Source organism: Pseudomonas sp. MT3, from assembly GCF_054720805.1.
Window position 1 is genome coordinate 227125 of record NZ_JBTVPY010000003.1, and the last position, 109743, is coordinate 336867.

The 109743-nt window shown below is 66.2% G+C and carries 111 protein-coding genes, 1 pseudogene and 1 riboswitch (2 of these 113 cut by a window edge); of the genes and pseudogenes, 49 read left to right on the forward strand and 63 right to left on the reverse strand.

Annotation, left to right across the window (positions count from 1 at the left end; translation table 11 throughout):
- The 4 genes from ACYCAX_RS04545 to ACYCAX_RS04560 all read right to left on the reverse strand — a co-directional run.
- On the reverse strand, positions 1-410 hold the start of the coding sequence (locus tag ACYCAX_RS04545) for an SDR family oxidoreductase (RefSeq protein ID WP_015478700.1). The gene continues 502 nt to the left of window position 1, outside the view; 410 of the gene's 912 nt are visible here — the first part of the coding sequence; it begins with the start codon at positions 408-410; its stop codon lies off the left edge, out of view.
- Positions 411-516: 106 nt separating this feature from the next.
- The gene (locus ACYCAX_RS04550) at positions 517-810 is read right to left on the reverse strand and encodes a hypothetical protein (RefSeq protein ID WP_015478701.1); all 294 of its coding nucleotides are present in this window, start codon (positions 808-810) and stop codon (positions 517-519) included.
- Between the two features lie 97 nt (positions 811-907).
- Positions 908-1786, reverse strand: coding sequence for an alpha/beta fold hydrolase (locus tag ACYCAX_RS04555; protein ID WP_015478702.1), 879 nt, complete (start codon positions 1784-1786; stop codon positions 908-910).
- 4 nt (positions 1787-1790) lie between these two features.
- On the reverse strand, positions 1791-2573 hold the full coding sequence (locus tag ACYCAX_RS04560; RefSeq protein WP_015478703.1) for a class II aldolase/adducin family protein: 783 nt from the start codon (positions 2571-2573) through the stop codon (positions 1791-1793).
- Between the two features lie 431 nt (positions 2574-3004).
- On the opposite strand from ACYCAX_RS04560, the gene ACYCAX_RS04565 reads away from it, so the two are divergent.
- Positions 3005-3718 carry a WbqC family protein gene (locus tag ACYCAX_RS04565; protein ID WP_015478704.1) on the forward strand — a complete coding sequence of 238 codons (714 nt, stop codon included), beginning with the start codon at positions 3005-3007 and terminating at the stop codon, positions 3716-3718.
- Here the strand turns inward: ACYCAX_RS04565 and ACYCAX_RS04570 are convergent, their stop codons facing one another.
- A complete protein-coding gene (locus ACYCAX_RS04570) occupies positions 3719-4405 on the reverse strand; it encodes an LrgB family protein (RefSeq protein ID WP_015478705.1) in 687 nt (228 codons plus the stop codon).
- Positions 4392-4769, reverse strand: coding sequence for a CidA/LrgA family protein (locus tag ACYCAX_RS04575; protein ID WP_294972585.1), 378 nt, complete (start codon positions 4767-4769; stop codon positions 4392-4394). Before ACYCAX_RS04575 ends, ACYCAX_RS04570 begins: the two co-directional genes overlap by 14 nt.
- 112 nt (positions 4770-4881) lie before the next feature.
- Here ACYCAX_RS04575 and ACYCAX_RS04580 point away from each other — a divergent pair, with 112 nt between their 5' ends.
- Complete coding sequence (locus ACYCAX_RS04580) at positions 4882-5778, forward strand: LysR family transcriptional regulator (RefSeq protein ID WP_015478707.1); 897 nt, start codon at positions 4882-4884, stop codon at positions 5776-5778.
- A gap of 86 nt (positions 5779-5864) precedes the next feature.
- On the opposite strand, the gene ACYCAX_RS04585 is transcribed toward ACYCAX_RS04580, so the two are convergent.
- A complete protein-coding gene (locus ACYCAX_RS04585; protein WP_015478708.1) occupies positions 5865-6335 on the reverse strand; it encodes a cupin domain-containing protein in 471 nt (156 codons plus the stop codon).
- Positions 6335-6787, reverse strand: a complete 453-nt coding sequence (locus ACYCAX_RS04590) for a flavodoxin (RefSeq protein ID WP_015478709.1) — start codon at positions 6785-6787, stop codon at positions 6335-6337. Before ACYCAX_RS04590 ends, ACYCAX_RS04585 begins: the two co-directional genes overlap by 1 nt.
- A gap of 140 nt (positions 6788-6927) precedes the next feature.
- On the opposite strand from ACYCAX_RS04590, the gene folM reads away from it, so the two are divergent.
- The 5 genes from folM (at position 6928) to ACYCAX_RS04615 (ending at position 9408) form a co-directional block, all read left to right on the forward strand.
- Positions 6928-7653 carry a dihydromonapterin reductase gene (gene folM, locus ACYCAX_RS04595; protein ID WP_015478710.1) on the forward strand — a complete coding sequence of 242 codons (726 nt, stop codon included), beginning with the start codon at positions 6928-6930 and terminating at the stop codon, positions 7651-7653.
- Between the two features lie 31 nt (positions 7654-7684).
- Complete coding sequence (gene folE, locus ACYCAX_RS04600; RefSeq protein ID WP_041712168.1) at positions 7685-8245, forward strand: GTP cyclohydrolase I FolE; 561 nt, start codon at positions 7685-7687, stop codon at positions 8243-8245.
- Between the two features lies 1 nt (position 8246).
- Positions 8247-8618: a dihydroneopterin triphosphate 2'-epimerase gene (folX, locus tag ACYCAX_RS04605; RefSeq protein ID WP_015478712.1), complete on the forward strand. Its 372-nt coding sequence runs from the start codon at positions 8247-8249 to the stop codon at positions 8616-8618.
- Positions 8619-8744: 126 nt separating this feature from the next.
- The gene (locus tag ACYCAX_RS04610) at positions 8745-9056 is read left to right on the forward strand and encodes a DUF1244 domain-containing protein (RefSeq protein WP_015478713.1); all 312 of its coding nucleotides are present in this window, start codon (positions 8745-8747) and stop codon (positions 9054-9056) included.
- A 13-nt stretch (positions 9057-9069) separates the two neighbouring features.
- Complete coding sequence (locus tag ACYCAX_RS04615) at positions 9070-9408, forward strand: HopJ type III effector protein (protein ID WP_015478714.1); 339 nt, start codon at positions 9070-9072, stop codon at positions 9406-9408.
- Positions 9409-9687: 279 nt separating this feature from the next.
- On the opposite strand, the gene trxB is transcribed toward ACYCAX_RS04615, so the two are convergent.
- A complete protein-coding gene (gene trxB, locus ACYCAX_RS04620; protein WP_015478715.1) occupies positions 9688-10635 on the reverse strand; it encodes a thioredoxin-disulfide reductase in 948 nt (315 codons plus the stop codon).
- Between the two features lie 402 nt (positions 10636-11037).
- On the opposite strand from trxB, the gene ACYCAX_RS04625 reads away from it, so the two are divergent.
- From ACYCAX_RS04625 to ACYCAX_RS04635, 3 genes are all read left to right on the forward strand, one after another.
- Positions 11038-12969, forward strand: coding sequence for a sensor domain-containing diguanylate cyclase (locus tag ACYCAX_RS04625; protein ID WP_460247487.1), 1932 nt, complete (start codon positions 11038-11040; stop codon positions 12967-12969).
- A gap of 99 nt (positions 12970-13068) precedes the next feature.
- Positions 13069-13809, forward strand: coding sequence for a sulfate transporter CysZ (cysZ, locus tag ACYCAX_RS04630; RefSeq protein ID WP_015478717.1), 741 nt, complete (start codon positions 13069-13071; stop codon positions 13807-13809).
- 83 nt (positions 13810-13892) lie between these two features.
- Complete coding sequence (locus tag ACYCAX_RS04635) at positions 13893-15098, forward strand: glycosyltransferase family 4 protein (RefSeq protein ID WP_294977128.1); 1206 nt, start codon at positions 13893-13895, stop codon at positions 15096-15098.
- 3 nt (positions 15099-15101) lie between these two features.
- Here the strand turns inward: ACYCAX_RS04635 and ACYCAX_RS04640 are convergent, their stop codons facing one another.
- The 6 genes from ACYCAX_RS04640 to ACYCAX_RS04665 form a co-directional block, all read right to left on the reverse strand.
- Positions 15102-16061, reverse strand: coding sequence for a DegV family protein (locus tag ACYCAX_RS04640; protein ID WP_294977126.1), 960 nt, complete (start codon positions 16059-16061; stop codon positions 15102-15104).
- A gap of 304 nt (positions 16062-16365) precedes the next feature.
- On the reverse strand, positions 16366-17478 hold the full coding sequence (locus ACYCAX_RS04645; RefSeq protein WP_460247488.1) for an NADH:flavin oxidoreductase: 1113 nt from the start codon (positions 17476-17478) through the stop codon (positions 16366-16368).
- A 71-nt stretch (positions 17479-17549) separates the two neighbouring features.
- On the reverse strand, positions 17550-18140 hold the full coding sequence (locus ACYCAX_RS04650; RefSeq protein WP_015478721.1) for a TetR/AcrR family transcriptional regulator: 591 nt from the start codon (positions 18138-18140) through the stop codon (positions 17550-17552).
- 107 nt (positions 18141-18247) lie between these two features.
- The gene (locus ACYCAX_RS04655; RefSeq protein WP_294977119.1) at positions 18248-18988 is read right to left on the reverse strand and encodes a nitroreductase family protein; all 741 of its coding nucleotides are present in this window, start codon (positions 18986-18988) and stop codon (positions 18248-18250) included.
- A gap of 114 nt (positions 18989-19102) precedes the next feature.
- Positions 19103-19588, reverse strand: coding sequence for a glutathione peroxidase (locus ACYCAX_RS04660; RefSeq protein WP_015478723.1), 486 nt, complete (start codon positions 19586-19588; stop codon positions 19103-19105).
- 215 nt (positions 19589-19803) lie between these two features.
- Entirely contained in the window at positions 19804-20289 is a 486-nt protein-coding gene (locus tag ACYCAX_RS04665; RefSeq protein ID WP_015478724.1) for an FKBP-type peptidyl-prolyl cis-trans isomerase, read from the reverse strand.
- Here ACYCAX_RS04665 and ACYCAX_RS04670 point away from each other — a divergent pair.
- From ACYCAX_RS04670 to ACYCAX_RS04685, 4 genes are all read left to right on the forward strand, one after another.
- Positions 20258-20590, forward strand: coding sequence for a DUF3565 domain-containing protein (locus tag ACYCAX_RS04670; RefSeq protein ID WP_294977116.1), 333 nt, complete (start codon positions 20258-20260; stop codon positions 20588-20590). The genes ACYCAX_RS04665 and ACYCAX_RS04670 overlap by 32 nt on opposite strands.
- 2 nt (positions 20591-20592) lie before the next feature.
- Entirely contained in the window at positions 20593-21783 is a 1191-nt protein-coding gene (locus tag ACYCAX_RS04675; protein WP_015478726.1) for an acetate kinase, read from the forward strand.
- Between the two features lie 61 nt (positions 21784-21844).
- Positions 21845-23971: a phosphate acetyltransferase gene (gene pta / locus ACYCAX_RS04680; protein WP_015478727.1), complete on the forward strand. Its 2127-nt coding sequence runs from the start codon at positions 21845-21847 to the stop codon at positions 23969-23971.
- 81 nt (positions 23972-24052) lie between these two features.
- Positions 24053-24964 (forward strand): acyltransferase, encoded by a 912-nt coding sequence (locus ACYCAX_RS04685; RefSeq protein WP_015478728.1) that lies wholly within the window; start codon positions 24053-24055, stop codon positions 24962-24964.
- A gap of 150 nt (positions 24965-25114) precedes the next feature.
- Here the strand turns inward: ACYCAX_RS04685 and ACYCAX_RS04690 are convergent, their stop codons facing one another.
- The 3 genes from ACYCAX_RS04690 to ACYCAX_RS04700 form a co-directional block, all read right to left on the reverse strand.
- Entirely contained in the window at positions 25115-25828 is a 714-nt protein-coding gene (locus ACYCAX_RS04690) for an OmpA family protein (protein WP_015478729.1), read from the reverse strand.
- An 85-nt stretch (positions 25829-25913) separates the two neighbouring features.
- Positions 25914-26555, reverse strand: coding sequence for an MBL fold metallo-hydrolase (locus ACYCAX_RS04695; protein ID WP_015478730.1), 642 nt, complete (start codon positions 26553-26555; stop codon positions 25914-25916).
- A 70-nt stretch (positions 26556-26625) separates the two neighbouring features.
- Positions 26626-27645: an AraC family transcriptional regulator gene (locus tag ACYCAX_RS04700; RefSeq protein WP_460247489.1), complete on the reverse strand. Its 1020-nt coding sequence runs from the start codon at positions 27643-27645 to the stop codon at positions 26626-26628.
- A gap of 122 nt (positions 27646-27767) precedes the next feature.
- Here ACYCAX_RS04700 and ACYCAX_RS04705 point away from each other — a divergent pair, with 122 nt between their 5' ends.
- Positions 27768-28607 carry a metal-dependent hydrolase gene (locus ACYCAX_RS04705; protein ID WP_015478732.1) on the forward strand — a complete coding sequence of 280 codons (840 nt, stop codon included), beginning with the start codon at positions 27768-27770 and terminating at the stop codon, positions 28605-28607.
- Positions 28608-29048: 441 nt separating this feature from the next.
- On the opposite strand, the gene ACYCAX_RS04710 is transcribed toward ACYCAX_RS04705, so the two are convergent.
- Complete coding sequence (locus ACYCAX_RS04710) at positions 29049-29987, reverse strand: alpha/beta fold hydrolase (RefSeq protein WP_294977106.1); 939 nt, start codon at positions 29985-29987, stop codon at positions 29049-29051.
- 72 nt (positions 29988-30059) lie between these two features.
- Entirely contained in the window at positions 30060-30704 is a 645-nt protein-coding gene (locus ACYCAX_RS04715) for a TetR/AcrR family transcriptional regulator (protein ID WP_015478734.1), read from the reverse strand.
- Between the two features lie 97 nt (positions 30705-30801).
- Between ACYCAX_RS04715 and ACYCAX_RS04720 the strand changes: the two genes are divergently transcribed.
- Positions 30802-31674, forward strand: coding sequence for a hypothetical protein (locus tag ACYCAX_RS04720; RefSeq protein WP_460247490.1), 873 nt, complete (start codon positions 30802-30804; stop codon positions 31672-31674).
- Between the two features lie 224 nt (positions 31675-31898).
- On the opposite strand, the gene ACYCAX_RS04725 is transcribed toward ACYCAX_RS04720, so the two are convergent.
- From ACYCAX_RS04725 to ACYCAX_RS04740, 4 genes are all read right to left on the reverse strand, one after another.
- The gene (locus ACYCAX_RS04725; RefSeq protein ID WP_460247491.1) at positions 31899-34625 is read right to left on the reverse strand and encodes a LuxR C-terminal-related transcriptional regulator; all 2727 of its coding nucleotides are present in this window, start codon (positions 34623-34625) and stop codon (positions 31899-31901) included.
- 216 nt (positions 34626-34841) lie between these two features.
- Entirely contained in the window at positions 34842-36209 is a 1368-nt protein-coding gene (locus ACYCAX_RS04730) for a DUF1329 domain-containing protein (protein ID WP_460247492.1), read from the reverse strand.
- Positions 36210-36361: 152 nt separating this feature from the next.
- Entirely contained in the window at positions 36362-38284 is a 1923-nt protein-coding gene (locus ACYCAX_RS04735) for a DUF1302 domain-containing protein (RefSeq protein WP_015478738.1), read from the reverse strand.
- Between the two features lie 206 nt (positions 38285-38490).
- The gene (locus ACYCAX_RS04740) at positions 38491-40173 is read right to left on the reverse strand and encodes a fatty acid--CoA ligase (protein ID WP_460247524.1); all 1683 of its coding nucleotides are present in this window, start codon (positions 40171-40173) and stop codon (positions 38491-38493) included.
- 210 nt (positions 40174-40383) lie between these two features.
- On the opposite strand from ACYCAX_RS04740, the gene ACYCAX_RS04745 reads away from it, so the two are divergent.
- Positions 40384-41559, forward strand: coding sequence for a thiolase family protein (locus ACYCAX_RS04745; protein ID WP_460247493.1), 1176 nt, complete (start codon positions 40384-40386; stop codon positions 41557-41559).
- A 102-nt stretch (positions 41560-41661) separates the two neighbouring features.
- Here the strand turns inward: ACYCAX_RS04745 and ACYCAX_RS04750 are convergent.
- Positions 41662-42842: pseudogene (locus ACYCAX_RS04750) on the reverse strand (MFS transporter).
- 89 nt (positions 42843-42931) lie between these two features.
- Between ACYCAX_RS04750 and ACYCAX_RS04755 the strand changes: the two are divergent.
- Positions 42932-43708 carry an AraC family transcriptional regulator gene (locus ACYCAX_RS04755; protein WP_460247494.1) on the forward strand — a complete coding sequence of 259 codons (777 nt, stop codon included), beginning with the start codon at positions 42932-42934 and terminating at the stop codon, positions 43706-43708.
- A 303-nt stretch (positions 43709-44011) separates the two neighbouring features.
- Here the strand turns inward: ACYCAX_RS04755 and ACYCAX_RS04760 are convergent, their stop codons facing one another.
- Entirely contained in the window at positions 44012-44641 is a 630-nt protein-coding gene (locus ACYCAX_RS04760) for a LysE family translocator (RefSeq protein ID WP_460247495.1), read from the reverse strand.
- Positions 44642-44739: 98 nt separating this feature from the next.
- On the opposite strand from ACYCAX_RS04760, the gene ACYCAX_RS04765 reads away from it, so the two are divergent.
- The 6 genes from ACYCAX_RS04765 (at position 44740) to ACYCAX_RS04790 (ending at position 50474) form a co-directional block, all read left to right on the forward strand.
- Positions 44740-45705 carry a 2-hydroxyacid dehydrogenase gene (locus tag ACYCAX_RS04765; RefSeq protein ID WP_460247496.1) on the forward strand — a complete coding sequence of 322 codons (966 nt, stop codon included), beginning with the start codon at positions 44740-44742 and terminating at the stop codon, positions 45703-45705.
- A complete protein-coding gene (locus tag ACYCAX_RS04770; RefSeq protein ID WP_015478745.1) occupies positions 45702-46466 on the forward strand; it encodes a DUF1835 domain-containing protein in 765 nt (254 codons plus the stop codon). The genes ACYCAX_RS04765 and ACYCAX_RS04770 overlap by 4 nt, the downstream gene beginning before the upstream one ends.
- 52 nt (positions 46467-46518) lie before the next feature.
- Positions 46519-47523, forward strand: a complete 1005-nt coding sequence (locus tag ACYCAX_RS04775; RefSeq protein WP_460247497.1) for a methyltransferase — start codon at positions 46519-46521, stop codon at positions 47521-47523.
- Positions 47524-47640: 117 nt separating this feature from the next.
- Positions 47641-49098, forward strand: coding sequence for an amino acid permease (locus ACYCAX_RS04780; RefSeq protein ID WP_015478747.1), 1458 nt, complete (start codon positions 47641-47643; stop codon positions 49096-49098).
- Between the two features lie 44 nt (positions 49099-49142).
- A riboswitch (yybP-ykoY riboswitch) is annotated at positions 49143-49274 on the forward strand.
- Between the two features lie 78 nt (positions 49275-49352).
- A complete protein-coding gene (locus tag ACYCAX_RS04785; protein WP_015478748.1) occupies positions 49353-49934 on the forward strand; it encodes a TMEM165/GDT1 family protein in 582 nt (193 codons plus the stop codon).
- A gap of 96 nt (positions 49935-50030) precedes the next feature.
- Positions 50031-50474, forward strand: a complete 444-nt coding sequence (locus ACYCAX_RS04790; RefSeq protein ID WP_015478749.1) for a ketosteroid isomerase-related protein — start codon at positions 50031-50033, stop codon at positions 50472-50474.
- Between the two features lie 122 nt (positions 50475-50596).
- Here the strand turns inward: ACYCAX_RS04790 and ACYCAX_RS04795 are convergent, their stop codons facing one another.
- Together ACYCAX_RS04795 and ACYCAX_RS04800 are read right to left on the reverse strand one after the other, a co-directional pair.
- Positions 50597-51604, reverse strand: a complete 1008-nt coding sequence (locus tag ACYCAX_RS04795; protein ID WP_086009573.1) for an NAD-dependent epimerase/dehydratase family protein — start codon at positions 51602-51604, stop codon at positions 50597-50599.
- Between the two features lie 35 nt (positions 51605-51639).
- Entirely contained in the window at positions 51640-52461 is an 822-nt protein-coding gene (locus tag ACYCAX_RS04800; protein ID WP_294980395.1) for a M48 family metallopeptidase, read from the reverse strand.
- Between the two features lie 191 nt (positions 52462-52652).
- Between ACYCAX_RS04800 and ACYCAX_RS04805 the strand changes: the two genes are divergently transcribed.
- Positions 52653-54788, forward strand: a complete 2136-nt coding sequence (locus ACYCAX_RS04805) for a methyl-accepting chemotaxis protein (RefSeq protein WP_460247498.1) — start codon at positions 52653-52655, stop codon at positions 54786-54788.
- 172 nt (positions 54789-54960) lie between these two features.
- On the opposite strand, the gene ACYCAX_RS04810 is transcribed toward ACYCAX_RS04805, so the two are convergent.
- From ACYCAX_RS04810 to ACYCAX_RS04820, 3 genes are read right to left on the reverse strand one after another with little or no spacing between them, the layout of a single operon-like run.
- Positions 54961-55572 carry an SOS response-associated peptidase gene (locus tag ACYCAX_RS04810; RefSeq protein ID WP_460247499.1) on the reverse strand — a complete coding sequence of 204 codons (612 nt, stop codon included), beginning with the start codon at positions 55570-55572 and terminating at the stop codon, positions 54961-54963.
- A gap of 36 nt (positions 55573-55608) precedes the next feature.
- A complete protein-coding gene (locus ACYCAX_RS04815; RefSeq protein ID WP_294981363.1) occupies positions 55609-55875 on the reverse strand; it encodes a putative signal transducing protein in 267 nt (88 codons plus the stop codon).
- On the reverse strand, positions 55875-56057 hold the full coding sequence (locus tag ACYCAX_RS04820) for a CPXCG motif-containing cysteine-rich protein (protein ID WP_015478755.1): 183 nt from the start codon (positions 56055-56057) through the stop codon (positions 55875-55877). The genes ACYCAX_RS04815 and ACYCAX_RS04820 overlap by 1 nt, the downstream gene beginning before the upstream one ends.
- 140 nt (positions 56058-56197) lie before the next feature.
- Between ACYCAX_RS04820 and ACYCAX_RS04825 the strand changes: the two genes are divergently transcribed.
- The gene (locus ACYCAX_RS04825; RefSeq protein ID WP_294981358.1) at positions 56198-57355 is read left to right on the forward strand and encodes a 1-acyl-sn-glycerol-3-phosphate acyltransferase; all 1158 of its coding nucleotides are present in this window, start codon (positions 56198-56200) and stop codon (positions 57353-57355) included.
- Between the two features lie 43 nt (positions 57356-57398).
- Here ACYCAX_RS04825 and ACYCAX_RS04830 read toward each other — a convergent pair whose 3' ends face one another.
- Positions 57399-57677, reverse strand: a complete 279-nt coding sequence (locus ACYCAX_RS04830; RefSeq protein ID WP_015478757.1) for a hypothetical protein — start codon at positions 57675-57677, stop codon at positions 57399-57401.
- Positions 57678-57941: 264 nt separating this feature from the next.
- Between ACYCAX_RS04830 and ACYCAX_RS04835 the strand changes: the two genes are divergently transcribed.
- Positions 57942-58148, forward strand: coding sequence for a hypothetical protein (locus ACYCAX_RS04835; protein WP_294981355.1), 207 nt, complete (start codon positions 57942-57944; stop codon positions 58146-58148).
- A gap of 66 nt (positions 58149-58214) precedes the next feature.
- Here ACYCAX_RS04835 and ACYCAX_RS04840 read toward each other — a convergent pair whose 3' ends face one another.
- Positions 58215-58802, reverse strand: coding sequence for a YajG family lipoprotein (locus ACYCAX_RS04840; protein ID WP_015478759.1), 588 nt, complete (start codon positions 58800-58802; stop codon positions 58215-58217).
- Positions 58803-59604: 802 nt separating this feature from the next.
- On the opposite strand from ACYCAX_RS04840, the gene mqo reads away from it, so the two are divergent.
- Positions 59605-61098: a malate dehydrogenase (quinone) gene (mqo, locus tag ACYCAX_RS04845; RefSeq protein ID WP_015478760.1), complete on the forward strand. Its 1494-nt coding sequence runs from the start codon at positions 59605-59607 to the stop codon at positions 61096-61098.
- A gap of 72 nt (positions 61099-61170) precedes the next feature.
- Here the strand turns inward: mqo and ACYCAX_RS04850 are convergent, their stop codons facing one another.
- The 3 genes from ACYCAX_RS04850 to ACYCAX_RS04860 form a co-directional block, all read right to left on the reverse strand.
- Positions 61171-61572: a VOC family protein gene (locus ACYCAX_RS04850; RefSeq protein ID WP_294975290.1), complete on the reverse strand. Its 402-nt coding sequence runs from the start codon at positions 61570-61572 to the stop codon at positions 61171-61173.
- Positions 61573-61974: 402 nt separating this feature from the next.
- Entirely contained in the window at positions 61975-62262 is a 288-nt protein-coding gene (locus ACYCAX_RS04855) for a PA4642 family protein (RefSeq protein WP_294975287.1), read from the reverse strand.
- Between the two features lie 100 nt (positions 62263-62362).
- Positions 62363-62845 carry a hypothetical protein gene (locus ACYCAX_RS04860; RefSeq protein ID WP_460247525.1) on the reverse strand — a complete coding sequence of 161 codons (483 nt, stop codon included), beginning with the start codon at positions 62843-62845 and terminating at the stop codon, positions 62363-62365.
- A gap of 140 nt (positions 62846-62985) precedes the next feature.
- On the opposite strand from ACYCAX_RS04860, the gene ACYCAX_RS04865 reads away from it, so the two are divergent.
- Positions 62986-63903, forward strand: a complete 918-nt coding sequence (locus tag ACYCAX_RS04865) for a LysR family transcriptional regulator (protein WP_294975281.1) — start codon at positions 62986-62988, stop codon at positions 63901-63903.
- Here ACYCAX_RS04865 and ACYCAX_RS04870 read toward each other — a convergent pair.
- The 3 genes from ACYCAX_RS04870 to ACYCAX_RS04880 all read right to left on the reverse strand — a co-directional run bounded on the left by ACYCAX_RS04870 (position 63887) and on the right by ACYCAX_RS04880 (position 66568).
- Positions 63887-65311 (reverse strand): aldehyde dehydrogenase family protein, encoded by a 1425-nt coding sequence (locus tag ACYCAX_RS04870; protein WP_460247500.1) that lies wholly within the window; start codon positions 65309-65311, stop codon positions 63887-63889. The two genes, ACYCAX_RS04865 and ACYCAX_RS04870, sit on opposite strands and share 17 nt — an antisense overlap.
- 224 nt (positions 65312-65535) lie before the next feature.
- Positions 65536-66009: a WbuC family cupin fold metalloprotein gene (locus ACYCAX_RS04875; protein WP_015478766.1), complete on the reverse strand. Its 474-nt coding sequence runs from the start codon at positions 66007-66009 to the stop codon at positions 65536-65538.
- Between the two features lies 1 nt (position 66010).
- Positions 66011-66568 (reverse strand): hypoxanthine-guanine phosphoribosyltransferase, encoded by a 558-nt coding sequence (locus tag ACYCAX_RS04880; protein WP_015478767.1) that lies wholly within the window; start codon positions 66566-66568, stop codon positions 66011-66013.
- Between the two features lie 155 nt (positions 66569-66723).
- Here ACYCAX_RS04880 and upp point away from each other — a divergent pair, with 155 nt between their 5' ends.
- From upp to ACYCAX_RS04895, 3 genes are all read left to right on the forward strand, one after another.
- The gene (gene upp, locus ACYCAX_RS04885; protein ID WP_015478768.1) at positions 66724-67362 is read left to right on the forward strand and encodes a uracil phosphoribosyltransferase; all 639 of its coding nucleotides are present in this window, start codon (positions 66724-66726) and stop codon (positions 67360-67362) included.
- A gap of 3 nt (positions 67363-67365) precedes the next feature.
- Positions 67366-68667, forward strand: a complete 1302-nt coding sequence (locus ACYCAX_RS04890; protein WP_460247501.1) for a uracil-xanthine permease family protein — start codon at positions 67366-67368, stop codon at positions 68665-68667.
- A gap of 162 nt (positions 68668-68829) precedes the next feature.
- Complete coding sequence (locus ACYCAX_RS04895) at positions 68830-69828, forward strand: lysylphosphatidylglycerol synthase transmembrane domain-containing protein (protein WP_294975268.1); 999 nt, start codon at positions 68830-68832, stop codon at positions 69826-69828.
- A 3-nt stretch (positions 69829-69831) separates the two neighbouring features.
- Here the strand turns inward: ACYCAX_RS04895 and ACYCAX_RS04900 are convergent, their stop codons facing one another.
- Both ACYCAX_RS04900 and purU read right to left on the reverse strand, forming a co-directional pair.
- Entirely contained in the window at positions 69832-70017 is a 186-nt protein-coding gene (locus ACYCAX_RS04900; protein ID WP_460247502.1) for a hypothetical protein, read from the reverse strand.
- Positions 70018-70104: 87 nt separating this feature from the next.
- Entirely contained in the window at positions 70105-70956 is an 852-nt protein-coding gene (gene purU, locus ACYCAX_RS04905) for a formyltetrahydrofolate deformylase (protein ID WP_015478772.1), read from the reverse strand.
- 259 nt (positions 70957-71215) lie between these two features.
- Between purU and mvaT the strand changes: the two genes are divergently transcribed.
- Positions 71216-71590: a histone-like nucleoid-structuring protein MvaT gene (gene mvaT / locus ACYCAX_RS04910; RefSeq protein ID WP_015478773.1), complete on the forward strand. Its 375-nt coding sequence runs from the start codon at positions 71216-71218 to the stop codon at positions 71588-71590.
- A 60-nt stretch (positions 71591-71650) separates the two neighbouring features.
- On the opposite strand, the gene sbcB is transcribed toward mvaT, so the two are convergent.
- Entirely contained in the window at positions 71651-73081 is a 1431-nt protein-coding gene (gene sbcB / locus ACYCAX_RS04915; protein ID WP_460247504.1) for an exodeoxyribonuclease I, read from the reverse strand.
- Positions 73082-73385: 304 nt separating this feature from the next.
- Here sbcB and ACYCAX_RS04920 point away from each other — a divergent pair, with 304 nt between their 5' ends.
- From ACYCAX_RS04920 to ACYCAX_RS04945, 6 genes are read left to right on the forward strand one after another with little or no spacing between them, the layout of a single operon-like run.
- The gene (locus tag ACYCAX_RS04920) at positions 73386-74126 is read left to right on the forward strand and encodes an RDD family protein (RefSeq protein WP_051070449.1); all 741 of its coding nucleotides are present in this window, start codon (positions 73386-73388) and stop codon (positions 74124-74126) included.
- The gene (locus ACYCAX_RS04925) at positions 74123-75109 is read left to right on the forward strand and encodes a stage II sporulation protein M (RefSeq protein ID WP_015478777.1); all 987 of its coding nucleotides are present in this window, start codon (positions 74123-74125) and stop codon (positions 75107-75109) included. The genes ACYCAX_RS04920 and ACYCAX_RS04925 overlap by 4 nt, the downstream gene beginning before the upstream one ends.
- A complete protein-coding gene (locus ACYCAX_RS04930) occupies positions 75096-76676 on the forward strand; it encodes a DUF4129 domain-containing protein (RefSeq protein ID WP_294975260.1) in 1581 nt (526 codons plus the stop codon). The genes ACYCAX_RS04925 and ACYCAX_RS04930 overlap by 14 nt, the downstream gene beginning before the upstream one ends.
- A complete protein-coding gene (locus ACYCAX_RS04935; protein WP_015478779.1) occupies positions 76673-77920 on the forward strand; it encodes a DUF4350 domain-containing protein in 1248 nt (415 codons plus the stop codon). Before ACYCAX_RS04930 ends, ACYCAX_RS04935 begins: the two co-directional genes overlap by 4 nt.
- Positions 77917-78924 (forward strand): AAA family ATPase, encoded by a 1008-nt coding sequence (locus ACYCAX_RS04940; protein ID WP_294975255.1) that lies wholly within the window; start codon positions 77917-77919, stop codon positions 78922-78924. The genes ACYCAX_RS04935 and ACYCAX_RS04940 overlap by 4 nt, the downstream gene beginning before the upstream one ends.
- The gene (locus ACYCAX_RS04945) at positions 78921-80252 is read left to right on the forward strand and encodes a DUF58 domain-containing protein (protein WP_015478781.1); all 1332 of its coding nucleotides are present in this window, start codon (positions 78921-78923) and stop codon (positions 80250-80252) included. The genes ACYCAX_RS04940 and ACYCAX_RS04945 overlap by 4 nt, the downstream gene beginning before the upstream one ends.
- Positions 80253-80606: 354 nt before the next feature.
- Here the strand turns inward: ACYCAX_RS04945 and ACYCAX_RS04950 are convergent, their stop codons facing one another.
- The 3 genes from ACYCAX_RS04950 to ACYCAX_RS04960 all read right to left on the reverse strand — a co-directional run bounded on the left by ACYCAX_RS04950 (position 80607) and on the right by ACYCAX_RS04960 (position 81897).
- Complete coding sequence (locus ACYCAX_RS04950; RefSeq protein ID WP_015478782.1) at positions 80607-80966, reverse strand: PilZ domain-containing protein; 360 nt, start codon at positions 80964-80966, stop codon at positions 80607-80609.
- Positions 80967-81026: 60 nt separating this feature from the next.
- Positions 81027-81449, reverse strand: coding sequence for a DUF4124 domain-containing protein (locus ACYCAX_RS04955; RefSeq protein ID WP_015478783.1), 423 nt, complete (start codon positions 81447-81449; stop codon positions 81027-81029).
- A gap of 76 nt (positions 81450-81525) precedes the next feature.
- Positions 81526-81897: a tetratricopeptide repeat protein gene (locus ACYCAX_RS04960; RefSeq protein ID WP_015478784.1), complete on the reverse strand. Its 372-nt coding sequence runs from the start codon at positions 81895-81897 to the stop codon at positions 81526-81528.
- A 99-nt stretch (positions 81898-81996) separates the two neighbouring features.
- On the opposite strand from ACYCAX_RS04960, the gene ACYCAX_RS04965 reads away from it, so the two are divergent.
- The 3 genes from ACYCAX_RS04965 (at position 81997) to pyk (ending at position 85363) form a co-directional block, all read left to right on the forward strand.
- Positions 81997-82821, forward strand: a complete 825-nt coding sequence (locus ACYCAX_RS04965; protein ID WP_460247505.1) for an outer membrane protein assembly factor BamD — start codon at positions 81997-81999, stop codon at positions 82819-82821.
- A gap of 90 nt (positions 82822-82911) precedes the next feature.
- Positions 82912-83820, forward strand: coding sequence for a universal stress protein (locus tag ACYCAX_RS04970; protein WP_294975246.1), 909 nt, complete (start codon positions 82912-82914; stop codon positions 83818-83820).
- A 91-nt stretch (positions 83821-83911) separates the two neighbouring features.
- A complete protein-coding gene (gene pyk / locus ACYCAX_RS04975; protein WP_015478787.1) occupies positions 83912-85363 on the forward strand; it encodes a pyruvate kinase in 1452 nt (483 codons plus the stop codon).
- A gap of 551 nt (positions 85364-85914) precedes the next feature.
- Here pyk and ACYCAX_RS04980 read toward each other — a convergent pair.
- From ACYCAX_RS04980 to ACYCAX_RS04990, 3 genes are read right to left on the reverse strand one after another with little or no spacing between them, the layout of a single operon-like run.
- Positions 85915-86688: an enoyl-CoA hydratase-related protein gene (locus ACYCAX_RS04980; protein ID WP_460247506.1), complete on the reverse strand. Its 774-nt coding sequence runs from the start codon at positions 86686-86688 to the stop codon at positions 85915-85917.
- Between the two features lie 48 nt (positions 86689-86736).
- Positions 86737-87675, reverse strand: a complete 939-nt coding sequence (locus ACYCAX_RS04985) for an iron-sulfur-binding ferredoxin reductase (RefSeq protein ID WP_015478789.1) — start codon at positions 87673-87675, stop codon at positions 86737-86739.
- A complete protein-coding gene (locus tag ACYCAX_RS04990; protein ID WP_294975235.1) occupies positions 87668-88729 on the reverse strand; it encodes a GGDEF domain-containing protein in 1062 nt (353 codons plus the stop codon). Before ACYCAX_RS04990 ends, ACYCAX_RS04985 begins: the two co-directional genes overlap by 8 nt.
- 297 nt (positions 88730-89026) lie before the next feature.
- Here ACYCAX_RS04990 and ACYCAX_RS04995 point away from each other — a divergent pair, with 297 nt between their 5' ends.
- A complete protein-coding gene (locus tag ACYCAX_RS04995) occupies positions 89027-90550 on the forward strand; it encodes a fumarate hydratase (RefSeq protein ID WP_054908611.1) in 1524 nt (507 codons plus the stop codon).
- Positions 90551-90799: 249 nt separating this feature from the next.
- Here the strand turns inward: ACYCAX_RS04995 and ACYCAX_RS05000 are convergent, their stop codons facing one another.
- The 8 genes from ACYCAX_RS05000 to ACYCAX_RS05035 form a co-directional block, all read right to left on the reverse strand.
- The gene (locus ACYCAX_RS05000) at positions 90800-91102 is read right to left on the reverse strand and encodes a ribbon-helix-helix domain-containing protein (RefSeq protein WP_015478792.1); all 303 of its coding nucleotides are present in this window, start codon (positions 91100-91102) and stop codon (positions 90800-90802) included.
- 32 nt (positions 91103-91134) lie between these two features.
- Positions 91135-91716, reverse strand: coding sequence for a DJ-1/PfpI family protein (locus tag ACYCAX_RS05005; protein ID WP_294975227.1), 582 nt, complete (start codon positions 91714-91716; stop codon positions 91135-91137).
- Positions 91717-91923: 207 nt separating this feature from the next.
- Entirely contained in the window at positions 91924-92502 is a 579-nt protein-coding gene (locus tag ACYCAX_RS05010) for a DUF2846 domain-containing protein (RefSeq protein WP_015478794.1), read from the reverse strand.
- A gap of 128 nt (positions 92503-92630) precedes the next feature.
- Positions 92631-93218, reverse strand: a complete 588-nt coding sequence (locus ACYCAX_RS05015; protein WP_294975296.1) for a GNAT family acetyltransferase — start codon at positions 93216-93218, stop codon at positions 92631-92633.
- A 203-nt stretch (positions 93219-93421) separates the two neighbouring features.
- Positions 93422-94705, reverse strand: coding sequence for an acyltransferase family protein (locus tag ACYCAX_RS05020; protein ID WP_460247507.1), 1284 nt, complete (start codon positions 94703-94705; stop codon positions 93422-93424).
- Positions 94706-94749: 44 nt separating this feature from the next.
- Positions 94750-95907, reverse strand: a complete 1158-nt coding sequence (locus ACYCAX_RS05025) for a phospholipase D-like domain-containing protein (protein ID WP_015478797.1) — start codon at positions 95905-95907, stop codon at positions 94750-94752.
- Positions 95904-96479, reverse strand: coding sequence for a YceI family protein (locus tag ACYCAX_RS05030; RefSeq protein WP_460247508.1), 576 nt, complete (start codon positions 96477-96479; stop codon positions 95904-95906). The genes ACYCAX_RS05025 and ACYCAX_RS05030 overlap by 4 nt, the downstream gene beginning before the upstream one ends.
- 111 nt (positions 96480-96590) lie before the next feature.
- Positions 96591-97496, reverse strand: coding sequence for a LysR family transcriptional regulator (locus ACYCAX_RS05035; protein ID WP_294975215.1), 906 nt, complete (start codon positions 97494-97496; stop codon positions 96591-96593).
- Between the two features lie 109 nt (positions 97497-97605).
- Here ACYCAX_RS05035 and ACYCAX_RS05040 point away from each other — a divergent pair, with 109 nt between their 5' ends.
- On the forward strand, positions 97606-99105 hold the full coding sequence (locus ACYCAX_RS05040) for an MFS transporter (RefSeq protein WP_460247509.1): 1500 nt from the start codon (positions 97606-97608) through the stop codon (positions 99103-99105).
- 248 nt (positions 99106-99353) lie between these two features.
- On the opposite strand, the gene ACYCAX_RS05045 is transcribed toward ACYCAX_RS05040, so the two are convergent.
- From ACYCAX_RS05045 to ACYCAX_RS05065, 5 genes are all read right to left on the reverse strand, one after another.
- Positions 99354-99953: a YceI family protein gene (locus ACYCAX_RS05045; RefSeq protein ID WP_041712177.1), complete on the reverse strand. Its 600-nt coding sequence runs from the start codon at positions 99951-99953 to the stop codon at positions 99354-99356.
- Between the two features lie 315 nt (positions 99954-100268).
- A complete protein-coding gene (locus ACYCAX_RS05050) occupies positions 100269-100601 on the reverse strand; it encodes a hypothetical protein (RefSeq protein ID WP_015478802.1) in 333 nt (110 codons plus the stop codon).
- Complete coding sequence (locus tag ACYCAX_RS05055) at positions 100598-101728, reverse strand: serine hydrolase domain-containing protein (protein WP_015478803.1); 1131 nt, start codon at positions 101726-101728, stop codon at positions 100598-100600. The genes ACYCAX_RS05050 and ACYCAX_RS05055 overlap by 4 nt, the downstream gene beginning before the upstream one ends.
- A gap of 342 nt (positions 101729-102070) precedes the next feature.
- The gene (locus ACYCAX_RS05060; RefSeq protein ID WP_015478804.1) at positions 102071-102856 is read right to left on the reverse strand and encodes an oxygen-binding di-iron domain-containing protein; all 786 of its coding nucleotides are present in this window, start codon (positions 102854-102856) and stop codon (positions 102071-102073) included.
- A 103-nt stretch (positions 102857-102959) separates the two neighbouring features.
- Positions 102960-103856, reverse strand: a complete 897-nt coding sequence (locus tag ACYCAX_RS05065; protein ID WP_294980218.1) for an acyl-CoA dehydrogenase — start codon at positions 103854-103856, stop codon at positions 102960-102962.
- Positions 103857-104002: 146 nt separating this feature from the next.
- On the opposite strand from ACYCAX_RS05065, the gene olsB reads away from it, so the two are divergent.
- Both olsB and ACYCAX_RS05075 read left to right on the forward strand, forming a co-directional pair.
- On the forward strand, positions 104003-104758 hold the full coding sequence (gene olsB, locus ACYCAX_RS05070; protein WP_015478806.1) for an L-ornithine N(alpha)-acyltransferase: 756 nt from the start codon (positions 104003-104005) through the stop codon (positions 104756-104758).
- Positions 104758-105525, forward strand: a complete 768-nt coding sequence (locus tag ACYCAX_RS05075) for a lysophospholipid acyltransferase family protein (protein ID WP_460247510.1) — start codon at positions 104758-104760, stop codon at positions 105523-105525. Before olsB ends, ACYCAX_RS05075 begins: the two co-directional genes overlap by 1 nt.
- A 137-nt stretch (positions 105526-105662) precedes the next feature.
- On the opposite strand, the gene ACYCAX_RS05080 is transcribed toward ACYCAX_RS05075, so the two are convergent.
- Positions 105663-106526: a universal stress protein gene (locus tag ACYCAX_RS05080; protein WP_460247511.1), complete on the reverse strand. Its 864-nt coding sequence runs from the start codon at positions 106524-106526 to the stop codon at positions 105663-105665.
- A gap of 78 nt (positions 106527-106604) precedes the next feature.
- Entirely contained in the window at positions 106605-107198 is a 594-nt protein-coding gene (locus ACYCAX_RS05085; RefSeq protein ID WP_294980211.1) for an acyl carrier protein phosphodiesterase, read from the reverse strand.
- Between the two features lie 286 nt (positions 107199-107484).
- On the opposite strand from ACYCAX_RS05085, the gene ACYCAX_RS05090 reads away from it, so the two are divergent.
- The 3 genes in view from ACYCAX_RS05090 to ACYCAX_RS05100 are tightly spaced (at most 48 nt apart) and all read left to right on the forward strand, a layout consistent with a single transcriptional unit that may run on beyond the window.
- Complete coding sequence (locus tag ACYCAX_RS05090) at positions 107485-107802, forward strand: ArsR/SmtB family transcription factor (RefSeq protein WP_015478810.1); 318 nt, start codon at positions 107485-107487, stop codon at positions 107800-107802.
- Between the two features lie 48 nt (positions 107803-107850).
- Positions 107851-109014 carry an MFS transporter gene (locus ACYCAX_RS05095; RefSeq protein WP_460247512.1) on the forward strand — a complete coding sequence of 388 codons (1164 nt, stop codon included), beginning with the start codon at positions 107851-107853 and terminating at the stop codon, positions 109012-109014.
- Between the two features lie 30 nt (positions 109015-109044).
- On the forward strand, positions 109045-109743 hold the 5' portion of the coding sequence (locus ACYCAX_RS05100) for an alkene reductase (RefSeq protein WP_460247513.1). 351 nt of this gene lie beyond the right edge of the window; 699 of the gene's 1050 nt are visible here — the first part of the coding sequence; its start codon is at positions 109045-109047; its stop codon lies beyond the right edge, outside the window.

Here is a 109743-nt window from a genome sequence, read left to right on the forward strand (position 1 = left end):
AACGGCCAGGCGGCGCGGGTCACCTTGTAGGCGCCTTCGACGTGGACCTTGTAGACCAGGTCCCAGTCGGCGTCTTCCATCTTGTGGAAGGTCTTGTCGCGCAGGATGCCGGCATTGTTCACCACCACGTCGATGCGGCCGAACTCCTCGACAGCCTGGCGGACGATCTTCTCGCCGTCGGTCACCGAGTCGTGGTTGGCGATGGCGGTGCCGCCGGCTTCGCGGATTTCCGCCACCACGCGGTCGGCAGCCGAGGCGCTGGCGCCTTCGCCGTGAGTGCTGCCACCCAGGTCGTTCACCACCACCTTGGCGCCATGCCTGGCGAACAGCAGGGCGTGGGCACGGCCGATACCACCACCGGCTCCGGTAACGATCACGACTTTTCCGTCGAAACGCAGGGCATCACTCATGGCTGGAACTCCAGGCAGGTCTGTTTTTTCGAAGTGTCCAGCAGTCACGATTCGGTCACAAGCAAGACGACCAGGGCGAATGGTGTCCAATAAGGCGGGGGGATGATCAGCGCAGCGGCAGGTTCACGTCCTCGCGCGGGCCGAGCTTGAACAGCCACCAGTCGTATTCGCCCCAGAACAGCAACAGACCCACCGCCAGCAACAGTGCCGCAACGGCACCGGCGGCGGGCAGCCAGTGCCGGATCAGCCAGGCGAAATAGCAACCGGCCGCACCGCCGGCCAGAAGCAGGAGCAGCAGGGGTACGGCGACCCAGGCGAAGTCCCGGCGCAGGTGCAGCAGTACCCGGTACAGCAACGAACCCTGCGGCTGGCGAACGGGAATGATGACTCTGAGCGGCATGGCGGCGATCTCTGGCTGGAAAGACCCGCAACGCTACGTGCGCAGGACAACGCCGAGCCATCAGCCCATTCCGATATGGGCGAGGATCAATCCGAATCTACGGCGTCCGCTCCTGACGAAACGCCAGATAATGTTCCAGCACCCGCTCCGGTGCCTCGACCTGCGGGTAGTGGCCGATGCCGTCGAGCAGCACGGTATCCGGCTGCGGGATCAGTTCCCGGTAGCGCGCCACCATGTGCGCACCGGAAATCGGGTCGAGCGGCCCATCGATCACCCGCAGCGGCACCCGCGTGCGCTGCATGGCGCCGACCCAGCGCTCACGGTGTTCGCGGCGGTCGAGGATGTAGTGGATCAGCCGGTGCATCACGCGCTGCCCGTCGTTATGCCGGATCAGGCTCCAGAAGCTGTCCAGTTCCTCCGCCGAGGGCTGCGTTCGCGGGCCGAAGACCTTGGCGAAGTTCTGCGCCAGTCGCCGGCGGTCGAACAGTCGGCCGAATACGCCGCCCAGCGGGCTGAGCAGCAGCTTCTGCGACAGCACCGCACGGTGGGTTTCCGGGAACAGTCCACCATTGAGGAACACGCACGACGCCACACGCAAACGCCCATCCTCGTGCCTGGCCAACAGTTCCTGACCGACGCTGTTGCCATAGTCGTGCACCAGCAGGTGAATCGGCTCGCGCACCTTCAGGTGCTCCAGCAACGCCTGCTGCAACTCGGCCTGTTCGTGGATGCGGTAGTCGTGCCCGCGCGGTTTGGCGGAGTCGCCGAAGCCGAGCATGTCGCAGGCGATCACCCGGTAGCGCTCGGCCAGCGGGCGCCACAGGTAATGCCAGTCCCAGGAGGCAGTGGGGAAGCCGTGGATCAGCAGCAGCGGCTCGCCGCTGCCGGCGCTCCAGTAGCGGATGTCGTGGCCCCGAAAGGTGAAGGAGCGGCCCTGTGCGCGCCAGTCGCACAGGGCGATGCCGGGCAGGCCCATCACATCAGTCACGGTAGCCGGGGTTCTGCTGGTCCAGCTTGCGCAGCAACGCCGGCCACGCCAGCGCGCCGCCCAGGCCCTGCTTGCTGCGGGTGACGCCGGCCGCCATCGCCATTGCGCCGTCGAGAATCTGCTGCGGGATCATGATCAACTCGGCGCCGCCGCCCTGGGCCAGCACCTGGATTTCGCAGGCGCGCTGCAGGACGAACATCATCAGGAAGGTGTCGGCGATGGTCGGCCCGCAGCTCAGCAGGCCGTGGTTGGGCAGGATCATGAAGCCGGCCTCGCCCAGGTCCGCCTGCAGGCGCGCCTTCTCATCGTGGTTCAGCGCCACACCCTCGTAGCCGTGGTAGGCAAGGCTTGCGAGCACGAACAGCGACTGCTGGGAAATCGGCAGCAGGCCCTGCTTCTGCGCGGAGACGGCGATGCCGGCGGCGGTGTGGGTGTGCAGCACGCAGGAGACGTCGTGGCGGACTTCGTGGACGGCGCTGTGGATGGTGTAGCCGGCCGGGTTGATCTCGTAGGGGCTGTCCATCAGCTTCTTGCCGGAGACATCGACCTTCACCAGACTGGACGCGGTGATCTCGTGGAACATCATGCCGAAGGGGTTGATCAGGAAGTCTTCGGTGCCGGGTACCTTGGCGGAGATATGGGTGAAGATCAGGTCATCCCAGCCGTGCATCGCGATCAGTCGGTAGCAGGCGGCCAGATCGACACGGGTCTGCCATTCGGCGGCGGAGACCTGCTCCTTGACGTTCACGGTGGGCAGCGGGTGTGCGGCGTGCATGGTCGGTAGCCTCTTCGTTGTTGTTGTTCGATGGCGCAGTCTAGTCAGCGTGACGCAGAATGGACTGTCACGGAACTGACAGTTGCACGTGCCGACGTCTGGCGAATGCCTGCCCATAAGCGCAGGCGAAGACACCGCCTTGCGCGATCTTGCGCGACGGATGTCCCCGCCTATAGTGGATAGAGTCACCCCTACCGCACCGGCGGAGTTCGGCGCAACGGCGACTCCCTCCAGAAGCGGCGTCCAGACGGTGCCGCAGGCAACTCGCCCCTCAGGGCCGGCGGAAGCGTGCCCCTCTCCACTCCCTGCCCGAGTGCCGTCCACGGCCCCCAATCCGCCTGGAAACATTTCGCAATACCATTTGCAGTGCCCTTCGAGAGTAGTACCCGGGAGTCGGGAGGAGACTCCATGCCGGTCAACGAGGATGTCCCGTGAAGAAGACCGCCATCATGCAGCCCTATTTCTTTCCGTACCTGGGCTATTTCAGCCTGATCAAGCACACCGACCTGTTCGTCCTGTTCGACACGGTGCAGTACATCCACCACGGCTGGATCGAGCGCAACCGCATCCTCAAGCCGCAGGACGGCTGGCTGTACATTCGCGTGCCGCGCGTCAAGCATCACCGCGAGACGCTGATCAAGGACGTGCGCCTGGACAACCGCCAGGACTGGCGGCGCAGTTTCTTTTCGCAATTGGAGGTGTACCGCAAGGTCGCACCGCACTACCACGACGTGCGGGAAATGATCGCAACGGCGCTGGACCACCCGTTCGACGACATCGTCTCGCTGAACAAGACCACCCTGGAGGCAACCTGCGCCTACCTGGGCTTCCCCCGGCAGATGCCGGTGCTCTCGCGTATGGACCTGTCCCTGCAGCGCCCGCAGGCGCCGGACGAGTGGGCGCTGAATATCTGCAAGGCGCTGGAGGGCGTGGAGGAATACTGGAACCCGCCGGGCGGGCAGAGCTTCTTCGACCGCGGCAAGTACCAGGCGGCCGGGCTGACACTGCGCTTCCAGGAACCCAGGCTCGTCCCCTACGACCAGAAGCGCCCGACCTTCGAGGCGGGCTTGTCGATCATCGACGTGATGATGTTCAACTCCCCCGCCGATACCTCCCGCATGCTCGATGCCTACGAGCTCAGTTGATCACAGGCACCACACCAGGACCGGCGCCAGCAGCAGGTTGAACAGCCCGGTCAGGACCATCAGCAGCCCCGCCGCCGAACCTTCTTCTCCCCCGAACTCGTAAGCCCGGCTGGTACCCGCGCCGTGGGCGCCGACCCCCAGCAGCGCGCCGCGCGCCAGGGTCGAGCGCAGTCGCAGCAGGCGCATCAGCACGCCGCCCACCAGGGCGCCGAACACCCCGGTGATCATCACGAAGGCAGCCGTCAGATCCGGCACGCCCCCCAGGTCATGGGACATTTCCATCGCGAACGGCGTGGTGATCGAGCGCGGCAGCAGGGACAGGGTCACCTGACCATCCAGCGCCAGGGCATGGGCCAGCGCCCAGGAGCTGCCGATGGCCACGGTCGAGCCGGCGAGCATGCCGGTCAGCAGCGCCGGCCAATGGCGGGCGAGCAAGGCGCGCTGCTGCCAGATCGGAATGGCGAAGGCCACCGTGGCCGGGCCGAGCAGTGCGACCAGCCAGCGGGTGTCGCGGGCATAGTCGGCATAATGCGCGTGCAGCGGGATCGCCAGGGCGAACAGCAGCGCCGGCACGAAGACGATGGGTGACAGCCAGTACTGCTGGAAACGGCGGTAGAGGGTACGGCTGAGCAGGTAACCGCCGAGGGTGACGGCCAACCAGAACAGGGCTTGCTTATCGAGGCTCATGGCGCGATCTCCAGCGGCACATCCACTCCACCGCCAGGGCGGTGGACAGCATCACCATCACGGTGCTGGCGGTGATCACCAGCAGAATCTTCCAACCCTCGCTGCGCAGCAGCGGGCCGTAGTCCAGCAGGCTCATCAGCGCGGGGATGAAAAACAGCAGCATCTCCGCCAGCAGCAGGCCGGCACCGCCCTGCAGCAGGGCCGGGCGGATCGCCCCACAGGCGAACAGCGTCAGCAGCAGCGCCAGGCCGATCACCCCGCCCGGCAACGGCAGGCCGGTGAGGGTGGCGATCCAGCCGCCGAGCCACCAGAAGGCGACCAGAACGGCAAGTTCGAGAAACAGGCGGGCGGCGCGGCGGAACATGGCAGCGGTCTCGATACGTTGAGTGGGTGGAAAATCGGTTGGGAATGGCGCAAAGCCTACTCCCGCGCCTACCATCCCTAAAGCGAATAGATCGAATCGGAGCCATTCCAGAATGGAATTCAAGCAACTGCGCGCCTTCGCCGAAGTGGTGCGCCAGGGCAGCTTCACCCAGGCGGCGGTACACCTGAATGCCAGCCAGTCGGCGGTCAGCAAGCAGATCGCCCAGCTGGAGCAGAGCCTGCGCGTGCAACTGCTGGAACGCAGCGGCCCGCACGTGAGCCTCACCGCCGCCGGCGAGCTGGTGCTGCGCCGCGCCGAGGACATGCTGCGCCTGCGCCGCGAACTGCTCACCGAACTGGATGACCTCAGCCGCCTGCACCGTGGCGAACTGCGCCTGGGATTACCGCTGCTGGGCGCCGACGCCCTGTTCGCCGGACGCTTCGCCGAGTACCGGCGGCGCTATCCGAATATCGCCGTGCACCTGATCGAGGGCGGCAGCAAGACGATGGAGGAACTGGTCCACCGCGGCGAACTGGAACTGGGCGGCGGTCTCACCCCGGAAGACCCGGCCTTCGACCACCAGCCGTTCTGCAACGAACCGCTGGACGCCCTGCTCCCCGCCGATCACCCGCTGGCGACGCGGGAAAGCCTGAGCCTGGTGGAGCTGGCCGATACGCCGTTCCTGCTCTACCAGCAGAGTTTCACCCTCAACGACCGCCTGCTGCGCGCCTGCCGCGAAGCCGGTTTCGAGCCGCGCGAGGGTGGCCGCAGCGGGCAGGCGGACTTCCTCGGCGCGCTGGTCGCCGCCGGGCAAGGCGTGGTGCTGCTGCCACGGGTGGTGGCCGAGGAACTGGAGCGTCCGGGGGTGGTGCGCGTGCTGCTCCGCGAGCCGGAGCTGCGCTGGGACATCAGCTTCATCTGGCGGCGCGATGCGTACCTGTCGAATGCGGCCAAGGCCTGGCTGGATCTGATGCGGGAGATGCCGTTGCATCCGCTGGGGTCGGCGTGATGCGGGTTCGCGAGCAAGCTCGCTCCTACAGGTTAGCCTCTGTGCCGAGCCCGCCCTTGTAGGAGCGAGCCTGCTCGCGAACCGCTTTACAGCAGCTCCGCGAACTCCCCGACCAATCGCGGCCACGCTCGCTGCGCCTCGCTGTCATCGGCCAGCAGCCTGAACCCGCCGAACTCGAACGCCGGCGATACCGTACAGCCCACCAACACATAATCCCCCCGGCACCGCGCCGCCTGCCAGGCATGGGCGGGCACCGCGCGTTGCGGCAGGCTGCCCTCGCCCACCGGGCCGAGGCGTTCGATGCGTACAGGAGTGTCCGGCCGCTCGGCCACCAGCAGGTCCAGCGGCCCGCCTTCGTGGTAATGCCACAACTCATCGGCGTCGATACGGTGCCAGCGGCTGACTGTGCCGCCGGGCAGCAGGAAGAAGATGGCCGAGGATTGCTGGCGGCCATCGGCGCCCGTCAGGGTCGAATCGAACACGCGGCGGTAGAAACCGCCCTCGGGGTGCGGGGCGAGCCCCAGCGTGTCGATCAGATAACGGGCGCGGGGATGCATCAGGCTTTCAGCGCGGCGATGAACTCGGCAATCCACGGCTCGGAGTCGGTCTCCTGGTCGACCGTCTCGCTGCCGTCCAGGCGCAGCATCGGCACCACTTCGCGCATGCCCAGCTCCACCAGCAGTTCGCGTACCTGCTCGCCGCCGCCGCAATAGGTGTCGCCGTAGCTGGAATCGCCCAGGGCGATCACGCCGCCCGGACGGTCGCGCCAGTCCGGCAGGCGATCGCGCAGCGCGTAGTACAGCGGCTGGAAGGTGTCCGGCAGGTCGCCCATGCCGGTGGTCGAGGTCACCACCAGAAGCGCCTCGGGGGCGAAGGCCAGCAGGCCGTCGAGGGTCACGCGCGGATCGTGCCAGGCTTCGAAACCGGCCGCGTCAAGCAGGCGCTTGGCGTGGCGCGCGACCTCTTCGGCGGTGCCGTAGACCGAGCCGGACAGAATGGCGACTTTCATGATCACTCCCACAAGGCAAGACAAGGCCTCCCATTATGCCCCATCCGTGCCCGGCCGCGCCGGGGCTGGTATAGTTTTGCCCTACCCGGCCGCTCGGATATTCCCCTGCGCGCCGTTTTCCCCGACTTCACGAGGCGCGCATGGGCAACACCCCGGCTCCCATCCTGATCACCGGCGCCAGCCAGCGCATCGGCCTGCACTGCGCGAAGCGCCTGCTACAGGACGGCCAGCCGGTGATCGTGACCTATCGCCAGGACAAGCCCGGCGTCGATGAGCTGCGCCAGTTGGGCGCCACCTGCCTGCACGCGGAGCTGGCCGACGAAGCCGGCATCCTCGCCTTCATCGACACGCTGAAATCCCGCACCGACCACCTGCGCGCGATCGTCCACAACGCCTCGGCCTGGATCAGCGAAGAGCCCGGCCTTGAGGCGGACGCCTTCGGCGAACTGTTCCGCCTGCACATGCTCGCGCCCTACCTGATCAACCTGCGTTGCGCCGAACTGCTCGAACGCGACGCCGTCGAACGTGGCGCCCCGGCGGACATCATCCACCTCTCCGACGACGTCGCCCGCAAGGGCAGCGCCAATCGCATCGCCTACTGCGCCAGCAAGGCCGGCCTGGACAACCTCACCCTGTCCTTCGCCGCGCGCTTCGCGCCGCGCATCAAGGTCAACGGCATCGCGCCGGCCCTGATCCTGTTCAACGAAGGCGACGACGCGGACTACCGAGTGCGCACCCTGGCGAAATCCGCCCTGGGCATCGAACCGGGCGCGGAGGTGATCTACCAGAGCGTGCGCTACCTGCTCGACAGCCCCTACGTGACCGGCACCACCCTGACCGTCAACGGCGGCCGGCACCTCAAATGACCCGCCCGGCGCGGGCGCGAGGAATCCCACCATGATCGAAGACATGTCTCGCCACTACCGTGAGATTCTCAAAGGGCTCGGCGAAGACCCCGGCCGCGAGGGCCTGCTCGACACGCCCAAGCGCGCCGCCAAGGCCATGCAGTACCTTTGCCACGGTTACGAGCAGACGCTGGGAGAGATCGTCAACGGCGCGCTGTTCGCCTCGGACAACGACGAGGTGGTGATCGTCAAGGACATCGAGCTCTACTCGCTGTGCGAACACCACCTGCTGCCCTTCATCGGCAAGGCCCATGTGGCGTACATTCCCACCGGCAAGGTGCTGGGCCTGTCGAAAGTGGCGCGCATCGTCGACATGTTCGCGCGCCGCCTGCAGATCCAGGAAAGCCTGACCCGGCAGATCGCCGAGGCCATTGAGCAGGTCACCAGCGCCGCCGGCGTGGCGGTGGTGATCGAAGCGCAGCACATGTGCATGATGATGCGCGGCGTGGAGAAACAGAACTCGGTGATGAACACTTCGGTGATGCTCGGCGCCTTCCGCGAGTCCAACACCACCCGCCAGGAATTTCTGCAACTGATCGGACGGAGCAAGTGAAATGACGCGACTGGAGCCAGGCATGGCGCGAATCCGGGTCAAGGATCTGCGCGTGCGCACCTACATCGGCATCAAGGAGGACGAAATCCTCAACAAGCAGGATGTGCTGATCAACCTCACCATCCTCTACCCGGCCGGCGATGCGGTGCAGGTCAACGACATCGACCACGCCCTGAACTACCGCACCATCACCAAGGCGATCATCGCCCACGTGGAGGAAAACCGCTTCGCCCTGCTCGAGCGCCTGACCCAGGAACTGCTCGACCTGGTGATGAGCAACCCGGCCGTGCGCTACGCCGAAGTGGAGGTCGACAAGCCCCACGCCCTGCGTTTCGCCGAGTCGGTGTCCATCGCGCTGGCCGCCCAGCGCTGACCGGGCAGTCGAGCATTCTGCACGCCCGTGCCAGCCGGCCAACGGGCGTTGCTGGCAGATCGCTGGCCTCCTAGAATCTCGACAGCCCCGCCATGCGCCTCTGTTGCGCCCACTGAGAGACACGCCATGACCGAGCCCACCCATCTGACCGAAGAACAACGCACGGAACTCGAGGCCGCCGCCTTCCGCACCCTGGTGCAGCACCTGCGTACCCGCAAGGACGTGCAGAACATCGATCTGATGAATCTTGCCGGCTTCTGCCGCAACTGCCTGTCCAAGTGGTACAAGGCTGCGGCGGACGACATGGGACTGGACGTCAGCCCTGACCAGGCCCGCGAAGAGATCTACGGCATGCCTTACGCCGAATGGAAGGCCAAGTACCAGAAGGAAGCGACGCCCGAACAGCAGGCGGCCTTCGATAACGCGAAAAAGCACTGACGAGTTTGCCTTGATGACCCTCAACGATTTTCGCGCGCGCCTGCGCAGCGAGCAGCACCTGTTCACCGACACCCTCGCGTACATCGCCGAGCACTACAGCTACACCCCCAGCGCCTTCAGCAACGGCAGCGTGGAAAACCCCGCCGGGCAGAACGAAGGTTCCTGCAAGACCCTGGGTTTTGCGATTCTCGAAGGCCTGAGCCAGGAAGAGTCGCTGCTGGCGTTCGGCGAGCACTACCGCGCCGTACGTGAGAACCCCGAAGGCACCGACCACGCCAACATCCGCGCCCTGCAGAGCACCGGCCTGGCCGGCGTCAACTTCGAGCGCCAGCCGCTGTCGCGTCGCGGCTGAGTTGTCTGGCTCGATGAATAAGCCCCGCTGATGCGGGGCTTTTTCATTTCGCGCGCCACGGTCTGCACCTGTAGGAGCGAGCTTGCTCGCGAACCTGCAAGGCACGGTGCCAGATCGTTCGCGAGCAAGCTCGCTCCTACAGGTTGCCCGTACGCCGATCACAGCGGTGGATAACGCTGATGCGTTATACGGCCTGCCAAGAACATCCCGCCTCGCCGAGCAGAAAAGAAAAAGGCCCCGCAAGCGGGGCCTCTTCCTGCACGCCGGCTCTTCGGGCCGTTACAGGGAATCCAGGTAACGCTCGACGTCCAGAGCGGCCATGCAGCCGGCGCCGGCGGAGGTGATCGCCTGGCGGTAGACGTGGTCGGCCACGTCGCCGGCAGCGAACACACCGGGAATGTTGGTGGCGGTGGCGTTACCTTCGCGGCCGCCGTTGACCACCAGGTAGCCGTCCTTCAATGCCAACTGGCCTTCGAACAGCGAGGTGTTGGGCGTATGGCCGATGGCGACGAACAGGCCATCCACCGGTAGCTCCGACGTCCCGCCATCGTTGTGGCGCAGGCGCACGCCGGTAACCCCCATGTCGTCGCCCAGCACCTCGTCGACCTGCGCATTCACGCGCAGCTCGATCTTGCCCTCGGCCACTCGGGCACGCAGCTTGTCCTGCAGGATCTTCTCGGCGCGGAAACTGTCGCGGCGGTGCACCAGGGTCACCTTGCTGGCGATGTTGGCCAGGTACAGCGCCTCTTCCACGGCGGTATTGCCGCCCCCGACCACCGCCACCTCGCGGTTGCGGTAGAAGAAGCCGTCGCAGGTCGCGCAGGCGGACACGCCCTTGCCCATGAACGACTCTTCCGAGGGCAGCCCCAGGTATCGCGCGCTGGCGCCGGTGGCGATGATCAGCGCATCCGCCGTGTAGGTGCCGCTGTCGCCCTTGAGCACGAAGGGCTTGCCCGCCAGGTCGACGCCGTGAATGTGATCGAAGACGATCTCCGTCTCGAAGCGCTCGGCGTGTTCCTGCATGCGCTGCATCAGCGCGGGTCCGGTGAGCCCGTGGGGATCGCCGGGCCAGTTGTCGACTTCGGTGGTGGTGGTCAACTGGCCGCCGGCCTGCAGGCCGGTGATCAGCAGCGGCTTGAGGTTGGCGCGGGCGGCGTAGACCGCGGCGCTGTATCCGGCCGGACCGGAACCCAGGATGATGACCCGCGCGTGGCGATTCTCGGACATCGCAGCCTCCTTTTTCAGCTAAAGAGAGTCAGACAAGGAAAGTCAGGCAAAAGAAAAGGGAGCTGCCAAAGTACCAGGGGGAAGGTTGGGAGGAACGGCAGCTCCTCTGAAAGGTTTCTTGCGCAGGACCGCATGGCCTGGAGACCGTGGACGATGCGGCGTGGTCTGAACCACGGAATCCATTGTCCCGCAGAGTTTCCCAGTGCCGTTGAGATAAGTCAGGCGTATCCTGATTTTCCATTGATCCTGCGCAATTCGACTTGGGGCGGAGCTTACAGCTCAGACTCATGCCTACAGAAATGCCCTTTCCCAATTCACCCAATAGCCCTTGTCTATGCACCACGCATCTCCCTTCGGGCTGACTAGACTCAAGCCAACGCTCAAGGTCCCTTCAGTCCCCGCATGAATCTTCGCGCCCGCCTGCTCCTGCTGTTCCTGCCCCTGTTCGCCGCCAGTCTGGCCGGGGTCTGGATGCTGTCCGACATGATCCTGCTCGACCGTTTCGACCGCGGCGACCGCCAGCGCCTGGCCGACGAGGTGCGCATCGTCCACAAGCGCATCGGCTTCGAGAAGAAACGCTTCCTCGACATCGTGCGCAGCTACGCCCAGTGGGACAGCAGCTATGCCTTCATGCAGAAACCCGATCCGAAGTTCGTCGAGGAGAACCTCGAAGTCGACATGCTCGGCTTCCTCAGCTTCGACTACGTGCTGTACGTCGACCGCCAGGGCCGGGTCGTCGGCCAGCAATGGAAGCTCGACGACCTGCCCGGCCGCTTCCCCGGCGCCTCCATGCCCAGCCCGGAAACCCTGCGGCGCGACATCCTGAAAACCGCCCTCGCGCTCGGCGCCCTCGACATCCAGGGCAATACGCGGCACAGCATCGACCAACTGGTGCAGATCGACGGCGTGCCGCAACTGCTGCTGAGCTACCCGATCAGCGATACCGCCGGCCACGCCGAACCCGCCGGCGCTCTGATCGCCGGCGTGCTGTTCGACAAGGAACGGATGGCCGCCCTGGAGAACCAGATGGGCGCGCGCCTGCACCTGGCCAACGACTCCAGCCCCGACAGCAGTTGGCGACCGCTGAACATTCCCAGCAATCGCGGTACCACCCTGCTCAGCCCCCGCCAGTTGCTCGGCAAGAACGCCCAGCAGATGTCGCTGCTGTACCTGAGCTCCCAGGGCCAGCCGCAGATGCGGCTCGACGTGGTCAGCCCGCGCCCGCTCTACCAGCAGGGCCGACAGTCCATCCGCCTGTTCCTCTACCAGGCCCTGGCCCTGCTGGCCACCGCCATGCTGCTGGCCTACCTGGCGCTGGAGTTCTGGATCATCCGTCGCGTGCGCACGCTCAATCGCGAGGTCTCGAACATCGGCCCGGAGGACCATCAGCAACGTCTCGGCAACCTAGGCAACGACGAACTCGGCCAGCTCGCCGGCGAGATGAACCACATGCTCGACCGCCTGGAGCAGAGCGAGGCGCGGGACCGGGCGATCCTCGACGCGATCCGCGACGGCTACTTCGAGATGGACGACAACGGCATCCTGCTCACCGTCAACGCCGCGCTGTGCCGGATGCTGGGCTATTCGGCGCAGGAGGTCGCCGGCCGCCACTACAGCGTACTGCTGCTTGACGAGGACGCCCGCCGCGCCCAGGAACTCTACGTCCAGGTACGCGACGAACAGCGCGAAACCACCTTCTCCGCCCCCTTCCGCTGCCGCGACGGCCGGCTGCTCAACTGCGAGACGCGCTGCTCGGCGATCCTCGACCACCAAGGCCTGTTCCGCGGCTTCCGCGGCATCCTGCGCGACATCAGCCAGCACGTTGCCTACCAGAACCAACTGATCGACCTGGCCTTCCGCGACGCCGTGACCGGCCTGGGCAACCGCAAGGCCTTCGACGAGCAGTTGCCCGCCTCGATCACCCGCTGCGAGCGCGTTGCGCTGCTGTACATCGACCTGGATCGGTTCAAACAGGTCAACGACAACTTCGGCCACGCCGCCGGCGATGCCCTGCTGGCCGCCGTCGGGGAGCGCCTGCACAATAGCCTGCGGCAACCGGACCAGGCTTTCCGCCTGGGTGGCGATGAGTTCGCCGTGCTGCTGGAAAACGCCGAACCGCCGCAGGCCGAAAGCCTGGGCATGCGCCTGCTGCGGGTGCTGGGCAGTCCCTACGAGCTAGGCGGCCAGACCATCGACTTCGTCACGCCGAGCATCGGTATCGCGTTTTATCCACAGGACGCGAGCGATCCCGAAAGCCTCACCCGCGCCGCCGACAGCGCCATGTACCAGGCCAAGCAGGAGCGCAACCGCTGCCAACGCTACAGCCGCGCCTGAACTGCCACACACCCGGCAAAACAGACGGCTCGCCGGCCATTCGCCGGGTCTGCTAAGGTCGCAAGCGCTTTACCCTTGGAGAGTTTCCTGGAGAGTCCCATGTCTACCCTGAGCGGCCCGCAATACCTCGGCGAAGGCCTGAAACTGATGATGCGCCCCGGTCTGCGGCTGTTCGTCCTGCTGCCGCTGAGCATCAACCTCATCCTGTTCATCGGCCTGATCGGTTTTGCCATCAACCAGTTCAGCCACTGGGTCGACTGGCTGATGCCGAGCCTGCCGGAGTGGCTGAGCTTCCTGCAGTTCATCCTCTGGCCGCTGTTCGTCACGCTGGTGCTGCTGATCGTATTCTTCACCTTCACCCTGATCGCCAACCTGATCGCCGCGCCCTTCAACGGCTTCCTCGCGGAAAAGGTCGAAGTGGTGGTGCGCGGCACCGACGATTTCCCGGCCTTCAGCTGGGCCGAACTGATGGCGATGGTGCCGCGCACCATCGGCCGCGAACTGCGCAAGCTCGGCTACTTCCTGCCGCGCGCCATCGCGCTGTTCATCCTCAGCCTGATCCCCGGCCTGAACCTGATCGCCGCGCCGCTCTGGCTGCTGTTCGGCGTGTGGATGATGGCCGTGCAGTACATCGACTACCCGGCGGACAACCACAAGCTGGGCTGGAACGAAATGCTCGCCTGGCTGCGCAGCAAGCGCTGGGCCTGTATGGGCTTCGGCGGCATCACTTACCTGGTGCTGCTGATCCCGCTGGTCAACCTGGTCGCCATGCCCGCCGCCGTGGCCGGCGCGGTGCTGTTCTGGGTACGTGAAGGCGGCGACCAGGCGCTGGTGAAGTAATCACCGACGCCGCCCGAGCCGCTGTCACCTATCGATCATCGCTCTGTCATCGGCGCGCCACCGCGCGCCGGGACACTGCGAGCATGACCACGACTCCCCTGCGCATCGCGCTGATCAGCGAAACCTTTCCGCCGGAAATCAACGGCGTCGCCAACACCCTGGGCCGGCTGGCTTCGGGGCTGTTGCGCCTCGGACATCAGATCCAGGTGGTACGGCCGCGGCAGCAGGGCGACGGCGGCCGCCACAGCGACGCCGAGCTGGTGCTCACACGTGGCTGGCCGCTGCCCGGTTACCCCGGCCTGCAATGGGGCCAGTCCTGCCTGCACAAGCTGCTGCGCCACTGGAAGGGCGTGCGTCCCGACGTGCTCTACATCGCCACCGAAGGCCCGCTGGGCCTCGCCGCGCTGCGCGCCGCGCGGCGCCTGCGGATCCCGGTGATCAGCGGCTTCCACACCAATTTCCAGCAGTACAGCGCGCACTATGGTTTCGGCCCGCTGATGCGCCTGGTGACGCTGTACCTGCGCTGGTTCCACAACCGTACCCAGCAGACCCTGGTGCCCAGCGTCAGCCAGTCCCTGGAGTTGCAGCGACGCGGTTTCGAACGCCTGGCGCAGCTTTCGCGCGGCGTCGACAGCCAACTGTTCAACCCCGCCCGGCGCGACGAGACGCTGCGCCGTGAATGGGGCCTGGGCGAACGCGACATCGCCGTGCTGCACGTTGGTCGGCTGGCGGCGGAGAAGAACCTGTCGCTGCTGGGCAGCAGCTTCCGCGCCCTGTGCGCGGCGCACCCGCAGCTCAAGCTGCGCCTGGTGATAGTCGGCGACGGCCCGCAGCGCGCGCACCTGCAGAAGGAACTGCCCGAAGCCGTGTTCTGCGGCCTGCAGCGCGGCGAGGAACTGGCTCGGCACTACGCCAGCGGCGACCTGTTCCTGTTCCCCAGCCTGTCGGAAACCTTCGGCAACGTGGTGCTGGAAGCGCTGGCCTCAGGGTTGGCCGTGGTGGCGTTCGACCAGGCGGCGGCGGGCCAGCACATCCGTCACGGGCACAACGGCACCCTGGCGACGCCGGGCGACACCGAAGGCTTCTTCGAGGCGGCCAGTTGGCTGCTGGAAGACCCGGAGCGTCTGCGCCGAGTGCGGCTGAACGCCCGTCATCACGCCAGCCATCAGGCCTGGGATACGGTGGTGGAGCGCTTCGAAAGCTACCTGCAGGAAGCCTGCCGCCTGGCGCTGCACGGGAAGACCGCCACCGGCCTGGGGCCGGTGGGAGGCTCCTCCGTGCACAAGTGAGGCTCAGGCGAAGGGCTTGGGCTCCGCCGCGAACGACAGGCTCATGGCGCCGGCGCCCAGGTTGATGCCACCGGTGGGGCTGAGCATCGCCAGGTGCACCTGCACGCCCTTGGCCTGGCAGGCCGCTTCCAGCGCGGCGAAACCGGGCAGGTCGCGCAGCGCGGAAGGGTCGCCGGCATAGCTCAGGCACATCTGCGGCGCCAGCAGCTCGCCCGCCTCGACCCGCGCACGGGCGAAGTTGAGCAGGCGCTCGGCAGATTTCTCGTAGTTGGGCGACACCGACACCGGCTTGTCCTCGCCCTGTACCAAGCTCAGCACCGGTTTCATGTCGAGCATCGAGCCCAGGCCGAGGAAGGCACCGCGCAGGCGGTCGCCGATGCTGCTGCGGTCACCCTTCTGGAAGCCGCGGCGGCGGATATGTCCTAGGTCGCTGGCAACCAGGAAGGTGTTCATCTGCTGGCTGAGCTGCTCCAGGCGCGTGCGCACGGCATTGGGGTGCTGGTCCTCGCCGAGCAGGCGCGCGCCCTCGGCGGCCAGCACGGCAAGGCCGGCGAACACCGTATGGCTGTCGATCACCCGCAGCGCAAAGGGCCCGGCGATGCCGGCGGCAGCGCGGCGCTCCTTGTAGCTCTGCAGCAGGCTGAAGGAGGCCTGGGTGGCATGCTCGAAGATCGGGCTGCGCTGGCGGGTGACGGTCAGGCAGATGACATAATCGAAATCGGTGACCAGTTGCTCCAGGAACCAGTCGTGGGTCTGCGCCGGCGTCAGCGGTTCGCTGCCGTCCTCCGGGCCGACCTTGGGCAGGTCCTGCGAATAGAACCGCAAGGTGGTGTCGGGATCGCGATCATCGACGATGCGCCGCTCCCCCAGGCGAATACCGATGGGCAGGACACGAATGTTGTGGGCGGCGAGAAACTCGGGGGGCAGGTCGCAGGTTGCATCGACCACCAAGCCGATCCTCATGGCTTACTCCTATGGCCGTATCCCGGCCTATTGTTGTGTGAACGCGGTCATACAATGCCCGTTTCGGACTATGAAGTCAGCATGCGGAAAGGTGGGTCTCGGAAAAGTTTTGTAAACGCCTAGGACGGGGTTTTCAGATCATTCAGATCATCAATACCGCGCCATAAACGAGACACCATTTGTAGGAGCGAGCTTGCTCGCGAACATGCCCCGCAGCGGAGGTTGGTTCGCGAGCAAGCTCGCTCCTACGAAAAGCCAAAAACCCCTGGCACCATCGGCGCCAGGGGCTTTTCACATTCGCGAATCAGGCCAGCGACATCAGCGCATCGCGGCTGAAGGGCTTGATGTCCTCCAGGCGGCCGTCACGCACTTTCACTGCCCAGTCCGGGTCGACCAGCAGGGCGCGACCGACGGCCACCAGGTCGAACTCTTCCTTGTTCAGGCGCTCCAGCAGCCCGTCGATACCCGACGGCTGCGCGACTTCCTCGGTGTTGCCGAAGAAGGCGAGGAACTCGCTGCCATCCAGGCCGACGTTACCGACGGTGATGGTCGGCTTGCCGGTGAGCTGGCGGGTCCAGCCGGCCAGGTTGAGGTCGGAGCCTTCGAACTCGGGAATCCAGAAGCGGCGGGTGGAGCAGTGGAAGATGTCCACCCCGGCATCCGACAGCGGCTTGAGGAAGGCTTCCAGTTCCTCGGCAGTCTGCACCAGGCGGGCGCTGTAGTCCTGCTGCTTCCACTGGGAGAAGCGGAAGATGATCGGGTAGTCGGGGCCGACAGCCGCGCGCACGGCCTGGATCAGCTCGATGGCGAAGCGCGAACGGTTGGCCAGGCTGCCACCGTATTCGTCGGTACGCTTGTTGCTGCCGTCCCAGAAGAACTGGTCGATCAGGTAGCCGTGGGCGCCGTGGATTTCCACGCCGTCCATGCCGATGGCCTTGGCGTCGCGGGCGGCCTGGGCGAAGGCGGCGATGACTTCCTGGGTATCTTCCCTGGTCATTTCATGGACCAGCACGGTGCCGTCCTTGACCTTGCCGCTGGGGCCATAGCCGGGGACGCTGGCGTCCGGCTCGGTGCCCAGGCGGCGCACGGCGCCGACGTGCCAGAGTTGCGGGACGATCTTGCCGCCTTCGGCGTGCACCGCATCGACCACCTGCTTCCAGCCGGCCAGGGCGTCTTCACCGTAGAACCGCGGCACGTTCGGGTAACCGTTGGCGGCCTTGTGGTTGACCGTGGTGCCCTCGGTGACGATCAGGCCGACGCCGGCGGCGGCACGGCGTCGGTAGTACTCGACCACCTGCGCGTGAGGCACGCCGCCCGGGCTGAAGTTGCGGGTCATCGGCGCCATCACGATGCGCGTGGGCAGTTCCAGGCCGCCCAGGCGGAAGGGCGAGAACAGGGTGTCTACGGATGCGGTCATTGAGGTCTCCATGACGACCAGGCGACCGGTCGTCTCGCTTTTTTGGAAAAGAAAATGATGACTCAGGCAGATCAGGCCTGAAGCAGGTGCTCCAGGCGTTCGATAAAGCGCTCCACCGGTTTGAGCGAGGCACTGACTTTCATCCGCGCCAGCACGCCCTGCCAGGCGTTGCCGATGAACTCGGCCAGGTGCTCGACGTTCTCCGCTGCCGGCAGCTCCCCGGCGTGCCGGGCCTCGTCGAGGCAACCGCGCAGGGTGTCGATGGACTGCTGGAGGATGCCGTCGACCCGTTCGGCGATGGCCGGCGACAGCTCGGCCATCTCGAAGCTCAGGCTGCCGATGAAGCAGTGGTATTCGAGCTTCTCCTGGCGGGCGAAATGCGCCAGCAGTTCGCGGTAATAGGTAAGGATGCGCGCACGCGGGCCCAGTGCCGGGTTGCCCAGCGCCTCGGCGTAGCGGGCCAGGCGCGGTGCGTACAGATGCTCCAGGGCCTGCAGGGCGAAGTCTTCCTTGCTCTCGAAGTAGTGGTAGAAGGAGCCCTTGGGGATGCCGGCGGCCTGGACGATGTCCTGCACGCCGGTGCCGTGGTAGCCGCAACGGGTCATCGCCAGGGAGCCCTTGGCGAGGATCAGGTCACGCTTGTCGAGTCGGATGCTGTTCATGGGGCACGAGAATATGACCGGTCGTCTCGTTTTTCCCAGCATCATTGATCGTGGTGATCATCCTCCCAAACCACCGCTGCGTTAGCGGAGGTTCCGCCTCGTCGCGATCAGTGCCAGCTGACGCGCTGTTCCAGCGGGAAGCGCAGGCGCGAGTTGTAGACACCGTTGTCGGCGGCGCGGCCCACCGCCAGCAGCATGATCGGCACCGCGCGGCGGGGCATCGGCAGCACCTTGCGCAGCCGCACGTCGTCGAAGCCCTCCATCGGGCAGGTCGCATAGCCGTGGCTCTGCAGGGCGAGCATCAGGTTCTGCGCCGCCAGCGCGGTGGATTTCACCGCCCACAGGCGCATCTCGGCGTGGCTGTTGGGCTGGCGCATCAGCGCACGGCGCAGGCCGAGCACCGAGAACAGCACGCGCTTGAACAGCCCGCGCCAGCCAAGCACACCCTGGTTGTACTGGAAGGGTGCGGTACGTCGATAGAACTCCCGCACTTTCTCCGGCACCTGCGGCTCCGGCCATTGCTCGAGGATCGCGGCGCAGGACTCACGCCAGGTATCCGGCCGCGCCAGCACGGCGATCAGCACCGGCGCCGTGCGCGCCGCATTCTGCCCCAGGCAGACCGGCACCAGTTTCCGGCGCAGCGCCGGATCGCGGATCACCTGGAAGCTCCACGGCTGCAGGTTGCAGGCATTGGGCGCGAGCACCGCCTGTTCCAGGCAGTCGCGCAGCACGGCATCCGGCACGGGTTCGTCAAGGAAGCGTCGCACCGCGCGGCGCTGTTCGATCAACACGCGCAGCGCATCGGGCGTGGCAGGCAGGCAGGACGACTCGGCGGCAAAACGGCTCATGACTGGCTCCTCGGGCAGGTCGCCCCAATTAAGCCGTCACGCACTGCACGGAACAAGTCGAGAGGGAGAAATGCCGGCGGGATTGGCGCAAGCGCCCTCTCCCGCCGCAGCGAGTCAGGCGCCCAGCGCCTTCTCGATGGCCTGAACCAGTGCAGGATCATCCGGCGCGGTGCGCGGACTGAAGCGCACCAGCACGCGGCCGTCCGGGCCGAGCAGGAATTTTTCGAAATTCCAGGTGATGTCGCCGGGGAACTCGGCGCCCTCGCCGGCCAGCAGCCGGTACAGCGGATGGCGTTCCGAACCGTTGACGTCCAGCTTGGAAGACATCGGGAAACTGACCCCGTAGTTCAGCGAACAGAACGACTGGATCTCGGCTTCGCTACCCGGCTCCTGCCCGGCGAACTGGTTGCACGGCAGGCCGAGGACCACGAAACCCTGGTCCTTGTATTGCTGGTAGAGCTTCTCCAGACCGGCGTACTGCGGGGTCAGGCCGCACTTCGAGGCGACGTTGACCACTAGCACGACCTTGCCCTTGAGCGGGGACAGCGGCAGATCCTGGCCGTCGAGACCTTCCAGCGTCAGATCGTGAAAAGCGCTCATTGCTTGCTCCTTGAAGAAGTAGGCACAACGTGCCCGCGCAGGGGCGGACAGCGCGTCCGTCGCTCTGCACAATCCCAGTCGATACGGGAAAAATGCCCTGGCATTCTTTGCTGTTGAAGCGGACTGCATGAGAAAGGCGCCCTAAGGCGCCTTTCACGATTGAGCGTAGCAGCTCAATGATGGCTCCACCGGTCGTACCCGACCGGCGAATGCGATCAGTGGTGGTGACCACCTTCGCCGTGGATGTGGCCGTGGGCGACTTCTTCGGCGGAAGCGTCGCGCACGTTGACCACCTTCACCTTGAAGTTCAGGCGCTGGCCGGCCAGCGGGTGGTTGCCGTCGACGATCACGTCATCGCCCTCGATGTCGCGGATGGTAACGATCTGCATGCCGCCGTCCGGAGCGGAAGCGTGGAACTGCATGCCGACTTCCAGCTCGTCCACGCCTTCGAACATTTCACGGGTCAGGGTGGCGACCAGCTCGGCGCTGTACTCGCCGTAGGCGTCGGCCGGCTCGACGGTCACGTCCAGCTCGTCACCGACCTGCTTGCCTTCCAGGGCCTTTTCCAGGCCGCCGATGATGTTGTGGGCACCGTGCAGGTAGACCAGCGGAGCGCCGCCAGCGGAGCTGTCGATGACCTCACCTGCGTCGTTGGTCAGGGTATAGTCGATGGAAACCGCCTTGTTGGCCGCGATCTGCATGGTTCGAAACCTATCTGATATAGAAGTTGAGCGCGTAAGTTTACGCGGCGACGTCCCCGAATGCGACCCGAAGACGGACGGACGGGATGACGCGGCCCCGCCGCGCCTGCTTGACTTTCATCAGGACGAAGACGGCCACTGGGTGGCAGTCTTGTCCTGCGGCCACACCCAGCACCTGCGCCACCAGCCACCGTGGCAATCCAGGCCCTGGGTGCTGGACGCGCAACAGCGCAAGGCGCAGATCGGCCGCTGGTTCCCCTGTGGCTGGTGCGCCAAGGAATCCGACAGCAACAAGGAGTAGGCATGCCGGCACGCAATATCCTGGTGATCAACTGCGGCAGTTCGTCGATCAAGTTCGCTCTGGTTCGAGAGGGGCGCGATGATTTCATTCTCCACGGCCTGGCCGAGCGCCTCGGCGCCAACGGCGCCAGCCTGCGCTGGCAGGGCGAGACGGACGAGCAGCCGCAGACCCTGGAGCTGCCCGGCGCCGACCACAAGGCCGCCCTCGCCCGCCTGCTGCCGCTGGTGAACGAAGCCGCCCAGGGCGAGCTGCACGCCATCGGCCACCGCGTGGTGCACGGCGGCGAACGCTTCACCCAGGCCTCGCGCCTGACCGACGAAGTGCTCAGCGCGATCCGCGAAACCTCGCCCCTGGCCCCGCTGCATAATCCGGCGAACCTGGTGGGCATCGACGCCGCCCTGGCGCTCTACCCGGACCTGCCGCACATCGCCGTGTTCGACACCGCCTTCCACCAGAGCCTGCCCGAGCGCGCCTACCGCTACGCCATCCCCGAGCCGCTGTACCGCGAGCAGCATGTGCGCCGCTACGGTTTCCACGGCACCAGCCATCGCTATGTCAGCCACAAGGCGGCCGAGATGAGCGGGCTGGCAGTGGGCGACAGCTACTGGCTGTCCGCGCACCTGGGCAACGGCAGCTCCACCTGCGCCATCGCCAACGGCCAGAGCCGCGACACCAGCATGGGCCTGACCCCGCTGGAAGGGCTGATGATGGGCACCCGCTCCGGCGACGTCGACCCGAACCTGCACAGCCACCTGGCGCGCACCCTGGGCTGGAGCCTGGAGAAGATCGACCACATGCTCAACCATGACAGCGGCCTGCTCGGCCTGTCGGGACTGTCCAACGACATGCGCACCCTGGAGCATGCCCGCGAGCAGGGCCACGCCAATGCGGCGCTGGCCATCGAAGTATTCTGTTACCGATTGGCCAAGTCCCTGGCCTCGCTGACCTGTGCGCTGCCGCGGCTGGACGGCATCATCTTCACCGGCGGCATCGGCGAGAACTCGGCGCTGGTGCGCAACCTGACGGTCAAGCACCTGCATGTGCTCAACCTGGAGCTCGACGGCGAAGCCAACGCCCGCTGCGTGCGCGGCGTCGGCGGGCCGATCCACCTGCCGGGCCATCCCCGCGTGCTGGTGATCCCCACCAACGAGGAAAAGCAGATCGCACTCGACACCCTGGCCGTACTCGACTGAAGATTCACCGGTTGTGCCCCACAAGGGCAACTCCCACTCCCGCACGGCTTAAGGAGCCCGGATGCACACCTTCTTCCTCGCGCCGACCGGTTTCGGCGTCGGCCTGACTTCCACCAGCCTGGGCCTGATCCGCGCCCTGCAACGCGCCGGCCTGAAAGTCGGCTTCTTCAAGCCCATTGCCCAGCCCCATGCCGGCGACGACGGCCCGGAGCGCTCCAGCGAACTGGTCGCGCGCACCCACGGCCTCAATGCCCCTACCCCGCTGTCCCTGGCCAAGGTCGAGCGCATGCTCGGCGACGGCCTGCTCGACGAACTGCTGGAAGAGATCGTCGGGATGTACAACAAAGCGGCGCTAGACAAGGACGTGATGATCGTCGAGGGCATGGTGCCGACCAAGCACGCCAGCTATGCCGCGCGTATCAACAGCCATATGGCGCGCAGCGTGGATGCCGAGGTGATCCTGGTCTCTGCGCCGGACAACGAGACGGTGAGCGAGCTGTCCGACCGCATCGAGATCCTCGCCCAACTGTTCGGCGGCCCGCGCGACCCGCACCTGGCCGGCCTGATCGTGAACAAGGTGCGCGGCGGCGAGAGCGACGACATGCCGCGTGCCGCCGAGGAAGCCGCGCGGCTGTTCGGCGAGCGCCTGAAGGAACACTCCCCGCTGCTGCGCGATGGCGACGTGCGCCTGCTCGGCTGCATCCCGTGGCAGGACGAAATGAACGCCCCGCGCACCCGCGACGTGGCCGACCTGCTGGACGCCAGCGTGCTCAACGCCGGCGACTACGAACAGCGTCGCGTACAGAAGATCATCCTCTGCGCGCCCTCGGCGCCGAACACCGTGCACCTGCTCAAGCCCGGCGTGCTGGTGGTGGTGCCGGGCGACCGCGACGACATCATCCTCGCCGCCTGCCTCGCCGCCATGAACGGCGTGCCGCTGGCCGGCCTGCTGCTCTGTTCCGGCCTGACACCGGATGCGCGGATCATGGAGCTGTGCCGCAGCGCCCTGCACAGCGGCCTGCCGGTGCTGACGGTGAGGACCGGCTCCTTCGACACCGCCGGCGACCTCACCCGGATGAACAAGGAAATCCCGGTGGACGACCGCGAGCGCGCCGAGCGCGTCACCGAGTTCGTCGCCGAGCACATCGACTTCGAATGGCTCAAGGACCGCTGCGGTGCGCCCCACGAGCTGCGCCTGTCGCCGCCGGTGTTCCGCTACCAGTTGACCCAGCGCGCCAACCGCGCGGGCAAGCGCATCGTCCTGCCCGAGGGCAGCGAGCCGCGCACCGTGCAGGCGGCCTCGATCTGCCATGCGCGCGGAATCGCCCGCTGCGTGCTGCTGGCCAAGCCCGACGACGTGCAGGCCGTGGCGCAGATGCTCGGCATCGTGCTGCCCGAGGACCTGGAGATCGTCGACCCGGACCTGGTGCGCAGCCGCTACGTCGAGCCGATGGTCGAACTGCGCAAGGGCAAGAGCCTGAACGCGCCGATGGCCGAGCAGCAGTTGGAAGACAACGTGGTGCTGGGCACCGTCATGCTCGCCCTGAACGAAGTGGACGGCCTGGTTTCCGGCGCCATCCACACCACCGCCAACACCATCCGCCCGGCCCTGCAACTGATCAAGACCGCGCCCGGCTACAATCTGGTGTCCTCGATCTTCTTCATGCTGCTGCCCGACCAGGTGGTGGTCTATGGCGACTGCGCGGTGAATCCCGACCCTTCGGCCAGTGACCTGGCGGAGATCGCCCTGCAAAGTGCCGATTCCGCGCAAGCCTTCGGCATCACCCCGCGGGTGGCGATGATCAGCTACTCCACCGGCGACTCCGGAACCGGCGCAGATGTCGAGAAAGTCCGCGAAGCAACACGCATCGCGCGGGAAAAACGCCCCGATCTGTTGATTGATGGCCCCTTGCAGTATGATGCCGCCGCCATCGCCAGCGTCGGTCGCCAGAAGGCGCCCGACAGCCCGGTGGCCGGGCGCGCCAACGTGTTCGTGTTCCCCGACCTGAACACCGGGAACACCACCTACAAGGCCGTCCAGCGCAGTGCTGACTGCGTCAGCATCGGACCGATGCTGCAGGGTTTGCGCAAACCGGTGAACGACCTGTCGCGCGGCGCACTGGTGGACGACATCGTCTACACCATCGCCCTGACGGCGATCCAGGCGGACAACGGCAAGGACGGCTGATAAACCCGGCACGAGGGATGTGCCCACGAACGCATCACGCGCCCGGCCGACCGGGCGCCTACGTACAAGGACCATTCCTCGATGTTGAGTTTCCTCCCGCACACCCTGCGCGGCATCCTCGCCACCCTGATCCTGGTGGTGAGCACGCTGTGCTGGTGCATTCCGCTGCTCTCCATGTCGATCATCAAGCTGCTGCTGCCCTTCAACGCGGCCCAGATGCTGCTCGGCAAAGTCATGAGCCTGATCGCCGAAGGCTGGATCGCCTGCAACAAGGGCTGGATGAATCTGGTCCGCGACACCGGCTGGAACGTGCAGGGCCTGCAGGGCCTGGAGTACGACCACTCGTACCTGGTGACCAGCAACCACCAGAGTTGGGTGGACATCCTCGTCCTGCAGTACCAACTCAACCGTCGCGTGCCGCTGCTGCGCTTCTTCCTCAAGCAGGAACTGATCTGGGTCCCGGTGATCGGTCTGTGCTGGTGGGCGCTCGACTTCCCCTTCATGAAGCGCTACACCAAGGCCTACCTCGCCAAACACCCGGAAAAGAAAGGCAAGGACCTGGAAACCACCCGCAAGGCGTGCGCCAAGTTCAGCCGCATCCCGGTGGCGATCTTCAACTTCCTCGAAGGCACCCGCTTCACCCAGGCCAAGCATGACGAGCAGAATTCCCAGTTCCGGCACCTGCTCAAGCCCAAGGCCGGCGGCATCGCCTTCGTCCTCGACGCCATGGGCGAGCAGCTGCGCACCCTGGTTAACGTCACCATCCACTACCCCGACGGCCGCCCGACCTTCTGGTGCCTGCTGTCGGGCAAGCTGCGCTCGGTGGTGGTGCGTTTCGAAGAGATGGAAATCCCCCGTCAGTTCGTCGGCAAGAGCTACGACCAGGACGAGGGCTACCGCGCCGAGTTCCAGCTGTGGGTGAACCAGCTGTGGGAGCGCAAGGACCAGTTGCTGGCCCAGCTGCACCACGAGTTCCCCGCCGCCAAGGCCTGACCTTCCCTTGTAGGAGCGAGCTTGCTCGCGAACCTGAGCCGCTTTGCCATGCGGTTCGCGAGCAAGCTCGCTACAGATTCGGTCCCACGCCCAGCGAGGTCCCGGAAACAAAAAAACCCGCCAATCGGCGGGTTTTTTCATGGGCGGCGCTTACTGCTGGTACTGCTGGGTCTGCGCGCCCGGCAGGGCCTTCAGGTTCACTTCCACACGGCGGTTCTGCGCACGGCCATTGGCGTCGGCGTTGGACGCGATCGGCTGGTCCGGGCCCATGCCACGGGTGCTCACGCGGGAAGCGTCGACGCCCTGGGAGGTCAGGTAGCTCGCGACCGACTGCGCACGGCGCTGGGACAGGTCCATGTTGTGCTGGCGGCTGCCGGTGCTGTCGGTGTAGCCGACGATCTCGATGCTGTTCTGGTTGAACTCCTTGAAGGAGTTGGCCAGGTTGTTCAGCGGGCTGTAGAAGGACGGCGCGATGTTCGCCGAGTCGGTGGCGAAGGTGATGTTGCCCGGCATGATCAGCTTGATGTCATCGCCTTGGCGCTCGACCTGCACGCCGGTGCCCTGCATCTGCTGGCGCAGCTTGGCTTCCTGCTTGTCGGCGTAGTAGCCGTAGCCGGCGGCGGCGGCACCGATGGCGGCGGCGCCGATCATCGCGCCCTTGCCACGGTTGTCGTGGTTGATCGCGGCACCGGCGACGGCGCCGGCCAGTGCGCCCAGCGCACCGTACTTGGCGGTCTTGCTCATGCCACCCTCGGCCGGCGGGGCCTGGGTGTTGGGGTCATAGGGGTTCTGAGAGGCGCAACCGGCCATGAGGGCGAAGGCGGTGGCAGCCGCAACCATGGACAGACTACGAGCGGTGAACATGTCGGATGACTCCTTGAAATAGCGAAACACCCATTAGCGGGCGGCTGGTTAGAGCGTAGATCGTGCAAATAATTCCGCAGCAACCTTAAGCGCGGATGAAGGGGTTTTCCCGCATCTCGTCGCCCAGGTTGGTGTCCGGACCGTGGCCGGTGACTACGGTCGCCTCTTCGTCCAGCGAGTACAGGCGATCGCGGATCGAGCGCTCGATCGTGGCGTAGTCGCCGCCCCACAGGTCGGTGCGGCCGATGCTGCGGCGGAACAGGGTATCGCCGGCGATCAGCAGCTTGTCCTGCGGGAACCAGAAGCTCATGGAGCCCGGCGTATGCCCCGGCGTGTGCAATGCCACGCCGCAGCCGCAGGCCAGCGCCTCGTCGTCGGCCAGCCACTGGTCCGGCGAAGGCACCGGCGTGTAGGGGACGCCGAACATGCGGCACTGCATCTCCAGGTTATCCCAGAGGAACTGGTCGTCCTTGTGCAGGTGCAGGGTCGCGCCGGTCTTCTCCTTCATCTGCCCGGAGGCGAGGAAGTGATCCAGGTGCGCATGGGTGTGGATGATGCTGACCACCTTCAGCCCCAGCGCGTCGAGGCGCTGCAGGATCAGTTCGTGGTCGCCGCCCGGATCGACGACGATGGCCTTCTTCGTCAGCGGGTCGCCGATGATGGTGCAGTTGCACTGCAAAGGCCCAACGGGGAAGGTTTCGCGGATCAGCGCGGGTTGCTCACTCATCACGGGGTCACTCGATGGCTTGGGCGGACCGGCATTTTCGCCGATTCCACCCGACCTGGCGAGCCGGGCATCACCCGTCGCGGCGGTAGTCGGTGGGCAGCTTGCCGGTCCACTTGCGGAAGGCGCGGCGGAAGTTCGACGGGTCGTTGAAACCCAGCAACAGCGCGATTTCGTAGAGCGGCAGGTGGGTGGTGGTGAGGTACTGCAAGGCCAGGCGCTTGCGTACGTCATCGAGCACTTCCTGATAGGTCGTCCCCAGGTTCGAAAGATGTCGACGCAGGCTACGCCCGCTGGTGTGCAACTCGCCGGCCACGGTTTCCAGGTCGGGAAACTCGCCGGGGCGCGCCAGCAACAAGCGGCGGATGCGGGTCAACAGACCTTCCTGCACGTCCAGCGTGGCCAGCAGCGCCTCGCATTGCTGTTCGCACATCTGCACGGTGGCCGGGTTGGCCAGCGCCATCGGGCGCGCCAGGTATTCGCTGGGCAGGCCGATGAAGTGGAACGGCTGGTCGAACGACACCTCGCAGCCGAACACCTCGGCGTAGCGCCCGGCATAGGCCGGCGCGGCATGGCCGAAGCCGACACTGACGCCCTGCAGCGGTTCGCCGACGAGGAAGCGGGCGATGGTGTACAGGCTGGTCATCAGGCCTTCGGCGGCGAAGCGGCCCATCGGCCCGAGCGGGATCGACTCGCTGGCCCGCAGGACGGAGACACCCTCGTCTTCCACCATTTCCAGGTCGTACGCCAGGCCGAGCACGCGGTAGTACTTCAGGGCGAAGCCGATGGCGCGTTCGAGGTTGGCGCTGGAGAGCACCGCGTAGCCGAGGATGCCGTGGGTGGAGACGTTCAGCCGCTGCCCCAGGAGCAGGCCGAAGGCCGGTTCGCCGCAGTGCGTCAGCGCGGTGCCGGCGAGCAGGTTGAAGTCGATGAAGGACAGGCGGCCGTTGGGGCTTTGCAACACCTCGGAGCGCACTCGAGCCAGTTCGAACAGGCGCGCGCGGGGCACGCCCAGTTCCTCGGCAAGGTCGAGCAGCGCCTGCGCATAGGCGACGGGCACCAGTTCGGCGGTGAAATTGAGCGGTTGTTTCATCGTTTTTCTTGTGTTGACCGCTGGCCGGATATGACCGGAAAGTTGGCAGACAATAACCTTGTGAGGCTTTTCCCACAAGGCCACAGTACTGACTCATGGACAACCACAACAACGGAGTCGTCATGGCCAGCACCACCCCCGCGGGATTGGAAATCAAGCCCCGACACATGGACTTTGATCTGCCCGATCCGCTGCCGCGCCATTGGCATGGCGGCGACGCCTTCAAGTCCCATCTGTTCGACGCGATGTCGGTGCTGTTCCCCGACGGCGAACGCTTCTTCATCGACTCGGTGAGGCACTTCCGCGAGAACATCACCGACCCGGTGCTCAAGGAGCAGATCCGTGGCTTCATCGGCCAGGAAGGTCACCACAGCCGCGAGCACCTGGTGTACAGCCAGCGCCTGCGCGACCTCGGCTACGACATCACGCGCATCGAGAAGCGCGCCCAGGCGCGCATCCGCTACACCCAGAAGAAATTCCCCGCCAAGCGCCAGTTGGCCGCCACGGCCGCGCTGGAGCACATCACCGCGATCATGGCCAACGGGCTGCTCACCGACCCGCGCACCATGCAGGGCGCCGACCCGGTGATGCAGCGCCTGTGGCGTTGGCACGCGCTGGAAGAGACCGAGCACAAGGCGGTGGCCTTCGACGTCTACAACCAGGTCTGCGGCAGCCGCAAGCTGCTGCGCCGGGCGATGCTGATGGCGAGCTTCTTCTTCGTTCTCGACACCTTCCGAGGCCTCACCCACATGCTGCGCCAGGATGGCCTGCTGTGGAACTGGCGGGTCTGGCGCGACGGACTGAAGTGGAGCTGGGGCAAGCACGGCGTATTCCGCCCGCTGGTGCGCGAGTACCTGGACTTTTTCAAGAGCGACTTCCACCCCTGGCAGCACAACAACCTCGACCTGCTGCACGAGGTACGCCGGGAGTACGACCCACAGCCGCTGGCGCATGCCGGCTGATCCTTTGGCTGCTGTACGCGCCGCCCCGCCTTGTCGGGGCGGCATCGTTCCGGGTGCTCACAGCGGGCGCGGGCCATGCCCGCGATTCGCAGACAAGGTCCGCTCCCACGAGAGCGGCACGGTGCTGGGCGTGGGGCGGAGAACGTTCGACGATATCCGCCATTTGGCCTTGATCCAAGGGCGCTCCAGGCCCAGCTCTGGCGGCAATGACGACGTAGGGTGTATCGACACGCGGCTGTGGCGCGCCAACGTTTCTACGTCTTGCGACGGAGTTACCCTGTAGGAGCGAGCTTGCTCGCGAAGCTCTTTTGCCTCACCGATACCCAGCCGGCACTGTCAGGGGCGGAGCGGTTCGCGAGCAAGCCCGCTCCTGCGAAAGGCAGTTGGGCGGCACGAAAAAGCCCGGCGCGTGGCCGAGCTTTTTCATCGGTCGCTCAGCATTCAGGCATGCAAAAAGCGCAATGCATCCGCCGCCGACTCCTGGGGAATCTCCTCCATCGGGATATGCCCCACGCCCGGATAGACCTTCACTTCGATCCCCGGTACGTCGCGCTGCCACATCGGTACGTGGCGCGGCGAAATCCAGCGGTCGCGCTCGCCCCACATCAGCATCGTCGGCACCTTGATTGCCGCCACCCGGTTCGCGGTTCCGGTCAGTTCCTCGCGGTTGGCCTTCACCAGCACGCGGAAGATATCGATCATCGCCCGGCGGTTGCCCGGACGGCGGCTGATGTCGTAGTAGCGATCGATCACGCCGGGCTTGATCTTGCGCGGATCGCCATAGACTTCCTTGATACCCTGGGCCACCAGCGCGCGCGGCATCCACATCGGCATCAGAAGGCCGGCACCGGGCAGCACGGCGCTGGCGATCATCAGCGGCACCTTCTGCATGTAGTAGCCGGCGGGGTCGATCAGGATCAGCCGCTCCACCCGGTGCGACTGCGCCAGCGCGTAGTTCCAGGCGATGTAGCCGCCCAGGGAATTACCGGCGATGGAGACGTGCTTGAGGTCCAGGCGGTCGAGGAACATGCCGAATACCTTCACCAGGCGCTCGCCGCTGTATTCGCGATCGCGGCCGCCGCCTGTAAGGCCGAAACCCGGCACGTCGAGGCGGATGATGCGGAAGTGCTCGGAGAGCTCGGCGACCCAGCCGTCCCAGGTGTGCAGCGACGCCATCACGCCGTGGATCATCACCAGCACCGGCTTGTCGCGGCAGCCTTCATCACGGTAATGGATGTCGAAGCCGTCGACGTTGATGAAGCGCGAACCGCTTTCCGGCGCGGCGTAGCGTTCCTTCAGCGCCTCCAGCGGCAGGGCGCCGAAACCGTAGCGGGCCAGGCCCTCGGCCAGTGGCGGTTGCAGAGACAGGGTGGCGGACATGGACGAGTGACTCCCGTGCTTGTTGTTCTCGAGCCCCGATCACACCACAGCCCGGCCGTCGCCGCGCCCAACCTAGGTAGTGCGCGAACAGAGTGTCGTCACCAGCAGGTCGCCGATGACTTGCTTGACCTCGCCCAGCGGCATGTCGCCGCCCTTGCCCAGCAGCTCCAGCGACGTCGCCTCCAGCGCCCAGATCAGCGCCTGGTAGGTCAGCGCCGCGTGCCGCACGCCTTCGCCCTGGAAACGCTCCTCCAGCAACGCCCGCAGTTCCCGGTGCGCTTCGGCGCGATGGGCCGCAAGCGGCGAGTCGGTGCGTAACGCTTCCTCGTGCATCAGGCGGATGATCGGCCCCACCGCCAGGTGATAGTCGAAGAAACGCTCGACCATCGCGCGCAGCCAGGCGTCGGTGCTGCCGGCGTCGGTGCGCATCTCGCGAAAGCGCATCAGCAGCAGTTGCACCGCCGTGCGATAGATGCCTTCGAGCACGTCGAGCTTGCTCTGGAAGTACTTGTAGAAGGTGCGCCGCGACACCTTGGCGGCATCCAGCAGGTCGTTCACCGTAGTGTCGGCCAGCCCCTTGGCGACGAACACCGGAATGCTCGCCAACTGGATATTGGCCCGTTGCAGATGCCCCACCAGCGGCCCCTCGCTCTGCCGCGCCACCGCGCCGAAGCCGCCCAGGTCCTCGAAGACCGCACTGACCGCTGCCGATTCCATCGCCCCTCCCCACTGCACCCAACCAAGGCGCGGGATGACGCCGCCCCCCGGCCTCGCTAACCTAGGCCGACCGCTCCCGCGCAAGGAAAGCCCGTTCGTGCCGAACCTACCACGCCGTCTGCTCTGGCCGCTGGCCATCCTTTTGTTGGTTCTCTGCCGCCCCGCCTCCAGCGCCGATCTGTACTACCTCGGGCAAAAGATCCCGGACATCCAGCGCCCCTGGACCAGCGCCGACTACCAGGTGCTGATCGAGGCGCTGAAAAAGATCGACGAAACCCAGGCCAACGGCCTGCCTCGGCGCAGCGGCGAGTTCACCGCTCCGATCTACCAGCGCATGGTCAGCGAGGAGAATTTCCGCCCGCAACTGAACATCTACGCGCCGCTGGAGCTGCGGCAGAACGAGGCGCGCGAGGTGCTGTTCAAGCTCAAGGAACTGATGCGCCTGTACTTCAACTTCCGCGCCGCCAAGCAACCGTATGGCGCCGAGGCGCTGGGCCTGATGAGCTACTCGCTGCGTGAACAGGCGATCCTGTTCAACCTGACGGTGGAGTTCTGGATGACCCTGGCACAGAACGAACAGCGCAACCCGGTGCGCCTGCAAGGCATGCAAGAGGCCAAGGCCGCCGCGTCGATGCTCACCAGCAGCGCGCTGGACTACCTGGGCCTCACCGCCCAGTTCGACCGTCAGGACCTGGTGCTCTACAGCGCCGAACTGGCCAAGCAGATGCCGGAGCTGTTCGTCCACCTGCCGGCAGAAGTACGCGCGCAGTTGCTGATGCGCGTGGACGAACTGGCGCAGAAGCACGCCTATGCGGAAGTACGCGAGAACATGCGCGACCTGCTGCCGGTGCTGCAGGCGATCCAGGATGACGTACAGCGTCAGCTGGCCGCCCCGGCCAAAGGGCAGCCTGTGCCCAAGGGGCTGGACCTGAGCGCGCCACCGGAGGCGGAGAAGAAGAAGGGGATGTAAGCGGGGATGAGCTCCACTCCGCACCCTGGCATCGGCGGCCCTCCCCCTAGCCCTCTCCCAGAGGGAGAGGGGACTGATCGGCACAGGAGAAACCATAGTTTCAGCCGGCACATACGGCACCCTCTCCTCCCGGGAGACGACCGCATGGATGCAGGAGGTAGAGCGACGCAGGATGCCAAAGCCGAGGGCTGGAGTGAGGGGAAGCCCAGGCAGAGGAGTCGCCCCTAGCGCAACAACCCCATCTCCTTCGCCCGCGCCACCGCCTGGGTGCGGCGCTCCACGCCGAGCTTGTCGTTGATGTGGCGGGCGTGGCTCTTGACCGTGTGCAGGGAGATGAACAGTCGCTCGCTGATCTCCTGGTTGGAGCACCCCTGGGCAATCAGTTCCAGCACCGCCAGTTCGCGTCCGCTCAGGCAATCGGCCACCTGCCCACCGCGCTCCGGCGGTACCGGCAGCCGCTCGCGCAGTGCCTCCCCCTCGGCCGTCGAGGGACGGGCGGCCAGTTGCTCGCGCAACCAGTCCGGATGCTGCTGCAGCGTCTCGTGCAGCGGAATCACCAGCCCGGTCACCAAGCCGTCCAGGCACTCCTGCAGCAGCGTCTCCGCCTCGCGCTCGCGCCCTTCCTGCAGCAGCAGCACGATCAGTTGTCCTTGCGCCAGCCGCGCCTGCAACTGGGCGCCGACCGCCAGCGCTCCGCCAGCCACTGCGCGCAGCCGCGACTCGGCGGCCTCGCTCCGGCCTTCGCGGCACTCCAGTTGGGCCTGGAGCATCTCCACGTTGCGTGGCAACTGCGGCGCGCACTCCGGCGGCATGGCCGACTCCGAACCGGTATAGGTGTCGCGCAGGCGCTCCAGCCAGGCGGCCGCCAATTCAGTCTGTCCCTGGCCGAGCCAGAGCTCGCACTTGACCAGGGTGATGGCCGACAGGTAGTAGACCGGCGGCACGTCCCACACGTGCATCATCCGCTCGACTTCGCTCAGGTGGCCGAACGCGCGGGTGTAGTTGCCCAGCCGCCCTTCCAGGCTGGCCAGCACGCAGAAGCCGATGACCAGGCTGATGTCCCGGCAGGCGCGGGCCTCTTCGATCCCGGCCTTGAGGCACTTGCGCGCCTCGTCCGGGCGCAAGGCCAGGCTGCACAGATAGCCCTGGTAGAGCATCAGCCGCCCGCGCGCCGCGTAGCGACGCTGCGCCGACAAGCCGGACAACCGCGCCAGTCCCTGGCGCACTTCCTCTTCGGCGCGCAGCACTTCGCCGCGCGCCTGCAAGACCCGGGCGCGGTCGTAATGCACCATCGCCTCGAACAGCGGATTGCCGAAACGCTGCGCCAGCTCCAGCGCCTCGCGGTTCAGGCCACGGGCGCGCCACAGGTCGTCGCGGACGACGGCCAGGTTGCTCAGCGTGGACAGGCACAGCAGGCGCGGGCCGAAGCGCTCCGAACCGAGCCCCTGCAAGGCTTCCACGCAGTGTCGCTCGGCGGTTTCGATGTCGCCACGGCCACGGGCGACCACCCCGGTCAGCGCCTGCCACTGGGCCACCAGATCATGCTGGGTCGCCGCATCGGCCGCCGGCAGGAAGCGCGACAACTGCAGCGCCAGTTCCTCGGCCGCATCCAGCTGGCAGGCCAGCGCCAGCGCCCAGCTGTACAGTACGATCAGGCGCGGCGTGCTGGCCAGCAGGCTGTCGGGCAGGTCCATCTTCCAGCGCAGCAGCGTGGCGACGTTCTGCTCGGCCAGCAGTTGTTCCTCGGACAGGCTCTGCACCAGGTTCGCCGCCACTTCCGGGTGGCCGGCGCGCAGGGCCTGCTCCACGGCGTCGTCGAACAGCCCCTGGCTGCTGAACCAACGGCACGCGCGCAGGTGCAGCGCCGCCGCCGAAGGGCCGGAGCCGGGCAGCGACCGCGCCAAGAGCAGGTCGGAGAACAGGTGGTGGTAGCGGAACCACCGGCCCTGCTCGTCCAGCGGCACCAGGAACACCTGGTGCTGCTGCAAGTGCCGCAGGATCGCCGCGCTGTCGTAGGCCTCGCGCACGGCATCGCAGAGTTCGGCGCAGAAGCGCTCGAAGCGCGCGGTCTGGTACAGGAAGACCTGTACCTCCGGCGACTGCTTGTCGATCACTTCTTCCAGCAGGTAATCGCGGATCAATTCCTCGGCGCCATGCACCGACAGGTCCGGCACTTTCGCCGCCAGTTCGTCGCCGTGGGCCAGCAGCCACAGGCGCAGCCCGGCGATCCAGCCTTCGCTGCGCTCGACCAGGTTGTCCAGGGCGTTGTCGTCCAGTTGCGCGCCGTTGGCGGAGACCAGCCGCGCGGTTTCCTCGGCGGTCAGGCGCAGGTCCTGTTCGGTGAGCTCCAGCAGATGCCGCGACAGGCGCAAGCGCGCCAGGTGCCAGTCGGGACGCTGGCGGCTGGTAACCAGCAGTACCAGGCCGGGCGGCTGGTGATTGAGGAGGAATTGCAGGCAACGGTCGAGTACCGCGCCCTGGGCCAGGTGGTAGTCGTCGAGCACCAGCAGCAGCGGCCGCTCGGCGGACAGGCTGTCCAGCAGTTCATCGAGCAGGTCATCGAGCCAGGCTTCGAAGGCGAACGGCTGGTGCCGCTGACGCATCTTCAGGATGCCCAGGGCCTCTTCGCCCAGCATGGGAAAGTGCAGGCGCAAGCCTTCGAGCAGGCGCTCGAGGAAACGCCCCGGATCACTGTCCCTGGCACTGAGCCCCAGCCACAGACTGCGCCATTGGCTTTCCAGCGTCTGGCAGAACTCGATGGCCAGTGAGCTCTTGCCGAACCCCGCCGGCGCGGACACCAGGATCAGCCGTCCCTCGAGCCCCGCCGCCATGCGTTCGCACAATCGCGAGCGCGAGACGTAGCCATGCGGCAGCGGCGGCCGGAAGAAGCGGCTGCCCCCCGTGCTGGTGGGAACCTCGGTCAGTCGTGGCAGAGTCGAGAAGTCGGTCATCACCTGGCTCTTGCTCTAGCTCTTGTCTCTATGTGGACGGAGCCTAGCCGCTCATGAGCGGTATTTGAAGCCGATTTTGTTACCGTTGCCCACAAGATGACCAGACATCTTCCTACCTTCGGCCCTCCCATTCACCTGGCAGATGATCGTCCATAAAAAAACCGGCCCGAAGGCCGGTCTTTTTTCACCGTGGAACCACCCGTGGGGATCGGGGGATCAGCGTACGCCCTCCTGGCGCAGCGCTGCCGGGGTGAAGTCGCTTTCCGAAGCGCTGTAGTTGAAGTCGTAGGCGGATTTCTCCTCGTTCTTCAGACCCAGCACCAGGTAGCGGCCGGAGAGCAGGTCATACAGAGTTTCGGCGGTGTACCACGGTACCTGGTAGTTGTAGTAGTACTGGCTGAAGGCCTCGGCCACGCGCCACAGGGTGCCGCGACCGTCGTAGTGGTCGATTTCCACGGCCTGCCAGGTGTCCTCGTCGATGTAGAAATCACGCTTGGCGTAGATGTGGCGCTCGCCCGGCTTCAGAGTAGCGGTCACGTGCCACACGCGGTGCAGCTCATAGCGGGACAGGTCCTGGTTCAGGTGGCCGGGCTTGATGATGTCCGAATACTTCAGCTTCGGATCGTCCATCTTGTAGTTGTTGTACGGGATGTACAGCTCCTGCTTGCCCACCAGTTTCCAGTCGTAGCGGTCCGGCGCGCCGTTGTACATGTCCAGGTTGTCGGAGGTACGCAGGCCGTCGGCGGCAGTACCCGGGCCGTCGTAGGACACCTGTGGGGCGCGGCGCACGCGGCGCTGGCCGGCGTTGTAGAGCCAGGCCAGGCGCGGTTCCTTCACCTGGTCGAGGGTCTCGTGCACCAGCAGCACGTTACCGGCCAGGCGCGCCGGGGCGGTGACGCGCTGCTTGAAGTAGAACAGCACGTTGCTCGGCTTGCTGGCGTTGTAGTCCTTCAGGTCGGAGCGGAAGACGAACTCGTCCTGGAAGTACACCAGCGAGTAGGAACCGTTGACCTGCGGCGTGGCCTGGGTCACCAGACGGCGCACGTGGCCGCCACGGTAGCGGGTGATGTGGTTCCAGATGACTTCCAGGCCATCCTTCGGAATCGGGAAGGGGTTGGCCACCTGGAAGTTCTCCAGGCCGTTGCCGCCCTGCAGCAGCTTGGTGGTGGTGGCGTTCTTCTTGGTCGCCTCCAGCACGCTCTCCGGCACGGTGGCGGTACGGTGCGACGGGTACACCGGCATCTTGTAGGTGTCGGGGTAGCGCTTGAACATGGCCTGCTGGCCGGGGGTCAGCTTGTCCTTGTACTGGTCCATGTTCTGCGCGGTGATGGTGAACAGCGGCTTCTCGCTGGCGAACGGATCGCTGAGGAAGCCCTTGCTGTCGGCGGTGCCGGCGTTCTTCGGCAGGCCGCCGGTCCAGGCAGGAATGCTGCCGTCGGCGTTGCCGGCCTTTTCCGCGCCCATCGGCGTCAGGGTGGTGCCCAGCTTGGCGGCTTCATCGGCGGAGACGGCCGCCATCACCTGGGTAGCGAGCAGGCTGAGCGCCAGGGCGCCAGTGTGCAGCAGGATCTTTGTTGTTCTCATTCGTATGTCGTCCTCGTTGAGTCTGTGCCCTCCGCGGGGCCGCCCCTGGCGGGGGCGGGTCGCGGCCTGTATCTGCTGCGCCGCCGGTCGCTTCGACCGACCGGCGGATGGCCCGCAGCGGGTGCGGGCCGGGTACCGGTTGAACAGCCGGCTTAGAAGTTCACCCCGAAGCTGAGGCTGACGAAGTCGCGGTCATCGACGGTGGAGTACTTGCCGTCGAAGAAGTTGGTGTAGGCCAGGCTGGCGGTGTAGGTGTTCAGGTAGTCGGCATCCACACCCAGGCTGACCGCCTTGCGGCCTTCCTCGAAGTTGCCGCCCGGGCCGGGCGAGTAACCGTTCACGTCGTGCTGCCAGGCCACGTTCGGCTTGAGGTTCACCCCGGCGAAGACGTCGTTGTAGTCCCAGATCGCGCGCATGCGATAACCCCAGGAGTCGGCGGTGGTGAAACCTTCGCTCTCGCAGTTGCGGCTGACGTTGTTGGCGTTGGTGGTGCCCAGGGTGGAAGCGTTCAGCGCCTCGCAGGTGGCCAGGCCGTTGAGGGTGCCGTCCAGCGGGCCGGGGCCGAAGACCGGATCACGGCCGTAGCGCGCCTTGTTCTGGCTTTCCAGGCCGCCGACGTGGGTCCAGCCGACCTCGCCCACCAGGGTCACGCGCTCGGCGCCCATGACCTGGTCGAAGAAGTGGGTGAAGGTGGTCTGCAGCTGGGTGATTTCCTTGCGGCGATAGCCGTGCAGGTCCTCGCCGGCCGCGCCGTTGAGCACCGAGGCATTGTCGTACACATGGTTGCCGCCGATGGCCACCGGGTCCAGGCCGGAATAGAGGATGTCGGTGGTGTTCAGTTGCACCGGAGCGTTCGGGCGGTAGCTGATCTCGCCCTGCCAGGCGGTGCCGGTGGGCAGCGTGGTGGAGAAGCTCAGGCCGTACAGGCGAATGTCTTCCGGGTACTCGATGAAGTAGCTGGAGTTGCCGGCCATCGCCGCGGCGCCGGCCTGGGCCGCCAGGGACGGGCTGATGGCGGCGATGTTGGTGATCAGCTGGTTGATCTGCGTCACCTTGGAAGCATCGGCGCCCTTGCCGCTGAAGATCGGCAGACGGCTGTGGTAGTTCATGTAGTAGCCGCCGAACTCGGTATTCAGGCTGTCGGCGAAGTACTTCAGGGAGAAGCCGTACTGGCCGCTGTCGCGAGCGTCGCGGTCCGGTCCGCGCTTGACCACGACCCCTTCGTTCCACGGCGACGGGGTCAGCGCCAGGTCCGGACCCAGCAGGCCATTGAGCAGGTTGATCGACGCCTGGTTATTGGTCAGCACCGCCAGGTTCTGGGTACAGCCGTCGGCGACAACGTCCGGCTGGGAGAAGAAGGTGCCGCAGTTGTCGACCACCGTCTGGTCCCACTCCAGCTGGTAGAAGCCTTCGGCGGAGAGGTTGTCGGTGAGGTTCTGCGACAGGTAGAACATGTTCACCGGCACCAGGGCTTCCTTGATCTCGGAGCCCGGACGGCGGAAGGCGGTCACGTCGAACGGGTTGATCACGCTGATGCCGTTCTGGATGAAGGTGCTCTCGCCCCAGTTCACCACCTGCTTGCCCAGGCGCACGGTGCCCGGCATCTCGGCGATGTTGTAGTTGTGGTAGATGAAGGCGTCGAGCAGTTCGGCGCCGGAGGCCTGGGCGGCTTCCTTGCGGTTGTGGTCGGAGAGCGGCTTGAACTCGGTGTTCTCGTCCTTCTGCTCGAAGTCGTACCAGTACTTGCCACGCAGGAACACGCCGGTGTCCTGATACTTCAGCTCGAGGTCGTGGATGCCCTTGAAGATCTTCGAGAAGGTCTTGCCGGCCTTGTAGTTCAGGTGGCCGTCGTCGGAGGTCTGGGACAGGCCCTTGCCACCGTTGTTGACGCCGATGAGGTTCTTGTTCGGATTCTGCGTCGACCAGCTGGCCCCCACGGACAGCGACGAGTCGAACGAACCTTCGATTTCCCCGATGTTGAAGGTGACGGCCGAAGCGGGGGTCGCCAGCGAGGACGCCAGGCTGACGGCCAGCGGCAGCCGCGCCAGTCGCCAGATATGTTGCATGGTTTTCATCGACGCTACTCCATGTGTTTTTTGTTATGAGTAGTGGCGACTATATCCAGCGTCCCCCGCAGCTTGATCGCTCTAAAGTGTGATTTGTCTTACAAAGCCCCTTCCTAGACACCTGCGCAGGCCCGGAGCGGCACCACGACTGGGCTGCGCGCGGCCAAGCGCTTGCTTGGCACGCACGCCTCACGGACTGACCGGCCGGTCGTCGCTCAAACCGTGGAAAGGAAGGCGCTGCCGGCCTCCTGCCATTGGGCGATGTCTACCCGGATGCGCTTCTTGTCGAGCTTGCCGACGCTGGTCTTGGGAACTTCAGTAACAACGGCGATCTGGGAAGGAATCGCCCACTTGTTGATGTTCCCCTGCTCGACGAAAGGCTTGAGGTGCTCCTTCAGTCCCTTGGCGTCCAGCGACTGCCCCTCGCGCAGCACCAGCAGCGCGAACGGACGCTCGCCCCACTGCGGGTCGGGCACGCCCACCACGGCGACTTCGCGCACCGCCGAATGGCGGCTGATCAGGTCTTCCAGCTCCAGCGACGACAACCATTCGCCGCCGGTCTTGATCACATCCTTGATGCGGTCGCGGATGTCGATGAAACCCATGCCGTCGAGGGTCGCCACATCGCCGGTGTGCATCCAGCCGCCGGCCCAGAGCTCCTCGCCCTTCTCCGGTTCCCGGAAATAGCCCTGGGTCAGCCAGGGCGCGCGCAGCACCAGCTCGCCCTGGGACTCGCCGTCCGCCGGGAGGAACTGGCCGTGCTCGTCCATGATCGCCGCTTCCACCAGCGGTACCGGCACACCGGCCTTGATGCGATAGGTGGTGCGCTCATCCTCGCTGCCGGCGCACAGCTCCTGGTTGAGGTAGCCACAGGAAATCAGCGGGCAGGTCTCGGACATGCCGTAGGCGGCGGTGAGCTGAATGCCCCTGGCCTTGGCCGCGTCGTACAGCGCGTGGTTCAGGGCGCTGCCGCCGATGATGATCTTCAGCCCGCCGAAGTCGTGGTCCTGGGCGCCGGCGGCGTTGAGCATCATCTGCAGGATGGTCGGCACGCAGTGGGAGAAGGTCACCTTCTCCTCGCGGATCAGCCTGCACAGCAGCTCCGGCTCGTAGCGGCCGGGGTATACCTGCTTCACCCCCAGCATGGTCGCCACGTACGGCACGCCCCAGGCGTGGACGTGGAACATCGGGGTGATCGGCATGTACACATCATTGGTGCCCATCAGGCGGATGCTGTCCAGGCTGCCGATGGTCGAAGCCATCGCCAGGGTGTGCAGCACCAGTTGCCGGTGGGTGAAGTACACGCCCTTGGGGTTGCCGGTGGTGCCGGTGGTATAGAAGGTGGTGGCCACCGAGTTTTCGTCGAAATCGGGGAAGGCGTAGCGCGGGCTGGCCTGGGCCAGCAGGGTCTCGTACTCGCCGATGCAGTTGGGCAGCGTACAGGTCTTGTCGGCGCCGTCGGTGATCAGCAGGGTCTTCTCCACCGTGGTCAACTGCCCGGCAATGCCCTGGTAGAGCGGCACGAACTCGCTGTTGACCAGCACGAAGCGGTCCTCGGCGTGGTTCATGGTGTAGAGGATCTGGTCCGGCGAGAGGCGGATGTTGATGGTGTGCAGCACCGCGCCGATCATCGGGATGGCGAACATGCATTCCAGGTAGCGGTGGCTGTCCCAATCCATCACCGCCACGGTGTCGCCGGCCTTCACGCCGGCCTCGGTCAGCAGGTTGGCCAGGCGCGCCACGCGCTCGTTGAAGGTGGCGTAGCTGTAGCGCACGGTGTCGCGATAGACGATCTCCCTGCCCTTTTCATAACGGCTGCCCGACAGCAGCAGGCTCTTGATCAGCAACGGGTACTGGTGGGCATTCTGTGCAGCAGGGATGACGCGGGTTTTCAGCATGGCGTGCGCACTCTCAAGGCTGGATTGCAAGATGAGACTCATCAGAATGGGTCCGACTCTAGAGGCCCACCTGTGTCCGTTCATCAGTCAAAAGAGTGATTTGCCAATGACTCTTTGGCGACTTCCGGTCACGCGGTAGAATCCCCCCGCCCGGTCGTTCACGATCGGTACCCGATAGCGCACCACAACAAGAGCGAAGAGGTTAGTTTCATGTCCGAGATCGTCATCGTCAGCGGCGCCCGTACTCCGATGGGCGGCTTCCAGGGCAGCCTGTCCAGTGTTCCCGCCGTGGAACTGGGCGCCGCCGCCATCCGCGAAGCCATTTCCCGTGCTGGCATCCAGCCCGAGGACGTGCAGGAAGTGATCATGGGCAACGTGTTGCCCGCCGGCCTGAAGCAGGGCCCGGCCCGCCAGGCGGCCCTGAACGCCGGCCTGCCCGCCGCCACCGGCTGCACCACCATCAACAAGCTCTGCGGCTCCGGCATGAAAGCCGTGATGCTGGCCCACGACCTGCTCAAGGCAGGCACCAACACCGTCATGGTCGCCGGCGGCATGGAAAGCATGTCCAACGCCCCCTACGTGCTGGAGAAGGCCCGTACCGGCCTGCGCATGGGCCACGGCGAGATCAAGGACCACATGTTCCTCGACGGCCTGGAAGACGCCCGCAGCGGCCGCCTGATGGGCTCCTTCGCCCAGGAAACCGCCGACCAGTACGGCGTGACCCGCGAGGAGATGGACGCCTACGCCATCGAATCCCTCAAGCGCGCCCAGGCCGCCATCAAGGACGGCTCGCTGGCTTCGGAAATCGTTCCGGTCACCGTGACCACTCGCAAGGGCGAGACCGTGGTGAAGGACGACGAGCAGCCGCTGACCGCCAACCTGGACAAGATTCCGGGCCTGAAGCCTGCGTTCAAGAAGGACGGCACCATCACCGCCGCCAACGCCAGCTCCATCTCCGACGGCGCCTCCGCACTGGTCCTGATGACCGCCGAAGAAGCCGCGCGCCGTGGCCTGAAGCCGCTGGCGAAGATCGTCGGCCACGCCACCCAGAGCCAGGACCCGGCCGAGTTCACCCTGGCCCCGATCGGCGCCATGACCAACCTGTTCAAGAAGACCGGCTGGAACAAGGACGACGTGGATCTGTTCGAGATCAACGAAGCCTTCGCCATGGTCACCATGCTCGCCATGCGCGAACACGGCCTGGACCACGCCAAGGTCAACGTCTACGGCGGCGCCTGCGCCCAGGGCCACCCGGTCGGCTCCACCGGCTCGCGGATCATTGTCACCCTGATCAACGCCCTGCAGAGGACGGGTGGCAAGCGCGGCATCGCCTCGCTGTGCATCGGCGGCGGCGAAGCCACCGCGGTGGCGGTCGAGCTGGTCTGATCTTCGGTCCGACCTGAAAAAGGGGCGCCTCGGCGCCCCTTTTTCATGACTCCTTGCAGCAGCGAGCTTGCTCGCGAACCGTCCACGACGGACGCCTCTGCCCTAAGCCGCCGCCACCTTCGGCGCATGCGGCGCCGTGCGCGGGAACACCACCGCAGCCAGGAAGGTGAGCGCCCCCAGCACCGCGAGGATCAGGTACAGCCCGGTCAGCCCCTGGCGCGGCTCGATGTAGCTGATCAGCGGAATCGCCGCCGCGCTGGCGCCGAAGGACACGAAATAGCGCAAGGCGAACACCCGCGCCTGCCATTGCGGCGCGACGAAATTGGCGACCATCGCGTCGTTCACCGTCACCTGGCCGAACACCGCGAACATGAACAGCGCGCCGACCACCGCCAGCGGCCAGCCGGAGACATAGGCCAGCGCCACCAGCAACGGGCCCTGGCAGAGCGTCATGAGCAGGAACGGCCCCTTGAGGCTGAAGCGGTCCAGCAGGCGGCCCATGATCAGTTGCGCCACGGCGCCGAAGGCATAGGCCAGGCTGACCACCACGCCAAGGCTTTCCGGCGAGGCCAGCAGTTCCTCAAGACGCACCTGGAACAGCCGCGGATAGGTCACGGTGCTGGCGTTGAACACCACCCCGCCGGTGGCCGTCACCAGCGCCAGCACGCCGAACACCCGCGGCATCGACAGCTTCTGCCCGCCCACGCCGCGCGGCGCCGGATGCGGCACCACCACCGGCGCCTCGGCGCGCACCTGCCAGGCGAAGCCGATGCCGATCAGCACCGCCACCGCCCCCGGCAGGATGAACGCCGCGCGCCAGCCGAAGTGCGCGGTGAGGAAACCGGTCAGCAAGGCGGCGAACGTCACGCCCAGGTTGCCCCACATGCCGTTGATGCCGATCTCGTGGCCACGGTTCTGCGCATGGGCCACCAGCATCGCGGTACCCACCGGGTGGTAGATCGCGGCGAACACGCCGATCAGGGTCAGGCCGGCAACCAGCAGCGGCACCGAGCCGGCCAGGCCGGTGAGGATGGAGGACGCGCCGATGCCGAAGAAGAACAGCTGCATCATGTGCCGGCGGTCCCACTTGTCGCCTAGCCAGCCGGGATAGAACAGGCGCCGAAGGCGATGAAGCCGCCCAGGGACAGGCCGATCATTTCGGCGTAGGTCAGGCCGAAGTGTTGCGTCATGCCCAGCACGGCGGCCGGGAAGATCAGCATGAACATGTGATCGATGATGTGGGCGGCGTTGATGTAACGGATGATCGTTCGAGGTCGGGACATGGCGTCGGGCTCTCGGGTTGGTGGGAAGGAGCCTCCATGCTAGGTTGTCTGGAAAACGCAGACCTGACAGAAAAGTCATCAGACCCGACATGCACCTGCAGATCCCCCAGGACTCACGTCTCGCCGCCATTGGCTTCGACTATGCCGACGGACACCACGTGCTGCCCCACGATCATCCGCAGGCACAACTGCTCTACGCCGCCAGCGGCATGATGCGGCTGGTGACACACCAGGGCGCCTGGGTCATTCCGCCGACCCGCGCGGTGTGGATTCCGCCGGGTATCCGGCATGAGATCCAGATGTCCGGCGAGGTGCACATGCGCACCCTGTTCATCCGCGCCGAGGCCTGCCCGCAGCACCTGGCCGATTGCTGCGTGCTGGCGGTCACGCCACTGCTGCGGGAGATGATCCTGCGCTGTATCCGCTGGCAGGCACAGCCCGGCGAGCCGGCGTTGCCGCTGCTGGAGCAGTTGATCCTGCTGGAGATCGCCACCCTGGAGCGTCTGCCCCTGGCCCTGCCGCTGCCCGTCGACCGACGCCTGCAGGCGATCTGCAAGGCGTTGCTGAAACATCCCGAACACCCGCACACCCTGGAGGATTGGGGCCAGCAGGTAGGCGCCAGCTCGCGCACCCTGGCGAGATTGTTCCGCCAGGAACTGGACATGAGCTACCAGGAATGGCGCCAGCAACTGCGCCTGACCGAAGCACTGCCGCGCCTGCTGGCCGGCGAGAGCGTACAGAGCGTCGCCGCCGCGCTCGGCTACACCAGCGGGCGGGCGTTCAGTGCGATGTTCCGAAGGTTGTTGGGGGAGAACCCTCGGGAATACCTGCAGGCATTGGCGCAACTGGCCGAGATCAAGGTCTGACCCCGCAGGAGCGAGCTTGCTCGCGAACGGCCCCGCAGCGGAGAAGGTTCGCGAGCAAGCTCGCTCCTACAAGGGCATGTCCTTGCTCCTATGGGGAATGCTGCACGGCTCCCTCCGTCCGCGATGCCCTTGCTCGTCGTAGGGCGAATAATGCGCAACGTCATCCGCCATGACGGGTAGCGCTTCGCTCCATGCCATCCCGGTCGTCCCGTAGGAGCGAGCTTGCTCGCGAACCCGCTTGGCACCCAACCTACCGGCGAATCGCGGAAAGAGCCCGCTCCTGCGAAAGCGTCATCCCACGCCTCAGCGCAGCTCGGTAAACGCCAGCTTGATCCCCAGCCCCACCAGCACCACACCCATCATCCGGTCGAACCAGTGGCCCATCCGGGCGAAGCCGGCGCGCACCCGCTGCTGGCTGAACAGCAGCGCCACCAGGCAGAACCAGGCCGCCGTCGCGCAGGCCAGGTAGACGCCGTAGCCCGCCTGCACCAGCAGCGGCGTGTGTGGGTTGATCACCACGGTGAACAGCGAGAGGAAGAACAGCGTGGCCTTGGGGTTCAGACCATTGGTGACGAAGCCGGCGACATAGGCACCGCGCGCAGTACGGGCGACCGGTGCGGCAAGGGTTTCAGCCGCCGCCGGACCGGCCGGACGCGCCCGCAGCGCCTTGATGCCGATGTACAGCAGGTAGGCCGCCGCCAGCCATTTCAGCGCGTTGAACAACACGATGGACTGCGACACGATCAGGCCGATGCCCAGCAGCGAATAGGTGACGTGCAGGAAGATCGCGCTGCCCACCCCCAGCGCCGTCCAGGTACCGGCGCGCCGGCCGTGGGTCACGCTCTCGCGCACCACCACGGCGAAATCCGGGCCGGGGCTGGCCACCGCCAGCAGGTGGATCAATGCCACGGTGAGAAATTCCGTCCAGTACATCGCGCCTCCGCAGCCTTTTCGAAAAACAGTTAGGCTGATCACCTTACGCCAGACCGATTTCCCGCAACAGCCCGACATTCCGCAAAGGTACAACCCCCATGAACAGCGCTCGCGCCGTCTTCCTCGATCACGCCTCCCTCGACCTCGGCGACCTCGACCTCGCGCCGCTGCGCGCCCGGTTCGGCGAACTGGTCCTGCACGGGCGCAGCGACACACGGCAGGTGGCCGAGCGCCTGCAGGGCGCGCAGGTGGCGATCAGCAACAAGGTACGCATCGGCACCGAGGTATTCGAGCAGTGCCCGGACCTCGAGCTGATCCTGGTGGCCGCCACCGGCACCAACAACGTCGACCTCGAAGCCGCGCGGCGCCACGGCGTGACGGTGAGCAACTGCCAGGGTTACGGCACCCCGTCGGTGGCCCAGCACACCCTGATGCTGCTGCTCGCCCTGGCCACCCGCCTGCCGGACTACCAGGCGGCGATCCGCGAGGGTCGCTGGCAGAAGGCGCCACAGTTCTGCCTGCTGGACTTCCCCATCGTCGAGCTGGAAGGCAAGACCCTAGGCCTGCTCGGCCACGGCGAACTGGGCGGCGCGGTGGCGAAGCTGGCCGAAGCCTTCGGCATGCGCGTGCTGCTCGGCGCGCTGCCCGGCCGACCGCCGCGAGCCGACCGCCTGGCGCTGGACGAGCTGCTGCCGCAGGTCGACGCCCTGACCTTGCACTGCCCGCTGACCGAGGCCACGCGCCACCTGATCGGCCAGCGCGAGCTGGACCTGATGAAACCCACGGCCTTCCTGATCAACACCGCCCGTGGCGGGCTGGTGAACGAGCAGGCGCTGGCCGACACCCTGCGCCGCGGCCACCTGGGCGGCGCCGCCTTCGATGTGCTCAGCGTCGAGCCACCGAAGGACGGCAACCCGCTGCTGGCCGGCGACCTCCCGCGTTTCATCCTCACCCCGCACAGCGCCTGGGGCAGCCGCGAGGCGCGGCAGCGCATCGTCGGCCAGTTGAGCGAGAACGCCGCCGGCTTCTTCGCCGGCCAGCCGTGCCGAGTGGTGGCGCCATGAGCCTGCATCTGGTCTGCGGCGACGGCGCCGCCGAAGCACTGCGCCGCGCGGTGGAAGCCGGCGTGCTGGTGGAGAAGAAAATCCGCGTGATGCCGGACGACCTGGCCGTCGGCCCGCTGGGCGACGTGGACACGCCACCCTGCCAGCAGCGCGCGGCGTTCTGGCACGAGCTGGGTGGCGAGGTCCTGCGCGAACGGGAAATCGCCATCGAGCTGGCCAGCGACGTCAACTGGCTGCGCAGCCCCGACGCCAGCTCCGTCACCCTCTGGCACGGCGACAGCGCCAGCGAACAACTGCTGCTGCGCCGCGTCTGCGCGCTACTGCCGGAACGCGTCTCCCTGCGCAGCGTTGGCGCCGGCAGCGGCCAGTGCCGCTGCGAGGACCGCCACGCCATCGCCATGCTCAAACCCGAGGAACTGGCCAACGCCCTGGCCGCCAGCCACGAACTGGACGCCGCCGAGCGCCAGCGCCTGGGCGAAGACTGGCGGCGCGCCCTGGCCGAGAACGCCGAACTGCGCCTGTGGCTGGACGGCCAGTTGAGCGGCGCCGGCTACACGCACATCGACCATGTCCTGCTGGACAGCGCCAGCGAATCCTGGCGCCCGGCGCAATCGCTGATCGGCCCGACGATGGCCTATGTCGACGGCCTGTTCGTCACCGACCTGCTGGCCGCCTGGCGCCTGCGCGAACAGGTCGCGGCGGGCGCCCTGGAACTGCGTGGCGACGACCTCTGGAACAACGCCGAGGTGCGGCTCGCCTAGGCTCGGCCGCTGGAGCCCTGCTAAACTCGCGCCCTTTTTTCGAGGAGGCCGCATGTCCAACGCCCCCACCAGCGAAGTGCTGCTGCGCCAGATCGAGCGCTTCCAGGGCCGCGTCCTGCTCGCCGGCCTGCCCGCCGACGCCCTGCTCGGCGACCTGCCACAGGCCCAGGGCTGGAGCTGGCACGCAGGCGACGCCCGGCAGCTCGAAGCCCGCTATCCGAGCCGCTGCCATTTCGGCGTGACGCCGCCGGAAGGCGCGTTCGAGGCCGCCGTGCTGTTCCTGCCCAAATCCCGCGAACTCACCGATTACCTGTTCGCCGCCCTGGCCCACTGCGTGCCGGACGGCGAGCTGTACCTGGTCGGCGAGAAACGCGCCGGCGTCGAGCGCGCCAGCAAGCAGCTCGCCGTCTTCGGCCGCGCCAGCAAGCTCGACAGCGCCCGCCACAGCCAGCTGTGGCATGCCCACATCGACGGCGCCCCCGGCGCGCCCGACCTGCACACCCTGGCGCAACGCTACGAACTGCCGCTGGCCGACGGCCCGCTGCAGGTGGTCACCCTGCCCGGCGTGTTCAGCCACGGCCGCCTGGATCGCGGCAGCGCCCTGCTGCTGGAACAACTGGACGGCCTGCCCACCGGCCAGGTGCTGGACTTCGGCTGCGGCGCCGGCGTCATCGGCGCCACCCTCAAGCGGCGCTACCCGGCCAGCCAACTGGCCCTGCTGGACGTCGACGCCTTCGCCCTCGAAAGCAGCCGCCTGACCCTGGCCGCCAATGGCCTGGACAGCGAGGTGATCGCCGGCGACGGCATCGACGCGGCCCCTGCCGGGCTTGCCGCGATCGTCAGCAACCCGCCCTTCCACCAGGGCGTGCACACCAGCTACGCCGCCACCGAACACCTGCTGCGCCAGTCCGAACGCCATCTGGCACCCGGCGGCGAATTGCGCCTGGTGGCCAACAGCTTCCTGAAATACCCACCGCTGATCGAGCAGCACCTCGGTCCCTGCCAGATCCTGGCCGAGGCCGACGGCTTCCGTATCTACAGCGCCCGGCGGCGCTGATCGAAGGCTCGCACTACACTGCACCGAGCCAATGGAGCGGTGCGCCGCCGCACGCCCAGACTATCGAGGACACCTGTGAATCGAAGAATCAAAGACGATGTCGAGCTGACGTTCGCCATGGGGCCGAAAGAGAAGCCGCATCACCTCAAGCGCTCCCTCAAGCCCCGACACCTGAACATGATCGCCATCGGCGGCTCCATCGGCACCGGCCTGTTCGTTGCTTCCGGCAGCACCATCGCCACCGCGGGCCCCGGCGGCGCCCTGATGGCCTACGCGCTGATCGGCCTGATGGTGTTCTTCCTCATGACCAGCCTGGGCGAGCTGGCGGCGTACATTCCCGATTCCGGCTCGTTCTGCACCTATGGCAGCCGCTTCATCGACGATGGCTTCGGCTTCGCGATGGGCTGGAACTACTGGTACAACTGGGCGGTGACCATCGCCGCGGAACTGGTGGCCGCGCAGCTGGTGATGAAATTCTGGTTCCCCGACGTGCCCGGCATCTACTGGAGCGTGGTGTTCCTGGGCGTCATGTTCATGCTGAATTTCTTCTCGGTGAAAGGCTTCGGCGAGAGCGAGTTCTGGTTCGCGCTGATCAAGGTGGTGGCCGTGGTGATCTTCATCGGCATTGGCCTGGCAAGCATCATCGGCATCATGCACGGCATCGACAGTCCCGGATTCAGCAACTTCACCACCGGTGACGCGCCCTTCGCCGGCGGCCTGCAGGCAATGATCGGGGTGGCGATGATCGCCGGCTTCTCCTTCCAGGGCACCGAACTGATCGGCGTCGCCGCGGGCGAGTCGGAGAACCCGCAGAAGTCCATTCCCATCGCCATCCGCCAGGTGTTCTGGCGAATCCTGATGTTCTACATCCTGTCGATCTTCGTGATCGGCATGCTGATTCCCTACACCGATCCGAACCTGCTCAAGACCGACAGCAGCGACATCAGCACCTCGCCCTTCACCCTGCTGTTCGAGCGCGCGGGCCTGGCCGCCGCGGCGGGCGTGATGAACGCGGTAATCCTCTCGGCGATCCTCTCGGCCGGCAACTCGGGCATGTACGCCTCGACCCGGATGCTCTACACCATGGCCCTGCACGGCAAGGCGCCACGGGTATTCAACCAGGTGTCCGTCAGCGGAGTGCCGCGCTACGCGTTGCTGGCCACCACCTTCGTCGGCGCGCTGTGCTTCCTCACCAGCTTCATCGGCGACAAGACCGTCTACACCTGGCTGCTCAACGCCTCGGGCATGTGCGGCTTCATCGTCTGGCTGGGCATCGCCGTGTCGCACTACCGCTTCCGCAAGGCCTTCGTCCTGCAGGGCGGCGACTTGAACAGCCTGCCCTACCGCGCCAAATGGTTCCCCTTCGGTCCGCTGTTCGCCTTCACCCTCTGCCTGATCATCACCCTGGGGCAGAACTACCAGGCGTTCGTCGGCGAGCACGTGGACTGGGCCGGGCTGGTCGCCACCTACATCACCATCCCGCTGTTCCTCACGATCTGGCTGGGCTACCGCTTCAAGAACGGCACGCGTTTCATCCGCTACGAAGACATGGATATCCGCTCCAGCCGCGAATGATCCGACATGCCGGCTTGCCCAAGTCCCAGGACTTGGGCAGAATGCGCCCCGTCCTAGGGGAGTAGTCTCCCGCGAGCGCCCAGCTCGCCCGGTACGCGTCAACACACTTGGTCCGCAGATCATGGCGCGTGCGACCCAAGCCTGCATCGTTCAGGCCCGGGTTTGACAAGACCTATGACACGAGCAACCTGACCCGGGGCGGGCAGGTGGCGCGTGTCATGGTGCTGAGTCGACCCGCCCCCTTAGGAAGCCTGATGGAATCCCTCTTCGTCCCAACCCTGATCGTTGCCCTCGCGGAAATCGGCGACAAGACGCAACTGCTCGCGCTCGTCCTCGCCGCGCGTTTCCGCAAGCCCTGGCCGATCATCGCCGGGATCATCGCCGCCACCCTGGCCAACCACTTCGCCGCCGGCGCCATCGGCAGCTGGGTCGCCAGCTTCTTCTCGGAAACCACGCTGAGCTGGGTGCTGGCCGTGTCCTTCCTGGCGGTCGCCGCCTGGACCCTGATCCCGGACAAACTGGATGACGACGAAGAAGGCGCGCTGAAGAAATTCGGTCCGTTCCTCACCACCCTGATCGCCTTCTTCCTCGCCGAGATGGGCGACAAGACCCAGGTCGCCACCGTGATGCTGGCCGCGCAGTACCCGCACTTCTGGCTGGTGGTCATCGGCACCACGCTGGGCATGCTGATCGCCAACGTGCCGGTGGTACTGGCCGGCAACTTCGCCGCCGAACGCCTGCCGCTGAACCTGATCCGCCGCCTGGCCGCCGCCGCCTTCGCCGTCCTCGGCCTGGCCGCCGTGTGGCATGCGCTAAAGCTGGGCGGAGTGTTCTAACCCGAGCCCCCGCTGGGATCTGGCGCGCCGGCCAATGCCCGTGCACGGCATCCGGGACACAGTGGTACGCCATCGTCCCAGCACCCAGGAAGCGCCATGTCGGAGAAGGATCTCAAGAAGCTCGCCCGCCAGCACATCGACCTCACGTGGAACAAGGGTCACCTGGCGCTGGCCGAGCAGTTGCACAGTCCGGACTTCATCTACAAGAGCGCCTTCACCGCGCAGCCGCTGAACAACGCAGGCTACCGCCGGCTGGTGGAGGAGATCCGCTCGGCCATGCCGGACCTGGAAGTGGTGGTGGAGGAATGCATCCGCGAAGGCAGCAAGGTATTCACCTGGAGCACTTTGCTGGGCAGCATCTCCCGCCCCGCCTTCGGTTATCCGGCCAGCGAGAAGATCCTCAGCCTGTCGGCGATGGGCTTCTGGGTATTCAGCAGTACCGGGGAAATCCTCGAGCTGTGCACCATGTTCGACATGGAGAGCTTCCGCGCGCAGATGGGGCTGCAGAACCGTCCCTTTGCCGAGAAGGCACTGCCCTGACATGAAAACGCCCGGCATTTGCCGGGCTTTTGCATTTGCGCTGTCGTAGGGAGCGAGCTTGCTCGCGAACAGAGGCCGCTCGGTGCCGTGCGGTTCGCGAGCAAGCTCGCTCCTACGGGGCGTTACAGATAGTCGTTGGCATGGAACCAGGCGATCGCCCGTTCCAGCGTGTCCTCCAGCGGTACCTGGGCCTCGAAGCGCAGTTCTTCGCGCGCCTTGCGCCCATCGAGGAACTGCCCGCCGGCCATTACCTCGATCGCCGTATCATCCAGCAGCGGCATCTTGCCGGTCAGCCGGTAACGCCAGCGCCCGAGGGTCGCCAGGGCCCGTGCCCGGTGCAACGGCATCGGCGTGGGTGCCGGCTTGCCGAGCAGGCGGGCGACGGTGGCAGTCAGCTCGCCCATCTCAATGTTGTGCCCGGTGAGCAGGTAACGCTCGCCAACCCGGCCGTGCTCCAGCGCCAGCAGCAGGCCACGACCGGCCTCGGCGGCGTCGATGACGTTGCGCCGGCCCGGCACGTAGTGAAGCATCTCGTCATGTCCGATGGCGGTGATCAGGCGCCCGGTGGTGGGGCCGATGTCGAGTTCGCCCAACACCATGCCGGGAATCCCGATCACCACGGGCAAGCCGCCACGCGCCTGCTCGCGGGCCTGCTCGTCGAGCGCCCACTTGCACATCACGTAGGCGCTCTTGCCGGTGGGCAGTCCTTCGTAGAACAGCCCCTCGTGCCCCGGCAGCCCCTGCGGGTGAGGCGGCATGGCGAAGGCCGAACCGACGTAGAGGATGCGCGGCACCTTCGCCTGCAGGCAGGCCGCGTAGAAATGATTGGTCTGGTCCAGGGCGCTGGCCACTTCCTCCTGCCAGCGACGCGGCCGCACCGGGTAGTAGCCGGCGCTGAAGATCACTGCGTCCAGGCCACTCAGCGCGCGGGCCATGCCCTGGTGATCGAAGAGTTCGGCCACCCGGTACTCCGGCTCGAGATAAGCCAGGCGCTGGATCTGTGACGACGGCCGGTGGATCAGCACCAGCTGGTGTCCCGCGGCCTTGATGGCCCGGGCGGCATGATGGCCCAGGAGCCCTGTGGCTCCGAGTACAGCAATTTTCACGGGCGCTCCCTGTTCACGTTGCACAGCGGCGCTACCACGCGCCGCGCCTGGCGGGCCACTCAGCGGCCTTTGGCTTGCTCGTACAGTGGCATCACCTTCGGAATGGCCGCCTGCAGGTTGGCCATCCGGGTGCTGTCGGCCGGGTGGGTACTGAGGATTTCCGGCGGCGCGTCGCCACCGGCCGCCTGCCCCATCTTCTGCCACAGCGTCATTGCGGCGTTGGGGTTATAGCCGGCGCGAGCGGCCAGTTCCAGGCCGATCAGGTCGGCTTCGTTCTCGTTCTGCCGGCTATTGGGCAGGGTCAGGCTGTATTCGACGACCTGGTGGGCCAGGTCGACGCTGCCCTGGCCCAGGCCCAGCAAGGCACCGCCGATACCCAGGCCCATCTGCTCGGCATAGGCGCGGGACATGGCCTCGCGGCCATGCTCGCGCAGGGCGTGGGCGATCTCGTGGCCCATCACCGCGGCGAGCTCGTCATCGGTCAGCTTCAGCTTATCGATCAGCCCGGTGTAGACAATGATCTTGCCACCGGGGCCGCAGTTGGCGTTGAGCTCGTCACTCTTGATCACATTGACTTCCCACTGCCAGGACGGCGCATCCGGCCGGAAGGCCCCGGTCTGCGGAATCAGTCGGCTGGCGATGGCCTTCACGCGCTTGGCATCGCTGCTGCTGGCGTCCAGCTTGCCGGCCTTCGACGCTTCGCCGAGGGTCTGCTGGTAGGACTGGGCGTACATCTGGTCAACCTGCGCGCTGGACAGCATGCTGAACATATTCTGCTTGCGATCGACGCCGACGACGCCGCCGCTGGTGGTGTTCACCTGCTGGCAAGCGGTCAGCAGCAGGGCCGCGGCCAGGCCGGCGACACGGAAAAGACTGGGCATGCTGTTCTCCTGAAACCATGCAATCTCCCAAGGACAGCGCGCATGGTAGGCCGGCCCCCGGTGGCCGGCAACCACCCTGCAACAGGCGGTGCGTACCCGCGTTACAACCCATTACAACGCCCGGCTAAGGAATCCGCCCGGTCCTGCCGATAAGAAGGGACACGCAGGCTCTGGAGCACTCGGGTACCCGTATGAAATTCAAGTCGATCCAGTTTTCCGTGGTGGCGCTGGCCGGAGCCAGTGTCCTGGCGGTGGTCACGGCCCTGGTGCTGTACGCGCTGTTCGCCGGAGCCCGGACCCAGACCCTGGTGCAGGAGCGCACCCAGGCGCTGCTCGAACAGGTGATCAACGAACGCCTGGAGGCCCTGGCGCGCAGCCAGGTCAGCCAGATCCAGCGCGAACTGGAGTACCCGCTGACCGTCGCCAAGGGCCTGGCCAACACCAACGCCCTGATGGGCAAGGTCGACGCCAGCGGCGCCCCGGCGCTGGGCATCGGCCGCGCGGAGATGTCCAGCCTGCTGCGCCAGACCGTGGAGCAGAACCCCAAGCTGCTCGACGCCTTCGCCGGCTGGGAGCCCGATGCCTTCGCCGGCAACGACAGCGAGCATGCCGGCCAGCCGGGCTACGACGCCAGCGGCCGCTTCATGCCCTGGTGGTACCGCAAGAGCGACGGCAGCCTGACCGTCGAGGCGATGGGCGACACCCTGGAAAGCCAGAAGATGCAGCCCACCGGCGTCCGCGAGGGCGAGTACTACCTGTGCCCGAAGGAGAAGCGCCAGCCCTGCATCATCGATCCGGCCCCCTACGAAATGGGCGGCAGGATGGTGCTGATGTCATCCTTCAACGCACCGATCCTGGTCGATGGCCAGTTCAAGGGGGCGGTGGGCGTCGACCTGTCGCTGGACTTCATCCAGACCCTGCTCAAGAACGCCGACAGCCACCTCTACGACGGCGCGGGGGAGATGGCACTGATTTCCAGCAACGGACGCCTGGTCGCCTACACCCGGGACGCCGGCAAGCTCGGCGAACCGGCCAGCAGCGTGCTGGACGCCGATGCCCTCGCCCAGTTGTCCAGGCTCCCCCTGGACCAACCGCTGTCGCGGCTCGATGCGCAACACGGCCAGATTGAACTCTTCCTGCCGTTCACCATCGCCGATACCGGCGCGCGCTGGACGCTGGTCATGCAACTGCCGCAGGAGGCCGTGCTGGGCGATCTGAACACGCTGCAGGCGGACCTGAAGTCCCAGCGCGACGGCGACACCCTCGGCATGACCCTGGTGGGTCTGCTGATCGCCGCCATCGGCCTGGCGGTGATCTGGCTGGTCGGCCACGGCATTGCCCGCCCGCTGCGCCAACTGGTCGGCATGCTCGACGACATCGCCCAGGGCGAAGGCGACCTGACCTGCCGCCTGTCCAGCGACCGCGCCGACGAGCTGGGCTCCATCGCCCAGGGCTTCAACACTTTCCTCGGCAAGCTGCAGGGCATGATCGGCCAGGTGGTGTCCTCGGTGCAACGCGTCAGCGATTCCTCCGAGCACACCGCCGACATCGCCATCCGCACCAACCAGGGTGTGCAGCAACAACTGGCGGAAATCGAACTGGTGGCCACCGCCGTCCACGAAATGACCGCCACCGCCCAGGACGTGGCGCGCAACGCCACCCATGCGGCGGAAGCGGCCCACCACGCCGACCAGGCCGCGCACCACGGCAAACGCATCGTCGAGAGCAGCTCGACGGCGATCCAGGCGCTGGCCAGCGAGATCGGACGCGCGGTGGGCGTGGTCCAGACCCTGGCCCGCGACAGCGAGAACATCAATGCGATCCTGGTAGCCATCCGCGGCATCGCCGAGCAGACCAACCTGCTGGCGCTCAACGCCGCCATCGAAGCGGCCCGCGCCGGCGAACAGGGACGCGGCTTCGCGGTGGTCGCCGACGAGGTGCGCAACCTGGCGCAGAAGACCCAACAGGCCACCGAGGAAATCCAGTCGATGATCCAACAGTTGCAGCATGGCACCCGTGAAGTGGTGCAGGTGATGCAGCAGAGCCAGGAGAAGACCGACGACAGCGTGCGCCACGCCAGCGAGGCGGCCCAGGCGCTGGAGTCGATCACCCAGGCGGTGTCGGTGATCAACGACATGAACACCCAGATCGCCAGCGCCGCCGAGGAACAGAGCGCGGTGGCCGAGGACATCAACCGCAACGTCAGCAACATCGGCATGGTCGCCAACCAGGTGGCCGGCGGCGCCGACGAGGCCTCCCAGGCCAGCGCCGAACTGACCAAGCTGGCCGAGCAGCAGCGCCGGTTGGTGAATCAGTTCAAGGTATAAAACGAACGGCACAGGAGCCCTGTAGCGAGCTTGCTCGCGAACCGCCCCCGCTGCGGAACCTCCCCTCACCCCACCCCTCTCACTCAGGGAGAGGGGCCGTCCGTGCCGGCGGACGCCAAGGTCTCATCCTGCACCTGCCCCTCTGGGTACGGACAACCCCAGGCACCGCGCATCACGCGGGCGTCAGGCACTCCGGCCCGTTGCAGGCCGGGTCGTTGACGAAGTGCGCCAGCGCCTGCTCGCGCAGCCGCGCCTGGGGTAATTGCAGCAACTCCCGCAGCCGCGCAGCGTCGGTCTCGTTCGACAGCCACTGAGCCTGCTCCGTCGCATCGAGGATCAGCGGCCGGCGCATGTCCCCGGCCGCCTGGGTCAGCATCGCCACGCTGTAATAGGTGTGGCCCTCCACCGGGTACGCCTCCCACACTCCCGCGAAGCAGATCAACCCGCCACCGGAGATCCAGTGCGGCCGCTTGCGCACGCCGCGCCACTCGTAGAAGCCGTTGGCCGGCAGCAGGCAGCGGCGCTGGGCGAAGGCATCGCGGAACATCGGCTGCTCGGCGATGGTTTCGGCGCGGGCATGGGCCGGAGTCCGCGACAGGTCCTTCAGCCAGGCCGGCGTCAGGCCCCAGCGCGCCAGGTCGGCGCAACGCGCACCGCCTTCCTCGCGCAGCATCAGCACGCGGGCGCCGGGGGCAAGATTCCACTGTGGCTGCAGGTCGGCCGGGAAGCCGGCGCTCTCGGCCAGCTCGCGGTTCCAGCGAAACAGGGCGTAGCGGCTGGTCATGGGCGAAAAGCGTTCATGGGGAGAAAGACCGGACCCTCAGCAAAGCAGGACGCCGGGGCCAGCTTCGTTGTCGTCGGCGGGCCCCGGCAGGGGTTGCGCGGCATTGTACGCGGCGATCAGTTCCCGCGCCCGTTCGGCCACGTCGTCCTCCACCCACAGGTGCAACAGCCCCATGCCCGGCAGTTCGCCGATGCCACCGACCAGGTGGCGTCCGCCCAGGTGCGACGAAATGCCCTCGTTGGCCAGCATGCCGGTCAACAACTCGGCTTCGATCAGGTCGGCAGGTTCGTAGATTCGCTGCATCAGTCGTCCTCGCGCTGGACTTCCAGGGACCACTCCACACCGTCGGTGCGCAGTTGGAACAGGATCGGCCGGCAACACACCGGACAATCTTCATAGTAGCGCTGGTCGCCCCCGGACAGGTCGAGTACGGCCTCCGCCGGTTCGCCGCAATAGGGACAGGAATAGTCCTGACGTTCGAGCATCGCTGGTTCCCCTGTGACTTCCGTTTATAATCGCGCGGTCTTTCAGGGAGCCCAGTCCGACCCATCGGTCCCCTGGGAACCCTCCGGGCCGTCTACTTCGCGGCCCGGCCCGTGATACCCCTAAAAAATTCATAGAGAGCATGATGGGCGAGTTCGAAGCCATCCGACCGTACAATGACGCCGAAGTCCCGGCCGTCCTGCAACGCCTGCTGAGCGATGACGCCTTTCTCGGCGCGCTGGCGCGTTACCGCTTCCCCCGTCTGTCCGGTCCGTTCGGCTGGCTGCTCAGACCTCTTATAGCCCATCGCCTGGCCCGCGAAGTCACGGGTATTCGCAGCGTCGGTGAGCTGCAGGACAAGGTCGAGCCCTATGTCGACCGGACCATCGAGCACGCCACCGACGGCGTCACCTACTCCGGCGTCGAGCGCCTGAAGCCCGGCTGCGCCTACCTGTTCATCGCCAACCACCGCGACATCGTGATGGACCCGGCCTTCTGCAACTACGCCATCTACCACGCCAAGCTGCCGACCCCGCGCATCGCCATCGGCGACAACCTGCTGCAGAAGCCCTTCGTCAGCGACCTGATGCGCCTGAACAAGAGCTTCATCGTGCACCGCTCGATCAGCGGCCGGCGCGAGAAGCTGGCGACCTACCAGAAGCTCTCGGCCTACATCAATCACTCGATCCGCGACGACGGCCAGTCGATCTGGATCGCCCAGGCCGAAGGCCGTGCCAAGGACGGGGACGACCGCACCGATTCGGCGATCCTCAAGATGTTCCACATGAGCCGCAAGGACGAGCCGTTCGCCGAAGTGATCCGTCAGTTGCACCTGATCCCGGTGTCCATCAGCTACGAATACGACCCCTGCGACGCCGCCAAGGCCCACGAACTGTTCACCCGCGCCACCACCGGCGAGTACAGGAAGGCGCCGGGCGAGGACGACCGCAGCATCGTGCAGGGCATCACCGGCTACAAGGGCCGGGTGCACATCAACTTCGGCGAGCAAATCACCGGAGAGTTCAGCGACACCAAGCAACTGGCGGCCGAACTGGACCGGCAGATCCTCGGCAACTACCGGCTGTTCCCGGTGCACTACCTGGCCTACGAGGCCTCCGCGCTGCGCGACCCGGCGCTGCGGGTGCCCACCGCCGCCAGCCTGTTCAAGGACGAGGAACTGCGCCGCGCCCGCACCGAATGGGAGCGGCGCCTGGGCGAATGCCCCGCCGAGCAGCGCGCGCACCTGATCCTGCAATACGCCAACCCGGTGCTGAACCAGTACCGCCTCAAGCAGGCATGAAAAAGGCGCCCTCGGGCGCCGCGCCTTTTTCGATTCCAGCTCGTCAGATCCGCGTGCTGTACCAGCTCACCGCCAGTGCCAGCGCCATGCAGGCGAAGCCGAAGCGGTAGAAGAAGCGGTTCATCCGGGCCGTTGGTTCGAAGCTGTCCAGCGGTTGCGGCTGCACCTCGCTCTCGGCGACCAGACGCGCCACAGCCAGGCGCTCGCGACGGCGGGTGGCCAGCAGCAGCCAGGCGCCTGCCAGGGCAAAGAACATCGCCAGATCGTTGAGGATCCGGTCGGGATGGGCCTGGAACAGATTCCAGAGCGCCTGCAGCGACATCACAACCTCCGCTTCAGGACTGCACGCCAGTTATCGCGAAGGAAAGCCGGGGGTGAGTCTGCTGGATGAACGGGCATCGCCCGTCATGGATGAGAAACAATCGTCGCGCATTTTATCCGCAGGCCGGTCGCCGCAGCCAGCGCGCAACGCTTAATTACGACGAGCGTAAGAGTTATCGAGAATCGGTCTAAGACCTCTCCCACGCCTGGCACGCCACTGGCTTCAACGGTTTTGCCGACCCGGTCCTTCGCTAGGAGATTCGTCATGCTCGAGATCGTCCCCCACGAAAGCACCTATCTGCTCGAACACCTGGAAGAAATCGAAGCAGTCGTCACCGAACTGTCCTTCAACGTCCAGGACCACCATTGGCTGGTCTATACCCAGGCCTGCGGCCACGAGCACCTGGACCTGCCGGAAACCGACGAGCGCATGCGCTCGTTCGAGGTCGACCCGTACCACCAGGCCGCCTGACCGCAGTATTCAGCCGCCCATGAAAAAGCCCGGCATCGGCCGGGCTTTTTCATGTCCGTGCGGCGATCAGCGCTGGTTCAGCGTCTGACCAATGGTCGGGTCCTTGAACACACGGTTCAGCGCATCGCTGAGCACGTCGCTCACCAGCTTGGTGTTGGTCGCCTGGTTGGGCGCCATGCCGAAGCGCTGGTTCATCGACGCGCCGTAGCGGCCGCTGTAACGACGCGCGCTGCTCTGCACGTCGACGCGGAAGGTGGCGCCGATGTCGGCCTCGGTGACATACACGCCTTCCTTGGGCGACTGGTACTTCAGCTCGGCCAGGGTCAGGGTCAGCTGCGGCGCGTTGTAGGCGTTGGCCGACGGGGTGAAGCCCAGCAGGCGCACGGCGGTCTCAGCCTGCAGCTGCAGCTTGGGGATCACGTCCTCGCTGCGCACGGTCAACTGGCTGGTTTCCGAATACAGGCCACCGCGGGTACCCAGCGACGTGCTGGGACGACCGTCGACGACCTTGACCACCACCGGCTGGCCCTGGCCAACGGCGGCGATGGGACCCTTGAACACCGGGTCCGGGTTGAGTTGTTGCGGGCTGAGCGCACAGCCGGTCAGGGTCAGGCTGGCAGCAGCGATAACGCTGAGCAACAAGCGTTGCAGCATGCTCATTTCTCCAATGGGGTGGGCGATGGCCGGCAGTATACCGGCCGTCGGCGCGGGCAGATAGCGCCTGGCCATTGGACGCAGAACCCGTTCCCTGGGTTCCCTGAACGGCGCGGCTACATGTCGTATTGACCCGCCTTGGGGCAAGGCGCTCCAAGGCGGTGCGAAAAATGTAAATCAAGAGGTATGCCCTAGGAAAAAAGTCTAAGGCGCAGGGCTTTTTTTTTGTTTCACCGTTATAATCGCCCCCCGATTATAAGGACGCCTCCTGGTCGGGCCCCGCACGATGCCGACACACCGTGTCTCGCCTCTGCCTCCCCTCAAAGAGAGTCGCCACTCGCCTCGGTCACTGGCCGTCGCGTTTTACGTTCGTTGCGCAGAACTTGGCAAGGATGCAGCCGCCCCCTCCGTACGGAGACCGGATCGGCCCGCGACGACGATCCCCTTTGAGCTTCACGCCTCCAAAAGAGCGTGATCGAAGGTTTTTCACTACTTCACGAGAGTGTGGCGAGCAATGAAGAGTTTTGCGTTGGTAGCACCATTGACGTCTGACCCCGCAGCACTGAATCGCTTTTTCGGCACCGGAAGCCGCGCATAAGCGCCCACCCGGATGCACTTGCGGATGCCTGATTTCCGCCGTGGACTGCCGAGAAGGTGCGCATTTCCCCTCCTCCGATCCCGGCCCGTGGCATTCGCGGATGGTCGCATGCGACCTGAGAAGAATTCGGACAGGCGGCTTTACCGCGATGAGCGCGAAGCCCCTGTTACAACTGGCTGCTGATAGTTTTCTGGAGACGCGTTAATGGCGCAGAACGAAATCGAATCGATGGACGTGCTGCTGGTCGGCGCCGGCATCATGAGCGCAACCCTGGCTGTCCTGCTCAAGGAAGTCGATCCGAGCGTGAAGCTCGAGATCGTCGAACTGCAGGAATCCGGAGCCATCGAGAGTTCCAACCCGTGGAACAACGCCGGTACCGGTCACGCCGGCCTCTGCGAGCTGAACTACACCCCGCAGGCGGCCGACGGCTCGATCGACATCAAGAAGGCGGTGAACATCAACGCCCAGTTCGAGGTGTCCAAGCAGTTCTGGGCCTACCTGACCGGGATGGATGCCTTCGGTTCGCCGCGTAACTTCATCAACCCCGTTCCGCACATGAGCTTCGTGCGTGGCAAGGACATTCCTTTCCTGAAGAAGCGCCATGAGATGCTCAGCCAGCACCACGCCTTCTCCTCGATGGAATACACCGAGGACCGCGCGAAGATCGCCGACTGGGCCCCGCTGACCATGCCCGGCCGTCCGGCCGACGAGCAGGTCGCCATGACCCGAGTGGAAAGCGGCACCGACGTCAACTTCGGCGCACTGACCAACCAGTTGCTGAGCTACCTGGCCAGCCGCGAAGGCAGCGAAGTCCGTTATTTCCAGAAAGTCGTGGGCCTTGAGCGCATCGCTGACGGCTGGCTGGTGGACATCAAGAACACCCAGACCGGCGAAGCGCGCAAGGTCAAGGCGAAGTTCGTCTTCCTCGGCGCCGGCGGCGGCGCGCTGCCGCTGCTGCAGATGTCCGGCATCCCGGAAAGCAAGGGCTTCGGTGGCTTCCCGGTGAGCGGCCAGTGGCTGCGTTGCGATAACCCGGAAGTGGTCAAGCAGCACCAGGCCAAGGTCTACAGCCAGGCCGAAGTGGGTGCCCCGCCAATGTCCGTGCCGCACCTGGACACCCGCGTGGTCGACGGCAAGACCTCCCTGCTGTTCGGTCCCTATGCCGGCTTCTCCACCAAGTTCCTGCGCCACGGCTCGTTCCTCGACCTGCCGCTCTCGGTACGCACCAGTAACCTGCTGCCGATGCTCGCCGTGGCCCGCGACAACATGGACCTCACCCGCTACCTGGTGAAGGAAGTCATGCAGTCGATGGACCAGCGTATCGACGCCCTGCGCAAGTTCTACCCGGAACTGAACCCGGCCGACTGGCGCCTGGAAACCGCCGGCCAGCGCGTGCAGATCATCAAAAAGGACGCCAAGAAAGGCGGCATCCTGCAGTTCGGCACCGAACTGGTGGCGTCCCAGGACGGCACCATCGCCGCTCTGCTCGGTGCCTCGCCGGGCGCCTCGGTGACCGTCTCGATCATGCTGGGCCTGCTGGAGCGCTGCTTCCCCGAGCGCTACCAGTCGGCCGAGTGGACCGCGAAGCTCAAGGAGATCTTCCCGGCCCGCGAGAAGCAGCTGGAAACCGACGCCGCGGTGTATCGCGAAGTCAACCAGATGACCGCCGACCGTCTGCAGATCGTCGCCGCGTCCTGAGTGCTGCCCCCATGAAGAAGCCCGCCTCCCGGCGGGCTTTTTCGTTCTCGCTGTCGTTCTAAATACAGGGGGTCAGTGGCAACTGACCATCCAGCCGACGCCGAAGCGGTCGGTGAGCATGCCGAAGCGCTGCGCCCAGAAGGTCTTCTCCAGCGGCATCTCCACCCGCCCCTCCTCCGCCAGGGCGGCGAACGCCTGCTCCGCCGCCACCACGCTGCGCAACGCCAGGTGCAGGGAGAACCCATTGAAGGTGGCGTTGTGCTCGCCACGGCCATCTGACAGGAGAATGTCGGTTTCGCCGACCCGCAGGCTGGCGTGCATCACCTTGTCCAGCCAACCGTCCGGCACCGGCGACGGGCCGGGCGCTTCCTCGTAGCGCATCAGAGCGTTGAGCTGGGCGCCCACCGCATGTTGGTAGAAGGCAATGGCCTCATCGGCGTGACCATGAAAAAACAGATAGGGCTGTACTTGCACGGCTTCGTCCTCGCCTGTCGTTATCGTTGTAAGGGGAAGTCTAGGCGGGGAATCGGAGATGGGTTCGCGAGCAAGCTCGCTCCTACGAAAAGCGGATTCCAGAGAAACATCCGCGCACGCCGGAGCGCCCCTTCAGGAGGCCGAGTGGAATCGGAGTTTCAAGGGTTGAGCGGCATGGATGCAGTCGTCTCCCAGGGGGAGAGGAGACCGTTCGGTGCAGGAGGAAATCTCGGTCTCAGCCGGCACGCCCTGCCCCCTCTCCCTGAGGGAGAGGGTGGGGGTGAGGGGGAAGCGCTGGCACAGATCGTCCAGAAGTAGACAGTTGCTCCTACGAAAGCATGCCCCGGGGCACACCCAAACAGAAAGCCCGCACAAGGCGGGCTTTTCAGCGAGTCGACGCAATCAGCCGCGAGCAGCCTTGATCACTTCGATGTAGGGCTCGGCCTGCTGCTGGTCCTGGACCAGGGCGACGAAGTCCTGGCCCTTGGCATCCTTGGCGGACAGGTCGTAACCGGCCTCGACGAAGAAGCCGACGAAACGCTCGAAGTCGTCGACGCGCAGGCCGCGGTAGGCCTTGACCAGCTTGTGCAGGGACGCTGGGGTGTCGTCGGCCGGCTCCACGTCGAGGAACAGCTTGATGGCGCCGTCGCCGATTTCTTCGCCAATCACCTGCTTCTTGTCTTTACGCATCGCTCGCTTCTCTCTACGGCTGTCTCGGGGATCGCGGCCCGCATCGGCTCAGGCCGGGCACCACGCTAGGCGGGAGTTTAACCCCGCGCCAGGGGATGGCTCAACGCGCGCGCACCGCGCCGGTATGCAGGTCGGCCCAGATATGACCGTTGCCGTAGGTGAGGAACTGCACGTAGACGGTGCCGTTGCGCAGCAGGTCGAGCAGCTGTGGATAAGCCGCCTGCGGGTAGTACAGGCTGAGCACGCGGGTCTTCTCATCAAAGGCCGGCTTCTTCAGGCTCTTGCCCTCGGCGTCGAAGCTGATGACGACCTGGCTGATCTGCGCGCCCTTGCTCAGCGGCTTGCCCTTGAGGCGCAGCAGCGACGGCGTGGTAATCGGAATCGGCTGCTGGTTGGACTGGCGCTGGTTGCCCAGCACCACACTGTACTCGGTGACCTGCAGCAGTTGCTGCTGCTCCGGCTCGCCCTGGCGCAGGCCGGCGTCGTCCGGTGGCAGGAACTGGCTGTGCATCGGCGCGGCGACAGCAACCCCGGCAAGGCCAAGAGGAAGGCAGAACAGCAGCGCCAGCACGGCGCCCGGCATGCGAACGGACATCATCACCTCCGCGGGACAGGGCCGGGCACTCTAGCACGCGCCCGAAGCGCCACGACAGGAGCTCATGGCAAGCCCGGCGATACATTGATAGCCTTCGAAGCAACACCCCTCAAACATCGAACGACTTCATGCTACATAACGTCTCCGACCTCGACCTGCGCCTACTGCGCATCTTCGCCTGCGTGGTGCGCTGCGGTGGCTTCTCCGCCGCGCAGGGCGAACTCGGCATGGGCCAGTCGACCATCAGCACGCACATCGCCAGCCTGGAGACGCGCCTGGGCTACCGCCTGTGCGAACGCGGCAAGAGCGGCTTTCGACTGACCGAGAAAGGCGAGCGGGTGCTGGACTATGCGCAGAACCTGTTCGCCGCGCTGGGCGACTTCCGCGACCAGGTGCAATCTCTGGCCGGGCGTCTGGTCGGCGAGCTGCACCTGGGCCTGGCCGACAACATCGCCACCCTGCCCGAGGCACGCATCCACCAGACGCTGGCGCGCTTCAACCGCCGCGATCAGGACGTGCGCCTGCATTTCCTCATCGAATCCTCCAGCGAACTGGAGCGTCTGGTGCTCAACGGCCGCCTGCACCTGGCCATCGCCTGCTTCAGCCGGCGCCTGCCGAACCTGCGCTACGAGCCGCTGTACCACGAGCGGGTAGCCGTGTTCTGCGGGCGCGAGCATCCGTTGTTCGACAAGTCAGTGAAGGACGCCGCAGAGCTGGAAAGCTGCGACTGGATCCAGCACGGCTATGCGGTGGCCGACGTGCAGTTGCCGGCCGACCCACGGCGCAGCACGGCCTTCGCCCAGCACATGGAGGCGGTGCTCCACGCCGTACGCGCCGGCACGCATCTGGGCTACCTGCCCACGCACTACGCCGAGCGCTGGGTGGAACAGGGCCAGATGCGCGCGCTGCTGCCAGACAGCCTCGGCTACGGCATCACCCACAGCCTGGTGGTGCGCGACGAGCCGGGGCACAACGAAGCGCTCCAGGCGCTGGTCGAGGACCTGCGCCTGGAGCACGGGGTGACGCCGATCAGCGCGGCGCGGTGATGTGCTTGATGTCGAAGAGCGCCGACAGGCCCCACGGCCCCAGCTCGCGGCCGATGCCGCTGCGCTTGCCGCCGCCCCAGGAAGTCTGCGGGAATACCACTTGCGGCGAGTTCAGCCAGACGTTGCCGGCTTCCAGATTCTCGGCGACGCGCTGGGCGCGTTCCAGGTTGGCGCTGCACACGGTGGCGGCCAGGGCGAAGTCGCTGTCGTTGGCCTGACGCAGGGCATCGGCTTCGTCACTGAAGGTCCGCACGCACAGCACCGGCCCGAAGATTTCCTCGCGCCACAGGCGGCTGTCCGCCGCTACATCGGTGTACACGGTCGGCTGGATGAACCAGCCCTCGGCCGCTTCGCCGCCGGTCAGGCAGGCCAGGCCTTCGTCGTGCGCCACGGCGAAATAGTCGAGCACCTTGCGGTACTGAGCTTGGCTGGTCATCGGGCCCATGTCGGTCTCGCCGAGCAGCGAGTCACCGACGCGCAGGCCTTCCACCGCGACCTTCAGCTTCGCCAGCAGCGGCTCGGCGATGGATTCCTGCAACAGCAGGCGCGAGGTGGCGGAGCACATCTGCCCGGCGTTCCAGTAGACGCCGGCGATGATCCACTGCACGGCCTCGTCCAGGTCGCAGTCCTCGAACACCAGGATCGGCGACTTGCCGCCCAGTTCCAGGCCGACCGGCAGGGTGCGCGCGGCGGCGGCTTCCATGACCTTGCGGCCAACGACGTTGCTACCGGTGAAGGACAGCTTGGCGATGCCCGGATGACTGCACAGCGCTGCGCCGGCATCGGCCAGGCCCGGCACCAGGTTCAGCACGCCGGCCGGCAGGCCGATGGCGTCGGCGATCTCGCCCAGCACCAGCTCGATCAGCGGAGTGATCTCCGAGGGCTTGAGCACCACGGTACAGCCCGCCGCCAGGGCCGGCGCGACTTTCCAGGCGCTGGTCACCAATGGGAAGTTCCACGGCACGATCAGGCCGACCACGCCGATGGGCTCGAAGCGGGTCTGCGAGCGGTAGCCGGCGTCCGGCAGGGCCACTTCGGCGTTCTGTCGGGCGTCCAGCTGGTCGGCCAGTTCGGCGTAGTAGGCGAAGGTGGCGATGGCGTCGCCGATATCGATTTCCGCTTCCAGGCGCGGCTTGCCGCTGGCCTGCATCTGCAGGGCGATCAGCGCTTCGCTGCGGGCTTCGAGCTGTTCGGCGAAGGCGCGCAGGTAACCCGCGCGCTGGGCGGCGCCGGTCAGCTTCCAGTCAGCGAAGGCGCGCTTGGCGGCAGCGACGGCGCGCTCCACGTCGGACACACCGGCGCAGGCGACTTCCGGCAGCGCTTCACGGGTAGCGGGAGCGATCGGGCGCAGGACGGCGCCGCTGTCGGCGGGCTGCCATTGGCCATCGATATAGAGGAGACGGGACATGCGAACCTCGGACGGTTGTCTTGTGAGGGTCGCAGGATAGGCGGGGCATGCATCGGCAAGAATGCACATTACCCCACGCATGCATCGATACATAACGATGTATCAAGAACCTGTAGGAGCGAGCTTGCTCGCGAACCGCGGCACGCCAAATCTCCCCATCGTTGCCGTGATGTTCGCGAGCAATAACGAGGGCGTCCCCCTCGCTCCTACGAAAAGCAGGCGCCTCAGGCGAACTGGGCGCGCATCCACGCCAGGTATTCGGCAGCGCCCGCTTCACCCTCACACGGCGCCCACTGTCCACGCTCGTCCTCGCCCAGCGGGACGAACGGACCGGACTTGGCCTCGAACATCACGCTGTCCGGCTCCAGCGCCACGATGGCATGGAAGGTACCCGGCGGCAGGTCCGCACCGACGCACTCGCCGCCGGCACGCAGCACACGGGTGGTCAACAGCTCGCCGCTGTCCGAGAAGATCAGCAGGCCCAGCGCGCCCTTCACCACCAGCAGGCTCTCGGCCTTGTCCGGGTGACGGTGGCAATGCGGCGGGATGTAGCTGTCGGGCTGCAGCGCATTGAGCAGGCGATGGCAGGGTTCGCTCTGCTCATGGAAGTTGTGGTTCTGCCGGCGCCGGGGGCTGGCGGCGGCACGGGCCGCGATCTCGTCGAACAGCACGCTGTCGAGGAAACGCGGCCCGCCCATCTCAGAGCCCCTTGACCGCGAAGATGCCCGCGGCGTTGCGCCAGTAGCCCTTGTAGTCCATGCCGTAGCCGAAGATGTAGCGGTCGATGCAGGACAGGCCCACGTAGTCGGCCTTCAGGTCCGGACGGGCCTTGCGGTCGTGGTCCTTGTCGATCAGCACGGCGGTGTGTACGCGCTTGGCACCGGCATGCTTGCAGAAATCGATGATCGCCGAGAGGGTGTGCCCTTCGTCGAGGATGTCGTCGACGATCAGCACGTCGCGGTCGATGAAGGAGATTTCCGGCTTGGCCTTCCAGAACAGCTCGCCGCCGGTGGTCTCGTTGCGGTAACGGGTCGCATGCAGGTAGGAGGCTTCCAGCGGGAAATTCAGCAACGGAAGCAGCTTGCCGGAGAAGATCAGGCCACCGTTCATCACGCAGAACACCACCGGGTTGGTGTCGGCCAGCGAGCCGTTGATGGCCTCGGCCACACGGGCGATGGCGGCCTCTACCTCGGCGTTGGTGTACAGGCAGTCGGCTTCGGCCATGACTTGGCGGATGTGCGCGAGATCGACGGACATGAGGGCTCTCCGGTGAAAAAGTGCGCAAAGGTACCTATCGGCGTGCCGTGGAGCAAGGGTCAGCGGACGAAAGTCGCCAACAATCGTGGCCCAAGATAGCTACGATGCATTACGCTACCGCAATTTTTTTGCCAGCCCGTCCGGAGACCCCGTCCATGCCCGTACTCGAGATCCGTCACCCCCTGATCCGACACAAGATCGGTCTGATGCGCCGCCATGACATCAGCACCAAGAATTTCCGTGAGCTGGCCCAGGAAGTCGGCGCCCTGCTGACCTATGAGGCGACCAAGGATCTGCCGCTGGAGAACTACGAGATCGAGGGTTGGGCCGGTTCGGTGCAGGTGGAGAAGATCGCCGGCAAGAAGATCACCGTGGTACCGATCCTGCGCGCCGGCATCGGCATGCTCGACGGCGTGCTCAGCCTGATTCCGGGCGCCAAGGTCAGCGCCGTGGGCGTGGCGCGCAACGAGGAAACCCTCGAAGCACACACTTACCTGGAAAAGCTGGCGCCGGACATCGCCGAGCGCCGCTCGCTGATCATCGACCCGATGCTGGCCACCGGCGGCTCGATGGTCGCCACCATCGACCTGCTGAAGAAGGCCGGCTGCAAGGAGATTCGCGCGATGGTGCTGGTGGCGGCGCCGGAAGGGATCAAGGCGGTCAACGATGCGCATCCGGACGTGCTCATCTATACCGCCTCCATCGACCAGCGCCTGAACGAGAACGGCTACATCATTCCGGGCCTGGGCGATGCCGGTGACAAGATCTTCGGCACCAAGCAGAAGGACACCTGATAGATGGCCGACGAATACAACGACCCGCTGTGGCGCCAGGTCATCTCGGGCGCGCAGATGCTGTTCGTGGCCTTCGGCGCGCTGGTGCTGATGCCGCTGATCACCGGCCTGGACCCGAACGTCGCGCTGTTCACCGCCGGCTTCGGCACCCTGATGTTCCAGATCGTCACGGGCCGCCAGGTGCCGGTGTTCCTGGCCTCTAGCTTCGCCTTCATTACCCCGATCATCCTCGCCAAGGGCCAGTTCGGCCTGGCCGCGACCATGGGCGGCGTGGTGGCGGCGGGCTTCGTCTACACCTTCCTGGGCCTGGCGGTGAAGATCAAGGGCACCGGCTTCATCGACCGCCTGCTGCCGCCGGTGGTCATCGGCCCGGTGATCATCTCCATTGGCCTGGCGATGGCGCCGATCGCCGCCAACATGGCAATGGGCAAGGCCGGCGACGGCAGCGAGCTGATTCCGTACAAGACCGCCATGCTGATTTCCATGCCGGCGCTGGTCACCACCCTGATCGTCGCGGTATTCGCCAAGGGCATGCTGCGCCTGGTGCCGATCATCGCCGGCGTGCTGGTGGGCTACGGCCTGTCCTTCGCCTTCGGCGTGGTCGACGTCGCCAGGATCGTCGCCGCGCCCTGGCTGGAGCTGCCGAAGTTCACCGCCCCGGAGTTCAACTGGCAGGCCATCCTGTTCATCGTCCCGGTGGCGCTGGCGCCGGCCATCGAGCACATCGGCGGCGTCATCGCGATAGGCGGCGTGACCGGCAAGAACTACCTGAAGACCCCGGGCCTGCACCGCACCCTGCTGGGCGACGGCATCGCCACCTCCACCGCCGGCCTGTTCGGCGGCCCGCCGAACACCACCTACGCGGAAGTGACCGGCGCGGTGATGCTGACCAAGAACTACAACCCGAAGATCATGACCTGGGCGGCGCTGTTCGCCGTCGGCCTGGCCTTCGTCGGCAAGTTCGGCGCCATCCTGCAGAGCATCCCGGTACCGGTGATGGGCGGCATCCTCTGCCTGCTGTTCGGCACCATCGCCTCGGTGGGCATGAACACCCTGATCCGCCACAAGGTCGACCTGTCCCAGGCGCGCAACCTGTGCATCGTCTCGGTCACCCTGGTGTTCGGCATCGGCGGCGTGCTGATCGGCACCGGCACCGGCCCGGACGACTTCGGCCTGAAGGGCATCGCCCTGTGCGCCATCGTCGCCATCCTCCTCAACCTGATCCTGCCCGGCGAGGAAGGCTGGGAGAACAAGGCACTGGAAGAAGGCGCCGGCGTTTCTTCAACCGAGAAATCCGCCGAGTGAGCCCAGGGCGCCGTCAGCCGGCGGCGCCCTCCGCCCACGGAAAGTTCGGCGAACGCAGGTCCCCGCTGACGGTCCACTCTGCATGAAAGCGCGACTCGGCCAGAACACTGCCCCGCTCCAACCTGCCCAGCCCTCCTCTCCGCCCCTGCCGGAGGCGCGTCCGTGACGCGTGCCTGCTGGCTCCTGCTCGGCCTGATCGGCGCCTCGCTGGTCCCGCTGGTCCTCGGCGGCCGGGAAATGCTCGCCCACGTCCTGGCCTTCCCCCTCGACAGCCTGCTGGTCATGTTCGGCATGATCCTGCTGTGCTGGCTGATCAACGCCCAGAAGTTGCGGGTGCTGCTCAACGGCCGCGCCGGCGACATCGGCCGGGTGCAGTCGGTGGGGATCATCATGGCCTCGGAATTTGCCTTCTACGCTACACCGGGCGGCACCGGCGGCCCGTTGACGCTAATGGCCCTGCTGTCGCGCCACGGCATGCGGCCGGCACACAGCAGCGCGATCTTCGCCGTGGACCAGCTCAGCGACCTGATGTTCTTCCTCTGCGCGCTGGCGACCGTGCTGGTCTGGGCCCTGTCCCACAGCATCAGCCCGGACCTGGAGACCTCGCTGATCACCAGTGGCGTACTGCTGGGCGGCATCCTCTTCGGCGTGGTGCTGCTGGCACGCTTCCAGCGCCGGGCGATCAAGGCCAACGGACGCCTGCTCGCGCGCCTGGGCATGAAACCGCGCACACGCCTGCGCTGGGCGCGCAAATGCCTGCACTTCCGCGACACCCTGGTCAGCAGCCTGCGCCAGCCCAAACGCCGCCTGGCACTGATCTTCTTCCTCACCTGCTGCCACTGGACGCTGCGCTTCTCGGTGCTCTACCTCACCCTGCGCGCGATGAACGTGGACCTGCACTGGGCCTGGACCTTCCTGATCCAGCTGCTGTCGCTGGCGGCCGGGCTGGCCACGCTGCTGCCGGGCGGCGCCGGTGGCACCGAGTTGACCTCCGCCGCGCTGCTCGCCCCGCTGGTGGGCAAATCCACGGCGGCCGCGGCCATCCTGATCTGGCGCGTGGTGACCTACTACTTCTATCTGGTGATGGGCGCGCCGGTGTTCGCCCTGCTGGCGGGGCGACCGTTACTGCGCAAGCTGATCGGGCTGCGGGAAAAGACCTGAGACTCAGTCTTCGGCAGGCTTGTCGCCCTCGGGCGGCGTCTTCGGCGTAAGCGAATCCCAGAGCTCGGCGGCGCCGGGAAACTCGGTGCCGTCCTCTTCGCTCAAGGCTTCGGGATCGTAGCGGCTGGTGCAGCCCTCGCCCAGGGTGGGCGGCGGGGTGGCAGTGCCGGGGCTCTTCGGGTCGCTCATGCTGACCATCTCCGTTGAGCGCAGCGCCCGCCATCGGAAGACGGCGGGAGCATGCGGAGTACCCAGTCTGGAACGAGACCACGTGGATCAGTCGAACACCACGGTCTTGTTGTCGTGCACCAGCACGCGGTCTTCCAGGTGGTAGCGCAGGCCGCGGGCCAGCACCAGCTTCTCCACGTCCTTGCCCAGGCGCACCAGGTCCTCGATGTTGTCGCGGTGGCTGATGCGCACCACGTCCTGCTCGATGATCGGGCCGGCGTCCAGCTCCTCGGTCACATAGTGGCAGGTCGCGCCGATCAGCTTCACGCCGCGCAGCGAGGCCTGGTGGTACGGCTTGGCGCCGACGAAGGACGGCAGGAAGCTGTGGTGGATGTTGATCACCTGGTGGCGGTACTTCTGGCACAGGTCCGGCGGGATGATCTGCATGTAGCGCGCCAGCACCACGTTGTCGGCCTGGTGCTCGTCGATCAGGCGCGATACTTCCTCGAAGGCCGGCTGCTTGTTCTTCGGGTCCACCGGGACGTGGAAGTACGGAATGCCATGCCACTCCACCATGCTGCGCAGGTCGTCGTGGTTGGCGATCACGCAGGGAATCTCGCAGTCCAGCTCGCCGCTGTGCCAGCGGTGCAGCAGGTCGGCCAGGCAGTGCGACTCGCGACTGGCCATCAGCACGACGCGCTTCTTCACCGAAGAGTCGGTGATCCGCCACTCCATGGAAAACTCGCGGGCGATGGGGGCGAACGCCTGGCGGAAGCCGTCGATGTCGAATGGCAGGGAGTCAGCACGAATCTCATGCCGCATGAAGAACCAGCCGTTGTCATTATCGGAATGGTGACTGGCCTCGGTGATCCAGCCGTTGTAAGTGGCCAGGAAATTACTCACCTTGGCGACGATGCCGACCCCGTCAGGGCAGGCGATCACCAGTCGAAAAGTGCGCATGGGTGTACTCCAGATACATCGCGAAGGCCGCCATTCTAGCGGCTGGAGGGGAAAAGTTCAGCACTGGGCGGGAGTGGCCGACGAGAGCCAATTAGGGCTGGCGCGAATGCTCTGGTTAAATTCGGCGTGCTAATAACTTCAATATTTGACTAATTACCCACAAAAGTTGTTCTTAGCGTTTACTTGAACAACTCCGCTGACTATTATGGGTGCTACAAACTATCCGCCACCGCTGGACCTCAAGATTAAGGTACCCAACATGTCGCTGATCAACGAGTACCGCGCCACCGAAGAAGCCATCAAGGAACTTCAGGAGCGACTGAAATCCCTCGAGCAGGACGACAAGCTGAAGAAAGAGCTTGAGTTCGAAGAGAAACTCCGCGCACTGATGGGCAGCTACGGCAAATCCCTGCGCGATATCATCGCCCTGCTCGATCCGGACGCGAAGCTGAGCAAATCGCCGCGTACCGCGAAGAGCACCGTGACCAAACGCGCCCGCAAGGTCAAGCAATACAAGAACCCGCACACCGGTGAAGTCATCGAGACCAAGGGCGGCAACCACAAGACCCTCAAGGAATGGAAGGCCAAGTGGGGCGCCGAGGCCGTCGAGAGCTGGGCCACCCTGCTGGGCTAAGCCCTTCGGGCAATAAAAAACGCCAGCCTTGTGCTGGCGTTTTTTATTGCCCGGCAAACGCTAGAGGCCATAGCGCTCGCGCAATGCGAGTGCATATTTCGCCCAGGCTTCGAGCACCGCGCGGTTTGCTGCGCCAGCATTACTCATCTGCTCGGCCATTGCGCTGTCGAAGTTCTCCAGAGTATTCGGAGCCCCCCATTCCGGCGCACTCAGGCGCTGACGGCAGAAGTCCAGCCATTGTTGCTGTTCGGTGGCAGACAAAGTTTCCGGAAAATTACGCGCACGGTATCGGAACAGAAGTTCAGGAAGTCGCGGGTCATCGAACGGCCATTGCTCTTTGGCCAGTCGGGCAGGATCTGCCTGACGCACCTGTTCGCACAATCGGCGGTCCCGGTCCCCGATAAATCCGTCATACAACTGCTGCTCAGGATCCTCGGACGCCGCGAAACTTTCCTCGGAATAGATCGGCGCAAGTTTCTCCTGCCAAAGCGCCTTGGCCTGGACCAGCTCCTGCGCACGCTTCAGGCATCCGTCCAGGTCCAGGCCAATACGTTCACGATCCTGCGGACGGAGTACGTTCAGCGGCGCCACTACCGGGCAGCGGTTGATATGCAGCAATTTCAGCGGCACCGGCAGTTCGCCTTCGGCCAGTTCATCCCGGCGCGTATACAGGCGCTGGCGCAACGCCTCGGCATCCAGTTCCAGCAGCGGCGACGGGTCCGCCGCCAGGTCGCAGACGATCAACGCGTTACGGTTACGCGGATGCCAGCCCAGCGGCAACACCACCGACAGGTAATGACGCGCCCCGGAGAAGCGCCCGGAGACATGCACCAGCGGCTCGTGCAGGCGGACCTGGTCCAGGACGCCCTGCTTGCTGCGCAGGCGGTAGAGATAGTCGTAAAGCCTGGGTTGGCGGTCACGGATCAGGCGGGCCAGGGCGAGGGTCGCACGCACGTCCGACAGCGCGTCGTGGGCCTGGCCGTGGTCGATGCCGTTGGCGGCGGTGAGGCGCTCCAGCTTCAGGCTGACCACACCCTCCTGTTCGGGCCAGACGATGCCTTCCGGGCGCAGCGCATAGCAGGTGCGCACCATGTCGATCAGGTCCCAGCGGCTGTTGCCGCCCTGCCATTCGCGGGCGTACGGGTCGAAGAAGTTCCGATAGAGGCTGTAGCGCGTCACCTCGTCGTCGAAGCGCAGGGTGTTGTAGCCCGCGACGCAGGTACCCGGCTGCGCCAGTTCGGCGTGCAGGCGGGTCATGAACTCCGCCTCGCCGAGACCCTGTTCCTCCAGCCGCTGCGGGACGATCCCGGTGACCAGGCAGGCCGCCGGGTGCGGGAGGATGTCGTCGCTGGGACGGCAATAGAGATTCAGCGGCTGGCCGATCTCGTTGAGGGCCTCGTCCGTGCGGATGCCGGCGACCTGCAAGGGCCGGTCGCGGCGCGGATCGATGCCGGTGGTTTCGTAGTCGTACCAGAAGAGGCTGGCGGTCATGGCGCGTGTCCTTGCCTGCGTGCAGATGCGCCGCAGTCTAACAGTGCGCATTGCCGCACTTCCAAACCACGGCGCCAGCCCGTGGCCAAAGGCCCTCTCGACCGTCGCGGAGCCCTGCGATCCGGCCCTGCCGCGAATGGCCGACGACGGCCTTTCGCTCCGGGCGATCCTCTGCCTCGACGGGCGCTTCCCGGCATGCCGCCGCAACCGAACCGATGCGAGTCTGCAATTCTCCGCCAGCGCGGTTGCCTCGCCGCACCGCGCTGGCTAGCATCAGCCTTTCAGCCATCGATAGCGACTCCCATTGACCGCAGCCGCCGCTCCACGCCCGGACATCCGTCCACCCAGCCCCGCGCTGGATACCCGCTACCACGTGGAAACGCCGGAAGGGATCGACCTGCTGCTGCGTCCCGCCGGGGTCATTCCGCGAGCGATCGCCTACCTGGTCGACCTGGGCATCCGCGCCCTGCTGATGTTCGCCCTGTTCATGGCGCTGGCCTTCCTCGGCCAGCTCGGCACCGGCCTCGGCCTGCTGCTCACCTTCGTCATGACCTGGTGGTACATGGTGCTCTTCGAAGTGCTCAACCAGGGCCGCTCGCCCGGCAAGCAGATGATGGGCCTACGCGTGGTCCACGATGACGGCACGCCCATCGGCTGGTCCGCCTCGCTGCTGCGCAACCTGCTGCGTTTCGCCGACATCCTGCCCTTCGGCTACACCCTGGGTCTGCTCAGTTGCCTGTCCAACCCGGCGTTCAAGCGCCTGGGCGATCTGGCCGCTGGCACGCTGGTGATCTACCGCGATCCGCCGCCGAGCCGTCCGCATCTGCCGGAGGTCCCGCCGCAGCGCGCGCCCTGGCCGCTGAACCTGGAGGAGCAGCGCGCACTGATGAGCTTCGCCGAACGCGCCGAGCACCTGTCCGCGGCACGGCGCGAAGAACTGGCCGGCATCCTCGCCGAGCCGCTGGGTGTCGCGCCCGAGCACGCGGAGGCACGACTCAACGCCATCGCCAGCGGGCTGCTGGGCAGCGGCCGGGGGACGCCATGAAGCAGGCCCTCTTCGAACAGCGCCACCAGGGTGCGTGGAAACGCTTCAGCAAGCGCCTGGAGCAACTGGAAAGCGGCAAGCGCCAGGAAACCTCTGAACGTCCCGAGGAATTTGCCGCGGATTACCGACGCATCTGCCAGCAACTGGCGCTGGCGCAGGAACGCGGCTACAGCAGCCACCTGATCGATCACCTGCAACAACTGGCCATGCGCGGGCACCAGCAGTTCTACCGGCACCGCAGCCATCTGGGCGCGCGCATCCTCGGTTTCATCACCGCCGGTTTCCCGCGCCTGGTGCGCGAGGAGTGGCGCTGCATCGCGGTGGCCAGCCTGCTGCTCTACGGCAGCCTGCTGCTGATGGGGCTGCTGGTCTACCACTTCCCCGACCTGGTCTACAGCGTGATGTCCCCCGAGCGGGTGGCCGACATGGAGTCCATGTACTCGCCGGAAACCGGGCGCCTGGGACCGATGGGCGAACGGGACACCGGCGACGACTGGAAGATGTTCGCCTTCTACATCATGAACAACATCGGCATCGCCTTTCAGACCTTCGCCAGCGGCCTGCTGTTCTGCCTGGGCAGCCTGTTCTTCCTGCTGTTCAACGGCCTGATGATCGGCGCGGTGGCCGGGCACCTGACCCAGGTGGGCTACATCGAGACCTTCTGGTCCTTCGTCATCGGCCACGGCGCCTTCGAGCTCACCGCCATCACCTTCGCCGGCGCCGCCGGCCTCAAGCTCGGCTGGGCGCTGCTGGCGCCCGGCCGCCTGAGCCGTCTCGACGCGCTGCGCCAGGCGGCGGCCCGGTCCGTACGGCTGGTGGGCGGGGTGATCCTGCTGTTGCTGATCGCCGCCTTCATCGAAGGCTACTGGTCCTCGGTCACGCAGTTCCCGGCGACCGTGAAGTACATCGTCGGTGCCTGCCTCTGGCTGCTGGTCGGTGGCTATTTCGTCTTTGCCGGACGGAGCCGTCATGCGCCTGACTGACGCCAGCGTCGCCATTCGTCCGCGCAGCCCGTGGGAAGCCCTGGACCTGGGCATTCTCCTGGCGCGCCGGCATGCCGGTCTGCTGATGGCCAGCTGGGCACTGGTCACCCTGCCGGTGTTCGCCGTGCTCAGCCTGCTGCTGTGGAACCATTCGGGCTGGGCGATCCTGCTGTTCTGGTGGCTCAAGCCGGCCTTCGAACGCCTGCCGCTGTACATCCTGTCGCGCGCCCTGTTCGGTGACACGCCCAGCCTCAGGCAGGCGCTGCGGGCGTTCCCCGGCCTGCTCAAGAGCCAACTGCTGCCCAGCCTGCTGTGGCGCCGCGCAAGCCCCACCCGCAGTTTCGACCTGCCGGTGCTACAGCTCGAAGGGCTCAAAGGCCAGGCCCGCAGCCAGCGCCTGGTGGTCCTCGGCCAGCGCAATGCCGGCGGCGCCACCTGGCTCACGGTGATCGGCATGCACTTCGAGCTGGCCTTGTGGCTCGGGCTGTCCGCTTTGCTCTACCTGCTGCTGCCGCAGCAGTGGGTTTCAGACTGGAAATGGCAATCGCTGATCAGCCTCGCCGACGGCGACTGGGCCTGGATGGAGCACCTGAGCAATCTTCTCTACGCACTGCTGCTGGTGGTCTGGGAACCGGTGTACGTGGCCTGCGGCTTCACCCTCTACCTGAACCGACGCAGCGAACTGGAAGCCTGGGACATCGAGTTGGTGCTGCGCCGCCTGCGCCAGCGCCTGATCGGCAGCGCCTACGCCCTGCTGCTGGTGGTCGCCGCCTGCCTGGCGCCACTGCCCGGTGCCAGCGTCCGGGCCGCCGAGCAACCCGGTTACAGCTGCCCTCTGCCCGACCAGGACCCCGGCGGCCCACAAGCCTCGCGCCTGCAGAACCAGGTGCTGAACAGCGAGCAGTCGCGGCACGCGGCCGAAGCCATCCTGGCGGCGCCGCCGTTCCGCAACAGCGAAACCGTGACCCGCTGGCGGCTGAGCGACCCCGACAAGGAGAAGAAGGCGTCCAGCGGCGACCAGGATCGGAACCTGGAGAACTTCTTCAAGGCACTGGAGCATTGGCAGGCGTTCAAGTCCATCGCGCAGATCATCGAGGTATTGCTGTGGGGCGCGCTGCTCAGCGTAGTCGTCCTGCTGATCTGGCGTTACCGCGAATGGCTGCGCCTGTTCGCCGGCCGCATCGGCCTGCCGCAGCACCCGCGCCGTGAAGTGCCGAGCGTGCTGTTCGGCCTGGAGCTGACCCCGGAAAGCCTTCCCGAGGACGTCGCCAGCGAGGCCGAGCGCCTCTGGGACGAGCAGCCGCGCGCCGCGCTGGGCCTGCTGTACCGCGCCCTGCTCAGCCGCCTGCTGCACGACTTCCGCCTGCCGCTGCGCGACTCCACCACCGAAGGCGAGGTGCTGGCGCGCGTGGAAACCCTCGACAACCCGCCTCTGGACAGCTTCGCCCGCAGCCTGACCCAGCACTGGCAAGCACTCGCCTACGGTCATCGCGCGCCCCAGGACGGCCTCAAGCAGCGACTGTGCGAGCAATGGCGCAGCCTGTTCGGCAACGAGGTGCGCGCATGAGGCGGCCCGTCGTCCTGCTCGCCACCCTCGCCGTCCTGCTGCTGCTCGGCGGCACCGGGTACTACCTCTACACGCATCTCAAGCCCTATCCCGAAACCATCGAGCACGGCGCCGCGCCGGAAGCCCGCGCCAATCCCTACCTGGCCGCCGAGTCCTACCTGCGCGGACGCGGCCTGGCGGTGAACACGGCCAAGGGGCTGGAAGCGCTCGACCGGTTGCCGAGCAAGGGCCACACACTGATCCTGCTCGGCAGCCGAGAAAACCTCACGCCGAAGCAGAGCGCACGCCTGCTCGACTGGGCCTCACGCGGCGGCCACCTGGTGGTCACCGCCGAACGCCTGTGGGACGAGGAGGAAGGCAAGAGCGGCGACCTGCTGCTCGATCGCCTGGGAGTGCAACAGTTCCTCACCGAGGACCTCGACAAGGACAAAGGCACCGCCCCAACGGAGGACAAGTCCGCCGTGGAGCCCTCGACCGAACAGCCAGTCGCCCCGGAAGTCCCCGAGAACGCCGACCCTGACCAGGAAGAAGACGCCTACCCCACGCTGACCAAGCTCTACCTGGAAAACGAAAAGGCGCCGGCCTACATCGATTTCGATACCGAGTACCACCTCTTCGACTCGAAGAACCTCGCCTACGCCTGGGCCAACAGCGCAAAGGCCACCCACCTGCTGCAACTGCAGCAGGACAAGGGCCTGATCACCGTACTGACCGACAACTGGATCTGGCAGAACGACCAACTGGGCGACTACGACAACGCCTGGCTGCTCTGGTACCTGACCCAGGACAGCAACGTGACCCTGGTCTATCGCGCCGACGGCGACAGCCTCTTCACCCTGCTGGCGCGCTACTTCCCGCAAGCGCTGGTCGCCTGCGCCCTGCTGCTGGCGCTCGCCCTGTGGCGCCAGGGATTGCGCCAGGGACCGCTGCAACCGAGCCCGGCGCGCGGTCGCCGGCAACTGGAAGAACACCTGCGCGCCGGCGCCGACTTCGTCCTCCGCCAGCGCGGCCAGATCGCCCTGCTGCAGGGGCTGCAGCGTGACATCCTGCGCCGCGCGCGACAGCGCCAGCCGGGCTTCGAACGCCTGCCCGTCGCCGAACAATGGCAGACCCTGGGCCGCATGACGCGGCTGTCGGTCAGCGCCATCAGCCAGGCCATGCGACCCTATCCGCAGCAACGCATGGCCATCGCCGAATTCACCCGCCAGGTCGCCCACCTGCAAAGCCTCAGGAATGCCCTATGAGCGAACAAACACCTGAACCCGCCAGCCCCTCCTCCAATCCGGCCGCCCAGCGCCAGCGCGCCAGCCAGTTGGCCCAGGCGCTGCGTCATGAACTGCAGAAGGCGCTGATCGGCCAGCAGGGTGTGATCGACGACGTGCTCACCGCGCTGCTCGCCGGCGGCCACGTCCTCATCGAAGGCGTTCCCGGCCTGGGCAAGACCCTGCTGGTGCGCGCCCTCGCCCGCTGCTTCGACGGCGGCTTCGCGCGCATCCAGTTCACCCCCGACCTGATGCCCAGCGACGTCACCGGCCATGCGGTCTACGACCTTGCCACCGAGCAGTTCAAGCTGCGCAAGGGGCCGGTGTTCACCCACCTGCTGCTGGCCGACGAGATCAACCGCGCGCCGGCCAAGACCCAGGCCGCCCTGCTGGAAGTCATGCAGGAACGCCAGGTCACCCTCGAAGGCCGCGCCCTGCCGGTGCCGCAGCCGTTCATGGTGCTGGCGACCCAGAACCCTATCGAGCAGGAAGGCACCTACCCGCTGCCCGAGGCGGAGCTGGACCGCTTCATGCTCAAGCTGCGCATCGACTACCCGCTGGAAGCCGAGGAGCAGACCCTGGTGCGCCAGGTCACCCGCTCCGCGCGCAGCGACATGCTCGACGTGGCGCCGATCCGTCCCCTGCTCAAGGAGAAGGACGTCATGGCGCTGCAGAAGATCGCCTCCGACCTGCCGATCGACGACCAGGTGCTGGACTACGCCGTACGTATCGCCCGCACTACCCGTAACTGGCCGGGCCTGGCCCTGGGCGCCGGACCGCGTGCGTCCATCGCGCTGGTGCGTTGCGCACGGGCGCGGGCGCTGCTGCGCAGTGGCGACTTCGTACTGCCGGACGACGTCAAGGGCAGCGCCCTGGCGGTGCTGCGCCATCGCGTGCGGCTGTCGCCGGAACTGGACATCGAGGGCCTGTCGGTGGACCAGGTGCTGCAACAACTGCTCGACCAGGTACCGGCGCCGCGCCTATGAAGCCATCGCGCGTCCTTCTCGCGCTGCTCGGCGTGCTGTTGGCCGTGGCCATCGCGCTGGGCACGGCGGCGGCCCTGGATATCCCGGCGCCGGCGCTGCTCGAGCGCCTCTGGTGGGGCGTCCTGTGCGCCCTGGCGCTGCTCGCACTGGTCGACGCCCTATGGCTGCGCCGCCTGCCCTCGCCGCGCCTGGAGCGGCAGATGAGCGGCAACCTGCCGCTGGGCCGCTGGAGCGAAGTGCGCCTGCAACTGCACCATCGCTACGCCCAGGTGCAGCGCGTGACCGTGTTCGATCACCTTCCCGGTGCGATGGACTTCGAGCACCTGCCGCAGGTGATCGAGCTACGGCCGGGCGAGCAGACCGAGCTGGGCTACCGCGTGCGCCCGCTGTCTCGCGGGCATTTCGTCTTCCCGCGCTGCGAAGTGGAACTGTCCAGCCCGCTACGCCTGTGGAAGGGCCGGCGTTATCTGGAAGAGCGCAGCGAAACCCGCGTCTACCCCGACTTCGCGCGCATCTACGGCGCCGAGCTGATGGCCGTGGACCACTGGCTGAACCGCATCGGCGTGCGCGCCGGGCAACGCCGCGGCCTGGGCCTGGAGTTCCACCAGCTGCGCGAATTTCGTGATGGCGACACGCTGCGGCAGATCGACTGGAAAGCCACCGCCCGCAAGCGCATGCCGATCGCCCGCGAATACCAGGACGAGCGCGACCAGCAGATTCTCTTCCTGCTCGACTGCGGGCGGCGCATGCGCAGCCACGACGGCGACCTGTCGCACTTCGACCACGCCCTCAACTCCAGCCTGCTGCTGGCCTATGTCGCGCTGCGCCAGGGCGATGCCGTGGGCCTGATGACCTTCGCCGGCGACCAGCCGCGCCACCTGCCGCCAGGCAAGGGCAGCGCGCAGTTGAGCGTGCTGCTCAATGCTGTCTACGACCTGGACAGCAGCCAGCGGGCGGCGGACTACGCGGCAGCGGTCCAGGCCGTGCTTACCCGCCAGCGCCGCCGCGCCCTGGTGGTGATCATCACCAACCTGCGCGATGAGGACGACGAGGACCTGGTCGCCGCGGTGAAACGCCTGGGCCGGCAACACCGGGTGCTGGTGGCCAGCCTGCGCGAAGAAGTGCTCGACCGGCTGCGGCAGTCCCCCGTGGAAGGGTACGAAGACGCGCTGGCCTACTGTGGCACGGTGGACTACCTGAACGCCCGCGCCGGGCTGCACGAGAAACTGCTCGCCCACGGCGTACCGGTGCTGGATGCGCGGCCCAGCCAACTCGGGCCGGAGCTGGTCAGCCGCTATCTGGGCTGGAAGAAGGCGGGGGCGTTATAGGGCGAGAGATTTTGTTTCGCCCTCTCGGCGCGAGCATCCCGTTCCGGAAGCGCTTTTCGTAGGAGCGAGCTTGCTCGCGAACCGCCCAGCATCGATGCGGCCTGGAAGCACTGTTCGCGAGCAAGAACTAGGCGTCCCCCTCGTTCCTACAGGGCCGCGGTCCTGCAAACGGATAAGAAAGGAACGCAGGCGTACAACCCTTCGCGGTTGTACGCCGATACACCGTGCTCAACCGGCGGCAACAGGGCCGAGCTCGGAGTGCACTGGGAACAAGGTTACGCCCTGCTCTGGCGACCGGAACTTCCGGCATCCTGCCTTTCGCTACCGCCAGGTCGGCTTAGCGCGTCCTGCGCTTCAGACCGACTCCACCTGACGGCGAAAACTGAAATAACGGCGTAGCGCATCGACCAGCTCGACGTACTCGATCGGCGGCGCCACCAGGCTGAAACCGGAGTCGAAGTTGCCTGGGTTGACGTCCTCGCGGCACCACTGGCAGGTCGCGGAAAACTCGATCAGTTGCAGCTTGCCGTCATGGCCGGGAATCTTCAGGCGCATGTCGAAACGGCCGCCCACCAGCATCGGCAGTTGGCTGATCAGCAACATCCCGTCCAGCGAGACATTGCCCAGGTAGCCCATCGGTTTGTCGGTGATGCTGTTGAACACCTTCAGGTAATAGGGCAGCTGATGGCGCTCTATGTGTCGTGAATGGCGCATAATGGCGTTTCGCTATGAGAGATCGTCCAGTATGACGATGCCGCCCGCTCAGGGCCAGTCCTAACGACAACCTTCCGCCAGGCGCGCTTCGAGCTCGCGACGAGCGGCGTCAATCTGTGCATCGCTGTAGTAGGTTCGTTCACCGTCGCTGCCCTTCGTGAAGTAGCGACCGCCCAGGCTGAGCGTATTCAGGTCATGCTGCCAGCGCGCGCACTGGGCGCTCAGCTCGGCCTGCTGCCGGACCGCCTTGGTCTGCGCGGCGGCCTGCTCGTCACGGCGGGCATCGTAGAACCGGCGGGTGCGCTCCTCCCGCTCGCGGGTCGCCGCATCACGCTCGACGACCTGGGGCTTCACTTCGATGCGCTGCGCCCCCGGCGGTGGGGTTTCGCTGAAATGCACCTTGCCCTGCGCGTCGGTCCAGCGATAGATGTCGGCGTAGACCAACAGGGGAAAACACCAGACGCAGAGCCACAGGGCGCGCATTCCAACCTCCTCCGTGAAGTCACTCCATGAGATTAGCCAGCGATCGGTACCGCTCAAGCTCAGCACCGACCGGCGGTCAGGGCGTGACTGGATAACTGCGCGCGGTATCGCCGGGCAGACGGCCATTCAGACGCAGCGTCTCCAGCCGGGCCTTGGCGCGGTAAGCATACTCGCTGGTCGGGTAACGGGCGATGATGAACTGGTAGGTCTGTGCGGCATCGACGAAAAACTTCTGCCGCTCCAGGCATTGCCCGCGCAACATGGATATCTCCGGCTGCAACCAGGGCCGCGCGCGGCTCTTGCGCTCGGTTTCCGAGAGCTCCAGCATGACTCGCTCGCAATCGCCGCTCTTGTACGAACGGTAGGCGTTGTTCAGGTGGTAATTCATCGACCAGCTGGTGCATCCGGTAACACTCAGGAGCAGCAGCAGGGTGGCCAGGGTTCGCATGGGCATATCCTCCGTTGGGAAGTGTATCGGCCCGTCTTGGCCGTACTGAAGCCCGCCACTAGACTCACGTGGACTTCGCCCTGGCGCAAAGGAGCTGCCATGCGTTTAGCCCATGCCCTCTCGATTGCCCTGCCGTTCGCCGTGCTGCTGCCCTGGCTCGCCGCCTGCGCCCCGACCACCCCGCTGTTCGTCGCGCAGATCACCACCGGCGAAGTCGCCGAATACAAGCAGTTGAAGAACAAGCGCATGACCGCCGCGGTGGAAGAGGAAGGCGACCTGCTGACCTACAGCGCCCAGGCCATCCGCGACAACAAGAGCGCCGAGGCCGAGAAGCTTTACCTGAGCGGCTACGACAACACCCGCTACAGCTCGGAAGTACGCGCCATCGCGCTGTACCAGATCGGCCTGATCTACATGAGCCGCTTCAACGACCAGCGCGACGATGCGAAGGCGCAGCAGTACTTCGAGCGCATCGACCGCGAGTTCCCCGGCACCCAGGCCGCCGCGCACGCCGACGCGCGCATCCTGATGATCCGCCAGCGCGCCAGGGACCCGGTGCAGAAGAACGCCCGCGAACTGCTGGCGGACTGGCAACCGCAGTACAACCTGGACCTGAACAAACCCAGCCTCGATCCGGACATGACCCTGTTGTCGCGCCGCGCGGTGCTCAAGGACCGCGTCGCCGAGGCCGCGCAGCTCTACCTGCTGGGCGCCAACGACCCGGCCATCCCGCCGGACATCCGCGAAAAGGCGCTGTACCAGCTCGGCCTGATGTACATGGCGCCGGACAACCCGCACGCCGACCGCAACCAGGCCATCGCCTACCTGCGCCGGCAACTCGCCGAGTTCCCCGACGGCGAGCTGGCCGAGAAAGGCGCACGCCACCTGGACCGAGTGCTGAACCAGACCTCACCGCGCAACTGACGACGGAACCCGACCACGCCGCTGACACAGGTCAAGCGGCAGTGTCTACGCTTGCACTGCAATGAGCGCAGACCGCGCGAGGACGCCGCCATGAACCTGAAGCACCTGCTCGTCATCATCGACCCCACCCGCGAGGACCAGCCCGCGCTCGCCCGCGCCCAGTGGATCGCCGAACGCAGCGGCGCCCGCCTGGAGCTGCTGGCCTGCGAGTTCAATCCCGCCCTGGACAATACCCTGCTGCTGGAGCAGAGCGATCTCGAGCGGGGCCGGCAGAGCCTGCTCGACGAACGCCTCGCCTGGCTGGAAAAACTCGCCGCCCCGCTGCGCCAGGCCGGCCTCGAAGTGAAATGCCAGGTACGCTGGGGCAAACCACTGCATCGGCAGATCGTCCTGCACTGCGAACAGAGCCAGCCCGACCTGGTACTCAAGTCGGCCCACCACCACAGCCTGCTCAGACGCCTGGTGCTGACCAATCATGACTGGCAACTGATCCGCCATTGCCCGCAGCCGCTATGGCTGGTGCAGCACGGCCAATGGCGCGGCGAACGCCTGTGCGCGGCACTCGACCCGCTGCACGCCAGCGACAAGCCGGCGGCGCTGGACCACCGCCTGATCGGCGTGGCCCGCGAGTTCGAACAACGCCTGAAACTCCAGGCGCACTACCTGCACGCCTACGTCGCGCTGCCGCACACCCTGGCGTTCAACGCCGAGCTGCTGGCCGACTATGACAACTATGTACGGCGCACCGAAACCCACCACCGTGAAGCCTTCGATGCCCTGCTGGCACAGTACCCGGCCATCGACCGGACCCGCACTCGGCTCGGCCAGGGCTTCGCCGAGGAAGTGATTCCCGCCTATGTGCGCGACAACGACATCGACCTGCTGCTGATGGGCGCGGTCGCCCGTGGACAGTTCGACAACGCGCTGATCGGCCAGACCGCCGAACGGGTGCTCGAAGAAGTGGAATGCGATCTGCTGGTGATCAGACCTGTCACCTGAAACAGAGTAAGATGGCGCCCTGGCTGCCCCAGAGCCGGCTCAGGATCCAGGGGCAGCCTGACCGCTGCTTGCTTTCCCCTAGGAGTCCCGCATGTCCCTTCGCCGCACCAAGATCGTCGCCACCCTCGGCCCAGCCAGCAACTCTCCCGAAGTGCTGGAACAGCTGATCCTCGCCGGGATCGACGTCGCCCGCCTGAACTTCTCCCACGGTACTCCCGACGAACACCGCGCCCGCGCCCAACTGGTGCGCGACATCGCCGCCAAGCACGGCCGCTTCGTAGCGCTGCTGGGCGACCTGCAGGGTCCGAAGATCCGCATCGCCAAGTTCGCCAACAAGCGCATCGAACTGGCGGTCGGCGACACCTTCCGCTTCTCCACCAGCCACCCGCGCACCGACGGCAACCAGCAAGTCGTCGGCATCGACTACCCGGACCTGGTCAAGGATTGCGGCATCGGCGACGAGCTGCTGCTGGACGACGGCCGTGTGGTCATGGTCGTGAAGGAAGTGAAAGCCGACGAACTGGTCTGCGAAGTACTGATCGGCGGCCCGCTGTCCGACCACAAGGGCATCAACCGCCGTGGCGGCGGCCTCACCGCGCCGGCCCTGACCGAGAAGGACAAGGCCGACATCAAGCTGGCCGCGAGCATGGACCTGGATTATGTCGCCGTGTCCTTCCCGCGTGACGCCAAGGACATGGAATACGCCCGTCGCCTGCTCACCGAAGCCGGCGGCAGCGCCTGGCTGGTGGCCAAGATCGAGCGCGCCGAAGCCGTGGCCGACGACGAAGCCCTGGACGGCCTGATCCGTGCCAGCGACGCGGTGATGGTGGCCCGTGGCGACCTCGGCGTGGAAATCGGCGATGCCGAACTGGTGGGCATCCAGAAGAAGATCATTCTGCACGCGCGCCGCTACAACAAGGCGGTGATCACCGCGACCCAGATGATGGAGTCGATGATCCACAACCCGATGCCGACCCGCGCGGAAGTCTCCGACGTAGCCAACGCCGTGCTCGACTACACCGACGCCGTGATGCTCTCGGCCGAATCCGCCGCCGGCGAATACCCGGTGGAAGCGGTCAAGGCGATGGCGCGCATCTGCGCCGGCGCCGAGAAGCACCCGACCACCAAGAAGTCCAGCCACCGTATCGGCCAGACCTTCGAGCGCTGCGACGAAAGCATCGCCCTGGCGGCCATGTACACCGCCAACCACTTCCCGGGCATCAAGGCGATCATCTGCCTGACCGAAAGCGGTTACACCCCGCTGATCATGTCGCGCATCCGTTCCTCGGTACCGATCTTCGCCTACTCCCCGCACCGCGAGACCCAGGCCCGCGTGGCGCTGTTCCGTGGCGTGGAAACCATCCCCTTCGACCCGGCCGCCCTGCCGCCGGAACGTGTCAGCCAGGAAGCCGTCGACGCGCTGCTGCAGCGTGGCGTGGTGACCAAGGGTGACTGGGTGATCCTGACCAAGGGCGACAGCTACACCGCCCAGGGCGGCACCAACACCATGAAGGTGTTGCACGTGGGTGACCTGCTGGTCTGATCTCGGCCAATACAAGAAGCCGCCCCTCGGGGCGGCTTTTTCATGTCCATAGCGCAGATCCACGGGACTGTAGAAGCGAGCTTGCTCGCGAACCGGGCTCGCCGGAGATTCTATGGCTGGGCTGTTCGCGAGCAAGCTCGCTCCTACAAAGAGCCGCTCGCCAGATGCCCACTGGCAGCTCAATTCTTGCTCAATCTGCTTCAAGCCGCGTGGAGTCGGAACTGCAGCGGTTGCACCAGAGCTTATCCACAACGCCTTCCACACCTTATGTGGGCAACCTGCCGGACGTCGCTCAAATACCGCTCAATCCCCTGCAGGTCACGGCTGACGTGGGTTCGCCGGGTTGCCCCAGAGCTTATCCACAGTGCATTCCACAGATTGTGTGGGCAACATGGGCGCGGGATGTCCGACGTAGATGCTATGCGCGCCACAGCACCGTAGGAGCGAGCTTGCTCGCGAACGGACTTCCCGGCGACACAAGCGCCGGACAGTTCGCGAGCAAGGACTGGGGGCCCCCTCGGTCCTACAAGGGCCTCATCAGGGCGGGGCCCTTACAGGAACTTCGAAAAATCCGGCTGGCGGCGCTGGGTGAAGGCGCTCAGCGCCTCCTGGGCTTCCGGCGAGTGCAGGCGCTCGACGAAGAGTTGCCCCTCCTCCACCACCACCCGGCGCAATTCCTCGATGTACGGCGCCTTGAGCAGACGCTTGCTCAGCACCACCGCCGCCGGCGGCAGTTGCTGCAACGCCTGGCAAACCTCGCGGGCACGCTCGATGGCGGCGGCGCCGTCGGCCAGCGCTTCGTTGGCGATGCCGAATGCCACCGCCTGCTCACCGCTGAAACCTTCGCCGCGCATCAGCAGGCTGGCGGCCTTCACCGGGCCGACCAGACGCGGCACCAGGAAGCTGGAGCCGAACTCCGGGCACAGGCCAAGATTGACGAAGGGCATCTTGAACTTGCTGCCCTGGGCGACGAAGACCTGGTCGCAGTGCAGCAGCAGGGTGGTGCCGATGCCCACGGCGGGGCCGGCCACCGCCGCGACCACCGGCTTGGTGAAGTCCATCAGCGCGCGCATGAAGCGGAACACCGGACTGTCCGGGCCGCTGGGCGGCTGCTGGAGGAAATCGACGATATCGTTGCCACTGGTGAAGCACTCGGCGCCGCCGGTGATCAGTACCACGCGCACGGAACGGTCCGCCTGCGCCGCCTCCAGGGCTTCGGACAGGGCGGAATACATGGTGCGGGTCAGCGCATTCATCTTGTCCGGACGGTTCAGGCGCAAGGTCAGCAAGCCTTGCTCGCGCTCGACGAGAATCTGTTCGCTCATGGCAATTCCTTGTTATTGGACTTTTTCTATTGGGGCCGCGCGCCCGCTTCAGGCGTGGGGCAGGAACAGGTCGGCCAGCGTCTGGCCACGCGGTACGCCGCAAAGGTAGAGGCGGCGCGCGAAGGCATCGACACTGTCGGGATGGCCGCAGAGTAAGGCGAGGGTTCGCCGCGAAACAAGCTGGAGTTGCGCCAAAACTTCGGCCGACTCGGCCGCAGTCATCAGCGTGACCTCCAGCGCCGGGCGCGCCGTGGCAAGCGCGCGCAGCGGTTCGGCGAGGTAGTGGCCGGCGCTGTCATGGGCCTGGTGAATGATCCGGATGGGCCCGGCATGATGCTGGCGCAGCGCCTCGCGCAGCACACCCCAGAGCGGCGCAAGGCCGGTACCGGAGGCCATCAGCAACAGCGGCTGCTCGTGCCATTCCGGGTCATAGTGCAAGGCGCCGCCGCGCAGTTCGCCCAGGCGTACGCTGTCGCCCGCCTTCAGCCGGCGGGCGAAGTCGCTGAATGCGCCGGGCAGGCGGCAATCGATGTGAAACTCCAGCCAGGGATCGACGCCCGGCAGGCTGGCCAGCGAATACGGCCGCGCCACGCCTTCGGCGCTCCAGAGGACCAGGTGTTGCCCGGCGCGGTAGCGCAGCGGACGTTGTGGAGTGAGGCGAAGACGCAGCACGTCCGGCGCCGGCCAGTCCAGCTCGGCGACGCTGGCGGGCAAGCCGTCGCGCTGCGGATCGAAGACCTCCACGGCCAGGTCTTCGATGACCCGGCACTGGCACGACAGCCGCCAGCCTTCATCGCGCCGCGCGGCATCCAGCGCCTCGGGCTGCGCGTCGAGCACCTCGCCCCGGCTGCAGCGCACCAGGCAGGCATGGCAGCTCCCCGCACGGCAGCTGTACGGCACGGCGACGCCCGCTTCACGCAAGGCATCCAGCAGATTGACACCGGGTTGCACCGTCCAGCGTTGCGCTCCGGCCTGGAGTTCAGGCACGCATCCACTCCCATGCGGCATCGCAGCGGTTACGTCCGCTGCGTTTCGCACGGTAGAGCGCCTGGTCGGCCCGTTGCAAGGCCTCGTCGAGGTCGTCGCAGGGCTCCAGCAGGGTCATCCCCACCGACAGGCTCAGCACTTCGATGTTCACCCCCACCGGTTCGGCGGCGGCATAGGCCGTGCGCAGCCGCTCGCAACAGGAGGTCAGGCGGTCGGCATCGGCGTTGGGCAGCAGCAGGACGAACTCCTCGCCGCCGTAGCGCGCCAGGATGTCGCCCTCGCGCAGGCAGGCCCGCGCCACCGCGGCGAAGGTCTGCAGCACGCGGTCACCGGCGGCATGGCCGTGGATGTCGTTGATGCGCTTGAAGTGGTCCAGGTCGATCAGCGCCAGGCCGTGGCGCTGGCTTGCGCGCATGCCGTCCAGCGCGCGGCCGGCCAGGCGCAGGAAGTGGCGGCGATTGTACAGGCCGGTCAGCTCGTCGGTGGCCACCAGGTCTTCCAGTTGGCGCATCATCCCGCGCAGGGTGTCCTGGTGCGCCTGCAACGCGTAGCGGCGCTGGCGCATGCGTTGACGCAGCGCCTGGACATAGCCGGCGAACAGGCTGAGCCAGGCCAGCACGATGAACAGCACCAGCAGTTGCAGGACCGCCTGGGCGGGCAGTGCGAGGCGCTGCCCGAAGGCTTCCCACAGGTTCAGGCCGGCGAAGGCAATGAACGCCAGCGCCGCGCAACGTGCGAACACCCTGGGCTGCAACTGGAATACGCCGAACAGCAGGATCAGCACGTAGAACACCATCAGGGTGCCCCGCGCGGTATCGACATTGGCGAGGAACAGGGTGTGCCAGAAAATCGCCACCAGCACCTGCGGTTCGGTCAGGCTGGGGTCGGAGAAGCGCCGGTTGCGTCCGCTGAGGAATAGCCAGAAAAGCACCAGTTGGCTCCCCGCTACCCACAGCGTGGCACCCAGCGCGAAGGCGACGGTGCCCCGGAAGAACTCGCCGAACACAGCCATCCACAGCAATAGCAGCGCCAGCGCATAAGTCCCGACGGCCATGCCGAATCGCCTGATGAGTAGTTTTTGTAAGGCGCGCTGTTTCAGCAGTGTGCTCATGGGGCTCCATCCCGTAATGGCACATGGCTTACAATTTACTAGCAAAGCGCCTGAATGCCTAGCCGACCGGAATGTGGGCGATGACAGGCCATCTGGGACCAAGGTCGGATCACTGGCGCGTGCGCGGCAAGCGGCCGCAGCGGTATACTACGGCGCCTTTTTTCGCCGGAACCGTGCCGGCGTACTCCCGAAGTAACAGGCCTCGCGCCTGACTTTCCCGCCTGAAGAGGACCGTGCTCCATGGCCGTGATCAAGCAAGACGACCTGATCCAGAGCGTCGCCGATGCCCTGCAGTTCATCTCCTACTACCACCCGGTTGACTTCATCCAGGCCATGCATGAGGCCTACCTGCGCGAAGAATCGCCGGCTGCCCGGGACTCGATGGCGCAGATCCTGATCAACTCGCGCATGTGCGCCACCGGCCACCGCCCGATCTGCCAGGACACCGGTATCGTCACCGTATTCGTCCGCGTCGGCATGGACGTGAGCTGGGCCGGCGCCACCATGAGCGTCGACGACATGATCAACGAAGGCGTGCGTCGCGCCTACAACCTGCCGGAGAACGTCCTGCGCGCCTCCATCCTGGCCGACCCGGCCGGCGCGCGTAAGAACACCAAGGACAACACCCCGGCGGTGATCCACTACTCCATCGTCCCGGGCAACACCGTGGAAGTGGACGTCGCAGCCAAGGGCGGCGGCTCCGAGAACAAGTCGAAGATGGCCATGCTCAACCCGTCCGACTCCATCGTCGACTGGGTGCTGAAGACCGTTCCGACCATGGGCGCCGGCTGGTGCCCGCCGGGCATGCTCGGCATCGGCATCGGCGGTACCGCCGAGAAGGCCGCGGTGATGGCGAAGGAAGTCCTGATGGACGAGATCGACATCCACGAGCTGAAAGCCCGCGGCCCGCAGAACAAGATCGAGGAAATGCGCCTCGAGCTGTTCGAGAAGGTCAACCAGTTGGGCATCGGTGCCCAGGGCCTGGGCGGCCTGACCACCGTGCTCGACGTGAAGATCATGGACTACCCGACCCACGCCGCCTCGCTGCCGGTGTGCATGATCCCCAACTGCGCCGCCACCCGTCACGCGCACTTCGTGCTCGACGGCTCGGGCCCGGCCGAACTGGAAGCGCCGTCCCTGGACGCCTACCCGGAAATCGTCTGGGAAGCCGGCCCGTCCGCGCGCCGCGTCAACCTGGACAGCATCACCCCGGAAGAAGTGCAGAGCTGGAAGCCGGGCGAGACCATCCTGCTCAACGGCAAGATGCTCACCGGCCGCGACGCCGCGCACAAGCGCATGGTCGACATGCTGAACAAGGGCGAAGAGCTGCCGGTGGACCTCAAGGGTCGCTTCATCTACTACGTCGGCCCGGTCGATCCGGTCGGTGACGAAGTGGTTGGCCCGGCTGGCCCGACCACCGCGACCCGCATGGACAAGTTCACCCGCCAGATCCTCGAGCAGACCGGCCTGCTGGGCATGATCGGCAAGTCCGAGCGCGGCCCGATCGCCATCGAGGCGATCAAGGACAACAAGGCCGTCTACCTGATGGCCGTGGGCGGCGCCGCGTACCTGGTCGCCCAGGCGATCAAGAAGTCCAAGGTCCTGGCCTTCGCCGAACTGGGCATGGAAGCGATCTACGAGTTCGAAGTCAAAGACATGCCGGTGACCGTTGCGGTCGACACCAATGGCGAGTCGGTGCACATCACCGGCCCGGCCATCTGGCAGAAGAAGATCGCCGAGAACCTGGCGGTGGAAGTGCAGTGATCACTGCATGACCGCTCCCTGAAAAAGCCTGGCCAAGTGCCGGGCTTTTTCATGCGTGGAATTTTTGTGGCATCGACCTGTGGCTGGCCGATCGCGGATAAATCCGCTCCTACAACAGCCGGCAGCAACGGTGTTTCCCTGTAGGAGCGAGCTTGCTCGCGAACCGCACGGCGCTGGTGCCGCCGGAAACCTGTTCGCGAGCAAGGACTGGGCATCCCCCTCGGTCCTACGAAAAGCAGACCGCGTGCATCACGCGCTACGCGGTACCCGATTCAGCTCCACCACGTTGTCCCGTCGCTGAGCGAGGAAGCGTGTGCAGCTCACCCGCAGGAAGGACGCGAAGTTCACCACCTCCCCGCGGAAGTCCATCACCTCGTCGTAGAGCTTGGCGATCAGCTGGTTGGTGGTCATGCCGTCCACCTCGGCGATCTCGCGCAGGATGTCCCAGAACTGGTTCTCCAGGCGCAACGTGGTGACCACGCCACGGATGCGCAGCGAGCGCGAGCGCGACTCGTAGAGAATCGGGTCGGCCTTGACATAGAGTTCGCACATGAACGGCTGCTCCAGCTTCGATGTCGGCCAGTCTACAGGCTGATCCTGGTACCCAGCACCTCGAGGAACTTCGCCAGCCACGCCGGATGCGCCGGCCAGGCCGGGGCGGTGACCAGGTTGCCGTCGACATGGGCGGCGTCCACCGGGATGTCCACATACTCGCCGCCGGCCAGCGTCACTTCCGGGCCGCAGGCCGGGTAGGCGCTGCAGGCGCGGCCCTTGAGTACGCCGGCAGCAGCCAGCAGCTGGGCGCCGTGGCAGACGGCGGCGATGGGTTTCTTCGCGGCGTCGAAGGCCTTCACCAGCTCGATCACCCTGGCGTTCAGGCGCAGGTATTCCGGGGCGCGGCCGCCGGGGATCAGCAGCGCGTCGTAGTCTTCGGCGCGCACATCGGCGAAGTCGGCGTTGAGGGCGAAGTTGTGGCCGGGCTTCTCACTGTAGGTCTGGTCGCCTTCGAAATCGTGGATGGCGGTGCGGATGCTCTGGCCGGCCTTCTTGTCCGGGCAGACGGCGTGGACGGTGTGCCCGACCATCAGCAGTGCCTGGAATGGCACCATCGTTTCGTAGTCTTCGGCGTAGTCGCCGACCAGCATCAGGATCTTCTTCGCGGCCATCGTGGGCGTCTCCCGGCAGGGCCCGGCCGTGGTGGCCGGGCATGCGGGAGAGCTTAGCCAGTCGCGCGGGCAGCGGGTAATACGCCGCTACTACACCGCAACCGGGCTTGCTTTGCGACGTTTTTAGCACCGGGCACGAACGGCCCGGTAACCATAAAAACTCAAGGAGTTATGAGGTGAACTCATAACTCCGGACAGGATTTCCGCTCACAGGCCGATGCGTTCGAAGAAGCCCGGCTTGCGAACTTCCCGGCCGCTGGCGGCGATGCTCACCGGCTCCTGTACCTGACGCGTGGCGGGAATTTCCCGCGAACCGAGTTCGCTGCCCACCAGGTTCAGCGGGCCGGCCCCCTCCCCCGCGTTGTGCTGGAATTTGGGCGGCGTGTGGGTTTCGTCGTAGCGCAGGTAGTAGACCTCGCCCGCCTTGGCCTCCAGGCCGAAGCCGGAGATCAGGGTGAAGTCCAGGGTGCCGCCGGCGAAGAAGGTCCAGAAGCTGCCCAGGAGCGGACGGCGCATCTGCAACTGGTAGCTGCCCGGCGCGAAGGTCATGGCGAAATAGCCGTTGCTCGGCAGGCTGCCGATCAGCACGTTGTTGAGGAACAGCCCCGGCGCTTCCAGCTCCTCGTCGGACCACTGGTTCTGCGGTCGATAGATGTACACCGTCGCCTGCTGCGGATCGCCCGGCTGCGCGCTGAACATCGGGCCGTCGAGCGCGCCGAAGAACGCGCCGGGCGTACTGCAGCCGGCCAGCAGCAGGAGGAAGGCGCACAGAGCCAGTCGGAGCATGGAATGTCCCTCTTAGAGTTATGCCCGGAGCATAACTACCGCGCCCCGCCTTGCCACCCGTCGAAAGTCCGGGTCGAGCACTCGGAGTCGCCATGCTCCATGTCACCGGCCGGCGGCAATGCGGAGCATCAGCTCAGTTCCTTGAGCCAGAAGGACATGGGTTTGGCGCTTTCGAACGCCTCGCCGATGTCCCGCCAGTGGTACTCGGTGCGCAAGGCCGGGTGGGGAGTGAAACCGCGCTGCAACCAGAACTCGTCCGGTGTCCGGTAGCCGGCGGGGCGCGCCGGATGCGCCAGCGAGCGCTGCAGTGCGCAAAAGGCGCACCAGTCGAAGCGTTGCAGCCCACGCGCATAACGCTCGCGTTCGTCGAAGAAGCGCAGGTCCGGCTCGCCGCTGCGGTAGGCCGGTAGCAGGACCGACTCGCCGAAACAGAAAATGCGTTCGGGGTTCCAGCCCCGTTCGAGGAAGAGTCGCTGAACGTCTTCGGCCTCGTCCTGTAACGGCAGGCCGGTGGCGGCGCCGACCACCCGCCCCTCGTCGAGCACCAGCACGCACAGGCTCCAGGCCGAGCGTACGCAGGCATCGAGGTAATGGGTCTCGCTCTCGGGACTGCTGTCGTAGAGATAGGGGAACTCGCGGAACACGGTGATCCGCAGGCGCGCCAGATCATCGATGAAGGGGCGGATGGCCTCGCCACGGAGCAGGCGGAACTCGATGGGCATGGTGATCTTCGTCCGCGAAGGGCCGCAGCGGCGGCGCTGCGGAAAACCTAGCACGGGCAACGCAAGTTGGCAGAGTTGGCGAAGCCCGGCATGCCATCCGGTTCGCGAGCACGCTCGCTCCTGCGAACAGCGCGACCTGAACCTGCAGGGCCGAGGGAGACGCCCAGTCCTTGCTCGCGAACAGCCCGGACCGGGGATTACGACTCGGTAACCACCCGCCGCCGCGTGCTCGGCGGTGCGGGCAACAGGTGCCGCACCAGCCACTTGCGCACCGGCACCACGCAGCGCTCCTGCACCAGCACACAGCTGATCACCATGAACAGCAGGAACAGCGGGTACAGCCACAGCGACAGCGGCTGGCGGGTCGCCTCATCGACGCAGAAGGCCCAGTCGGCCAGGCAATCTCCCGGCGCGCGGATCAGCTTCTCGGTCCGCGAGAACAGGGTGAACAGCGGCACGTGCAGGGCGAACAACGACAGCGACGCCGCCCCCAGGCGCGGCGACCAGTGGCGAATCAGGCTGCTCTGTGGGTCCTTCGGCAACGCACACATCGCGACCAGCATCAGTTGCGCCGGCAGCAGCAGGCCGTTGTGCAGCAGGAAGTACCAGTACTTCGCGCCGTGGGTGTAGAGGTAATCGGCGACGAGGAAGCTCGTCAGCACGAAGCCGCCCATCGCCACCAGCATCCCACGCCCCGGCAGGCGGCCGGCGTCCTTGTATTCGCGGAACAGCCCATAGGCGAGGATACCGCCGAGGAATTCCGGCAGGCGTAGTAGCGGGTTGCGGTGCAGCAATCCGGTCCAGGGCATGCCGTACTGCTCACTGGCGACCACCAGCAGCGGCGGGATCAAGTAAAGAATCCACAGCGCCAGCAGCCAGCGCCACTTGTTCTGCACCCGCGCCAGGCGCGGAGAGACATAGGGGAAGCAGAGGTAGAAGAAGAACAGCGTCGACAGCGACCAGAGCGGCGCGTTGAAGGTCAGGTAATACGGGTTCCACGCCTGCATCATGGTGAGTTGCAGGATGCTGTTGAACAGCAGCTCGCGGTCGCTCATCCAGTGGTGGAAGAGTTGCGGCTGAAGCCGCCCGATCATCTCGTTGGTGTCATAGATGACGAAGCGCGGCGTGACCTGGTTCAGGTCCGGGCCTATCCCCAGCCCACTGACCGCCAGCAGCACGACGATGGTCAGCAGGATCGAGAAGATATGCAGCGGGTAGAGGTTGGACAGCCGCTTGGTGAAGAAGCTGCGCGGGCTCTCGCGCAGTTGCCCGTCGCTGACGTAGACGTGGCAGAGCAGGAACCCCGACAGCACGAAAAAGGTGCTGGTGGCGAAGAAGCCCAGGCTGGTCAGATCGTCGAGACCTGCGAACTTCTGCTCCGCCGGATAGCTGTGCAGGGTGTGGTAGACCACTACGTAAAGTCCCAGCAGGAAGCGCAGCCACTCCAGGCCGATGAAACGTTCCTTCTGACTCGTACTCAACACCGCTCTCCTCTTCGAAACATCGATTCGGGCGTTCCAGCGGTTCAGCGCCGGCGGTCGAGAAAATTCACCGCCAGCCGATCCAGGGAACCCCATAACCGTTCGCGCAGGCGCTTCCACCAGGGTCGGGCATGCCAGCAACCGAGGTCTATCTCGCGGCTTTGCTCGAAGTCCGCGCCCAGGCACTCGGCGACCGCCGCAGTGAACTGCGGATCGAACGCTTCTACATTGGCCTCCAGATTGAAGCGAAGGTTCCAATGATCGAAGTTGCAGGAGCCGACACTGGTCCAATCGTCGACCAGTACCATTTTCAGATGAAGGAATCGTGGCTGGTATTCGAAGATCCGCACCCCCGCGCGCAACAGGCGCGGGTAGTAGCGCTGGCCGGCGTAGCGCACCGGCGCGTGGTCGGTGAGCCGGCCGGTGAGCAGCAGGCGCACGTCGACCCCACGCAGGGCGGCCTTGCGCAGCGCGCGGCGGACCTTCCAGGTCGGCAGGAAATACGGCGTGGCCAGCCAGATACGCTGGTGCGCGCCACGCAGCGAACGGACCAGCGACTGCAGGATGTCGCGGTGCTGGCTGGCGTCGGCGTAGGCCACTCGCGCCATGCCCTGGCCGGCGCTGGGCAGCGGCGGCAGGCGGGTGAGCAGTACCTCCTCGCGGGGCTTCCAGGCGCGGACACCGAAGGTCGCCTGCCACTGGCGCTCGAACAAGCGCTGCCAGTCGGCGACGATGCTGCCGGCCATTTCCACCATCACCTCATGCCAGTCGCTGCGGTTGTCCCGCGCCGACCAGAACTCATCGGTGGCGCCAGTGCCACCGACATAGGCGATGCGCTCGTCCACCAGCAGCAGCTTGCGGTGATCGCGGTACAGGTTGCGCAGCCCGGCCTTCCAGCTCAACGGGTTGTACTGGCGCAGCTCGCCGCCCGCCTCCAGCAACTGGCGCGTCCAGGCGCTGGAGAGCTTCAGGCTGCCGAAGGCATCGAACAGGCAGCGCACCCGCACCCCGCGCGCCAGGGCGGCCAGCAGGCGATCCAGCAACGCCTCGGCGCAACTGCCGCTTTCGACCAGATAGAGCTCCAGTTCGACCTGGCGCTCGGCGCTGTCGATGGCGGCGAGCATGCGCGGGAAGAAGCGCTCGCCATCGCAGAGCAGGGCGAAGCGGTTGCCGCTTCGCCAGGGAAAGATCGGTCCGCTCACCGCGACGCGAAGATCAGCACGGCGCCCACCGGCACCGACAGGCCGATGCTCTTCAGCCCGGCCAGTTTGCGCAGTTGCGCCACGCCCGGTGCGAGGCCGAAGTCAGCGGCGTTGACCACCAGCGGCGAGAGGGTCACGACCTGGAAGCGATGTTCGTCCAGGCGGGTGATCAGCACGTCGGTGCGGTAGTCCTTGGCCCTGCCGTTCAGCTCCAGGCGCAGCGGCAGGCGCGTCTCCAGCTGCACACCGCTGGCCAGCTCGGTGATCGGGCGCAGGTCGATGCGCGAGGTGATGCGCGCCTCGGGGAATTTCCCGGTGTCGAACAGCTTGTCGCGCAGGCGTTCATCGCGCAGCGGAATGCCGGAGCTGACCGAGTCCATCTCGATGCGCAGCTCTACCTGCCCCTGTTCCTCCACCTTGCCGTGCATCACCAGGAAGCGGTTCACCTCGGCGATGTCGGCGTTCTTGGTGGTGACGAAGGTCAGCCGCGAGGACTCGTAGTCGAGGTACCAGGCAGCCTGGGCGGAAGCGGCGAAGCAGGCCGCGAAGAGGAAGGCGAACAGCGAGCGCATGAAATCCCTTACATGGAAAACGGATGGATCATCGGCCAACGATAGCGGCCCGCCGTCGGCTTGCAAACCGGCCGACTGGCGAGTCGTTGGGCAGGCGCCGGCGGCAATGGTTCAGTCGGCCAGCAGGTCGGGAATCCCGGCCACCAGCGCATCGATGGCGCAGCGGATCTTCGACGGCATGTAGCGGGTCTTCGGCCACACCGCATGGATCTCCAGCGGCGGCAGGTTGCAGCGGCCCTTCACCACCACCAGTTCGCCCAGCTTCACATGCCGCGCCAGCAGCCAGGACGGCAGGCGCGCCAGGCCGAAGCCGGCCACGGCGGCGGCGGTGATGGCCTGCAGGTCGTCCATGCTCAGTTGCGGGTCGATATCGATGCGCTGCACCCGGCCGTCATCCTCGCGCAGGTCCCAGGGCGAGGTGACGCCGGCGACGGAATAACTGATGGCCGCGTGGCCGGCGAGATCGTCCAGGCCTTCCGGCATGCCGTGCTCGGCGATGTACGACGGCGCCGCGCCGATGCTGGTGTACTGCACGCCCAGCCTGCGTGCGGCGAGCGTGGCGCTGTCGCCCAGCGGGCCGATGCGTACGGCGAGGTCGAAACCCTCCTCCACCAGGTCGACACGGCGGTCGGTGAACGACAGGTCGATCTTCAGCGACGGGTACTGTCGCGCCAGCGCCAGCATCAGCGGCACCACGCAGAGGTGGCCAAAGGAGATCGGTACGCTGACCCGCAGGCGCCCACGCGGCTCCATGCGTCCGCCTTCCAGCGCGGTGTGCGCGGCGTCCAGCTCGGCCAGCGCACGCACGCAGCTGTCGTAGAACACCTGGCCGTCGTCGGTGAGGTTCTGGCTGCGCGTGGTGCGTTGCAGCAGGCGTACGCCCAGGCGCGCCTCCAGCCGGGCGATGGCCTTGCCGACTGCCGAGCGCGTGAGGTTCAGGCGCTCCGCCGCCAGGGCGAAGCTGCCGGCATCCACCACCTGGACGAAGGTGGCGATACCATCGAGTCGGTCATCCATTTGCCTGCCCATTTGAATCCTTATGAGCCTCAATGATGGGACGAAATGGAGCCAATGGGGAACCTTGTTCTTTTTGACAATGGTGGCTCGCCCTACGGAGCCCACTCCCATGACTGCCCACCGCAATCCCAGAAACCTCATCGCCCTGGCGGCGGTGTGCCTGTCCTCGATGATGTTCGGCCTGGAAATCTCCAGCGTGCCGGCCAGCCTGCCGGCCCTGGAGCGCGTGCTGCACGGCGACTTCCAGGACCTGCAATGGGTGATGAACGCCTACACCATCGCCGTCACCAGCGTGCTGATGGCCGCCGGCACCCTGGCCGACCGCTTCGGCCGCAAGCGCCTGTTCGTCATCAGCCTGGCGCTGTTCGGCCTGACCTCGCTGCTCTGCGGGCTGGCGGGCGACATGCCGACCATGATCGCCGGGCGCTTCCTGCAGGGCGCCGCCGGCGGGGTCATGCTGATCTGCCAGGTGGCCGTGCTGACCAGTCAGTTCAGCGACCCGGCCGAGCGCGTGCGCGCCTTCGCCGCCTGGGGTGTGGTGTTCGGCATCGGCCTGGGCTTCGGGCCGATCGTCGGCAGCGCCATCGTCGCCCTGGCCAGCTGGCAGTGGGTGTTCCTGGTCCACGGGCCGCTCGCCCTGCTCACCCTGGCGCTGGCGCAATACGGCGCGGTGGAGTCGCGCGATCCGGACGCCGAGCGCCTGGACATCGGCGGTATGCTGACGCTGTCGCTGACAGTGCTCGGCACGGTGTTCTACATCACCCAGGGCGCCGACATGGGCTACGCCAGCCCGGCGGCGCTGGCAATCCTGCTGCTCAGCCTCGCGAGCCTGGCGGCCTTCGTCCTGATCGAGCGCCGCGTCGCCCACCCGATGTTCGACTTCTCGGTGCTGCGCATCCGCGCGTTCTCCGGCGCGATGTTCGCCTCGGCAGGGATGAACGTGAGCTTCTGGCCGCTGATGATCTACCTGCCGGTTTACTACCACGGCGTGCTCGGCTACGACGACGTGAAGGCCGGCTGGTCGCTGCTCGCCTACACCCTGCCGACGCTGGCGGTGCCGCCGCTCGCCGAGCGCCTGGCGCATCGCTTCCAGCCCGGCAGGGTGATCCCCGGCGGGATGTTCGTGATCGGCGCCGGCTTCTTCCTGATGCTCTGGGGCAGCAGCGTGGACCACGCCAGTTGGCTGACCCTGCTGCCGGGCTGCGTGCTGGCCGGCATCGGCCTGGGGCTGACCAACACCACGGTGACCAACACCTCCACAGCCGCCGTACCCGCCACCCGCGCCGGCATGGCCTCGGGCATCGACATGAGTGCGCGGATGATTTCCCTGGCGATCAACATCGCGGTGATGGGGTTGATCCTGCTCTGGGGCGTCGCCGCCGGACTGCCGGATGGGCAAGACGGCGAGCGCCTGCAACAGGCCGCCACCGTCGCCAGCGGGCGGCTCGGCGGCGTCGATCCCGCCGCTGCGCGCGCGGCACTGGTACAGGGCTTCGGCTGGGTACTCGGCTACGGCGGCATCAGCGCCTGGCTGTTCGCGGCGGGCAGTTTCCTGGTCTTCGGCGCGCGCCGAGCCACGGGGCGTAGACTGGAAGTCGCCCGGCCCTGAAACACAGGAGCATCGCCATGAAGACCGCCCTGCTGTTCGCACTCATCCTCACCGCCGCCAGCTGTGGCTTCGGCTTCCAGGTACAGCACCAGGCGCCCACGGTCGCGGCGTTTGCCGTTGGATTTCAGCCGTAGCGGCGCGCCTGGCTTTTGGAGGAGCGAACTTTGTCCGCGATCAGCCGGCAGGACCTGCGTTGGGTGGGTTCGCGGCCAATCGCGGACAAAGTCCGCTCCCACGAGAGCACCGCCTCACGGCGCCTGCTTGATCACCTGCCGGAAGCCCAACACCGCGAACACCGGAACCTCGGGAGTGATCGAGGGAACGTTGGCGATGGACTTGAGCGGCTCCAGTTTCTCTTCCAGGTCGAAGTCGATCAGCTTGAGCACCAGCGGCTCCAGCGTCGTCACTTCGATGCGCCCCTCGCTCGGCCGGCTGACCAGTACTTCGGACTTCAACCGGCGCTGCTGGCCGTGCAGGTCGAGGTTGAAGTCAATGGTTTCCGGCCGCGACTGGCCCACCTGCAGGTCGTCGTACAGGCTCAGGTCGAGCTGGCTGGTGATGGTCGCCTCCGGGTAACGCTCGACCTCGAAGAACGAATTGCGCATGCGCTCGTCGCGCAGCGCCAGGCCGCTGTCGATGGAGGCCAGCGGCACCACGAGGCGCACTGCGCCCTTGTCGTCGATCTGCCCGGAGAGTTGGTCGAAACGCTGCACCTCCGCCATCTTGCCGCGCTTGACCGAGACGAAGCTGATCCGCGAGGTGTCGCCGTCCAGTTGCCATTCGGCCAGGGCCAGGGGGCTGGCCAATACCAGCAATGCGCACACAGCTCCTGTTACAAAAGAATGCATTGGTCCTCCGAAGCGGGTCGCCCCGCTCCGTGGGACGCGCCCGTCAAAACGAGATTACGATCTCGCTAGCCAGAGCAGAACCAGGCGCAACGACCAACGGGAGTAACAGCCGAAGGCTGGTCCGAAGGGTGAGCGCCAGCGAATCAAACAGGCGAGGAAGCGCAATTTACAAGCCGTAAATGAGCATTACTCGCTTCGCTCGCCCCTCCGGGGCCGCACTGAAGTGCGTTAGCCGCAAGCGGCTTGCGAGCCGGTTTTTAACGCAGTTCTGCCGACGCATAGCAGATCGCAATCGCGTTCTCAGTGGTTGCCCGATCAGGGCAATTCATCCGCCTGGGGCATCAGTTGGCATCCCTCGCGCGCACCGAGCCAGGCGGCTGTCTGGGTACTGCCGAGGCCGCGGGCGGTCACCCGCTTGCGCGCTTCGTCGTCGAGCAAGGCGCTGATCGGCACGTACTGCTGGGTATAGGCCCGGCAATAGTCCGCTGAGTTCCCCATAACGTAACGGCAGGAGCAGTACTCCTTGGCGGTGTAGGCGCCGATGATGCCGGGGAAGGCGGCCAGGTGGATGCGGTTCTGCCAGGCCGTGGCGGCGAGCATGAGCAGCAGCAGGACCAGTGCGGTGAGGATCGGATGACGGCGGATCATGGCTGCACCTCCGACTGGGCGAAGGCCGCCTGGGCGAGTTTGAGGAAGGCGTCGTGCTGGTAGCTGCCGTCGCGGTCGTCGGCATAGCGCACGATCACCAGCTTCTGCCCGGGGATCACGTAGAGCGCCTGGCCCCAGTGGCCGAGGGCGGCGAAGGTGTCTTCCGGCGCGCTCGGCCAGGGCGACGGCGCGCCGGCCACCGCGCGGTTCAGCCACCATTGGCCGCCGGGCACCGCTTCGCCGGGCTTTTCCGCCTGCGGCTTGTAGTTGGGGAACGGCGCGAGGACGAACTGCATCCACGCCTGCGGCAGCAGCTGGCGCTCCTTCCAGCGGCCGCCGCGCTGCATCAGCAGGCCGATGCGGGCCATGTCGCGGGCGGTCATGTAGGCGTAGGAAGAGCCGACGAAGGTGCCGCTGGCATCGCGCTCCCACACCGCCGACTGGATACCCAGCGGCTGGAACAGCGCGGTCCAGGGGTAGTCCGCGTAATCCCGGGGACCGACCATCTGCCTGAGCGTCGCCGAGAGCACGTTGCTGTCGCCGCTGGAGTAGCGGAAGCGCTGCCCCGGAATCGCATCGAGCGGGAAATCGGCGGTGAACTTGGCCATGTCCTCGCGGCCACGGGTGTAGAGCATCGCCACCACCGAGGAGCGCACCGGGGCGTACTCGTAGTCTTCCTGCCAGGCCAGGCCCGAGGCCCAGTTGAGCAGGTGGCGCATGTTGATGTCGCGGTGCGCGGCGAAGGGCGCGTAATGACGGGCCACCGGATCGTCGAGCTGGAAGCGGCCTTCACCGAAGGCCACGCCGAGCACGCTGGCCATTACGCTCTTGCTCATCGACCAGGCCAGGTGCGGCGTCTGCGCCTGGGTCGGGCCGGCGTAGCGTTCGTAGATCAGTTGGCCGTCGCGGATCACCACCACGGCGTCGGTGCGCACGCCCTTGCGGGTCGCGTCGTCGCGGGTGGGGAACGCGTAGTTTTCGAATGCCTGGACAGCCGCGCCGCTGGGCATGGCGCCGTGGGGCCAGTCGGCTTCGGGCCAGGTGTCGGCGCCGAAGGCATGGCCGCCGAGCAGGCAACTGGCGAGCGCCAGGGCGCGCAGTATCGGCCTGTAGGAGAAGATGGGCATCGAGGGGCCTCTTGTTATCGGGTCGGTCCGCACCCTAGCACGGCGAAGATGACGAAATAAGCGCCGATCGTGCCGAGTTCAAGGACGATTGGCGCAATCGGTCAGGCCTTGTCCAGGCTCTCGCGAGCCTGGGCAGAACAAGGCGCAACGACCGGCGGGAGCAACGGCAGGAGGGTGAGCGCTGGCGAATCGAACCGGCCAGGAAGCGGAGTCTATGGGCTGTAAATGAGCACTACCCGCTTCGCTCGCGTCTCCGGGGCCGCACTGAAGTGCGTTGGCCGCAAGCGGCCGGCCCGCTTCCAGCACCGCTATACCGGCGCGCAGCCGCTCGTGGACAGGGTCTTAGCGCGGTACCTGATAGTCCTCCGGCCCCAGCAGATCCATGCCGCATTGCAGGTTCTCGATCCAGTAGAGGAAGGCGCTGATGGTCTCTTTGCCGACCAGGGGCCGGCCGTGCTGCGGCACGATCATCTCGACGTCCATGCCGCGCACCATCGAAGCCCACAGCCGGGTGACCTTGTTGGAGGCCATGTAGCGGCGGTGGAAGCCTTCCATATACGGCAGGTGGGCGGCGAAGTCCTGCACGGGGCTGGCGTCATCCACCAGGGAGGCGCCCATGTCGCCGGAGAAGAGGATCCTGCTGATCGGGTCGTAGATCTGGAAGTTGCCCACCGAGTGCAGGAAGTGCGCGGGGATCATCTTCAGCTGGCAGCGGCCCAGTTGCACCGACTCGCCGCGGTCGGGCAGCGGGATGACCCGGTCATAGGTGGAGATGCCGTGGCTGACCGCCAGGTAGCTGGCCGTCAGGTGCGGCAGGAAGCGCGCCCAGAGCTTGGAGCAGATGACCCTGGCGCGGGTGTGCAGCAGCCACTTGTCCAGCGCGGCGATGATGTCCGGGTCCTGGTGCGAGGCGAAGATGTAGTCCAGGTCCTGCAGCGGGAACAGCTTGGAGAGTTCCAGCGACAGCGGCGTATAGGTCAGGTCGCCGCCCGGATCGAGCAGCAGACGCTTGTCGTGGTCGACGATCAGGAACTGGTTGGACTGAACCCCATCGCCGCTCACCAGATCATCGAAACACAGGCACTGGTGTTTGCCGTCGTCGAACAGCACGATGGGTTCGCGTCGCATGGGGAGTTTCCTGTCGAGATTGGAAAACAGTGGGTAGTCGCGCGGAAATTTCTAGGTACAACCGCAGAAAAGGCGCAAAGGCTAACCACCCCTCCCCCCGTGCTCACTGACCTGGATCAAGTCCCAACGCCGTACGCGCCTTCTCCAGGCGCTTGGCCCGCGCCGCGCTGGCGATCGCCAGGACGCCACGGTCGCGCCTCCAGGCCGCCGCCAGGGCCGGGTCGGCCGTGGCGAACGCGGTCTCCAGCGCCGCCGACAGTCCCTCGAACTGGCTGAACACGCCGGCGAGCAGCAAGTGGGTTTCCACCTGGCTGGCCGGTTGCCGGCTCACTTCCGCGCAACCGGCCAGCACGCCGACCAGACGTAGCGTCAGTTCCGCCGGCCAGCGCAACGCATTGGCCAGGCCGTAGAGCCAGGCGCAGATCGCGGCCAGTACATGGGCGTCTTCCAGGGTGCGGAAGGGTTTGCTGTAGGTTTCCCAGCCATCGCCGGGCAGGCGTTCGCAATGGGCGCCGTCGAGCAGCAGGCGGGCGTGGGGAATGTCCGGCAGCAGCGGCAAGGCCGGCAGTGGCTCCAGCGAGGCGCCGGGCGTGCCGGCAAGCACCACGGTCATCGCCAGGCGCGGCGGCTCGCCGTCGTCTTCGTCGCGCGCCGCCACCAGCCACCAGGCCGCGCGGTCTGCGGCGGTGGCGAAGTCCTTGCGGCCGTGCAATGCCAGGCCGTCCAGGCGGGTCTGCAGGTCGGCCGGACGCACGCTCTTCTTCTCGGTCACGCACAGCGCCCCCAGGCTCAGCGGCGCCGCCGGCCAGAGCGCGCGCAGGGCGGCCTGGTAGCCGGCGAGGAAGGCCAACCCCGGCGTGGCCGCCAGGCGTCCGCCGAGCACCGCCAGTTCGAAGCTGCCGGCGTGGCCGGCGCGTTCGAGCAACTCGGCGTACCAGTCGTCCAGCGGGACTCCGGCGGGCAGTCGATCCTGCGGGCCGAGCAGGCATTTCCAGGGCATCGCGGCGCTCCTTCTTCAGGGCTTTCGTCGTTGTCATACAAGCATCACCGCACCGTCATGGGGGTGACACCGCTCATCCCTAGCCTGAGCTTGCACAACAAAGCCGACCGGCCGCAACCCGCATGGCCGGCTCACGGAGGCCTCGCATGAGTCAGATCGCCCTCTCCTGTGACACCCCGGCAGAACGCCGTCTCAAGGCCGTGCGTCTGCGCGGCGCCCGCGCCCTGCGCGAAGCCCAGGCCCTGCGTTACCGTGTGTTCAGCAGCGAGTTCGATGCCCGGCTCAAGGGCGCGGACCTGGGGCTGGACATGGACGACTACGACCGCCACTGCGCCCACATCGGCGTGCGCGATCTCAACACCGGCGCGCTGGTGGCCACCACCCGCCTGCTCGACCACCGCGCCGCGCAGCGCCTGGGTCGCTTCTACAGCGAAGAGGAATTCGCCCTCGACGGCCTGGACAACCTGCAGGGCCCGGTGCTGGAAATCGGCCGCACCTGCGTCGACCCGGACTACCGCAATGGCGGCACCATCGCCGTGCTCTGGAGCGAACTGGCCGAAGTGCTCAACGAAGGCGGCTACCGCTACCTGATGGGCTGCGCCAGCATCCCCATGCGCGACGGCGGCATCCAGGCCCGCGCGGTGATGCAGCGCTTGCGCGACCGCTACCTGTGCCGGCAGAACCTGCGCGCCGAGCCCAAGACGCCGCTACCGCCGCTGGAGCTGCCGGACAACCTCACCGCCGAACTGCCGCCGCTGCTCAAGGCCTACATGCGCCTGGGCGCGAAGATCTGCGGCGAGCCCTGCTGGGACCCGGACTTCGGCGTTGCCGACGTGTTCATCCTGCTCAAGCGTGACGAACTCTGCCCGCGCTACGCCCGCCACTTCAAGGCCGCGGTCTGATGCGCAGCCTGCGCGCCTGGCTGCGCGTCGCCCGCCTGCTGTCCTTATTGCTGGTGGGCCTCGCGCTGGCCGGCTTCGTCAGCCTGCTGGAGCGCCTGCCCGGCGACCGCATGCCCGTGCGCCAGCGCCTGACGCGCTGGTTCCTGGCGCGTCTGTCCGGCGCCCTGCCCTTCGAGTTGCAGGTGCACGGCGAGTTGCCCGCGCAGCCGATGCTGTGGATCTCCAACCATGTCTCCTGGGTCGATATTCCGCTGCTGGGCGGGCTGCTGCCGCTGACCTTCCTGTCCAAGGCGGAAGTACGCCGGTGGCCGGTGGCCGGCTGGCTGGCGGAGAAAGCCGGTACGCTGTTCATCCGCCGTGGCTCGGGCGACGCGCGGATGATCAATGCGCAGTTGGCCACGCACCTCTCGCGCGGCCGTTCGCTGCTGGTCTTCCCCGAAGGCACCACCACCGACGGCCAGGGCCTGCGCACCTTCCACGGTCGCCTGATGGCCAGCGCCATCGAAGCCGGCGTACCGGTGCAGCCGGTGGCGCTGCGCTACCGCCGCAACGGCCAGGCATGCGAGCTGGCGCCGTTCATTGGCGACGATGATCTGGTCAGCCACCTGAAGCGCCTGTTCGACAATGATCGGGGTGTGGTGGAAGTCCACCTGCTGCCGGCGCTGTCCAGCTCTCACCAGGACCGCAACCTGCTGGCCAGACAGGCGCACGCCGCAATCCACGCCGTGGTGTGTGACGTTCAAGCAGAGACGGCCATCGCGGCCTGAGAGAAGCAGAGAGAAAACGAGGAAGGGATTGGAGCCCGCCGTAACCGACGGCCGGCGGGTTCCTCCTCTGACGAAACGGCTTTCGAACTGCGCCGGACGGCACCCTCGAGCCGCCCGGCGAAGCCTGAAAACAGCCTCTAGGCGCCGGCCTCCGGCGGCACGACCAGGATGTCACAATCCAGCTCGCGCAGAGCGTAGTCGGCAACACTGCCGATCAGGGCACGCTTGACCCCACCCATACCCCGAGTGCCCATGACCAGCAGATCGGGCCGATGCTTGTCGACCATCCGCTGCAGCACGTTGCCCGGCAGCCCGACGGCCACCAGTTGTTCATCGATACGATTGTCCAACTGCTCGTCGCGCAGGAATTTCTTCAACTCGTCCACGGCCTGGCGCGTCTCGGTGCTGACGAACTCGTCGACCCGCTCCTCGCTGACCCCGGAGTACTGCATCATGCCCTTGGCCAGCGGGCTGAAGGCGTAGACCCCACGGCACACCGAGCCGTCGAGCAGGCCCAGCGCCGCCGCGACATTCACCGCGTTGGCCGAGGCATGGGAAATGTCCAGCGCCAGCAGCAGGTCGCGGTATTCACCGTTCGCCGGCTGGTTGACCACCAGGACCGGCAACTGGCCGGCGCGCAACACGCGCTCGACCGTGGTGCCGACGAAGATGTCACGCAGCACGCTCTTGCGATGGGCGCCCATCACCAGCAGTTCGGCATTCTGGCTCTTGGCCGCGGAGAGAATCCGCTGATTCGGATCGCCACGCTCGACCATCAGTGTCGGGCTGCTGCCACCCAGTTCGGTGAGCTCCACCAGGCGCGCCTCCAGCATCATCTTGACCTGGGTCGCCTCCTGTTCGACCAGCGCGGTCGGCTGGTCCTCGTCGACCACGTAAAGCACGGTCCAGGGGCAGGCGTAGCGCTTGGCGAGCGCCGCCGCGCGGTGTAAGGCCTTTTCCGAACGGCCAGACAGATCCGTTGCGACCATTAACGACTTCATCTTGCTGCTCCTCTCGTCGTCCTTCAGATGCATCTATTGCACACGCTCCGGTGCGCCAGACGGTTGACACATATCAAGTCAGCTCGGGACGTCCAGCGACTCCGGCAACGTTCGGACAAACGACTGCAGTTGCGGGTAGAACTCGCGGAAATCGGCGCTCAGCGGCAGGTACAGCCGCTCCAGTTCCTCCCAGGCGCCGTCCAGCAGGGCTGGACGCGAAAGCCGCCGGGACATCCCGAACACCACATCCTGCAGCACCTCGAACTGCCGATAACTGCCGAGCCAATCCTGCGCGGCCATGCGCGGTGCAATGTAGGCCAGACGCTCCGGCAAGCCGGGCGTGCGGCCCAGTACACCGTATACGCGTTGGGTGAAGCACTCCAGCGGCTCGTCGGAGAAGCGCGTCCAATCGCGGGCCAGGCAGTGGTCGAAAAACACGTCCAGAAGGACGCCCGCCATGCGTCGGCGCTCCTGCGGGAAGCGTGTCTTGGCAATGTGTATCAAAGGGTGACTATCGGTGAAGGCATCGATGCGCCGATGCACGCGGATGGCCGCCTCGATGTCGGAAGGCCACCGGCCGGCGAGCGGTCCCTTGACGAAGTCGCCGTAGAGGCTGCCGAGCAGCTGGGCGGGCCGGTCGCCACCCAAATGGAGATGCGCGAGATAGTTCATGACGGTGAGCTTAGCGCGGAACCATGACCAACCTGTAGGACCGAGGGGGACGCCCAGTCCTCGCTCGCGAACGTGCGCCGCTCCGCTGCCGAGAGGTTCGCGAGCAAGCTCGCTCCTACAAGAGCATGCCCCGGCGCGGTGGGAAATCATTGCGGACGGAGTCCTCCTACGGGAGCAACGTGCCCAGCTAATATCACCCTTGTCGATCATTACTATCGCCTAAAATAAACTCATATCGTTTTTAACCGATATATAGTTCGTCTCAACGCGATATACCGATGTGCCCATGACGGAACAAAACCCTCTCGATCTCGACGAAATCTTCAAGGCCCTGGCCCACCCGGTGCGGCGCGACATGCTGCACTGGCTCAAGGACCCGGAGAAATTCTTCGTCGAGCAGGAGCACCAATCCTTCGAGATCGGCGTCTGCGCCGGCAAGTTCGACCAGCGCACCGGTCTGTCGCAATCCACCGTCTCCGCGCATCTAGCCACCCTCCAGCGTGCGGGCCTGGTGACCAGTCGAAAAGTCGGCCAGTGGAACTTCTTCAAACGCAACGAAGAAACCATCCAGGCCTTTGTTCGCCACCTGAGCGAAGCGCTGTAACCGGCTACTGCCAGCCAAGACACATCCCACTTTTCCAGGAGCAGGCGCATGCCCACTTCGCTTCTCGTCCTCGCTTTGTCCGCGTTTGCCATCGGCACCACGGAATTCGTGATCATGGGCCTCTTGCCCGAGGTCGCGGGCGACCTCTCCGTGAGCATTCCCGCCGCTGGCTGGCTGGTCAGCGGCTATGCCTTCAGCGTTGCCATCGGCGCGCCGATCATGGCCCTGCTCACCGCCCGCCTGCCGCGCAAGACCGCGCTGCTGATGCTCATGGGCATCTTCATCCTCGGCAACCTGCTCTGTGCGGTGGCCGCCAACTACGGCCTGCTGATGCTGGCGCGGATCATCACCGCCTTGTGTCACGGCGCCTTCTTCGGCATCGGTTCGGTGGTCGCCGCCAGCCTGGTGCCGGCCAACCGCAAGGCGTCCGCCGTGGCGCTGATGTTCACCGGTCTGACCCTGGCCAACGTGCTCGGCGTACCGGCTGGCACCGCGCTGGGCCAGATCGCCGGCTGGCGCTCGCCGTTCTGGGTGGTGACCCTGATCGGCGTGTTCGCGCTGATCGGCCTGTGGAGCGTGCTGCCGAAGAAGCACGATGAAGAAACGGTGGACATGCGCAAGGAAGTCGCCGCGCTGCGCAACGGCCCGCTGTGGCTGGCGCTGGGCACCACCGTGCTGTTCTCCGCTGCGGTCTTCGCCCTGTTCACCTACGTCGCACCGCTGCTGGGCGAAGTCACCCAGGTCTCGCCGCGCGGCATCACCTGGAGCCTGGTGCTGATCGGCCTCGGCCTGACCCTGGGCAACATCCTCGGCGGCCGCCTCGCCGACTGGCGCCTGGGCACCACCCTGGCCGGCGTGTTCGCCGTCATGGCCGTCGTCTCCACCCTGCTCAGTTGGACCAGCGCCTCGCTGATCCCGGCCGAGATCACCCTGTTCATCTGGGCCGCCGCCGCCTTCGCCGCGGTGCCCGCCCTGCAGGTCAACGTGGTGCGCGTCGGCGGCGCCGCACCGAACCTCGTCGCCACCCTGAACATCGGCGCCTTCAACGTCGGCAACGCCATCGGCGCCTGGGTCGGCGGCAGCGTCATCGACCACGGCCTGGGCCTGACCCGCGTGCCGCTGGCCGGCGCCGTGCTCTCCGTGCTGGCGCTGATCGCGGTGATGATCGCCTTCAGCGGCAAGCCCAACCAGACGCAACCCGTCCTCGATTGAACCTCCACCCTCACGCCCCGGAGTAATGCAATGACCACGCTTTTCGATCCCATCGTCATCGGTGACCTGGAACTGCCCAACCGCATCATCATGGCCCCGCTGACCCGCTGCCGTGCCGACGAGGGCCGCGTGCCCAACGCGCTGATGGCCGAGTATTACACCCAGCGCGCCGACGCCGGCCTGATCCTCAGCGAGGCCACCTCGGTGACCCCGATGGGCGTGGGCTATCCGGACACCCCCGGCATCTGGTCGGACGACCAGGTGCGTGGCTGGAGCAACATCACCAAGGCCGTACATGCCAATGGCGGTCGTATCTTCCTGCAACTGTGGCACGTGGGCCGCATCTCCGACCCGCTGTACCTGAACGGTGAAACCCCGGTGGCGCCGAGTGCGCTCAAGCCCGCCGGCCATGTCAGCCTGGTGCGCCCGCTCAAGGAATTCGTCACCCCGCGCGCCCTGGAAACCGAAGAGCTCGCCGACATCGTCGAGGCCTATCGTCAGGGTGCCGAGAACGCCAAGGCCGCCGGTTTTGACGGCGTGGAAATCCACGGCGCCAACGGCTACCTGCTCGACCAGTTCCTGCAGAGCAGCACCAACCAGCGCACCGACCAGTACGGCGGCTCCATCGAGAACCGCGCGCGCCTGCTGCTGGAAGTCACCGACGCCGCCATCGAAGTATGGGGTGCCGGACGCGTCGGCGTGCACCTGTCGCCGCGCATGGACATCCAC

Coding starts and splice junctions, on each gene's coding strand:
- ACYCAX_RS04550 (WP_015478701.1), bottom strand. CDS start 810: ATGCCGCTCAGAGTCATCATTCCCGTTCGCCAGCCGCAGGGTTCGTTG.
- ACYCAX_RS04555 (WP_015478702.1), bottom strand. CDS start 1,786: ATGGGCCTGCCCGGCATCGCCCTGTGCGACTGGCGCGCACAGGGCCGC.
- ACYCAX_RS04560 (WP_015478703.1), bottom strand. CDS start 2,573: ATGCACGCCGCACACCCGCTGCCCACCGTGAACGTCAAGGAGCAGGTC.
- ACYCAX_RS04570 (WP_015478705.1), bottom strand. CDS start 4,405: ATGAGCCTCGATAAGCAAGCCCTGTTCTGGTTGGCCGTCACCCTCGGC.
- ACYCAX_RS04575 (WP_294972585.1), bottom strand. CDS start 4,769: ATGTTCCGCCGCGCCGCCCGCCTGTTTCTCGAACTTGCCGTTCTGGTC.
- ACYCAX_RS04580 (WP_015478707.1), top strand. CDS start 4,882: ATGGAATTCAAGCAACTGCGCGCCTTCGCCGAAGTGGTGCGCCAGGGC.
- ACYCAX_RS04585 (WP_015478708.1), bottom strand. CDS start 6,335: ATGCATCCCCGCGCCCGTTATCTGATCGACACGCTGGGGCTCGCCCCG.
- ACYCAX_RS04590 (WP_015478709.1), bottom strand. CDS start 6,787: ATGAAAGTCGCCATTCTGTCCGGCTCGGTCTACGGCACCGCCGAAGAG.
- folM (WP_015478710.1), top strand. CDS start 6,928: ATGGGCAACACCCCGGCTCCCATCCTGATCACCGGCGCCAGCCAGCGC.
- folE (WP_041712168.1), top strand. CDS start 7,685: ATGATCGAAGACATGTCTCGCCACTACCGTGAGATTCTCAAAGGGCTC.
- folX (WP_015478712.1), top strand. CDS start 8,247: ATGACGCGACTGGAGCCAGGCATGGCGCGAATCCGGGTCAAGGATCTG.
- ACYCAX_RS04610 (WP_015478713.1), top strand. CDS start 8,745: ATGACCGAGCCCACCCATCTGACCGAAGAACAACGCACGGAACTCGAG.
- ACYCAX_RS04615 (WP_015478714.1), top strand. CDS start 9,070: ATGACCCTCAACGATTTTCGCGCGCGCCTGCGCAGCGAGCAGCACCTG.
- trxB (WP_015478715.1), bottom strand. CDS start 10,635: ATGTCCGAGAATCGCCACGCGCGGGTCATCATCCTGGGTTCCGGTCCG.
- ACYCAX_RS04625 (WP_460247487.1), top strand. CDS start 11,038: ATGAATCTTCGCGCCCGCCTGCTCCTGCTGTTCCTGCCCCTGTTCGCC.
- cysZ (WP_015478717.1), top strand. CDS start 13,069: ATGTCTACCCTGAGCGGCCCGCAATACCTCGGCGAAGGCCTGAAACTG.
- ACYCAX_RS04635 (WP_294977128.1), top strand. CDS start 13,893: ATGACCACGACTCCCCTGCGCATCGCGCTGATCAGCGAAACCTTTCCG.
- ACYCAX_RS04640 (WP_294977126.1), bottom strand. CDS start 16,061: ATGAGGATCGGCTTGGTGGTCGATGCAACCTGCGACCTGCCCCCCGAG.
- ACYCAX_RS04645 (WP_460247488.1), bottom strand. CDS start 17,478: ATGACCGCATCCGTAGACACCCTGTTCTCGCCCTTCCGCCTGGGCGGC.
- ACYCAX_RS04650 (WP_015478721.1), bottom strand. CDS start 18,140: ATGAACAGCATCCGACTCGACAAGCGTGACCTGATCCTCGCCAAGGGC.
- ACYCAX_RS04655 (WP_294977119.1), bottom strand. CDS start 18,988: ATGAGCCGTTTTGCCGCCGAGTCGTCCTGCCTGCCTGCCACGCCCGAT.
- ACYCAX_RS04660 (WP_015478723.1), bottom strand. CDS start 19,588: ATGAGCGCTTTTCACGATCTGACGCTGGAAGGTCTCGACGGCCAGGAT.
- ACYCAX_RS04670 (WP_294977116.1), top strand. CDS start 20,258: ATGGAAACCGCCTTGTTGGCCGCGATCTGCATGGTTCGAAACCTATCT.
- ACYCAX_RS04665 (WP_015478724.1), bottom strand. CDS start 20,289: ATGCAGATCGCGGCCAACAAGGCGGTTTCCATCGACTATACCCTGACC.
- ACYCAX_RS04675 (WP_015478726.1), top strand. CDS start 20,593: ATGCCGGCACGCAATATCCTGGTGATCAACTGCGGCAGTTCGTCGATC.
- pta (WP_015478727.1), top strand. CDS start 21,845: ATGCACACCTTCTTCCTCGCGCCGACCGGTTTCGGCGTCGGCCTGACT.
- ACYCAX_RS04685 (WP_015478728.1), top strand. CDS start 24,053: ATGTTGAGTTTCCTCCCGCACACCCTGCGCGGCATCCTCGCCACCCTG.
- ACYCAX_RS04690 (WP_015478729.1), bottom strand. CDS start 25,828: ATGTTCACCGCTCGTAGTCTGTCCATGGTTGCGGCTGCCACCGCCTTC.
- ACYCAX_RS04695 (WP_015478730.1), bottom strand. CDS start 26,555: ATGAGTGAGCAACCCGCGCTGATCCGCGAAACCTTCCCCGTTGGGCCT.
- ACYCAX_RS04700 (WP_460247489.1), bottom strand. CDS start 27,645: ATGAAACAACCGCTCAATTTCACCGCCGAACTGGTGCCCGTCGCCTAT.
- ACYCAX_RS04705 (WP_015478732.1), top strand. CDS start 27,768: ATGGCCAGCACCACCCCCGCGGGATTGGAAATCAAGCCCCGACACATG.
- ACYCAX_RS04710 (WP_294977106.1), bottom strand. CDS start 29,987: ATGTCCGCCACCCTGTCTCTGCAACCGCCACTGGCCGAGGGCCTGGCC.
- ACYCAX_RS04715 (WP_015478734.1), bottom strand. CDS start 30,704: ATGGAATCGGCAGCGGTCAGTGCGGTCTTCGAGGACCTGGGCGGCTTC.
- ACYCAX_RS04725 (WP_460247491.1), bottom strand. CDS start 34,625: ATGACCGACTTCTCGACTCTGCCACGACTGACCGAGGTTCCCACCAGC.
- ACYCAX_RS04730 (WP_460247492.1), bottom strand. CDS start 36,209: ATGAGAACAACAAAGATCCTGCTGCACACTGGCGCCCTGGCGCTCAGC.
- ACYCAX_RS04735 (WP_015478738.1), bottom strand. CDS start 38,284: ATGAAAACCATGCAACATATCTGGCGACTGGCGCGGCTGCCGCTGGCC.
- ACYCAX_RS04740 (WP_460247524.1), bottom strand. CDS start 40,173: ATGCTGAAAACCCGCGTCATCCCTGCTGCACAGAATGCCCACCAGTAC.
- ACYCAX_RS04745 (WP_460247493.1), top strand. CDS start 40,384: ATGTCCGAGATCGTCATCGTCAGCGGCGCCCGTACTCCGATGGGCGGC.
- ACYCAX_RS04755 (WP_460247494.1), top strand. CDS start 42,932: ATGCACCTGCAGATCCCCCAGGACTCACGTCTCGCCGCCATTGGCTTC.
- ACYCAX_RS04760 (WP_460247495.1), bottom strand. CDS start 44,641: ATGTACTGGACGGAATTTCTCACCGTGGCATTGATCCACCTGCTGGCG.
- ACYCAX_RS04765 (WP_460247496.1), top strand. CDS start 44,740: ATGAACAGCGCTCGCGCCGTCTTCCTCGATCACGCCTCCCTCGACCTC.
- ACYCAX_RS04770 (WP_015478745.1), top strand. CDS start 45,702: ATGAGCCTGCATCTGGTCTGCGGCGACGGCGCCGCCGAAGCACTGCGC.
- ACYCAX_RS04775 (WP_460247497.1), top strand. CDS start 46,519: ATGTCCAACGCCCCCACCAGCGAAGTGCTGCTGCGCCAGATCGAGCGC.
- ACYCAX_RS04780 (WP_015478747.1), top strand. CDS start 47,641: ATGGGGCCGAAAGAGAAGCCGCATCACCTCAAGCGCTCCCTCAAGCCC.
- ACYCAX_RS04785 (WP_015478748.1), top strand. CDS start 49,353: ATGGAATCCCTCTTCGTCCCAACCCTGATCGTTGCCCTCGCGGAAATC.
- ACYCAX_RS04790 (WP_015478749.1), top strand. CDS start 50,031: ATGTCGGAGAAGGATCTCAAGAAGCTCGCCCGCCAGCACATCGACCTC.
- ACYCAX_RS04800 (WP_294980395.1), bottom strand. CDS start 52,461: ATGCCCAGTCTTTTCCGTGTCGCCGGCCTGGCCGCGGCCCTGCTGCTG.
- ACYCAX_RS04805 (WP_460247498.1), top strand. CDS start 52,653: ATGAAATTCAAGTCGATCCAGTTTTCCGTGGTGGCGCTGGCCGGAGCC.
- ACYCAX_RS04810 (WP_460247499.1), bottom strand. CDS start 55,572: ATGACCAGCCGCTACGCCCTGTTTCGCTGGAACCGCGAGCTGGCCGAG.
- ACYCAX_RS04815 (WP_294981363.1), bottom strand. CDS start 55,875: ATGCAGCGAATCTACGAACCTGCCGACCTGATCGAAGCCGAGTTGTTG.
- ACYCAX_RS04820 (WP_015478755.1), bottom strand. CDS start 56,057: ATGCTCGAACGTCAGGACTATTCCTGTCCCTATTGCGGCGAACCGGCG.
- ACYCAX_RS04825 (WP_294981358.1), top strand. CDS start 56,198: ATGATGGGCGAGTTCGAAGCCATCCGACCGTACAATGACGCCGAAGTC.
- ACYCAX_RS04830 (WP_015478757.1), bottom strand. CDS start 57,677: ATGTCGCTGCAGGCGCTCTGGAATCTGTTCCAGGCCCATCCCGACCGG.
- ACYCAX_RS04835 (WP_294981355.1), top strand. CDS start 57,942: ATGCTCGAGATCGTCCCCCACGAAAGCACCTATCTGCTCGAACACCTG.
- ACYCAX_RS04840 (WP_015478759.1), bottom strand. CDS start 58,802: ATGCTGCAACGCTTGTTGCTCAGCGTTATCGCTGCTGCCAGCCTGACC.
- mqo (WP_015478760.1), top strand. CDS start 59,605: ATGGCGCAGAACGAAATCGAATCGATGGACGTGCTGCTGGTCGGCGCC.
- ACYCAX_RS04855 (WP_294975287.1), bottom strand. CDS start 62,262: ATGCGTAAAGACAAGAAGCAGGTGATTGGCGAAGAAATCGGCGACGGC.
- ACYCAX_RS04860 (WP_460247525.1), bottom strand. CDS start 62,845: ATGCCGGGCGCCGTGCTGGCGCTGCTGTTCTGCCTTCCTCTTGGCCTT.
- ACYCAX_RS04865 (WP_294975281.1), top strand. CDS start 62,986: ATGCTACATAACGTCTCCGACCTCGACCTGCGCCTACTGCGCATCTTC.
- ACYCAX_RS04870 (WP_460247500.1), bottom strand. CDS start 65,311: ATGTCCCGTCTCCTCTATATCGATGGCCAATGGCAGCCCGCCGACAGC.
- ACYCAX_RS04875 (WP_015478766.1), bottom strand. CDS start 66,009: ATGGGCGGGCCGCGTTTCCTCGACAGCGTGCTGTTCGACGAGATCGCG.
- ACYCAX_RS04880 (WP_015478767.1), bottom strand. CDS start 66,568: ATGTCCGTCGATCTCGCGCACATCCGCCAAGTCATGGCCGAAGCCGAC.
- upp (WP_015478768.1), top strand. CDS start 66,724: ATGCCCGTACTCGAGATCCGTCACCCCCTGATCCGACACAAGATCGGT.
- ACYCAX_RS04890 (WP_460247501.1), top strand. CDS start 67,366: ATGGCCGACGAATACAACGACCCGCTGTGGCGCCAGGTCATCTCGGGC.
- ACYCAX_RS04900 (WP_460247502.1), bottom strand. CDS start 70,017: ATGAGCGACCCGAAGAGCCCCGGCACTGCCACCCCGCCGCCCACCCTG.
- purU (WP_015478772.1), bottom strand. CDS start 70,956: ATGCGCACTTTTCGACTGGTGATCGCCTGCCCTGACGGGGTCGGCATC.
- mvaT (WP_015478773.1), top strand. CDS start 71,216: ATGTCGCTGATCAACGAGTACCGCGCCACCGAAGAAGCCATCAAGGAA.
- sbcB (WP_460247504.1), bottom strand. CDS start 73,081: ATGACCGCCAGCCTCTTCTGGTACGACTACGAAACCACCGGCATCGAT.
- ACYCAX_RS04925 (WP_015478777.1), top strand. CDS start 74,123: ATGAAGCAGGCCCTCTTCGAACAGCGCCACCAGGGTGCGTGGAAACGC.
- ACYCAX_RS04930 (WP_294975260.1), top strand. CDS start 75,096: ATGCGCCTGACTGACGCCAGCGTCGCCATTCGTCCGCGCAGCCCGTGG.
- ACYCAX_RS04935 (WP_015478779.1), top strand. CDS start 76,673: ATGAGGCGGCCCGTCGTCCTGCTCGCCACCCTCGCCGTCCTGCTGCTG.
- ACYCAX_RS04940 (WP_294975255.1), top strand. CDS start 77,917: ATGAGCGAACAAACACCTGAACCCGCCAGCCCCTCCTCCAATCCGGCC.
- ACYCAX_RS04945 (WP_015478781.1), top strand. CDS start 78,921: ATGAAGCCATCGCGCGTCCTTCTCGCGCTGCTCGGCGTGCTGTTGGCC.
- ACYCAX_RS04950 (WP_015478782.1), bottom strand. CDS start 80,966: ATGCGCCATTCACGACACATAGAGCGCCATCAGCTGCCCTATTACCTG.
- ACYCAX_RS04955 (WP_015478783.1), bottom strand. CDS start 81,449: ATGCGCGCCCTGTGGCTCTGCGTCTGGTGTTTTCCCCTGTTGGTCTAC.
- ACYCAX_RS04960 (WP_015478784.1), bottom strand. CDS start 81,897: ATGCGAACCCTGGCCACCCTGCTGCTGCTCCTGAGTGTTACCGGATGC.
- ACYCAX_RS04965 (WP_460247505.1), top strand. CDS start 81,997: ATGCGTTTAGCCCATGCCCTCTCGATTGCCCTGCCGTTCGCCGTGCTG.
- ACYCAX_RS04970 (WP_294975246.1), top strand. CDS start 82,912: ATGAACCTGAAGCACCTGCTCGTCATCATCGACCCCACCCGCGAGGAC.
- pyk (WP_015478787.1), top strand. CDS start 83,912: ATGTCCCTTCGCCGCACCAAGATCGTCGCCACCCTCGGCCCAGCCAGC.
- ACYCAX_RS04980 (WP_460247506.1), bottom strand. CDS start 86,688: ATGAGCGAACAGATTCTCGTCGAGCGCGAGCAAGGCTTGCTGACCTTG.
- ACYCAX_RS04990 (WP_294975235.1), bottom strand. CDS start 88,729: ATGGCCGTCGGGACTTATGCGCTGGCGCTGCTATTGCTGTGGATGGCT.
- ACYCAX_RS04995 (WP_054908611.1), top strand. CDS start 89,027: ATGGCCGTGATCAAGCAAGACGACCTGATCCAGAGCGTCGCCGATGCC.
- ACYCAX_RS05000 (WP_015478792.1), bottom strand. CDS start 91,102: ATGTGCGAACTCTATGTCAAGGCCGACCCGATTCTCTACGAGTCGCGC.
- ACYCAX_RS05005 (WP_294975227.1), bottom strand. CDS start 91,716: ATGGCCGCGAAGAAGATCCTGATGCTGGTCGGCGACTACGCCGAAGAC.
- ACYCAX_RS05010 (WP_015478794.1), bottom strand. CDS start 92,502: ATGCTCCGACTGGCTCTGTGCGCCTTCCTCCTGCTGCTGGCCGGCTGC.
- ACYCAX_RS05030 (WP_460247508.1), bottom strand. CDS start 96,479: ATGCGCTCGCTGTTCGCCTTCCTCTTCGCGGCCTGCTTCGCCGCTTCC.
- ACYCAX_RS05035 (WP_294975215.1), bottom strand. CDS start 97,496: ATGGATGACCGACTCGATGGTATCGCCACCTTCGTCCAGGTGGTGGAT.
- ACYCAX_RS05040 (WP_460247509.1), top strand. CDS start 97,606: ATGACTGCCCACCGCAATCCCAGAAACCTCATCGCCCTGGCGGCGGTG.
- ACYCAX_RS05045 (WP_041712177.1), bottom strand. CDS start 99,953: ATGCATTCTTTTGTAACAGGAGCTGTGTGCGCATTGCTGGTATTGGCC.
- ACYCAX_RS05050 (WP_015478802.1), bottom strand. CDS start 100,601: ATGATCCGCCGTCATCCGATCCTCACCGCACTGGTCCTGCTGCTGCTC.
- ACYCAX_RS05055 (WP_015478803.1), bottom strand. CDS start 101,728: ATGCCCATCTTCTCCTACAGGCCGATACTGCGCGCCCTGGCGCTCGCC.
- ACYCAX_RS05060 (WP_015478804.1), bottom strand. CDS start 102,856: ATGCGACGCGAACCCATCGTGCTGTTCGACGACGGCAAACACCAGTGC.
- ACYCAX_RS05065 (WP_294980218.1), bottom strand. CDS start 103,856: ATGCCCTGGAAATGCCTGCTCGGCCCGCAGGATCGACTGCCCGCCGGA.
- olsB (WP_015478806.1), top strand. CDS start 104,003: ATGAGTCAGATCGCCCTCTCCTGTGACACCCCGGCAGAACGCCGTCTC.
- ACYCAX_RS05075 (WP_460247510.1), top strand. CDS start 104,758: ATGCGCAGCCTGCGCGCCTGGCTGCGCGTCGCCCGCCTGCTGTCCTTA.
- ACYCAX_RS05080 (WP_460247511.1), bottom strand. CDS start 106,526: ATGAAGTCGTTAATGGTCGCAACGGATCTGTCTGGCCGTTCGGAAAAG.
- ACYCAX_RS05085 (WP_294980211.1), bottom strand. CDS start 107,198: ATGAACTATCTCGCGCATCTCCATTTGGGTGGCGACCGGCCCGCCCAG.
- ACYCAX_RS05090 (WP_015478810.1), top strand. CDS start 107,485: ATGACGGAACAAAACCCTCTCGATCTCGACGAAATCTTCAAGGCCCTG.
- ACYCAX_RS05095 (WP_460247512.1), top strand. CDS start 107,851: ATGCCCACTTCGCTTCTCGTCCTCGCTTTGTCCGCGTTTGCCATCGGC.